At 57.5% G+C, this 115343-nt stretch carries 105 protein-coding genes and 13 pseudogenes (2 of these 118 cut by a window edge); 17 read left to right on the forward strand and 101 right to left on the reverse strand.

Features of this window, described 5'->3' with window-relative positions:
* Both AC0L8N_RS01255 and hppD read right to left on the reverse strand, forming a co-directional pair.
* Positions 1-281, reverse strand: the 5' portion of a protein-coding gene (locus tag AC0L8N_RS01255; protein ID WP_473665766.1) for a VOC family protein. It extends 262 nt beyond the left edge of the window; only the first 281 of its 543 coding nucleotides appear in the window; it begins with the start codon at positions 279-281; its stop codon lies beyond the left edge, outside the window.
* Positions 282-293: 12 nt separating this feature from the next.
* Entirely contained in the window at positions 294-1373 is a 1080-nt protein-coding gene (hppD, locus tag AC0L8N_RS01260; protein WP_473665767.1) for a 4-hydroxyphenylpyruvate dioxygenase, read from the reverse strand.
* A 138-nt stretch (positions 1374-1511) separates the two neighbouring features.
* Between hppD and AC0L8N_RS01265 the strand changes: the two genes are divergently transcribed.
* A complete protein-coding gene (locus AC0L8N_RS01265; protein ID WP_473665768.1) occupies positions 1512-1976 on the forward strand; it encodes an Lrp/AsnC family transcriptional regulator in 465 nt (154 codons plus the stop codon).
* A 15-nt stretch (positions 1977-1991) separates the two neighbouring features.
* Here the strand turns inward: AC0L8N_RS01265 and kdsB are convergent, their stop codons facing one another.
* The 6 genes from kdsB to AC0L8N_RS01295 form a co-directional block, all read right to left on the reverse strand.
* On the reverse strand, positions 1992-2744 hold the full coding sequence (gene kdsB, locus AC0L8N_RS01270) for a 3-deoxy-manno-octulosonate cytidylyltransferase (RefSeq protein ID WP_473665769.1): 753 nt from the start codon (positions 2742-2744) through the stop codon (positions 1992-1994).
* Positions 2741-3781 carry a tetraacyldisaccharide 4'-kinase gene (gene lpxK / locus AC0L8N_RS01275; RefSeq protein ID WP_473665770.1) on the reverse strand — a complete coding sequence of 347 codons (1041 nt, stop codon included), beginning with the start codon at positions 3779-3781 and terminating at the stop codon, positions 2741-2743. The genes kdsB and lpxK overlap by 4 nt, the downstream gene beginning before the upstream one ends.
* A 17-nt stretch (positions 3782-3798) precedes the next feature.
* Complete coding sequence (gene msbA / locus AC0L8N_RS01280; RefSeq protein WP_473665771.1) at positions 3799-5562, reverse strand: lipid A export permease/ATP-binding protein MsbA; 1764 nt, start codon at positions 5560-5562, stop codon at positions 3799-3801.
* Positions 5559-5990: an ExbD/TolR family protein gene (locus AC0L8N_RS01285; RefSeq protein WP_473665772.1), complete on the reverse strand. Its 432-nt coding sequence runs from the start codon at positions 5988-5990 to the stop codon at positions 5559-5561. The genes msbA and AC0L8N_RS01285 overlap by 4 nt, the downstream gene beginning before the upstream one ends.
* A complete protein-coding gene (locus AC0L8N_RS01290) occupies positions 5987-6622 on the reverse strand; it encodes a MotA/TolQ/ExbB proton channel family protein (protein ID WP_473665773.1) in 636 nt (211 codons plus the stop codon). Before AC0L8N_RS01290 ends, AC0L8N_RS01285 begins: the two co-directional genes overlap by 4 nt.
* An 80-nt stretch (positions 6623-6702) precedes the next feature.
* Positions 6703-8985 carry a DNA internalization-related competence protein ComEC/Rec2 gene (locus tag AC0L8N_RS01295; RefSeq protein WP_473665774.1) on the reverse strand — a complete coding sequence of 761 codons (2283 nt, stop codon included), beginning with the start codon at positions 8983-8985 and terminating at the stop codon, positions 6703-6705.
* Between the two features lie 82 nt (positions 8986-9067).
* Between AC0L8N_RS01295 and AC0L8N_RS01300 the strand changes: the two genes are divergently transcribed.
* Complete coding sequence (locus AC0L8N_RS01300; protein WP_473665775.1) at positions 9068-9592, forward strand: DUF2062 domain-containing protein; 525 nt, start codon at positions 9068-9070, stop codon at positions 9590-9592.
* On the opposite strand, the gene AC0L8N_RS01305 is transcribed toward AC0L8N_RS01300, so the two are convergent.
* From AC0L8N_RS01305 to AC0L8N_RS01315, 3 genes are read right to left on the reverse strand one after another with little or no spacing between them, the layout of a single operon-like run.
* Positions 9593-10273 (reverse strand): ABC transporter ATP-binding protein, encoded by a 681-nt coding sequence (locus AC0L8N_RS01305; protein WP_473665776.1) that lies wholly within the window; start codon positions 10271-10273, stop codon positions 9593-9595.
* Entirely contained in the window at positions 10266-11513 is a 1248-nt protein-coding gene (locus tag AC0L8N_RS01310) for a lipoprotein-releasing ABC transporter permease subunit (protein WP_473665777.1), read from the reverse strand. Before AC0L8N_RS01310 ends, AC0L8N_RS01305 begins: the two co-directional genes overlap by 8 nt.
* A gap of 3 nt (positions 11514-11516) precedes the next feature.
* Positions 11517-12773, reverse strand: a complete 1257-nt coding sequence (locus AC0L8N_RS01315) for a lipoprotein-releasing ABC transporter permease subunit (protein ID WP_473665778.1) — start codon at positions 12771-12773, stop codon at positions 11517-11519.
* 177 nt (positions 12774-12950) lie between these two features.
* Here AC0L8N_RS01315 and AC0L8N_RS01320 point away from each other — a divergent pair, with 177 nt between their 5' ends.
* The 3 genes from AC0L8N_RS01320 (at position 12951) to AC0L8N_RS01330 (ending at position 17685) form a co-directional block, all read left to right on the forward strand.
* Complete coding sequence (locus tag AC0L8N_RS01320; RefSeq protein WP_473665779.1) at positions 12951-13235, forward strand: hypothetical protein; 285 nt, start codon at positions 12951-12953, stop codon at positions 13233-13235.
* 108 nt (positions 13236-13343) lie between these two features.
* Complete coding sequence (gene mfd / locus AC0L8N_RS01325) at positions 13344-16814, forward strand: transcription-repair coupling factor (RefSeq protein WP_473665780.1); 3471 nt, start codon at positions 13344-13346, stop codon at positions 16812-16814.
* Positions 16815-16839: 25 nt separating this feature from the next.
* Positions 16840-17685: a CsiV family protein gene (locus tag AC0L8N_RS01330; protein ID WP_473665781.1), complete on the forward strand. Its 846-nt coding sequence runs from the start codon at positions 16840-16842 to the stop codon at positions 17683-17685.
* A 2-nt stretch (positions 17686-17687) separates the two neighbouring features.
* Here the strand turns inward: AC0L8N_RS01330 and AC0L8N_RS01335 are convergent, their stop codons facing one another.
* The 25 genes and pseudogenes from AC0L8N_RS01335 to AC0L8N_RS01455 form a co-directional block, all read right to left on the reverse strand.
* Positions 17688-18578, reverse strand: coding sequence for a diguanylate cyclase domain-containing protein (locus AC0L8N_RS01335; RefSeq protein WP_473665782.1), 891 nt, complete (start codon positions 18576-18578; stop codon positions 17688-17690).
* A gap of 56 nt (positions 18579-18634) precedes the next feature.
* On the reverse strand, positions 18635-19387 hold the full coding sequence (locus tag AC0L8N_RS01340; RefSeq protein ID WP_473665783.1) for an S-methyl-5'-thioinosine phosphorylase: 753 nt from the start codon (positions 19385-19387) through the stop codon (positions 18635-18637).
* 16 nt (positions 19388-19403) lie between these two features.
* On the reverse strand, positions 19404-20450 hold the full coding sequence (gene nagZ, locus AC0L8N_RS01345; RefSeq protein ID WP_473665784.1) for a beta-N-acetylhexosaminidase: 1047 nt from the start codon (positions 20448-20450) through the stop codon (positions 19404-19406).
* A gap of 118 nt (positions 20451-20568) precedes the next feature.
* On the reverse strand, positions 20569-21894 hold the full coding sequence (gene rlmD / locus AC0L8N_RS01350) for a 23S rRNA (uracil(1939)-C(5))-methyltransferase RlmD (protein WP_473665785.1): 1326 nt from the start codon (positions 21892-21894) through the stop codon (positions 20569-20571).
* A 7-nt stretch (positions 21895-21901) separates the two neighbouring features.
* Complete coding sequence (locus tag AC0L8N_RS01355) at positions 21902-22618, reverse strand: 3'-5' exonuclease (protein WP_473665786.1); 717 nt, start codon at positions 22616-22618, stop codon at positions 21902-21904.
* 57 nt (positions 22619-22675) lie between these two features.
* Positions 22676-23077, reverse strand: a complete 402-nt coding sequence (gene acpS / locus AC0L8N_RS01360) for a holo-ACP synthase (protein ID WP_473665787.1) — start codon at positions 23075-23077, stop codon at positions 22676-22678.
* Positions 23074-23829 (reverse strand): pyridoxine 5'-phosphate synthase, encoded by a 756-nt coding sequence (gene pdxJ / locus AC0L8N_RS01365; RefSeq protein ID WP_473665788.1) that lies wholly within the window; start codon positions 23827-23829, stop codon positions 23074-23076. The genes acpS and pdxJ overlap by 4 nt, the downstream gene beginning before the upstream one ends.
* On the reverse strand, positions 23822-24589 hold the full coding sequence (gene recO, locus AC0L8N_RS01370) for a DNA repair protein RecO (protein ID WP_473665789.1): 768 nt from the start codon (positions 24587-24589) through the stop codon (positions 23822-23824). Before recO ends, pdxJ begins: the two co-directional genes overlap by 8 nt.
* A gap of 34 nt (positions 24590-24623) precedes the next feature.
* Positions 24624-25523, reverse strand: coding sequence for a GTPase Era (gene era, locus AC0L8N_RS01375; protein ID WP_473665790.1), 900 nt, complete (start codon positions 25521-25523; stop codon positions 24624-24626).
* Positions 25524-26099, reverse strand: coding sequence for a ribonuclease III (rnc, locus tag AC0L8N_RS01380; protein WP_473669993.1), 576 nt, complete (start codon positions 26097-26099; stop codon positions 25524-25526).
* A 211-nt stretch (positions 26100-26310) separates the two neighbouring features.
* Positions 26311-26712 (reverse strand): DUF4845 domain-containing protein, encoded by a 402-nt coding sequence (locus AC0L8N_RS01385; RefSeq protein WP_473665791.1) that lies wholly within the window; start codon positions 26710-26712, stop codon positions 26311-26313.
* Positions 26713-26810: 98 nt separating this feature from the next.
* Positions 26811-27573, reverse strand: a pseudogene (lepB, locus tag AC0L8N_RS01390) (signal peptidase I).
* Between the two features lie 9 nt (positions 27574-27582).
* A pseudogene (lepA, locus tag AC0L8N_RS01395) lies at positions 27583-29378 on the reverse strand (translation elongation factor 4).
* 95 nt (positions 29379-29473) lie between these two features.
* On the reverse strand, positions 29474-29737 hold the full coding sequence (locus AC0L8N_RS01400; protein ID WP_473665792.1) for a glutaredoxin family protein: 264 nt from the start codon (positions 29735-29737) through the stop codon (positions 29474-29476).
* Positions 29734-29958 (reverse strand): annotated as a pseudogene (locus AC0L8N_RS01405) (SoxR reducing system RseC family protein); the annotation flags it as partial. The pseudogene AC0L8N_RS01405 and the gene AC0L8N_RS01400, both read right to left, overlap by 4 nt.
* Before the next feature lie 297 nt (positions 29959-30255).
* Positions 30256-31245 carry a MucB/RseB C-terminal domain-containing protein gene (locus AC0L8N_RS01410; protein WP_473665793.1) on the reverse strand — a complete coding sequence of 330 codons (990 nt, stop codon included), beginning with the start codon at positions 31243-31245 and terminating at the stop codon, positions 30256-30258.
* A gap of 5 nt (positions 31246-31250) precedes the next feature.
* Complete coding sequence (locus AC0L8N_RS01415; protein ID WP_473665794.1) at positions 31251-31790, reverse strand: sigma-E factor negative regulatory protein; 540 nt, start codon at positions 31788-31790, stop codon at positions 31251-31253.
* 113 nt (positions 31791-31903) lie between these two features.
* Positions 31904-32475, reverse strand: a pseudogene (gene rpoE / locus AC0L8N_RS01420) (RNA polymerase sigma factor RpoE).
* A 164-nt stretch (positions 32476-32639) separates the two neighbouring features.
* Entirely contained in the window at positions 32640-33152 is a 513-nt protein-coding gene (locus AC0L8N_RS01425; protein ID WP_473665796.1) for a hypothetical protein, read from the reverse strand.
* Positions 33115-33423, reverse strand: a complete 309-nt coding sequence (locus tag AC0L8N_RS01430; RefSeq protein WP_473665797.1) for an FAD assembly factor SdhE — start codon at positions 33421-33423, stop codon at positions 33115-33117. Before AC0L8N_RS01430 ends, AC0L8N_RS01425 begins: the two co-directional genes overlap by 38 nt.
* Positions 33383-34165: a succinate dehydrogenase iron-sulfur subunit gene (locus AC0L8N_RS01435; RefSeq protein ID WP_473665798.1), complete on the reverse strand. Its 783-nt coding sequence runs from the start codon at positions 34163-34165 to the stop codon at positions 33383-33385. The genes AC0L8N_RS01430 and AC0L8N_RS01435 overlap by 41 nt, the downstream gene beginning before the upstream one ends.
* Before the next feature lie 52 nt (positions 34166-34217).
* A pseudogene (sdhA, locus tag AC0L8N_RS01440) lies at positions 34218-36004 on the reverse strand (succinate dehydrogenase flavoprotein subunit).
* 87 nt (positions 36005-36091) lie between these two features.
* A pseudogene (gene sdhD, locus AC0L8N_RS01445) lies at positions 36092-36391 on the reverse strand (succinate dehydrogenase, hydrophobic membrane anchor protein); the annotation flags it as partial.
* Positions 36392-36469: 78 nt separating this feature from the next.
* A complete protein-coding gene (sdhC, locus tag AC0L8N_RS01450; protein ID WP_473665799.1) occupies positions 36470-36763 on the reverse strand; it encodes a succinate dehydrogenase, cytochrome b556 subunit in 294 nt (97 codons plus the stop codon).
* A 51-nt stretch (positions 36764-36814) separates the two neighbouring features.
* Positions 36815-36970 (reverse strand): DUF1674 domain-containing protein, encoded by a 156-nt coding sequence (locus AC0L8N_RS01455; RefSeq protein ID WP_473669995.1) that lies wholly within the window; start codon positions 36968-36970, stop codon positions 36815-36817.
* Positions 36971-37096: 126 nt separating this feature from the next.
* Here AC0L8N_RS01455 and ygfZ point away from each other — a divergent pair, with 126 nt between their 5' ends.
* On the forward strand, positions 37097-37954 hold the full coding sequence (ygfZ, locus tag AC0L8N_RS01460) for a CAF17-like 4Fe-4S cluster assembly/insertion protein YgfZ (RefSeq protein WP_473665800.1): 858 nt from the start codon (positions 37097-37099) through the stop codon (positions 37952-37954).
* A gap of 37 nt (positions 37955-37991) precedes the next feature.
* On the opposite strand, the gene AC0L8N_RS01465 is transcribed toward ygfZ, so the two are convergent.
* The 5 genes and pseudogenes from AC0L8N_RS01465 to AC0L8N_RS01485 form a co-directional block, all read right to left on the reverse strand.
* Positions 37992-38342: an amino acid--tRNA ligase-related protein gene (locus tag AC0L8N_RS01465; RefSeq protein ID WP_473665801.1), complete on the reverse strand. Its 351-nt coding sequence runs from the start codon at positions 38340-38342 to the stop codon at positions 37992-37994.
* Positions 38343-38355: 13 nt separating this feature from the next.
* Positions 38356-39240: pseudogene (locus AC0L8N_RS01470) on the reverse strand (amino acid--tRNA ligase-related protein).
* A gap of 201 nt (positions 39241-39441) precedes the next feature.
* Positions 39442-40543: pseudogene (gene prfB, locus AC0L8N_RS01475) on the reverse strand (peptide chain release factor 2).
* 34 nt (positions 40544-40577) lie between these two features.
* A pseudogene (gene recJ, locus AC0L8N_RS01480) lies at positions 40578-42311 on the reverse strand (single-stranded-DNA-specific exonuclease RecJ).
* Entirely contained in the window at positions 42308-43279 is a 972-nt protein-coding gene (locus tag AC0L8N_RS01485; protein ID WP_473665802.1) for a hypothetical protein, read from the reverse strand. The pseudogene recJ and the gene AC0L8N_RS01485 overlap by 4 nt, the downstream one beginning before the upstream one ends.
* Before the next feature lie 183 nt (positions 43280-43462).
* Here AC0L8N_RS01485 and AC0L8N_RS01490 point away from each other — a divergent pair, with 183 nt between their 5' ends.
* Positions 43463-43831, forward strand: coding sequence for an Mth938-like domain-containing protein (locus AC0L8N_RS01490; RefSeq protein WP_473665803.1), 369 nt, complete (start codon positions 43463-43465; stop codon positions 43829-43831).
* Between the two features lie 6 nt (positions 43832-43837).
* Here AC0L8N_RS01490 and rpoS read toward each other — a convergent pair whose 3' ends face one another.
* The 5 genes and pseudogenes from rpoS to surE all read right to left on the reverse strand — a co-directional run bounded on the left by rpoS (position 43838) and on the right by surE (position 47642).
* Positions 43838-44779, reverse strand: coding sequence for an RNA polymerase sigma factor RpoS (rpoS, locus tag AC0L8N_RS01495; RefSeq protein WP_473665804.1), 942 nt, complete (start codon positions 44777-44779; stop codon positions 43838-43840).
* A 65-nt stretch (positions 44780-44844) separates the two neighbouring features.
* Positions 44845-45438 carry a peptidoglycan DD-metalloendopeptidase family protein gene (locus AC0L8N_RS01500; protein ID WP_473665805.1) on the reverse strand — a complete coding sequence of 198 codons (594 nt, stop codon included), beginning with the start codon at positions 45436-45438 and terminating at the stop codon, positions 44845-44847.
* Between the two features lie 152 nt (positions 45439-45590).
* Positions 45591-46172, reverse strand: a complete 582-nt coding sequence (locus AC0L8N_RS01505) for a YqaA family protein (RefSeq protein WP_473665806.1) — start codon at positions 46170-46172, stop codon at positions 45591-45593.
* A gap of 62 nt (positions 46173-46234) precedes the next feature.
* A pseudogene (locus AC0L8N_RS01510) lies at positions 46235-46902 on the reverse strand (protein-L-isoaspartate(D-aspartate) O-methyltransferase).
* Positions 46899-47642 carry a 5'/3'-nucleotidase SurE gene (gene surE / locus AC0L8N_RS01515; RefSeq protein WP_473665807.1) on the reverse strand — a complete coding sequence of 248 codons (744 nt, stop codon included), beginning with the start codon at positions 47640-47642 and terminating at the stop codon, positions 46899-46901. The pseudogene AC0L8N_RS01510 and the gene surE overlap by 4 nt, the downstream one beginning before the upstream one ends.
* 166 nt (positions 47643-47808) lie before the next feature.
* Between surE and AC0L8N_RS01520 the strand changes: the two genes are divergently transcribed.
* The gene (locus tag AC0L8N_RS01520) at positions 47809-48366 is read left to right on the forward strand and encodes a Smr/MutS family protein (protein WP_473665808.1); all 558 of its coding nucleotides are present in this window, start codon (positions 47809-47811) and stop codon (positions 48364-48366) included.
* On the opposite strand, the gene truD is transcribed toward AC0L8N_RS01520, so the two are convergent.
* The 22 genes and pseudogenes from truD to rpsB all read right to left on the reverse strand — a co-directional run bounded on the left by truD (position 48352) and on the right by rpsB (position 73276).
* Positions 48352-49392: a tRNA pseudouridine(13) synthase TruD gene (gene truD / locus AC0L8N_RS01525; RefSeq protein WP_473665809.1), complete on the reverse strand. Its 1041-nt coding sequence runs from the start codon at positions 49390-49392 to the stop codon at positions 48352-48354. The two genes, AC0L8N_RS01520 and truD, sit on opposite strands and share 15 nt — an antisense overlap.
* A 16-nt stretch (positions 49393-49408) precedes the next feature.
* Entirely contained in the window at positions 49409-49699 is a 291-nt protein-coding gene (locus AC0L8N_RS01530) for a septum formation initiator family protein (protein WP_473665810.1), read from the reverse strand.
* A 33-nt stretch (positions 49700-49732) separates the two neighbouring features.
* The gene (gene eno / locus AC0L8N_RS01535) at positions 49733-51016 is read right to left on the reverse strand and encodes a phosphopyruvate hydratase (RefSeq protein WP_473665811.1); all 1284 of its coding nucleotides are present in this window, start codon (positions 51014-51016) and stop codon (positions 49733-49735) included.
* A 53-nt stretch (positions 51017-51069) separates the two neighbouring features.
* On the reverse strand, positions 51070-51927 hold the full coding sequence (kdsA, locus tag AC0L8N_RS01540) for a 3-deoxy-8-phosphooctulonate synthase (protein ID WP_473665812.1): 858 nt from the start codon (positions 51925-51927) through the stop codon (positions 51070-51072).
* Entirely contained in the window at positions 51924-53570 is a 1647-nt protein-coding gene (locus tag AC0L8N_RS01545) for a CTP synthase (protein WP_473665813.1), read from the reverse strand. Before AC0L8N_RS01545 ends, kdsA begins: the two co-directional genes overlap by 4 nt.
* 206 nt (positions 53571-53776) lie before the next feature.
* On the reverse strand, positions 53777-55102 hold the full coding sequence (tilS, locus tag AC0L8N_RS01550) for a tRNA lysidine(34) synthetase TilS (protein ID WP_473665814.1): 1326 nt from the start codon (positions 55100-55102) through the stop codon (positions 53777-53779).
* Positions 55103-55143: 41 nt separating this feature from the next.
* Positions 55144-56104 (reverse strand): annotated as a pseudogene (locus AC0L8N_RS01555) (acetyl-CoA carboxylase carboxyltransferase subunit alpha).
* 90 nt (positions 56105-56194) lie between these two features.
* Positions 56195-59722 (reverse strand): annotated as a pseudogene (gene dnaE / locus AC0L8N_RS01560) (DNA polymerase III subunit alpha).
* Positions 59723-59823: 101 nt separating this feature from the next.
* The gene (rnhB, locus tag AC0L8N_RS01565) at positions 59824-60411 is read right to left on the reverse strand and encodes a ribonuclease HII (protein ID WP_473665815.1); all 588 of its coding nucleotides are present in this window, start codon (positions 60409-60411) and stop codon (positions 59824-59826) included.
* The gene (gene lpxB / locus AC0L8N_RS01570) at positions 60408-61559 is read right to left on the reverse strand and encodes a lipid-A-disaccharide synthase (protein ID WP_473665816.1); all 1152 of its coding nucleotides are present in this window, start codon (positions 61557-61559) and stop codon (positions 60408-60410) included. The genes rnhB and lpxB overlap by 4 nt, the downstream gene beginning before the upstream one ends.
* Positions 61560-61569: 10 nt before the next feature.
* Entirely contained in the window at positions 61570-62340 is a 771-nt protein-coding gene (gene lpxA, locus AC0L8N_RS01575; protein ID WP_473665817.1) for an acyl-ACP--UDP-N-acetylglucosamine O-acyltransferase, read from the reverse strand.
* Positions 62337-62786, reverse strand: a complete 450-nt coding sequence (fabZ, locus tag AC0L8N_RS01580) for a 3-hydroxyacyl-ACP dehydratase FabZ (RefSeq protein WP_473665818.1) — start codon at positions 62784-62786, stop codon at positions 62337-62339. Before fabZ ends, lpxA begins: the two co-directional genes overlap by 4 nt.
* Positions 62779-63801: a UDP-3-O-(3-hydroxymyristoyl)glucosamine N-acyltransferase gene (lpxD, locus tag AC0L8N_RS01585; RefSeq protein WP_473665819.1), complete on the reverse strand. Its 1023-nt coding sequence runs from the start codon at positions 63799-63801 to the stop codon at positions 62779-62781. Before lpxD ends, fabZ begins: the two co-directional genes overlap by 8 nt.
* A gap of 60 nt (positions 63802-63861) precedes the next feature.
* The gene (locus AC0L8N_RS01590) at positions 63862-64395 is read right to left on the reverse strand and encodes an OmpH/Skp family outer membrane protein (protein WP_473665820.1); all 534 of its coding nucleotides are present in this window, start codon (positions 64393-64395) and stop codon (positions 63862-63864) included.
* A gap of 42 nt (positions 64396-64437) precedes the next feature.
* The gene (bamA, locus tag AC0L8N_RS01595) at positions 64438-66849 is read right to left on the reverse strand and encodes an outer membrane protein assembly factor BamA (protein WP_473665821.1); all 2412 of its coding nucleotides are present in this window, start codon (positions 66847-66849) and stop codon (positions 64438-64440) included.
* A gap of 35 nt (positions 66850-66884) precedes the next feature.
* Complete coding sequence (gene rseP, locus AC0L8N_RS01600) at positions 66885-68237, reverse strand: RIP metalloprotease RseP (protein WP_473665822.1); 1353 nt, start codon at positions 68235-68237, stop codon at positions 66885-66887.
* Positions 68238-68382: 145 nt separating this feature from the next.
* Positions 68383-69174, reverse strand: a complete 792-nt coding sequence (locus tag AC0L8N_RS01605) for a phosphatidate cytidylyltransferase (protein WP_473665823.1) — start codon at positions 69172-69174, stop codon at positions 68383-68385.
* A 1-nt stretch (position 69175) separates the two neighbouring features.
* Positions 69176-69940, reverse strand: a complete 765-nt coding sequence (locus AC0L8N_RS01610; protein WP_473665824.1) for an isoprenyl transferase — start codon at positions 69938-69940, stop codon at positions 69176-69178.
* Between the two features lie 11 nt (positions 69941-69951).
* A complete protein-coding gene (frr, locus tag AC0L8N_RS01615) occupies positions 69952-70509 on the reverse strand; it encodes a ribosome recycling factor (protein WP_473665825.1) in 558 nt (185 codons plus the stop codon).
* 39 nt (positions 70510-70548) lie between these two features.
* Positions 70549-71271 carry a UMP kinase gene (gene pyrH, locus AC0L8N_RS01620; RefSeq protein WP_473665826.1) on the reverse strand — a complete coding sequence of 241 codons (723 nt, stop codon included), beginning with the start codon at positions 71269-71271 and terminating at the stop codon, positions 70549-70551.
* Between the two features lie 92 nt (positions 71272-71363).
* Positions 71364-72245 (reverse strand): translation elongation factor Ts, encoded by an 882-nt coding sequence (gene tsf / locus AC0L8N_RS01625; RefSeq protein ID WP_473665828.1) that lies wholly within the window; start codon positions 72243-72245, stop codon positions 71364-71366.
* Positions 72246-72310: 65 nt separating this feature from the next.
* Positions 72311-73276 carry a 30S ribosomal protein S2 gene (gene rpsB, locus AC0L8N_RS01630; RefSeq protein WP_473665829.1) on the reverse strand — a complete coding sequence of 322 codons (966 nt, stop codon included), beginning with the start codon at positions 73274-73276 and terminating at the stop codon, positions 72311-72313.
* A 265-nt stretch (positions 73277-73541) separates the two neighbouring features.
* Here rpsB and map point away from each other — a divergent pair, with 265 nt between their 5' ends.
* The 4 genes from map to AC0L8N_RS01650 are packed head-to-tail and all read left to right on the forward strand — an operon-like array spanning position 73542 to position 78179.
* Entirely contained in the window at positions 73542-74306 is a 765-nt protein-coding gene (gene map, locus AC0L8N_RS01635) for a type I methionyl aminopeptidase (protein ID WP_473665831.1), read from the forward strand.
* Positions 74303-76960, forward strand: coding sequence for a [protein-PII] uridylyltransferase (gene glnD, locus AC0L8N_RS01640; RefSeq protein WP_473665832.1), 2658 nt, complete (start codon positions 74303-74305; stop codon positions 76958-76960). Before map ends, glnD begins: the two co-directional genes overlap by 4 nt.
* 13 nt (positions 76961-76973) lie before the next feature.
* A complete protein-coding gene (gene dapD, locus AC0L8N_RS01645; RefSeq protein ID WP_473665833.1) occupies positions 76974-77804 on the forward strand; it encodes a 2,3,4,5-tetrahydropyridine-2,6-dicarboxylate N-succinyltransferase in 831 nt (276 codons plus the stop codon).
* A gap of 12 nt (positions 77805-77816) precedes the next feature.
* Positions 77817-78179 carry a Spx/MgsR family RNA polymerase-binding regulatory protein gene (locus AC0L8N_RS01650; RefSeq protein ID WP_473665834.1) on the forward strand — a complete coding sequence of 121 codons (363 nt, stop codon included), beginning with the start codon at positions 77817-77819 and terminating at the stop codon, positions 78177-78179.
* Here AC0L8N_RS01650 and pstB read toward each other — a convergent pair.
* From pstB to AC0L8N_RS01670, 4 genes are all read right to left on the reverse strand, one after another.
* Positions 78176-79144 (reverse strand): phosphate ABC transporter ATP-binding protein PstB, encoded by a 969-nt coding sequence (gene pstB / locus AC0L8N_RS01655; protein WP_473665835.1) that lies wholly within the window; start codon positions 79142-79144, stop codon positions 78176-78178. The two genes, AC0L8N_RS01650 and pstB, sit on opposite strands and share 4 nt — an antisense overlap.
* The gene (gene pstA / locus AC0L8N_RS01660; RefSeq protein WP_473665836.1) at positions 79138-80415 is read right to left on the reverse strand and encodes a phosphate ABC transporter permease PstA; all 1278 of its coding nucleotides are present in this window, start codon (positions 80413-80415) and stop codon (positions 79138-79140) included. The genes pstB and pstA overlap by 7 nt, the downstream gene beginning before the upstream one ends.
* The gene (gene pstC / locus AC0L8N_RS01665; protein WP_473669997.1) at positions 80415-81803 is read right to left on the reverse strand and encodes a phosphate ABC transporter permease subunit PstC; all 1389 of its coding nucleotides are present in this window, start codon (positions 81801-81803) and stop codon (positions 80415-80417) included. Before pstC ends, pstA begins: the two co-directional genes overlap by 1 nt.
* 95 nt (positions 81804-81898) lie before the next feature.
* Positions 81899-82963, reverse strand: a complete 1065-nt coding sequence (locus AC0L8N_RS01670) for a substrate-binding domain-containing protein (RefSeq protein WP_473665837.1) — start codon at positions 82961-82963, stop codon at positions 81899-81901.
* A gap of 169 nt (positions 82964-83132) precedes the next feature.
* Between AC0L8N_RS01670 and dapE the strand changes: the two genes are divergently transcribed.
* Positions 83133-84305: a succinyl-diaminopimelate desuccinylase gene (gene dapE / locus AC0L8N_RS01675; RefSeq protein WP_473665838.1), complete on the forward strand. Its 1173-nt coding sequence runs from the start codon at positions 83133-83135 to the stop codon at positions 84303-84305.
* A 10-nt stretch (positions 84306-84315) separates the two neighbouring features.
* Here the strand turns inward: dapE and AC0L8N_RS01680 are convergent, their stop codons facing one another.
* The 8 genes from AC0L8N_RS01680 to AC0L8N_RS01715 all read right to left on the reverse strand — a co-directional run bounded on the left by AC0L8N_RS01680 (position 84316) and on the right by AC0L8N_RS01715 (position 93098).
* On the reverse strand, positions 84316-84828 hold the full coding sequence (locus AC0L8N_RS01680; RefSeq protein WP_473665839.1) for a disulfide bond formation protein B: 513 nt from the start codon (positions 84826-84828) through the stop codon (positions 84316-84318).
* Positions 84828-85529, reverse strand: a complete 702-nt coding sequence (phoU, locus tag AC0L8N_RS01685) for a phosphate signaling complex protein PhoU (protein ID WP_473665840.1) — start codon at positions 85527-85529, stop codon at positions 84828-84830. The genes AC0L8N_RS01680 and phoU overlap by 1 nt, the downstream gene beginning before the upstream one ends.
* A 65-nt stretch (positions 85530-85594) precedes the next feature.
* The gene (locus AC0L8N_RS01690) at positions 85595-86677 is read right to left on the reverse strand and encodes a putative porin (protein WP_473665841.1); all 1083 of its coding nucleotides are present in this window, start codon (positions 86675-86677) and stop codon (positions 85595-85597) included.
* Between the two features lie 137 nt (positions 86678-86814).
* Entirely contained in the window at positions 86815-88140 is a 1326-nt protein-coding gene (phoR, locus tag AC0L8N_RS01695; RefSeq protein ID WP_473665842.1) for a phosphate regulon sensor histidine kinase PhoR, read from the reverse strand.
* A gap of 1 nt (position 88141) precedes the next feature.
* Positions 88142-88840 (reverse strand): phosphate regulon transcriptional regulator PhoB, encoded by a 699-nt coding sequence (gene phoB / locus AC0L8N_RS01700; protein WP_473665843.1) that lies wholly within the window; start codon positions 88838-88840, stop codon positions 88142-88144.
* Positions 88841-88960: 120 nt separating this feature from the next.
* Positions 88961-89635, reverse strand: coding sequence for a tRNA (adenosine(37)-N6)-threonylcarbamoyltransferase complex dimerization subunit type 1 TsaB (gene tsaB / locus AC0L8N_RS01705; protein ID WP_473665844.1), 675 nt, complete (start codon positions 89633-89635; stop codon positions 88961-88963).
* Positions 89632-91563 carry an ATP-dependent DNA helicase gene (locus AC0L8N_RS01710; RefSeq protein WP_473665846.1) on the reverse strand — a complete coding sequence of 644 codons (1932 nt, stop codon included), beginning with the start codon at positions 91561-91563 and terminating at the stop codon, positions 89632-89634. The genes tsaB and AC0L8N_RS01710 overlap by 4 nt, the downstream gene beginning before the upstream one ends.
* A gap of 86 nt (positions 91564-91649) precedes the next feature.
* Positions 91650-93098 (reverse strand): sigma-54 interaction domain-containing protein, encoded by a 1449-nt coding sequence (locus tag AC0L8N_RS01715; RefSeq protein ID WP_473665847.1) that lies wholly within the window; start codon positions 93096-93098, stop codon positions 91650-91652.
* A gap of 393 nt (positions 93099-93491) precedes the next feature.
* On the opposite strand from AC0L8N_RS01715, the gene AC0L8N_RS01720 reads away from it, so the two are divergent.
* The 4 genes and pseudogenes from AC0L8N_RS01720 (at position 93492) to AC0L8N_RS01735 (ending at position 97011) form a co-directional block, all read left to right on the forward strand.
* Entirely contained in the window at positions 93492-94643 is a 1152-nt protein-coding gene (locus tag AC0L8N_RS01720) for a GGDEF domain-containing protein (RefSeq protein WP_473665848.1), read from the forward strand.
* A 173-nt stretch (positions 94644-94816) separates the two neighbouring features.
* A pseudogene (locus AC0L8N_RS01725) lies at positions 94817-95431 on the forward strand (MotA/TolQ/ExbB proton channel family protein); the annotation flags it as partial.
* A gap of 100 nt (positions 95432-95531) precedes the next feature.
* Complete coding sequence (locus AC0L8N_RS01730) at positions 95532-96404, forward strand: flagellar motor protein MotB (RefSeq protein WP_473665849.1); 873 nt, start codon at positions 95532-95534, stop codon at positions 96402-96404.
* On the forward strand, positions 96397-97011 hold the full coding sequence (locus AC0L8N_RS01735) for a PilZ domain-containing protein (RefSeq protein WP_473665850.1): 615 nt from the start codon (positions 96397-96399) through the stop codon (positions 97009-97011). The genes AC0L8N_RS01730 and AC0L8N_RS01735 overlap by 8 nt, the downstream gene beginning before the upstream one ends.
* Before the next feature lie 3 nt (positions 97012-97014).
* On the opposite strand, the gene AC0L8N_RS01740 is transcribed toward AC0L8N_RS01735, so the two are convergent.
* The 21 genes from AC0L8N_RS01740 to fliF form a co-directional block, all read right to left on the reverse strand.
* Positions 97015-97872: an HDOD domain-containing protein gene (locus tag AC0L8N_RS01740; RefSeq protein WP_473665851.1), complete on the reverse strand. Its 858-nt coding sequence runs from the start codon at positions 97870-97872 to the stop codon at positions 97015-97017.
* A gap of 13 nt (positions 97873-97885) precedes the next feature.
* Positions 97886-98329 (reverse strand): DUF2802 domain-containing protein, encoded by a 444-nt coding sequence (locus tag AC0L8N_RS01745; protein WP_473665852.1) that lies wholly within the window; start codon positions 98327-98329, stop codon positions 97886-97888.
* Positions 98329-98529 carry a hypothetical protein gene (locus tag AC0L8N_RS01750; protein WP_473665853.1) on the reverse strand — a complete coding sequence of 67 codons (201 nt, stop codon included), beginning with the start codon at positions 98527-98529 and terminating at the stop codon, positions 98329-98331. Before AC0L8N_RS01750 ends, AC0L8N_RS01745 begins: the two co-directional genes overlap by 1 nt.
* Positions 98530-98533: 4 nt before the next feature.
* A complete protein-coding gene (locus tag AC0L8N_RS01755; protein WP_473665854.1) occupies positions 98534-99256 on the reverse strand; it encodes an RNA polymerase sigma factor FliA in 723 nt (240 codons plus the stop codon).
* A complete protein-coding gene (locus AC0L8N_RS01760; RefSeq protein ID WP_473665855.1) occupies positions 99253-100128 on the reverse strand; it encodes a MinD/ParA family protein in 876 nt (291 codons plus the stop codon). The genes AC0L8N_RS01755 and AC0L8N_RS01760 overlap by 4 nt, the downstream gene beginning before the upstream one ends.
* A complete protein-coding gene (gene flhF / locus AC0L8N_RS01765; protein WP_473665856.1) occupies positions 100121-101566 on the reverse strand; it encodes a flagellar biosynthesis protein FlhF in 1446 nt (481 codons plus the stop codon). Before flhF ends, AC0L8N_RS01760 begins: the two co-directional genes overlap by 8 nt.
* A gap of 28 nt (positions 101567-101594) precedes the next feature.
* The gene (flhA, locus tag AC0L8N_RS01770) at positions 101595-103655 is read right to left on the reverse strand and encodes a flagellar biosynthesis protein FlhA (protein ID WP_473665857.1); all 2061 of its coding nucleotides are present in this window, start codon (positions 103653-103655) and stop codon (positions 101595-101597) included.
* Between the two features lie 26 nt (positions 103656-103681).
* Complete coding sequence (flhB, locus tag AC0L8N_RS01775; protein WP_473665858.1) at positions 103682-104803, reverse strand: flagellar biosynthesis protein FlhB; 1122 nt, start codon at positions 104801-104803, stop codon at positions 103682-103684.
* Positions 104804-104816: 13 nt separating this feature from the next.
* The gene (fliR, locus tag AC0L8N_RS01780; RefSeq protein ID WP_473665859.1) at positions 104817-105599 is read right to left on the reverse strand and encodes a flagellar biosynthetic protein FliR; all 783 of its coding nucleotides are present in this window, start codon (positions 105597-105599) and stop codon (positions 104817-104819) included.
* A gap of 43 nt (positions 105600-105642) precedes the next feature.
* Complete coding sequence (gene fliQ / locus AC0L8N_RS01785; protein ID WP_068614906.1) at positions 105643-105912, reverse strand: flagellar biosynthesis protein FliQ; 270 nt, start codon at positions 105910-105912, stop codon at positions 105643-105645.
* 10 nt (positions 105913-105922) lie between these two features.
* Positions 105923-106648: a flagellar type III secretion system pore protein FliP gene (gene fliP, locus AC0L8N_RS01790; protein ID WP_473665860.1), complete on the reverse strand. Its 726-nt coding sequence runs from the start codon at positions 106646-106648 to the stop codon at positions 105923-105925.
* Complete coding sequence (gene fliO / locus AC0L8N_RS01795) at positions 106645-107064, reverse strand: flagellar biosynthetic protein FliO (RefSeq protein WP_473665861.1); 420 nt, start codon at positions 107062-107064, stop codon at positions 106645-106647. Before fliO ends, fliP begins: the two co-directional genes overlap by 4 nt.
* Positions 107065-107083: 19 nt before the next feature.
* A complete protein-coding gene (fliN, locus tag AC0L8N_RS01800; protein ID WP_473665862.1) occupies positions 107084-107428 on the reverse strand; it encodes a flagellar motor switch protein FliN in 345 nt (114 codons plus the stop codon).
* A gap of 21 nt (positions 107429-107449) precedes the next feature.
* Entirely contained in the window at positions 107450-108442 is a 993-nt protein-coding gene (locus AC0L8N_RS01805) for a flagellar motor switch protein FliM (protein WP_473665863.1), read from the reverse strand.
* A gap of 12 nt (positions 108443-108454) precedes the next feature.
* Positions 108455-109003, reverse strand: a complete 549-nt coding sequence (locus AC0L8N_RS01810) for a flagellar basal body-associated FliL family protein (RefSeq protein ID WP_473665864.1) — start codon at positions 109001-109003, stop codon at positions 108455-108457.
* 193 nt (positions 109004-109196) lie between these two features.
* Positions 109197-110549 carry a flagellar hook-length control protein FliK gene (locus AC0L8N_RS01815; RefSeq protein ID WP_473665865.1) on the reverse strand — a complete coding sequence of 451 codons (1353 nt, stop codon included), beginning with the start codon at positions 110547-110549 and terminating at the stop codon, positions 109197-109199.
* A gap of 76 nt (positions 110550-110625) precedes the next feature.
* On the reverse strand, positions 110626-111078 hold the full coding sequence (gene fliJ / locus AC0L8N_RS01820; protein ID WP_473665866.1) for a flagellar export protein FliJ: 453 nt from the start codon (positions 111076-111078) through the stop codon (positions 110626-110628).
* A gap of 1 nt (position 111079) precedes the next feature.
* Positions 111080-112468 carry a flagellar protein export ATPase FliI gene (gene fliI, locus AC0L8N_RS01825; RefSeq protein WP_473665867.1) on the reverse strand — a complete coding sequence of 463 codons (1389 nt, stop codon included), beginning with the start codon at positions 112466-112468 and terminating at the stop codon, positions 111080-111082.
* A complete protein-coding gene (locus AC0L8N_RS01830) occupies positions 112465-113052 on the reverse strand; it encodes a flagellar assembly protein FliH (protein ID WP_473665868.1) in 588 nt (195 codons plus the stop codon). Before AC0L8N_RS01830 ends, fliI begins: the two co-directional genes overlap by 4 nt.
* Entirely contained in the window at positions 113045-114049 is a 1005-nt protein-coding gene (fliG, locus tag AC0L8N_RS01835) for a flagellar motor switch protein FliG (protein ID WP_473665869.1), read from the reverse strand. The genes AC0L8N_RS01830 and fliG overlap by 8 nt, the downstream gene beginning before the upstream one ends.
* On the reverse strand, positions 114042-115343 hold the 3' portion of the coding sequence (gene fliF, locus AC0L8N_RS01840) for a flagellar basal-body MS-ring/collar protein FliF (protein WP_473665870.1). 309 nt of this gene lie beyond the right edge of the window; 1302 of the gene's 1611 nt are visible here — the last part of the coding sequence; its start codon lies off the right edge, out of view; its stop codon occupies positions 114042-114044. Before fliF ends, fliG begins: the two co-directional genes overlap by 8 nt.

The following is a 115343-nucleotide window of genomic DNA, read 5'->3' on the forward strand; positions in this document are numbered from 1 at the left end:
GCGTAGTCCTCTACTTCGAACGCAATATGCTGCACCCACGTCGGGGTGTTGTGGTCACGATCCATGGCCGGCCGCGTAGGCAACTCAAAAAATGCCAGCACGTTGCCCATACCCGCGTCGAGGAAAACGTGTATGTACGGATCGGGCTCTTTGGTGGACGGAACCTGGTCTTCTGCAAACGCGACAGTGAAATCCATGTTCAGCACTCGTTGATAGAACTCCACCGTCTCCTTCGCATCTTTACACCGATAGGCAACGTGATGAATGCGTTTCAGATTCATAATTTGCTCCCGTCAAGTGGCAGCCGCGACTTTCCCGCGTGCGACCTGATCTCGTTCAATGGATTCGAACAGCGCTTTGAAATTACCCTCACCGAAACCTTCGTCCCGCTTGCGCTGGATGAACTCGAAGAACGTAGGACCGACCATGTTGGACGAAAATATCTGCAACAGCAGCCGCGGATCATCATCTTCGGTCGTGCCGTCCAGCAAGATACCGCGGGATTTCAATTCATCGATCGGCTCACCGTGGTTCGGAAGTCGTTCGTCAAGCATCTCATAGTAGGCGTCCGGTGGCGCCGCCATGAACTCGATACCCTGCTTCTGCAAGCGGTCCCAGCATTCGTACAGATTGTCACAACTGAACGCGATGTGCTGAATGCCCTCCCCGTTAAACTCCATCAGGTACTCTTCAATCTGGCCACCGCCATTCGCCGCTTCCTCATTCAACGGAATTCTGATCTGACCATCCGGCGCTGTCATAGCCTTGGATGTCAGACCGGTGTATTCACCCTTGATATCGAAATAACGAATCTCCCGAAAGTTGAACAGCTTCTGGTAGTAGTCTGCCCAGAACTGCATGCGTCCGCGGTAAACGTTGTGCGTCAGGTGGTCGATGATATTGAAACCACAGCCTACCGGGTTGCGATCCACGCCTTCCAGAAAATCGAAGTCGATATCGTAGATTGACGTCCCCTCTTGGTAGCGATCAATAAGGTAAACGGTGGCACCCCCGATTCCTTTGATAGCCGGCAGCCGCAATTCCATCGGTCCGGTCGGTATGTCAACTGGTTGCGCACCGTTCTTCAATGCCAGTGCGTAGGCTTCATGAGCGTTCTTTACCCTGAATGCCATACCGCAGGCTGAAGGCCCGTGCTCCTGCGCGAAATAATAGGCCTGACTGAATTTTTCGTTGTTGATGACGAAATTGATGCCGCCCTGACGCCACAAGGTAACGTCCTTCGAACGATGCCTCGCCACCTCAGTGAAGCCAAGCAAGGTAAACGCATCCGTCAGAATTTTCGGGTCTGGGGACGCGAACTCGACGAACTCAAAACCATCCAGCCCCATTGGATTTTCAAACAAGTCAGCCATTGCGGCGCCCTCCTAAAGTGCGATCATTTTCCCTAGTATGCGCGGAATTTGGTGACAAATTGCCCTTTCTTTGCGATATTTGGCTGGTTTTTGAAACATTTGTTTTATTATTTCCAACTTTATTAACGAGATGAGCACTTGAAACTCTCCAAAACCGATCACCTGCTGCTGAACGAGCTGCAACGCGACGCCACTCGCAACCAGAATGAACTGGCGGAACTCGTTGGGATGTCGCGAACCTCTTGCTGGCGACGAATTCGCGACTTCGAACGGGCCGGCTTAATCGAACGTCGGGTTGCCTTGCTCAACCCGAAGCTGGCGGGGATTAATATCCAGGTTCTATTGATGGTCGCTATGACGGAACACACGGATGCCAACCGACAACAGTTCGAACGGCACGTATCCTTACTTCCTGAAGTGACCGAATGCTTTTCCGTATCAGGTGAACGTGACTACCTTCTGCACGTCGTTGGCAAAGACATGGAGTCTTATAACGAATTTCTGAATTCCAAAATTCTGAAGCACGCGGCGGTCCGGTCGGCAAGCTCTACGTTCGTACTGCGACGCGTGAAGTACTCGACGGTGTTGCCGCTGCCCAACTAACAGTATTGTTTGCTCTCAGTCCAGAGCGAGGATGGCGGCGTCCACTGCACGTAAGTCGTCTTCAGTATCAACACCGATACCGGGTCGGGAACGGGGAACGCCAACCCTGATGATCATTCCGAGGCTAAGTGCCCGTAATTGCTCGAGGCGTTCAGCCGTTTCCAGTGACGAAGGTGCGGCGGCGACCAGTTGCTTAAGGACTGAAACCCGGTAACCGTAGATACCGTGATGATGCAGTGCCGAAGCCATCGCCAACGGCGCATCGCTGAAATTTCGTGCATGCGGAATCGACGCACGGCTGAAGTACAAAGCATTGCCGTTCAGAGCGCAAACCACTTTCACAATATTTGGGTTGGCAAAGTCGTCAGCAGACTGTAATGGCGACGCAAGTGTCGATAGTTGCACGGTAGAGTCCAACAACAGTTCAGCGCATTGATCAATCAATGCTGCCGGCATCAGTGGCTCGTCACCTTGCAAATTCACCACGCAAACATCGTCGTCCCAGCGCTTTATCGCGCACACTTCGGCGAGTCGCTCTGTTCCCGATGTGTGCCCCGTGCCGGTCATGCATACATTGCCGGAAAATGCGGTAACTGCCTCGGCGATGCGCTCATCGTCTGTAGCCACAATGACTTCACGAGCGGAGCTTTCCAACGCCCGTGCGTACACATGTTCGATCATTGGCTTGCCCGCAATGAGCCGCAACGGCTTACCTGGCAAGCGTTCGGATGCATAGCGTGCGGGAATGACAACCACAAAATCGTTCATTGCTGTTCCTGTTTGGTGCCGGGTAGCAGTTTCCTCACCAGAGCGTCCACCCACTCATCATCGTGCATCTCAACATCTACGGGCACGTACCAATATCGCGTGGTTGCAAACGGTCCGCATTTGACCGCGTCTTTTTCAGTCATGACGATATCAAAGTCACCATCAAACACGAGGTCCTTGCTCGTAAATAGCGCGTGATCCGGAAACGGATGGCGCACAATGTTCATGCCGCGCCGCTCCAGACTTTGAAAGAAACGCTCCGGATTACCGATCGCCGCAACCGCATGAACGGTCTTGCCAGCGAATTGATCAAACGTACGCGCTTCCTGACCGTCAACACTGAGTAGTTCATGGCCAACGAGATGAAATCCATTGGTCTTGCTGATCGGAAGCGATACTGATGACGGCGGTGAGGAACTGCGCGTCGCAAGATGCACCAATACCCTGTCGACAGAAAAGAGTCGCGACCCCGCTTCCCGCAGCGGTCCTGCCGGCAACACCCAGCCGTTCCCAAGGCCGCGCGCACCGTCCACCACGGCAATCTCGAAATCGCGCTGCAACTTGTAATGCTGCAAACCATCGTCGGTAATTACGATGTTGACGCCCATGGCAATCAGCTCGCGGGCCGCCGCTGCCCGGTTTGGATGCACTGCGACCGGGCACCCTGTACGCCTTGCCATGAGCAGAGGTTCGTCACCAACAATATCGGCGTCGCTGTTTGCATTGACCTGTGCCGGTGTGTCGCCAATGACGCCGCCATACCCCCGACTCGCAATGCCTGGATTCAAACCACGGCTACGCAATTGCTTTGCGAGCCAGATAGTGACAGGCGTTTTGCCTGTGCCGCCAACGGAAATATTCCCCACGACGATAACGGGCACGTCGACCCTGCAGGTGCGAAGAACACCCAATCGGTACAGCGCTCGACGGAACGCACTCAGCGCAGCAAACAGCACACTCAATGGCACCAGCAACCAATGGTAGTAACCATCGGCATACCAGAGTCGCTGCACGCGGCTTTCATGCTGGCGCGACATATCGATATCTTACCCGCTCAGGTGCTGCCGGAATCGTCAGAGAACTGCATTCGGTATAACGACGCGTAGTGCCCTTCCGCTGCCAGCAATTCCGTGTGTGTTCCCGACTCCACAACCTTGCCTTTGTCGAGAACGATAATCCGGTCAGCGCTTTCAACAGTAGAAAGCCGGTGAGCTATCACCAATGTTGTTCGGTTCTCCATCAACAGATTCAATGCATCCTGTATGCGCCGCTCCGACTTGGTATCCAGCGACGACGTTGCCTCATCCAGCACAAGCACGGGCGCATCCTTGAGTAAGGCGCGGCCTATCGCGATACGTTGCCGTTGCCCGCCGGACAAGAGTACACCGCGATCACCGACCATGGTCTCCAGGCCATCCGGCATTTCGCTCGCAAACTCCAGCACATGTGCTGCCTCAGCCGCTTCCAGTATCTGCTCACGGGTGCATTTTCGCAGCTGGCCGTACGCCAGATTGTTTGCAATCGTGTCGTTGAACAACACCACGTCCTGACTGACGAGGCTTATGCTGTCGCGAAGGTGGGCGAGCGTGTAGTCCTTGACCGGTCGATCATCGAGCAAAATCTCGCCGGCCTCGACATCGTAAAAACGCGGCAACAGAGAAACGAGGGTCGATTTGCCACTACCCGAATGACCCACTATCGCCAGGGTCTTGCCCGCTGCCACTTTAACCGACAGGTCATCGATGATAGTTGCGTTGTCATTGCCATAGGAAAAGCTGACATTTCGAAACTCGACTGTACCCTTCACCCTGCCATCCGCAAAGTTGCCCGTATCCGGTTCGTCGTTTTCGTCGATGACTTCGAAGAGGCTGTCACCGGCAGCGATGCCCCGCTGAAGTGTGGCGTTCACATTCGTGATACGCCGTAGCGGCTGCATCATCAACATCATTGCACCAAAGAATGCCATGAAGCTGCCGGGGCTCAGGTTGTTATTCACAGATTCAATGCCGGCGAGATAAACAACTCCGGCGATGCCAAAGCCAAATACAACCTGGGTAATTGCGACACCGAGCGAACGCGTACGAATCAGTTTCATGTGCTGGCGACGATTGCTTTCGTCGACATCAACCATGCGACCCATCTCGTAATCGCGGCCACCGAATATTTTCACGACGCGATGACCTGTCAGCACCTCTTCCGTCACTTGAGTTACTTCACCGACAGAATCCTGAATGCGGCCGCTGTAGCGCCGGAATGCAGTACCCAGCGCACGAATGATGAACGCGATGATCGGCAACACAACCGCGACCGTGACGAAGAGACGGGTACTCTGGTAAACCATCAGGCCTATGGCCGCCATCACGGTCAACAGATCGCGAACGAGTATGGTCACGACGTTGGTCACAGACTCCGCAACCATCTCTACGTTGTAGGTCATGCGCGACAGCAGCGGCCCTGTCGATTGGGTCTCGAAAAAGCGCGATGGCAGGGTCAGGTATTTCTGAAACAGATCACGGCGCAGCGAGCTGATAACACTTCGACCTATCCAGCCCAACGAAGACTCGGTAGCAAAACCGGCGGCGCCGCGCAGTATGAATACGAAAACAAATGCGATCGGCAGCCAGCGCGCCGTTTCGAGGTTTTTCGCGACCAGCGCTTCGTCCATCAACGGCTCGATCAGCGCAACCATGGACATTTCAATGACCGCGGTTGCCGCCATCGCGATCAGTGCGACTATGCCAATGCCGCGATGCGGCAGGACGTAGAGCCAGAGACGTTTGTAGACCGTCGTGATGCGTGGATCGAAATAGCTACTCACTGCGGCTCGTCAGTCGGGTCGTTAAGCGTGGCAATGCTGATCTGGGAAAAACCGAGACGGCCAGCAACGTCCATGGCCGTTACGACGTGTTGATGCTTGGCGCTCGCATCAGCACTGATCGTCAACGGTAAACCGGTATTACCGTCGGACAGTTTTTCCAGCGCATTGCGAATTGTTTCTGGCCGATTGTTAACCAGTTCCCGCCCATTGATCAGGTAAGTGCCCTGCTCCGTAATCATGATTTCCAGTTGCTGCGGCTTTTCCTCCACCACAGCGGACGACTCCGCCTGCGGCAAGCGAATCGAAATTTGCGATTGTTTGACGAAACTCGTCGAAACCATAAAGAAGATCAGCAACAGCAATACGACGTCGATCAACGAAGTCAGATTGACCTCGGGTTCAGCGCGTGGACGAATCCGAAGGTTCATGAATTGTTCTGGGACTGCTTGTTGTAGGACTGCCGGCGGTGCAACGCCTCGACCAGCTTGATCGCTTCTTTTTCCATATCTACGACGAGAGTATCGACCCGGTTGCGGTAGTAGCGGTAACCAATAAGCGCCGGTATCGCAACCGTGAGACCGGCCGCCGTGGTAATCAGCGCTTCAGCAATGCCGCCGGCAAGTACTGTCGGATTGCCAACACCGTGCGTGGTAATCGCCGTAAACACTTTCACCATACCAATGACGGTGCCCAGCAAACCCAGCAAGGGCGATATCGCGGCAACCGTGCCCAGCGTATCGAGGTATCGTTCAAGTTCGTGCACGACGTGCCGCCCGGTGTCCTCGATGCTGTCTTTCATGATCACCCGTTCGCGATCACGATTGATCAGACCGGCTGCCAGTATCTGTCCCAGCGGCGAACCCTGATGCAGCGTCTGAATTTGCCGGTGATCCAGCGAATTCTCTTTCACCCAGCTCCAGACTTTGCTGGTCAGGTCATCGGGCAATACCCGTTTTTGCTGCAACGTCCAGAATCGCTCCAGCATGATGCCCATGGCGATAATGGCGCAGAGGATGATTGGCGCCATTAACCAGCCGCCAGCTTTAACGATTTCAACCATATAGAGAGTCAGGGTGTGCGGAAAAGTCGAAATATACAGGGACCCGCCCAAAAATTCCCGCGCAACGTCCACGAACTTCTCTAACGGCTGTCATGCCAGTAGCGGGCGGCGCTTTGCCGGTACTCGGTTTCAAGGACGAGTCCCTGCTTTTGGCACAAGCGGTGCTGAATCGCGCCAGATGCCGCTGTCGTCATTACTTTCGCACCGGAGTGCTGCCAACGTGCTACGACATCGTCTTTCGGAAATCCCCAGCGATTCCGGTAACCCGCCGAAACCACGGCAATGTCGGCGTGCAATGCAGCGACAAAACTCGCACTGGACGATGTTCGACTGCCGTGATGCGGCACTTGCACCAATGTGACCGGGCGCAACCGCCCGCCATAGCTCAAATGGGTTTCAACAGGACGTTCTATATCACCGGTCAACAGGATTCGTTGTTTGCCCGCGGCAATCGCCAACACACAGGATGCGTTGTTGCCAGTGATCGGATAACCCGCCTCAGGGTGCAGAATGGCGAAGTCGATGCCATCCCACCGCCAGTGCTGGCCGGCTTTGCAACGAGTGCTGGCAGCTTCTGTAGGGCCGGGTGATTCGCCGACCAGGGTTGTCATCACCGGCAGTGCACTCTGCACACTCGCCGCACCGCTGGCATGGTCCTGATCGGCATGACTGACAATCAGCATGTCCAGCTGCCTGATTCCCTGACTCTGCAGGAATGGGAGGACCACGTGTTCAGCGCTATTGCTACCGCCGCGGTATGCCGGTCCGGTGTCGAATAACAATGTCCGGTTGTGCGTGCGCACGACGTTCGCCAGCCCCTGCCCAACGTCAAGCGAATACAGATCGATACAACCCAATGGCGGTGGCGGCGGTCTGGAAAAAGCAACGAAGGCAAGCGCGACCCAGGCAAGCCCGCGGCCAGGTGCGCCGCGCGGCAGCAGTACCCACAACAACGGCAACCACAGAACGAGTGATGGCACGCCGACCGGTGTTGCCAGTCGGTATCCGGCACCAGGGACAGCGGCCAGCAACCGCAGCAGCTCGTCGATGTATTGCAGGCTGCGGTACGCCAGCCACAAGACATGGTCGCCAACCACGGCGAAAGGACCGTCCAGCAACAGCCCAAGCAACGCCATTGGTACAGTCACTAGCGTAAACACGGGCAAGACCAGCAGATTTGCCGCAGGCGCGAGCCAGGCCAGGCGCTCAAACATGAATGCAGTCAGCGGAAACAGGCCGAGGAGCAACATGCCTTGCACCTGCAGCAGCGCAGCCAGCCACCTGCCAGCCCGGGGCAGCGCTCCACTCGCAAGGCCCGTTTGTTGCTCACGAGCGAGCGTCAACAGCACGGCAACGGCCGAGAAAGACAGCAGGTAGCCCGGAGTCAAAATAACCAGTGGCTCAGCGATGAACAGCACGAGGGCAACGACGCCCAGCACGTCTTGCGCTGACAGTACCTGGCGACGCAACCTGCAGGCGGCCAGCAGACTCAGCATCAGGCAAGCACGCTGAGCTGGAACCGCGAAACCCGAGATGGCGGCATAGGCGATAGCCGCCGACAAGGCGACCACGGTCGCGGTATCGCGGCTGTTGCCGCGCGGCCAGCAAACGGCGGACATTATCCAGGCCAATAGTCCTGCGCCTGCTGCAGCGAGGCCAATATGCAAACCGGAAATAGCCATCAGGTGGCTGGTACCAGTCGCGGCGTAGCGTTCCCATGCTGCTCGCGACACCCGGTGACGCATGCCGACACTGATCGCCAACAACGTTGCGCTCGCGTCATCCTCCGGCAACAAGTGACTCAATCGTTGCACCATATGCTGGCGCATGGCCAGCACTAACGCCGGTGAGTGCGGTTCCAGCAACTCCGCCGTCAGCACATAGCCGCTTGCTCCGATCCCTTGCCGATGCAGCCAGCCGCTGTAATCGAAACTGCCGGGATTGCGGGTCCCGCGCGGTCTCCGCAATCGGGCAGTCAGCGCCCAACGCTCGCCCGCCTGCGGGACGCGCGCTGGCTCGAAATAGGTCAGTTGTACCCGCCTCGGCAGATCATGAGCCTCTTCAGGGGCCACCAGCATCCGGACCTGCGGCCAATCTTCCCTAGGAAATTCAATTACTTCTGCTATGAATTTAAACGTGTTACGGTCTTGCTCTGCGGGCAATTGATCCGCCAGTTGCTGGCTGGCCGCCAACCAGCTCAGCAGCAAACCGAGCAACCATGCTCCCAGCGGCCGGGTACGGTGGCAGACCAGCAGACTGAGGCCTACGCCAGCCGCAGCCAGTGCGCCGTCGGTGGGTGGTAATTGCTTTAGAAACGACAGGGATGCGGCGCCCGCGAGTGCCGGAAGGCAGATCCGCAGCATGTTCCGCATCCGCAATCAATTGCATATATGATGCCGCGCGTAGTCGCGACCCGAAGCCGGATAACACCGAATCGCCAGTAATATGCCAAGACGCTTTTTTCGAAAATTTGCCCTGAAACGCCAACACTTCCACGGTCACTGGTACCTGGCGCCGTTCGATCACCTGCTGCACGACCAGCGCTTGTGGGGTGTGCGACGCCGCACCATCGTGCCCGCTTTTGCTCTGGGATTGTTTATCGCGTTCCAACCCGTGCCCGGGCACATGTTGATAGGCGCCTTGCTGGCACTGGCCTTCCGAATCAACATCCCGGTCGCCGCGGTGACAACCTTTGTCAGCAACCCGTTGACCATCGGTCCGATGTTCATTTTTTCTTACCAGCTGGGGCGTTTATTGCTCGGACTGGAACCGCGCGAGATCAACTTCGAACTCAGCTGGCATTGGCTGGCCGACAGTTTCCTCAACATCTGGCAACCACTGATGCTCGGCTGCGTATTGCTGGGCGGAATCGCGTCCCTGCTGGGCTATATCGGCCTGGATCTGCTGTGGCGTGCGTCTATCGCTGACTACCTCGAAAAGCGCCGACGTCGCAAGAACAGCGACCTTTAATTACGCTTCGTTAAGGACGCCGCCTTCGAGTGTCAGAATACGGTCCATGCGTGCCGCGATCGCATGGTCATGAGTCACAATAATCAGACTGGTTTGCAATTCGCGATTCAGTTCCAGCATCAGATTCAATACGTGTTCCCCATTGCCGGCATCGAGATTGCCCGTTGGCTCATCTGCCAGGACCAGCTTCGGCTGCGTGATCAATGCACGGGCAACAGCCGCACGTTGCCGTTCGCCGCCAGACATCTCGCCGGGCTTGTGCGTCAGTCGCGCGCCAAGTCCCACGCGGTCCAGCAGTCTGCCCGCGTCAGCGAGGGCTTGATCGCGCGGCATGCGTCGGATCATTAATGGCATAGCGACGTTTTCAGCTGCTGTGAACTCCGGCAGCAGATGGTGAAACTGATAAACGAAACCAAGGTATTTGTTCCTTAGCAGACCCTTCTCACGTTCACTCGTGTGCGCGATGGTCTGGCCGCCGACGATGACGTCACCTGAGGTAGGCTCATCCAGCCCCCCCATGATCTGTAGCAACGTGGTTTTGCCGGAACCGGACGAGCCGATGATCGCCAGCCGTTCGGCAGGCCGCACATCAAGGTTCACGCCACTGAGCACTTCAAGCGACGAGCCGCCTTCCCTGAATTGCCGTACCACGTCGCGGCAGAGGAGCACCTGATCACTCATAACGCAATGCCTCCGCAGGCATCGTGCGCGCTCCGCGCCATGCCGGGTATAACGTGGAAAGCAACGCGAGCAGCAGCGCTATACCACTCACTTTAAGCACGTCTGGCCAGCGCAAATCGGCCGGCAGGTCACTGATGAAATACACGTCTGCCGCCAGAAATTTCATACCGAAGCTCGACTCAAAAAACGCCACGATGGCCTCCAGATTAATGGTCAACAGAACACCGAGAAAAACGCCTGCAAGGGTGCCGGTAACACCAATTACGGTGCCCTGAGTAATGAAGATGCGTAGTATTTCGCCGGGTTGCGCACCGATGGTGCGCAAGATCGCGATATCCGATTGCTTGTCTTTGACGACCATAACAAGCGTCGACACGATATTGAACGCGGCCACCGCAATAACCAGCAACAGGATCACGAACAGAATTGATTTGGTGATTTGAATTGATCGGAAAAAGTTAACGTGACGCCGAGTCCAGTCACTGACTAACACACCACCACCGGCTTCCAAGGCAACGTCGCGAACGATCGCCGGGGCTCCAAACAATTCGTGCACCGACAGACGCACGCCGCTAACGTCTTTGCCGAGCCGAAACAGCCGTTGCGCGTCGTCAATATTGATAAAGGCAAGGCGCCGATCAAACTCGTACATACCTACGCGATAAATACCCGTGACAGTAAATCGTTTGCTGCGCGGAATGATGCCGGCAGGAGTCACCGTGCCCACCGCCAGCGTTACGGTAACCTTGTCGCCAGGCCCGACATTCAGGTGTGCCGCCAATTCGCTACCGAGGACGATGTTGAATTTGCCTGCCACGAGATCGGTCAGCTCACCGTCGGTCATCACGCCGGCGACGCCGGACACACGATCCTCCAATGGTGGATTGATGCCTCGCAAACCAGCACCACTCAAGTTACTGCCCGCGATTAGCATGCCCTGACCTTCCACGTACGGAGCGCTGGCAACCACCAAAGGATTGGCATCGGCGGTATCGGCAAAGTGCTGCCAGTCTGCAAGGCGCTGATCCGGCCCCTCGATGCTGGCGTGGCCGGACATCGACAAGAGCCGATCTTTCAATTCGCGTTCAAAACCATTCACCACCGATAAAACAATAATGAGCACGGCAACAGCGATCGCGATTCCCAACATCGAGATCAGCGAAATCAATGAGACAAACCGGTTCCCGCTTTTCGATCGCACATAGCGGCTGCCTATCCAAAATTCGTAGAGCTTGGTCATTGCTCACTCATAGCGCAGAGCGCTGGCAGGGTCGACCAGTGCCGCCCGTCTGGCCGGGTACAAAGTTGCCAGCGAGGTCAGTATGAAAGCAGCGATCGCGATAACAATGACGTCCTTACTTTCCAGCACAGAGGGAATTCGGGTCACGTAGTAGACATCACCGGGCATGATCTGGAAGCCAAAGAACGCTTCCAACGCCGGCACCAGGGTCGGCACGTTCTGCGCCAGCAGGATGCCGATGCCGACGCCAGCAAACACGCCCAGCCAACCGATCATCGCGCCCTGGATAAAAAATACCCGCACAACGCCATTCGGCCCCATACCCAATGTGCGCAAGATTGCGATATCACCCGTCTTGTCGGTCACAACCATGACCAGACTGGCGACAATATTGAACGCCGCCACACCGATAACCAGCGAAAGAATCAGCGACATCATCATCTTTTCGATTCGGATTGCGCGAAAATAGCTGGCGTTCTCAACGGTCCAGTCGGAACTGCGGTATCCCGACCCGAGTGAATCGCCTAAGGCCGCCGCTATGGTTGGTGCCGCCATCACGTCCTCCGACAGAAAACGCACAGCGCTGACTTCATTTGCCTTGAGCCCGGCAAGCCGGGCGGCATCCTGCAAATGCATTAACGCGAGGCCGGTATCGTGCTCCTGCACGCCGGCGTCGAACATGCCAACCAGCAGAAAACGCTCCAGCACCGGTTCCATCTGGCCATTCGTTCCGGCGCGCGGCACCAGCAAGACGACGCTGTCGCCCAGATCAACGCCCAGATCCCAGGCCAGCAATCGGCCAATGACAATCCCTTTCATGCCAGGCTGCAAATCGGCCAGACTGCCGTCCACGAGATTGATCGTACGTCCTGCGACGCTTTCCTCAGCTTCCGGATCGATACCGTCAATCTGTACAGGCTTCAGCTCCGTGCCGGTGCGGATCATGCCTTCGAGCTTTACGACGGGTGCGGCAGCCAGCACACCGTCGTGCGCTAACACGCGTTCCCGGATTTCTCGCCAATCCGACAAAGCGCCGTCGTCGGCAGCAACGTAACCGTGTGCTGTCATGCTAAGCAAACGGCTGCGCAGCTCCCCTTCGAATCCGTTCATCACCGACAGGATGACGATCAGCGCGGCGACGCCCAAAGCGATGCCGGCCATCGAAACGAGTGTGATAAAGGAAACAAAACGGGTGCGGCGTTTGGCGCGCAGATAGCGCAATCCGACAAACAGTTCGACTGGATGAATCATCGGCCGCATTAAACCACATCCGTTCCTAAACGGTGATGAGTCGTGGCTCCGCAAGCTGCCGGGTGGAAACTGTGACCGAGGTCCGGGAGACCTGTCAGCCTACGGTGTACAAAACGGCCTAAGTCCATGTTTTGCCTGTTCCCGGCCAATGCTATAGTCCGCGAACAACCCAACGGAGAGTCGGAAATGAACAAAGCTCGGGCACTGAGCCTCACGGTACTGGCGGCCAGCCTGATGGGCATAGCCCAGGCGGATACGCTGCAAATGGGCGGCACCGACAATGCCGAACGCTACGAACAGACCGGCAAACCCATCCGTGGCATGACCCAAGCGCGCGTCGAAGCCGAGTTCGGTACACCGGACGCGCGCCAGAGCCCGGTAGGCGAACCGCCTATCACGCGCTGGGATTATGCCGGTTTCGCCGTCTATTTTGAGTTTGATCGCGTGATTCACGCCGTCAGCAAGCGCTAACACAGCAGGGCTCACCACCCTGCGACGAAAGGGACAGATGCCACAGGCACCTGTCCCTTTTTTGTGTGTATGCGATAATCGCCGGCCGATTGAAACAGCCAGCCACTCGTGTCCGACCTGCCCCTCCTAATTCCTCCCTCTGATCAGGATCGCTTGCGATCGATCGGCCGCCTGACTGGCGCCAGCGCCGCACTCGCCGCCGTTGAACTTGCTCGCGGCCTGGCCCGTCCGGTATTGCTGCTTGCACCGGACGCTCGCGAAGCCGACCGTCTGGAAGCCGAGGCCCGCTGGTTCGCCGGCGACCTGCCCGTCGCACACTTCGTCGAATGGGAAACATTGCCGTGGGATACGTTCTCGCCTCACCAGGACATCGTCTCGCAGCGGCTCGCGGTTCTGGCAAGCTTGTCGCAACAAAAACGGGGCATTCTGATTGTATCGGCGTCAGTGCTCCTGCAGCGCCTGCCACCGGTCGGTTATGTCGCAGCCCGTACGCTTAGCCTCAACACCGGCGACACACTCGACCGTCAGGCCTTCATCGACAAACTGTCGTCTGCCGGTTACCTGCGCGTGCCGCAGGTCGAAGAACACGGCGAGTTCTCTGTTCGCGGCGCCCTGCTGGACGTGTTTCCTATGGGATCCACTGAACCGTTGCGTATCGACTTCTTTGACGACGAAATAGACACGCTGCGCTGTTTCGACCCTGACACGCAGATGTCAGGCGAGAAAGTCGAAAACGTCAACATTTTGCCCGCGCGCGAAGTACCGCTAGACGACGAAGCTGTAAAACTGTTTCGACGACGCTATCGCGAGCGTTTTGAAGGCCAGCCTTCGCAATCCCGTGTGTATCGCGACATCTCCGATGGCATCGCGCACGGTGGCATCGAGTACTACCTGCCACTGTTTTTCGAAGATACGGCCACGCTCGCCGACTACCTGCACAGCGACACGGTGATTGTTGCGCCGACCGACCTGAACGGCCTGCTGGCGCAGAACTGGACGGAAATCAAAGAACGTTACGAACTGTGCCGGCTGGATCCGGAGCGCCCGATCCTGAGCCCGGAAGAAACCTTTGCCTCTCCAGAACACATTGCCGAGTTGTTAAGCCACTACCGCCAGGTGGCAACCAGCTCGAACAAGATCCCCGAAAGTCCGACGGTGCTGAACGTCGAATCGCGACTGCCGCCCGCCATGAAAATCGAAGCTCGCTTCGAAGACGCGGCGCGAGCGCTGATGACGTTCCTCAATAACTTTGCCGGCCGCGTGCTGTTTACCGCCGATTCCGCAGGACGCCGCGAGAGTGTCAGCGACTTCCTGCAAGGTCGCGACCAAAAGGTAGCGAGGGTTACCAGCTGGGCCGAGTTCTGCCAGAGCGATTCACGGCTTTGCGTTGCAGTCGCTCCACTGGAAGATGGCGTGTGGTTGCCGGTTGCCGGTGTCGCGATCGTCAGTGAGCAACAACTGTTCGGCGAGAAAGTCAGGCAACGCAATCGTCGCCGACGCGCTGAACGCGACCCTGAAAGCATCATACGGCAGCTCAACGATCTGCAAGCCGGGTCGCCGGTTGTGCACGCTGAACACGGTGTTGGTCGTTATCTCGGGCTGGTTACACTGGAAGCCGGCGGAACTGTCGCCGAATTTCTCCATCTTGAATACGCGGGCGGCGACAAGTTGTACGTCCCCGTGCAATCGCTTGATGTGATCTCCCGCTATACCGGCGCCGCGCCCGAGAACGCACCGTTACACCGACTGGGCAGCGACCAATGGGCAAAAGCCCGTAAACGAGCCATCAACAAAATTCGCGACGTAGCCGCCGAGTTGCTGGACGTCTACGCCCGGCGCGAAGCGCGACCCGGCCACGCTTTCAAATGGAGCGAAGCTGATTACCGCTCATTTGAAAGCGGCTTCCCGTTCGAGCCGACAGAAGACCAGCAGCAGACCATCGACGACGTACTGGCCGATCTTGCCGCCGCACGACCGATGGACCGCGTGGTGTGTGGCGACGTTGGTTTTGGCAAGACAGAAGTCGCGCTGCGTGCGGCCTTTGCCGCAGTGCACGGTGGCAAACAGGTCGCATTGCTGGTGCCGACCACGCTGCTTGCCCAGCAGCACGGCCAGACGTTTAAGGATCGATTCGCTGACTGGCCGGTCCGCGTCGAGGTCATGTCGCGTTTTCGCAGTCCGAAAGAGGTTAAGTCCGTCGTTGAGAATATGCGCAACGGTCGAGTCGATATCGTTATCGGCACGCATCGTTTGCTGCAGCACGTGAAAGATTTCGAGAAAGTCGGCCTCGTGATCATTGACGAAGAACACCGCTTCGGCGTTCGCCACAAAGAAGCCATTAAATCGATGCGCAGTGAAGTCGACATCCTCACCCTGACTGCCACGCCTATTCCGCGCACCTTGAACATGGCTCTGGGAGGATTGCGCGAGCTGTCGTTAATCACCACTCCGCCGGCCGAACGCCTTGCGGTAAAAACCTTTGTCAGCGAATGGAATGACGTAGTCATACGCGAAGCCTGTCTGCGCGAAATCAAACGCGGCGGCCAGGTCTATTTCATCCACAACAAAGTGGAAGACATCGCCCGTATCGGTGAACGTCTGTCGGCGCTGGTACCGGAAGCCAAGATTCGCGTCGGCCATGGTCAGATGCCCGAACGCGAACTGGAACAGGTGATGCTCGATTTTTACCACCGTCGATTCAATCTGCTGTTGTGCACGACGATTGTGGAATCCGGCATCGATGTACCGACGGCCAATACGATCATCATCAATCGCGCCGATCGATTCGGCCTCGCCCAATTGCACCAACTGCGTGGTCGCGTCGGCCGTTCGCATCACCGCGCCTACGCTTACATGATTGCGCCGCCCAAACGGGCAATGACCGCCGATGCCGTAAAGCGTCTGGAAGCTATCGATTCTCTTGAAGACCTGGGATCCGGGTTTACGCTGGCAACCCACGATCTCGAGATACGTGGCGCCGGTGAACTGTTGGGCGATACGCAAAGCGGGCAAATACAGGAGATCGGCTTTTCGCTCTACACGGAAATGCTCACACGCGCCGTCGAAGCATTGCGCGAAGGTAAAGTCGCCAACCTCGACAAACCACTGAATGCCGGCGTCGAGGTCAATTTGCACGTACCTGCGCTACTGCCTGACGACTACGTACCTGACGTCCACCTGCGACTGATCCTCTACAAGCGCATTGCGAGCGCTCGCGGTGACCAGGAACTCCGCGATTTGCAGGTTGAGCTGATCGATCGCTTCGGCTTGTTACCGCCAGCGGCCAAGAACCTGATGCGCGTTGCTGCCATCCGAGCCAGCGCGGCGCGACTCGGCATCGAAAAAATCGACGCGTCAGATGAAGCTGGATTCCTGCAGTTTGGCGACGACGCGGACGTAGATCCGTTGCAACTCGTACGGTTGATGCAAACCCGCAGTCATATTTATCGTATGCGCGGCGCGGATCGGCTACAGTTTCGCCAACCGATGGTGGATATCGACGACCGGTTTGCCGCCATTGACACGTTATTAACCGAATTGGCACCGGCTGGTGCAGGCAAGCCTGCCGTCAATGCCTGAGTGCCTGCCGGCCCGGAGTTTTACGATGCGCCACATGAAAGGTCTTAGCCCGCTGGGTCTCGCGCTGCTGTTGCTCGCCGGCTCTGTTACGCAAGCACAGACCACCACCGAAAGCATTGCGCCGGAGCCTGAAGCTCGCCGATATGCGGTCGAGATCATCCTGTTTCGATACAGCGAAAGCGTCTCGACCGGCAATGAAGTTTTCCCGCCGGAACAGCCAGCGCTAGCGAACGACGACGGCTTTGGCAGCACGGAAGACGACGGCCGCCTCGCGCCGCTGAATGCCGATGCAATTCCGGAGTTCGGCGACCTGATACCGGTGCCGGATGACAGCGAAGATTCCCTGGACACCGAACTGGAAGAAATCGTGTTGCCCGGTCAGCAGGTCGAAATGAAAGTACTGCGGCGTGAAGAGCTGCAGCTCGTCGACGTATACAACAAACTCGACCGCCTCGACGCCTACGAACCCGTTCTTTGGTCAGGCTGGACTCAATCGGTCCTTGGTCGCGATGCGTCTCCAACCATTCCACTACGCCGCCTCGGCAACGTACCTTTCGAATTTGACGGTGAATTGCAGCTGTATCTCAGCCGCTTCCTGCATCTGGTCGTGGACCTTACACTGACCCCGAAACTGGAAGGTAACAGCAATGGCAACGTCCCGGCTTTCGGTGATCAACGCGGCAACACGCCTTTTGCTGGATACGACCCGCAGCCCACAGGCACGGTCCGTCTGCGCATCAACGAGGACCGCATCATGAAAAGCGGTGATTTGCGTTACTACGATCACCCGCGTTTCGGCATACTCGCAAAAGTAACCCGCCTTGAAGCGACCGAGACAGCGACCAATGAGGCCTTACCGCCGCTTGAGTAAACTCAGGTGCTGATCAGGTCGGTTAGAAACGCCTGAGCGTCGGCCGCACCACCGGTTGCTGCCACCACTGAGTACCGCGCCGAAACGGTTACGTAACGTTCCTTACTGGAATGCGGGTGATGCAGGCGCAAGCCGCGCACTTCGGTCGAGATAATCTCTGCGAATTCCGCGACCGCGTCTGTGTCTGTTGCATGCAGCATGATCAACAGCACTTCTTCGCCATCGAAAGACAGTCGCGCTGCCACGTCACTCGCCCGCCGCAGGCAGCGCCGCAAGGCCTGCGCGACGCGCCGCAAACAGGACTCCGAGGCGTGTTGACCGAAAACCCGCTGGTACTGGGAAAAGTCATCCACACGCAACGCCAGCAAAGCCAGCTGCGCTTTCTCGCGGGCAGCAACGGCCCAGTCGTGGGCCAGCACATCGCGGAACGCGGCTTCATTCAGCAACCCTGTCAACGGATCGTCTCTGGACAGGTCACGAATACGCCGGCGCGCACGCAGCAGAGCCTGATGCGCGGCACTCGCGTCGCCACCACTGGTCATGCTGGCGCTGTCGCGCCAGGCAGCGGCGTAATAGCGCGCACTACCATCAACGGCTTCTTCAATCGGCTTCAAGACCAACAACCAGTTACGGCCGTTGATCTCAAGAGGGATGCTCGACTCCTGACCTGAGCGTATGGTCTCACTCAGTTCGCGCGCGGTCTCACGTCCGTGCAGAGCTTCGACGATATCGGTGACGGGAGTACTAACCAGGTCGCTGCGATCTGCGAGCGCTTCAAGAGCCGGGTTGCACAAAGCCACCGGCCAGTCAGTCTGATCAACGCGCGCAAGCAACAACGGCTCTGCGCTGACGTTGATGAGCTGATGCAACACACTGCGTTTTACTGCTGACATTTGCGCGACATTGATTGTGGTTCCGGCACCTTAGGCTCCAGAACGGCCACAATCGATCAGTCGTTTTCGAGCCTCTGAAAAAACGCTTTCAACACCCGCATGGCCTGCATTTTGGCCGTCATGGTGCTGTCCTCTATGTCCTCATGGATCGCCTTTTCGCCACGGCCAGCCGCCATATTCACGACCAGCGACAGACAGGCGTATTCCATTCCAAGCTCACGAGCGATCGCCGCCTCGGGCATCGCTGTCATGCCTACGATGTCGACACCATCTCGTTCGAGCTTGTTGACTTCCATCGACGTCTCCAGTCGCGGACCTTGGGTCACGCCGTACACACCACCATCGTGGCATTCGGTTTCCGCACGACCAGCCGCCTCAAGCAGCGCCGCCCGCAAACCCGGACTGAAGGGTTCCGTAAAGTCTATGTGGTCCAGCGTAGCGCAAGGCTCGTGGTAAATACTGTGAACTCGGCCCCAGGTATAGTCGATCAACTGTTCCGGAACGACGAGCTGACCCGGCCGGTAATCACGGCGGATCGCACCTACGGTATTGAGCGCAATCACGCTGTCCACGCCAGCATTCTTCAGGGCCGCGAGATTGGCGCAATAATTGATGGCATGCGGCGGGATATCGTGATCTTCGCCGTGGCGGGCAAGCACGTACACGCGGTGATTTGCAAACTGCAGCTGCTTGAGGGGGGAAGACGGTGCGCCAAAACGGGTGCTTGCCGTCTCACCGGCGGCATCGCCGCCGAAAGTCGCGAAGCCACTGCCGCCGATAATGGCGAATTGCTGACTCGAACTTGTCATTGTTCCGTGCTCCCAGCTACGCGTTCAGTTCCAGCGTCGGCCGATCGAGCCAGTCCGCAAGTCGTTCTGCCGCCTGTCGCCACTCATCCGTGGCCAGCAGTGTATCCCTGGCTGGCGTCCCTACACCGTGCAATCGCGCCAGCCTTACCCGTGCCAGCGGGTCGGAATGACCGTTGAGAGCTGCGACGGCCGACTGCGCAGCCGCACGATCGTTGCATACCAGCACCATGTCGCAACCTGCATCCAGGGACAATTGTGCGCGCTTGGCCATGGAGCCATAGGGCAGCGTTGCTTTCATGCACAGGTCGTCACTGAAAACAGCGCCATCAAAGCCGATCTGGCCCCTCAGTTGCTCTTTGATCCAGTACGGGGAAAAGCCGGCAGGCAACGGATCCATTTCTGAATAGACGATGTGCGCCATCATGACGCCGGCCAGCACACGCCGCTGCACGAGCTTTTCGTAGGGCTGCATGTCGTCCAGCAAAACACTGTACGGGCGACGGTCTACCGGCAGCCGTTCGTGCGAATCTGCCACCACGGCGCCATGCCCTGGAAAATGTTTGGCCACGGCTGCCATACCCGCATCGCGCATGCCGTGACTGAGTGCTATCGACAGCTCGGCAACTACCGCAGGCTTGCGGTGAAAACTGCGATCACCGATGACTTCGCTTGGGCCCCAGTCGAGATCAACGCACGGTGCGAATGACAGATCGATCCCGGATGCCCGCAATTCCGAGCCAATTAACCAACCGCAGGTTCTGGCCAACGCCAGCGCGTCTTGCGGATCGCTGTCGTAACGTCGTCCCAGCAGGCGCATCGGCGGAATCGCTGTGTAACCATCCCGGAAGCGCTGCACGCGCCCGCCTTCGTAGTCAGCCGCAATGAGCAATGGTGGGCTGCGCAATGCGCGAATCGACGACACCAGCGCAGCCAGTTGCTCCGGTGATTCAAAGTTTCGACTGAACAGAATCACTCCGCCGACCGCCGGTTCACGCAACAGATCGCGGTCAGCCGGAGTCAGCTCCAGCCCCTCGATGTCCAGCATGACCGGTCCGAGTGGCACGGTATCCGCGCGGCTCAGGCCGCACCGCCGAGTTGCGGATAGCCCTTACAGCGGCAGTCTGTCACCGGTTTTTTAATCATAAATAACATTAGATATTATCGCTATTCTATTGTTTTTATTAACTTCTATCAAACACCGCTATCGATTCAACATGGCTGGTGTGAGGAAACATGTCAATGATACCCGCCGAGCCCAGCCGGTAGCCCCGCGCACACAGCTCCGCCGCATCCCGGGCCAGTGTCGCCGGGTGACAGGATACATAAACAATACGCTGGGGCTTGATCTTGTCGATCCTTTGCACGACGGCCAAGGCACCGCTGCGAGCCGGGTCGAGCAACAAACGTTGCCACTGCTTTTTTAACCACGGCTCCTTGCCATCAATGGCATCAAGGTCGGCCGCGAGAAAGTTGGCGTTGTCCAGGCCATTGCGGCGGGCATTGGCGGTTGCTCGCTCAACCTGTCGTTGCTCGCCTTCGATGCCCAGCACTTCGCCAGCAAGCCGTGCCAGCGGTAGAGAAAAATTGCCAATACCACAGAATAAATCGAGCACCCGATCACCGGGCTCAGGCGCCAGTAGCGTTAAAGCGTGCTGCACCATACGGCGATTGATCTCGGCATTAACCTGCACGAAATCGGTCGCCTGAAACTGCAATTCAATGTCGTATTCCGGCAGCGTGTAGTACAACGGCGGAGGGTCGAGTGGGTACAGGTCGTATACGGAATCCAGTCCACCCGGTTGCATGGCAACCGTAATACCGTGTGCTACGGCAAACTCTTCGAAGTGCTGCCGGTCAGTCGCCGTCGGTTCATCGAGGACACGAAACACCAACCGCGTTTGCTCATCACCGATGGCCACTTCGATTTGTGGCAGCCGGGCACGGATGCTCAGCTTCGCGACCAGCTCACTGAGCGGATCCAACAAGCTGTCCACTGGCCGAGCCAGCACTTCGCAGCGATGCATGTCGGTCACATAGGGAGCATGACGTTCGCGGAAGCCCACCAGGACCCGGTCTTTCGCTGGCACGTCTTTCACAGCGAGACGCGCACGACGGCGGTAGTGCCAACCGCCTTCCTCACCGCTGTCAAAGACGGGTTCCAGCCAGACCTCAGGGGTCACCCCACCGATGCGTTGCAGCGCGTCGCGCAACGAGTCCGATTTGATGTCCCGTTGAGTTGTCTGTGACTGGTGTTGCAGCGTACACCCGCCGCACACACCGTATGCTGCGCAACGCGGCGCCACTCTATCGCTGGAGGGTTCAAGCACTTCAAGCAACTCGGCTTCATCGTAATTTCGCCGGCGCTTGCGACGCAGGAAGCGGACTGTCTCGCCGGCGAGCGCGCCTGCCACAAATACTGTCTTGCCCTCGATCCGTGCTATGCCGCGCCCATCGTGGGTCACCGTGCTGATTGCCGCCGTCTCCGGTTCTGCCTTCTTTCTCGCCATCGTCGGCTCAGACCTCTTTCCAGGCGGCGGCAAATTCATTCAGATGCGGCTCATCCATCGACGCCAGCGTTTCCCGGACGAGCACGTACTCCCGGTTCAAGGCGGCCTCACTCAGGTTGCCGCGCATGAATTCGAAACGCAGGTAGACAAGATAGGTGTTCAGCACGTCCGTTTCGCAATAGTTCCGGATGTCGTTGACACCGCCATCCAGCCAACAGTCCCATACCTTGTCGCCGCTCATCCCCAGCTTGCCTGGAAAGCCCAGCATGACCGCAATCTCGTCCAGACTCGCGCGCCCGCGCATCTGGAATCCCGCAAGCACGTCCATTAAATCAAGGTGCCGCCAGTGAAATCGGCTGAGGTAGTTGTTGTAGCGAAAGTCGCGGTCGTTATCGCCCGTATCCCAGTAACGTGGTGCCTGAATGCCGTGCAGTAACGCCCGATAGTGCAGTACCGGAAGATCAAAACCGGATCCGTTCCAGGTCACCAGTTCCGGCGTGTAGCGCTCGATGCCGTCGTAAAATCGCCGGATGATCTCGGCTTCGTCAGCGTCCGGGTCGCCCAGCGTCCAGACTTTAAACGTATCCGCGGTACGAAATGCGACGGAGATCGCAACCACTCGCTGCTGATGTAGCGGCAGGAAGTCACTGCCGGTTTTTTGCTGGCGTTTGAACTGCATGGCCGTGCCTACGTCGGCATCGCTCAGGCCGTCCAGGTCGTACATGCGGCGGCCGAATTCAACGTCAGGTACGGTTTCAATATCGAAGGCAAAACGAATGCATCAGGGTCGCGCTCCTTCTACCGGTGCATTCATCACAACCGCGAACGCCATGATCAAGCCAGCGTCATCCGTCAGGCTCACATGGCCCTCGCCAATTCCCAGCTCTTGACACACGCCACGGCCCCGCTCGGACCAGATGAGCAAAGGTCTGCCCGACTCGTTGTTGATGATGCCAACATCCCGAATCCAGACCCCGTGTGCAAACCCGGTACCCATCGCTTTAACCGCAGCTTCCTTGCCCGCGAAACGCATGGCAAGGAAACGCGCTTTGTCTCGCGCCCGTTCGAACAGCAGCCGTTCTTCGTCCATCAGCAAACGCTCTACAAAGTGGTCACCGAACCGCTCGTAGGTCTGACGTATCCGGGACAACTCAACGAGGTCAGTACCAACACCGAAAATCATGCATCTTCCCTACGGCCAGTACGGGCAGCAAGCATCAGCTGTTTCATGTCGGATACGGCTTTCGCAATACCGTCAAAAACCGCCCGTGCGATGATTGCATGGCCGATGTTGAGCTCGATTATTTGCGGAATTTTCGCCACAGGCGCTGTGTTTTCGTAGTGCAACCCGTGGCCGGCGTGAATGATCAAGCCAAGTTCGTCGCCGGTTTTGGCTGCCGACACAATGCGATTGAATTCGTGCTGCTGTGCGTCATCGCTGGCGTCAGCGTAAGCCCCGGTATGCAACTCAACAACCGGAGCTCCCACGTCGCGCGAGGCGCGCAACTGTTCTTCATCCGGGTCGATAAATAAGGACACCCGGATGCCTGCAGCGCTCAGCCGCTGGCAAGCATCCTTGACGCGCTTATGCTGCCGGATGATATCCAGCCCACCCTCAGTGGTGAGCTCTTCCCGCTTCTCCGGAACCAGGCAGACATCCGAAGGCTGCAGCTCGCATGCGATGTCGAGCATTTCATCGGTCACCGCCATTTCGAGATTCATGTGGGTTTGCATCCGCAACTTCATTGCGGGCAGATCCGCGTCCTGAATATGCCGGCGGTCTTCTCGCAGGTGCAACGTGATGCTGTCAGCGCCCGCCCGTTCTGCACGCAACGCCGCGTCCACTGGGTTAGGGTAATGAGTGCCGCGAGCTTGCCGCAACGTCGCAACGTGGTCGATATTGACCCCGAGGTGCAATGGTCTTATGTCAGTCAATCCCCGATTCCTTGTTGATGTCGTCGCGCCCGATTCCGGCCGACTTGCTGCGCAGTTCACGCAACACTTTCCTACTTTGCAGCTCTTTGCCATCCAGATGATACGCGATGACGCCTCGCATGAGGCGACTGGCAGCCCGCAGCGTTGCGGCGTCGCGAAATTCCTGAGCCCGTATGGCCAGCAATTCGTCACCCCGGAACACCATGGCACCGGATGTCAAAGTGCTCGGCAGTGCCCCCTGTTCAGCACGGTACTCATAGTAGCGCTGCGGCTCCAGCTCCAGCTGTTGCACGCCGTCGTAGTCAAGGTTCAGCGCGTAACCGAGCAGACCGAGCAGCTCCATTTCGTATTGCCTCAGCAGTGTGGCTGGCTGAGTAACCCCGGCAAGGCGCTGAACCGTTCTGCCGTACATTGCGAAAATTTCGGGCTGAGGGTCATGGCGGTGCATTAATTTGAGCAGTAGCTCATTTGCATAATAACCAGAAAGCAAAGCGTCGCCGCCGAGAGAGACCGGTGGACCGTTCATCTCCGCACCCGTCATCGTTCCGAGTTCCGTACGACTGACCCATGACACAGACAGCGGCAGGAACGGACGGAGTATGCCTTTCAGGCTCGATTTAGCGGAGCGTGCCCCGCGCGCAACCAGCGACAGCCGGCCGTAGTCGCGAGTGAGCAAGTCCAGAATGCGGCTGCTATCCCGAAATGGCCGGTGGTGCAGCAGCCAGGCAGGCTGACTGTGAACTCGAAGACTGCTACTCATGACGTATCTTACTGCAGAAGCTTCGATTCGCCATTCACGGAACGTCGTAGCCCAGTTGCGCGAGGTCTTTGTCGCTGTCGGCCCAGTTGTCGCGAACTTTGACCCACATTTCAAGATGCACAGGACGTCGGTACTGCCGTTTCAATTCGATGCGGGCCTGTGTGCCAATCTTTTTCAGAAGTGCGCCACCCTTGCCCACCACGATACCCTTCTGGCTATCGCGCTCGACCCAGATTACCGCGTGCATGCTGATACCTTCGGCTTCGTCGTCAAAGCGTTCGATCTGCACCGTAAGGCCATACGGCAGCTCGTGCCGCAATTCCCACGTCAATTTTTCGCGAATAAGTTCTGCGGCGCGAAACAGGTCGTTGCGATCGCTGACCATGTCATCCGGAAACAACGGCGGCGAAACCGGCAACCGTTCCGGCAACAACGACAACAGGCGATCCATATTCTCACCGTCTTTCGCCGACAACGGCAAAATCTCCAGGAATTGGTAGCGCTCACTCATCGCAGCTATCAAGCCCAGCAATTCTTCTTTTTGTTTGATTCGGTCAATCTTGTTGAGGAGAACCATCGTCGGCTTGCCGCTTTCCCGAACCCGTGCCAGTACTGCTTCATCTTCCGTTGTCCAGCGATCAGCCTCGCAAACCAGCAGTACCAGGTCCGCATCAAGCAAGGCATTGGCCGCCGTTCGGTTCATCATCCGGTTCATGGCCTTGTTCGCGTTCAGATGCAAGCCCGGCGTATCCACAAATACCGTTTGACTGTCTCGTTCATTGTGTACCGCGAGTATCCGATGCCGGGTCGTTTGCGGCTTTGGACTGACAATACTGATCTTGCGACCAATGATCGCGTTAATCAGAGTGGACTTGCCGACATTGGGTCGGCCGACTACCGCGACAAAGCCGCAGCGGTGTTCTGGTTTATTCATTCACTGAGCCTTCGGCTGTGATTTGATTGCCGCGAGCATTTCGCGGGCGGCGTTCTGTTCGGCGATCCGCCTGGACGTGCCTTGCCCGGTTGATTCAAGCTCTAACGCTGACACCCGGCATGTCACCACAAAACGCCGCCGATGCGGTTTGCCACTGACGTCGCTGACTTCGTAGCTGGGCAATTCCAGACCGATGCCTTGCAGGTGCTCCTGCAACTGGGTCTTGGCATCCTTCAGATCCCCGGACTCCGGCAGCGACGCCAGACGCTCCTTATAGACGCGCAGTACCAGCGTTTCTGCCGCTGCAAATCCGCGGTCTATGTAAACAGCCCCGAACAAAGCTTCCAGCGCATCTGCGAGGATCGAAGATCGTCGATGTCCGCCGGTTTTTTTCTCACCACTGCCCAGATTGATATATTCACCAACTCCCAGTGCGGCTGATAGCTCAGCCAGTGACGAGTCATTAACCAGCGTGGCGCGGAAGCGACTGAGGTCACCTTCATCGGCATCCGGTCGGCGCGCATAGACTTCGGCGGAAATGACGAAATCCAGAACAGCATCGCCGAGAAATTCCAGGCGTTCGTTGCTTTGGCCGACCGCACTGCGGTGGGCTCAAGCGCTTTGTCGAGCAGGTCTGGATCAGCGAATTGGTAGTCCAGCGTTCGGGCGAGCCACGCGGCAGCGTTTTCCAATGGTGTAAAGCCTCTGCCCTGTACGAGCGGCGCGGGTTCGTTTTCGGGAGGCCTATCCTGCCAGACCATCACGCCAGCCGCCATGGCGGCAAAGACTAGCGACGGATCAACGCGGACTTTTCGAAATGTACGGTGAACGACACGTTACCGAGGAACGCCACGGAGTGGTCGTAATTCGCCGCGACCAGAAAGCCTCCGGAATCCGGGGTTACTTTAACGTCTTTCGCCGTCAGCACAGCTACACTCTCAATGCTGAAGCGACGTTCGATCGACCGTCGAATATTGCTCAGCGTCGGTGCCTGACTGTCAAATTCTTCCTTGACCCCTTCCACGACACCGGCCACCTTCATGTAATTCAGGTACACGGGCGTCAGCTGTATGGCGGCAAATGCGAACATGCCGAGAAACACCACCAGAATCAGCATTCCCAGCGTGGTCATGCCACGAATGTTCTTTCTGTTGACTGTTGCGACCCTGCGGTCGGTAGTACTCGTCACAATGTGCCTCCGTCAGTCCCGGCCTGGCGCGCCGAAACGCCTTTGATAGCGTTGGATTTCAGCCGATTTTAATGGCAATTTCAGTGATTTACACCACATTATTGAATTTTCATGCCCACCCGCTCCCAGCGCGGCCAGCTCAATCCGTCCATGTGCATCCAGATGCGCACCGCCTCTCCGACCAGGTGCGTCTCGGGAACAGTCCCGATATAGCGGCTATCCTGACTGTTATCGCGGTTGTCGCCCATCATGAAGTCCCAAGCGCCTTCCGGAACCGTGTATTGCTGTTCTGGCGCCATGCTGCCCGGATTCCGGACCAGGATTTCGTGTTCGCGCTCACCGAGCACTTCGGTGAACTGCAACGACCCCGGAAACTCCGCCGATGCAGCGCCAGTACCCAGCGGCATCAGTTCACCATTAATCAGTAACTGATGGTCACGGTACTGAATCTTGTCTCCTGGCAGACCTACAACGCGCTTGATGTAGTTGATGCTCGGGTCTGACGGCAAACGGAATACCACGACATCTCCGCGCTCCGCCGCTCACCTGTCTCGATAATCTTGGTTTCCAGTACAGGCAAGCGCAATCCGTAGGTGTACTTCTTGACGAAAATGAAGTCACCTTGGAGCAGCGTCGGATTCATGGAGCCTGATGGGATGCGGAACGGCTCGAATACGAACGAGCAGAAATCACCAGCACCATCAACAGCACCGGGAAAAACGACTGTGCGTACTCGATCACTGACGACTCGACCGCACCAGGCGGATTCGAGCGCTTCTGCACAACGAACATGTTGTAAGCGACGATAACCCCCGAAATCGCCGTCAATACTGTCAGTAACAACGCTAGATTAATGTTCACGTCCACATCTCACTTGTCTGTCCGCAATACAGCCAGAAACGCTTCCTGCGGAATTTCGACCGAACCGATCTGCTTCATACGGCGCTTACCGGCTTTTTGTTTTTCGAGCAGCTTCCGTTTACGCGAAACATCACCGCCATAGCATTTGGCGGTAACGTTTTTGCGCAGCGCCTTGACTGTATTGCGCGCGATAATCTGCGATCCAATAGCTGCTTGAATCGCCACATCAAACATCTGCCGCGGGATCAATTCTCGCATTTTGTCGACCAGATCCCGGCCACGCTGCGTGGAGGTCTCACGGTGCACAATAATGGACAATGCATCAACACGTTCTTTGTTAATAAGAATGTCGAGACGTACCAAATGCCACGCGTTTTCGAAGCGCACGAACTCATAGTCAAAAGATGCGAAGCCGCGGCTGACAGACTTAAGGCGATCGAAGAAGTTCGAGCACAACTTCCGCCAATGGAATTTCGTATTCAAGCGAAACCTGGGCACCCAGGTAGCGCATCTGTACCTGCACGCCGCGCTTTTCAATACACAGTTTAATGACCGGCCCAACGTATTTTTCCGGCACCAGGATGCTGGCCTTGATGATCGGTTCGCGCAATTCGGTGATTTCGTTCGCTGGCGGTAACTTCGACGGGTTATCAACAAAAATAATCTCGCCATTGGTCTGTTGAACTTCGAATACTGACGGTCGGCGCGGTGGTAATCAGATCGAGATCGTACTCACGCTCCAGACGCTCCTGGACAATCTCCATGTGCAACATGCCGAGAAAGCCGCAGCGAAAGCCGAAACCCAGTGCCGCCGAGGTTTCTGGTTCGAAATGCAAGGCGGCGTCGTTCAATCGCAGTTTCTGCAATGCCTCACGGAAGCCCTCATAGTCATCCGAGCTGATAGGAAACAGACCCGCGAAGACACGCGGCTGCACCTGTTTGAAACCCGGCAGCGGTTTCGCGCTCGGTCGAGCGGTCAGCGTAAGTGTGTCGCCGACAGGAGCACCGAATATGTCCTTGATTGCGGAAATTACAAAGCCCACTTCCCCGGTGAACAACTCGCTGCGATCCGTCATTTTCGGCGTGAACTTGCCGACCCGGTCGGCGTTGTAACTGCGCCCTGTCGACATGACGGTGAACTTGGCGCCTTTCTTAAGGCTGCCGTTCATCACGCGCACCAGTGAAACCACCCCCACGTAATTGTCGAACCAGGAATCGATAATCAGTGCCTGCAGAGGCTCTTCCGGTTCTCCAACCGGCGGCGGAATAAATGCCACCAATTGTTCCAGTAATTCGGCGACACCTAGGCCTGTCTTCGCACTGACTCGGCAGGCATTTTGTGCCTCAACTCCGATGATGTCTTCTATCTCGTGAATCACTCGATCCACGTCAGCCGCCGGAAGATCGATCTTGTTCAGTACGGGGAGTACTTCCAGCCCCATGTCGATGGCGGTAACGCAGTTTGCAACGCTTTGCGCCTCCACGCCCTGTGCAGCATCAACAACCAGCAGTGCGCCCTCGCACGCGGCCAGCGAGCGGGATACTTCATAAGAAAAGTCGACGTGCCCCGGTGTGTCAATGAAATTCAGCTGGTAAACCTGTCCGTCCGGAGACTTGTAGTCGAGCGAAACACTCTGCGCCTTGATCGTGATACCGCGTTCACGCTCGATGTCCATGGAGTCCAGAACCTGCTCTGACATCTCGCGGTCCTGCAAGCCGCCACACATCTGTATGAAACGATCAGCCAGCGTCGATTTACCGTGGTCAATATGGGCAATAATGGAAAAGTTGCGAATCTGCTTCATGGTCGGGACAGTTTGGTACTCAACTAGGTGCGCGCAGCGCCTGGGCCAGCTCGCGCAGTGCTCTTCGTTCCAGCAGAATAATGAGGCGGCGGGTTTCAAGCCCCATGTCCGGACAGTGCTTCCTTAACGGCGATCCGGTCCAGTTCGAACTGGCACAGAAAGCGGCCGTTCATCTCGACCACCGGCACTCGCAAACCGTAGAGTTCGCGCCAGTCCTCACGCGTATCCACGTCCAAAACCTCAACCTCCGCGCGTCCACGAGCAACGGCCAGCAGCTCCTCGATCAACACTTCGCACAAATGACATCCTGCGCGACTGTAAACCTGGAACACGGGTACGGTGTTTCCCGCTCGACTCACGTTGCGAGCGGCCTGTGACCGCTGATTGCCGGCACGAGCTGCCCGGCGCACGGCTTGTTCAGCAACAAACGCCGCCCCACAGCAACCGCAATGGCCAGCCCCGTCAGCGAAGCCAGCGCAAGCTGCGCGTCCGACAACGGCCCCCACAACCAGTGGCCGAGCGCAGGGCCAAGCAGCATAGCGGCCAAGGGCAAGCCATACGCCCACAGCGCATGCTTGCAAGAGGCGCGCCTACGGGCCGCATGTCCAGAGTCACTTCGTCGCCGACTTCCAGAGCGACCCCTGCAGGCAACGGCAACTCAAATTCCTTCGCGGCTGCCCGTCCGCCCAACAGGCCTGCGCCACAGCCCTTACCCCGCTACACATCGAGCGCAGGCCAATGGTGCATCGACGGACACAGTGACGCGAGCGCCGTAAACAGCGGTGACTCGTGCTATGGGTGCATTCATTCGGAAAGTCCCGCCTTCAACGGTGCATTCAGCCTGTGTCTTCAGCGGGTGATACTACCGGATTCAGCGCTATTTGCGACGCATCGAACTCGCAATGCGCTGCACGGTAATGGCAGGAACTTCGCCCACCGCCGTGACCTGGTGCCCGGCGACGTGGGTGCTGTACGAACTGGACGCGCCGACCTGGTAGCGTTCGGCGCTCTGGCCGTCCTGCTCGTCAGCGATGAAAACAGACACGGTCGCGAGGCCGTCGCTGTAGACAATGTGGGTCACCGGATTGTCCAGCCCTGGCATTTGCTCAGTTCGGGTCGACACAGCGCGGAAGCCGCTCGGTAAGTCGTCACTGTGCCAGTCAGTTTCCACATCAACAACTTGCAGACGGGCCGGCTCTGAATACCAGGTGAAATTATCGAGGTTCAACGACGGCGCCAGCGCCTGATCACTTATGACCGAGTCGAAGCGAATGTCCGCAAATTTCAATTGTTCGATGAGCGTGCCATCACTGCCCACCAATTCCGTCCGTAACGGAAACGCGGTTTCATGGTCCAGCCACAAACGATGACCGAAACGCATGCCGTCGTGTGGCCGAATCGCCAATAACATTGCGCGGCGACCCGCGACCCGCTCTTCGCGAACCAGCGACAAATCGTATTCGCTGCCGAAACGAACCTCGCTGCTTGGCAACGTAGAAAACAGGGTACTGCGATCGTTCCACTGTTCGATCAAAACGGATTTTTGATCCGGCAAAATACAATGCACTTCGTTGCCGTTGCGAATGATTTCGAGGCCGTTGCCTTCCTGAGTGATTACTTTCTCATGGACCACGCCGTCGGTCACACGATGCACAACCTTGAGCGCTTCTGAACGGCCGTTCTTACGCCGGATAACCGTTCCCTCGTAGTCGACAGTCGTCACGACCGACGACATGCGGTCCAGCCAGTCATTCGGCGACGCCTTGCCACGCGCGTGCAAAGGCCCGGCTACCAAAATGAAAGTAACCGCCGCGCAGAGAGCGCGGGACCATGTGCGCGCCGGCAGCGCCAGACTGATACGGTGCATGCTGCTTATTCGTCCCTGGCCACTGCGCCATCCTCATCGTCCGCGGCATCGGTTGCAGAGGCAGGGTCATTGTCTTGCGGATTCACTTCAACCAGTTCACCACCACGCAACTCCAACGTCACGAGGCGGGACAATATGCCGTTGGCACCAAGCTCACCGGATGTCGCTCCGTGGCTGAGGTAGTACTGCATCAATCGGTCGCTGGGTCGGTCCGCCATAACTTCCGCAACGGCTGGCTCCGTGTAAGCCACCGCGTTGCCCGCAGTGAGCTGCGTCGCTCCCGGCGCAGGACCTTGCCCATCGCTGCCCAATTCAAACTGACCGAGTCCGACCAGCGCCAGCATCGCCACCGATGCGGCAATCGCAACCCCTGCTACCGAGCGAACCCAGCGATTCTCGCTCCAGGTCGCCGCTACCGCCGTCAATTCAGACTCAGCTGCGACCGCGTCGGCTATACGCTGCCGTAATCCGTCAGCGCCTGCCGCACTGCGCTCACCACGCATCAGCCTGCCGATGGTCATGTACGCGTCGGCTTGCTCGCGCAATTCGACATCCTCAGCCAATCGGCGGATCAGCAGTTCAGCCTCAGCCGTCGGCAGCTCGCCGTCGCTCGCAATGCCGAAATTTGCATTTTCAGCGCGTCATTCATAATTCACCGTTAGTCGATAAGGTTGTCGATTTTCTTGCTGATGGCATCACGGGCGCGGAATATTCGCGACCGGACCGTGCCCACCGGGCATTCCATCAGCTTGGGCAATTTCCTCGTAGCTCATTCCTTCGAGCTCGCGTAAAACAATTGCGGTTCGCAGGTCGTCCGGGAGCGCCGCAATAGCCCGCTCCACGGTTTCATTGAGCTCATGACTCAACGTTACGCCCTCCGGAGTGTCCGTCTCCTTCAGTTTTGCGTGGAGGTCGTACTGTTCTGGATCCTGCATATCCAGCTCAACGTCCATCGGACGTCGACGCTGGGCCGCCAGATAATTCTTGGCCGTGTTCACGGCAATTCGGTACAGCCAGGTATAGAACGCGCTGTCACCACGAAACCGCGGCAACGCCCGATAGGCTTTGATAAACGCCTCCTGGGTAATGTCCAGTGCCTGATCCGGGTCTCGCACATACCGCATCACCAGATTCACGATCTTGTGCTGGCATATTCAGCACCAGCAGATCAAATGCGCCTTTGTCACCCTTCTGGACCCGCTTGACCAGTTGGGCGTCGGTTACTTTCAGTCGTCATGCAGGCCAGCCCCACTCCTGCGAGTGGGCTCGCCAATCGACTTCGGGATAGACCGACCGCAGTCGGGAAAGTTCGCACAATGCCCAGTGTTCCATAGTATTTTTGGTTTCGTTTTGTGATCTGGGTCGCAAGCCCTCACCGCAGCGCGCCGGCCGGCTCAGCGAGCGGCTCCACCCACACAGTGATGTCCGCGGATAGTAGCAGTATTAGCTATGCGGCCAAAACCCGGCCCACCATCAACGGAATCGAAGCTGGGCCTGCAATCGGCGCCAATCAGTCCGCCCCCACATTCTTTGCGCTCAGCAGGGTCCCACCCCAGTCGACAGGTCTCATTGCCCAGAACCGCAACCATGCGTGCCGGGACGTGACCCGGCTGCCAGGTAATACCTGCAACGGCTGCCATAGTCCATTTTGGAATAAGCCGTGCCAGTTGACCATCGGTCGCGAACCGCAAGGAAACGAGCACGCGAACAGCGCTGTACCAGCTCCGGACTTCCGCTAGCGAGTACCACAACCAGGCGGCGACCCCGCTAACGCGGAGAGCGGCCTCTATCGGCAGCAAACCGATTAGTACCGTGCCAATCAAGAGCGCGCTCAGACCACCGGCCGCAACTCGACGTTGCAAGACCGGGTCAGGCTGTAGATTCACCTCGAATGAGCTTGACGACACTTGCCGCGTCCGGATCACTGACCGATTGCCCCTGCAACAAATAACCTGCCAGTTGCGGATCAGGAAGCGCCAAAAGCGAGCAAAATCCCGTCATTTGAGCGTCAGAGGCATTGTCAAAGTGGTCGTCGAGCCATGCGCTCAAGAGCACGTCCAACTCACGCATGCCGCGCCGGCACTGCCAGCGCAGCTGCGATTTGCGTGGCCTGTCTGCCGGAGCGCATTGGCGGACCTCAGTGGCGGCGTTCCACCAGCATTTTTTTGGTCTCGGCAATCGCCCGGGCCGGGTTCAGACCTTTGGGACAGGCTTGCGAACAATTCATGATGGTGTGGCAACGGTACAGGCGAAAAGGGTCTTCAAGGTCATCAAGCCGTTCGCCGGTCGCCTCGTCACGACTGTCCACCAACCAACGGTAAGCCGCCAGCAGTGCGGCAGGACCAAGATAGCGATCACTGTTCCACCAATAGCTGGGGCAACTGGTCGAACAACAGGCGCAAAGTATGCATGCGGCGGGTTCGTCAATTTTTTCCTGATCGACTTTGCTCTGGAGGCGTTCGTGATCCGGTGGCGCCGGTGTTCGCGTCTGCAACCACGGCTTGATTGACGCGTATTGCGCGTAAAAATTCGTCAGGTCCGGCACGAGGTCTTTCACCACCGGCATATGCGGCAACGGGTAAATCCGAATCTCGCCCTTAACGCTGTCCGCTGACTTGGTGCAGGCCAACGTGTTACTACCGTCGATATTCATTGCGCAGGAGCCGCAAATGCCTTCGCGGCAGGAACGACGAAACGTCAATGTCGAATCCACTTCGTTCTTTATCTTGATGAGCGCGTCGAGCACCATCGGTCCGCAGTCAGTCATGTCCAACTCATAAGTGTCCATGCGCGGATTCTCACCGCTATCCGGGTCATAGCGGTAGACCACAAATCTCTGCACGTTGCTGGCCCCCTGAGGTGCCGGAAAATGCTGGCCTTTCTTGATTCGAGAATTTGCCGGTAAACGGAATTCCGCCACGTCGTGCTCCTGCGTTCAATAATCGTTTGAAAATGTAGGGTGTACGCTTGCTCTAGTAAACGCGGGCCTTGGGCGGCACCACCTCTACTTCGTCGGTCATGGTGTGCAAATGCACTGGTCGGTAGTCGAGCGCGACTTTACCGCCCTCATCAACCCATGCCAGTGTGTGCTTCATCCAGTTTTCATCGTCACGGTCCGGATAGTCTTCACGAGCGTGTGCTCCACGACTTTCCTTTCGATTAGCCGCGGACTCGATGGTCGCTGTTGCATTCTGCAACAGGTTTTCAAGTTCCAGCGTTTCAATCAGGTCCGTATTCCATATCAATGAACGGTCGCTAACGCGCACATCGCTGAATGTCGAGTATGTCTTACGCAGCGCGGCGACGCCCTCATCCAGCGTTTCGCCGGTGCGGGAAACCGCCGCATGGTTTTGCATGACCTTCTGCATCTCAAGGCGGACTTCCGCTGTGCTGCGTTCACCATCAGCGTTCCGCAACTTGTCGATACGCGCAACACTGTTCAGACCAGCATCAGCACCCAACGGCTTATGCCGAGCATCGGGTTGCATCGTTTCTGCACAGTGTTTCGCTGCCGCACGGCCAAAGACCACCAGATCCAACAGAGAGTTTGAACCCAGACGGTTTGCTCCGTGCACGGAAACGCACGCGGCTTCACCAACCGCCATAAGACCTGGCACAACGGCATCGGGATCGCCGTCCCGCAAAGCGACTGACCTCACCATTGTAGTTGGCGGGTATACCGCCCATGTTGTAGTGCACTGTCGGCAATACCGGAATCGGTTCCCGGGTGACGTCAACACCCGCAAAAATTCGCGCGGATTCCGCAATACCTGGCAGGCGTTCATGAATCACCTCAGGCCCAAGGTGTTCCAGGTGCAGGTGAATATGATCTTTTTCAGTGCCTACGCCGCGGCCTTCGCGAATCTCTATCGTCATTGAGCGACTGACAACGTCGCGCGAGGCAAGGTCTTTGGCATTGGGCGCGTATCGCTCCATGAAGCGTTCGCCATCCGAATTGGTCAGATAACCGCCTTCGCCGCGCACCCCTTCTGTGATCAGACAGCCTGCGCCGTAAATCCCGGTCGGGTGAAACTGGACAAACTCCATATCCTGGAGAGGCAGACCCGCGCGCAATACCATGGCGTTGCCATCGCCGGTGCAGGTATGCGCCGAGGTACAGGAAAAGTATGAGCGACCGTAACCGCCGGTTGCCAGAATTACCTGATGCGACCGGAACCGGTGCAGCTTGCCCGTGGCCATATCCAGCGCCACCACGCCGCGACACGCGCCGTCTTCCATGATCAGGTCAATCGCGAAATACTCAATAAAGAATTCCGCTTCGTGCTTCAACGACTGCTGATAGAGCGTATGCAACATAGCGTGACCAGTTCGATCGGCCGCCGCACAAGTTCGTTGTGCCGTGCCTTCGCCGAAACGGGTGGTCATGCCCCCAATCGGACGCTGGTATGTGCGCCATCTTCGGTACGCGAGAACGGCACGCCGTAGCGCTCCAGTTCGATCACCGCATCCGGCGCTTCCTTGCACATGTATTCGATCGCGTCCTGGTCGCCGAGCCAGTCGGAACCTTTGACCGTGTCGTACATGTGCCAGCGCCAGTCGTCTTCCCCCATATTGCCAAGCGCAGCGCTGATGCCACCTTGTGCGGCCACCGGTGTGGCTGCGGGTCGGAAATACCTTGGTTACACAGGCAGTTTTGAAACCCGCCTGCGGCAAGCCCGAACGTTGCGCGTAAACCGGCACCACCAGCACCAATGACAACAACATCGTCGCTATGATCAACAAACTCGTAATCGCTCATGCGGCACGCGCCAAAGGCAATCTTAAGTACCGCAAACAAAGCGGCCGCTACCGCCAGCAAATGAGCAAACTTGCAAAGAATCAATGAAACCACCTTGAGAAACGGTCCGTGTATGTAGTCTTCGATGACAACCTGAACACCGAGGTTCGAGTGCCAGGCCAGTGCGACGGCCAACAGCAGCAGCAAAATACTGTTCATCGGCATGGCCACCCATTCGATCAAGCCATTGCGGTCAACGGTATCAAAACCCAAAGACGCCGCGACGAACCAAAGCCCAAGCAGCACAATACCGAGAGCAGAAACACGCTGTGACCAGAAATGGCCGGTGCCATCTTTCGCCGAACCAGCACCCAGCACTCTGCCCAAAGGCGAACGTAAACTGCTCATAACGCCACCCAATAGCGAGCCGTCAGCACGACGGTCGATAGCAAGACAAACCAGGCAGACGCATTCGCGGTCTTGAGTTCAAAGCCGTAGCCAAGATCCCGAAACTAGGTGGCGAATGCCATTGGCCAGGTGAAAAAAGAAAGCCGCGCTCCAACCAACCAGCATTACCCGGCCCGGTATTGATCCCGCAAAGTCCACGACATCCTGATAGGCAGCATCGCCGCTGGAGGCCGCAACCAGCCACCAGGCAAACATCAACAGCCCGATCGACAAAGCAATGCCGCTGATCCGGTGCAGGATCGACAAAGTCATGGTGATGGGCCAACGGTAAATTGACAGGTGTGGCGACAACGGTCGCCCGGGATTACTCATGTCCCGGGGAGCTTCCTATTCAGTCTGGTTGTACAGGGTGTTCGGCGATCTTCAGAAATCTATGCAACGCCCGGCCTTTTCCCAATCGCCGTAACGAGTCGGGTCCAAACCATCGCGCCCGCCGATCTCGACGGGTACTGCCTTGCCGTGGTCGTCGGTCGGAGTATCATTCGCGTTCTCGGCATCGTGGCTGATGGGTTCGTTGATCTTTTCTACGGGGCTTTTTCATCCGCGAATTATGCCATACGAAATTCATTGACGCAGTTAGTGAGTGCCATCTATTTACTCGCTTAGCCAATGGCTGCGCGCATTTGCCTTCATCCATGGACCGGTATGTACACTCAAATTCTCGCCACTGGCGACGACGCCACCGGCTTTTTACAGGGCCAGTTCACCCAGGACCTCAATCTCGTAAGCACGGAATTGTCACCGTTGGCGGCCTGGTGCAACCCTAAAGGGCGCGTAATCGCAGTATTGAGATTGCTGGCACTGAACGACGGCATAGGCATGGTATTGCCGGAATCACTTGCACAACCCGTGATTGCCGGCCTGCTTCGCTACCGCCTGCGCGCACGCCTCGAGCTGCAAGCGGTATCCGCGCAATGGCGGGCCATCGCGCTATCAAATGAACAGGATCTGGCAACGCTGGACGCACTGGAGCTTCTGCCGGAGCGGGCCGCTAACGCCAGCCGCTGCCGATCCGGAATAATCACAGTCAGCCTCGACGCGCAAAGATCGGTCGTCGAGCTGTATGCCGAAGCCTCCGCGTTTGGCGCTGAGGCTCCAGGTTTTACTGCGCCACTAACGACAGAACAATGGGCAGCGCGCCGAATTCAGGCCGGTATTAGCGATATCAACGACGTGACCTCAGGACAGTACACACCGCATATGCTGAACCTCGACAAACTGGGCGCCATCAGTTTTTCCAAGGGCTGCTACCCCGGCCAGGAAATCGTGGCCCGTACCGAGCATCTCGGTTCGGTTAAACGCCGGGTCGCCCGTTACCGCTTTGACGGTACACCGATTTCAATCGGCGAGCCGGTCCGGTTTGCGGACGCGGAATCGGGTGTCGTCGTCGCTAGTGCCGAAGACTGGCTGCTCGCCCTGGTACCCGCCGATCTGCATGACAAGACGCTGAGCTGTGCAGGCCAGGAATTAACGCCGGCCGATCAAACTTCAGGCCGCATGTAGGGAAACAACAGGACGTCCCTGATCGACGGTGAGTCTGTCAGCAACATAACTCAGCCGAGTCGATACCCAAACCCAGACCCGCTGTCGGTGGTAAACCGAATTCCAGAGCACGGATATAGTCCGCATCAAATGCCATCGCCTCGTCATCACCGGCAGCCTGGTTTTCGACCTGCTCCCGGAATCGTTCGGCCTGGTCTTCCGAATCGTTGAGCTCAGAAAAGCCGTTGGCCAATTCACGTCCGCCGACGAAGAACTCGAATCGATCAACGATGAAAGGGTCGGCATCGTTGCGGCGTGATAACGGAGATACTTCGGTTGGATACGCGGTTACAAAAGTCGGCTCATGCAACTTCGCTTCCGCTGTTTTTTCGAATATTTCAATCTGCAATTTGCCGCAACCGTCAGTTGTCTTTGACCGGTATGCCCAATGACTTGCAGTGTTCGACCAGGTAATCACGGTCACGCAAACGTGATACTTCCAACCCCGGGTTGTACTTGAGGATTGCTTCCTCAACCGTCAGCCGGGCGTACGGCTTGCCAAGTTCGAATGTACTGCCCTGGTACTCTACGGCCGTAGACCCCAGAACGCTCTGCGTCATTCCTTTCAGGCCCGACGCTTCGAGCAAATCGATCAGGTCGCGGTAATCCGCGTATGCCCGATACAACTCGAGCATCGTGAATTCAGGATTGTGGCGGGTTCGAAACACCTTCATTGCGGAAGTTGCGGTTGAATTTGGTAGCTACGCGCTGCTCAAACCACCAACGACGAGTCGTTTGAGGTTTAGCTCCGGCGCTACCCGCAGGAACAAATCCATATCGAGCGTATTGTGATGGGTCTTGAACGGCCGCGCGTTCGCACCACCAGCAATCGACTGCATCATCGGCGTTTCAACTTCCAGGTAATCCTGAGAATCGAGGAACGCGCGGATATAGGCAACAATTCGCGTGCGAATGTGGAATACGCGGCGACTGTCTTCATTCATGATCAGGTCGACATAGCGTTGCCGGTATCGAGTCTCCGCATCTGCAAGTCCGTGGTACTTCTCGGGCAACGGGCGCAGTGGCTTGGTCAGCAACCGCACATCATCGGCGCGTACCGTCAGCTCACCGGTGTTGGTCTTAAACAGTTTGCCGCGTGCGCCAACAATATCGCCGACATCCCACTTCTTGAAGTCCTGGTACACACCGTCCGCAAGATGATCACGCTCAAGCCGTAACTGTATCTGCCCACTGCGATCCTGCAGCTTGACGAAACTTGCTTTGCCCATCACGCGCTTCGCCATCATGCGACCCGCGACGCTCACTTCAATTTGTTCCGACTCCAGATGCTCGCCTTCCTGCTCACCGTATGTCAGATGGAGTTCGTCAGCCAGCGCATTGCGCCTGAAGTCGTTAGGGAACGCATTGCCGGTTTCGCGCAGCGCGGTCAATTTGCGGCGACGCTCGGCAATCAGCGAGTTCTCGTCTTTGTCATTACTATTGGACACTTATAATCCCTGCTTCAGGCTGGCTTCGATGAAATCGTCAAGCCCACCATCCAGTTCAGCTTGAGTGTTGCCGGTTTCTACGCCGGTTCGTAAATCCTCAATGCGACTTTGCGTCCAGGCGCGTACGACCAGAATCTGACTGCCCCAGCCTACGTCGGCTTTGCTGTCTTCAACCAGCGCTGCCTGAGCGCGCCTGTTCTGCATTTCGAGTTCGTACAACTTGGCCTTGAGTTGCTCTCATCGCCGTTGCTTTGTTCTTGTGCTGCGACCGATCATTCTGACACTGCACGACGGTATTCGTCGGCAAGTGCGTAATACGCACAGCGGACTCTGTCCTGTTCACGTGCTGACCGCCCGCGCCCGACGCCCGGTACACATCAATGCGCAAATCCGACGGGTCTACGTCGATATCAATATCGTCATCAACCTCAGGTGATACAAACACAGACGCGAATGACGTATGCCGGCGATTGCCTGAATCAAAAGGCGATTTACGCACCAGTCTGTGCACGCCGGTCTCTGTTTGCGCAACCAACCGTAAGCGTACTCACCGTCAATCCTGATGGTCGCGCTCTTAATGCCGGCGACTTCGCCAGCGGAGGCTTCGATTAGTTCAGCTTTGAAGTCGTGTGTTTCCGCCCAGCGCAGATACATGCGCAACGGCGTCTCCGACCAGTCCTGCGCTTCCGTACCACCGGCACCGGACTGGATATCCACGAAGGCGCTTGCGCCATCCATCTCGCCGCTGAACATGCGCCGGAATTCGAGCGCCCCAATGCGGGATTCATAATTGCCGAGATCGCTTTCCAGCTCTGTCGCCGTACCCATGTCATTCTGGGCGACAGCCATTTCCAGAAGCTCATCCGCATCGGCCAAACTTCGCTTGAGTTCGTCCAGCGTGACAACGATGTCTTCCAGCGTTGCTCGCTCCTGTCCCAATGCCTGGGCCCGTTCCGGTTTGTCCCAGACGTTGGGTTGCTCAAGTTCTCGCTGAACTTCGGTCAGCCGTTCCGCCTTATTATCGTAGTCAAAGGTACCCCCTTAACGCCTCGTTGCGTTCGGTAAGGTCGGTAATTTTTGCTCGGATCTGACTGATTTCCATTGGGAATGCGCGGGTGGCCAAAAAACGCGGCATATTAACATGCCGAGGGACGAGGTACAGGACTGCGAATGGATACGATCTGTTCAACGATCAGTTGCGGCGATTCAATGCCGCGGATACTCGTTGACGTGCAGCTTGAAGACGAGTTGCACGGTCCCTCGCAAACCTTGCTCTGCCTGATTGAACGCAATGGCATCAATGAGCGGGCCGCCCGTTTCCGGCTCGACCCTCAGCTTCAAGTGACGCTCACCAACCACCCGTTGCTCACGGACGCGAAACTCGCCACGAAACAGCGGCTCCGGAAAACCCGCTCCCCACGGGCCTGCACCGCGGAGCGTTTGCGCAAACTTCAACGTCAGTGCGGTTGCCGGCAGCATACCGTCAGTCGCAATAGCGCCACTGAAGTCTGCCTCAGGGTACAAACGATTCAGTTGCCGTGATGCTGCCTTGCGGAATTCGTCCAGGTGCTGCTCCTGCAACGAGAGCCCCGCCGCCATGGCATGGCCACCAAACTTGCCCATCAAGCCCGGGTGCGCGGTCGACACCGCTTCAAGCAGGTCGCGAATATGCACGCCAGGCACAGACCTTGCTGAGCCTTTGAGTTCGCCCGGCTTCTCCCGAGCGAAAGCAATCACCGGTCGGTGACACCGCTCGCGGACGCGCGCCGCAACCAGACCAACGACCCCCTGATGCCATTTAGGATCGTAAACACAAACACAGGGCGGCAAATGCCGCGCGTCCATGGCGTCCACGTACTCAAACGCCTGGTCGCGCATCGTCGCTTCTATTTCCCGGCGCTCGCGATTGATCTCATCCAGCTCGGCTGCCAGTGACTCTGCATGCGCTGCGTCGTCGCTCAACAGACACTCAATACCAACGGACATATCCTCGAGTCGACCGGCGGCATTGAGACGGGGCCTACTGCGAATCCGAGGTCCGTGCTGACCACCCTGCTATGTACGCGTCCCGCAATTTCGAGTAACGCCTTGATACCCGGCACGCAGCGCCCGGCACGAATCCGTTGCAGTCCCTGTTGCACGAGTATGCGGTTGTTGCGGTCGAGGCGGACCACGTCGGCAACCGTGCCAAGCGCCACCAAATCGAGGAACTGCGCCGGGATTTTCGCAGCGCCATCGCGGCCCTCCGCCTGCATCCGCCTGCCCAGTGCCGCCATCAAATAGAAAGCGACACCGACACCGGCGAGGTTCGGACTCACGAAATCGCAGCCGGCCAGGTTGGGATTCACCATCGCTGCCGCTGCTGGCAGTTCGCTACCGGGTAGATGATGGTCCGTGACCAACACCTGCATGCCCAGCGCATTGGCCGCCGCTACGCCCTCGATGCTGGACACCCCATTGTCGACAGTAAGCAGCAAGTCCGGCTTGCGCTCGCTCGCCACCGCAACGATCTCCGGTGTCAAACCGTAGCCAAACGCGAAACGGTTCGGCACCAGGTAGTCCACAACGGCGAAGCCGAAGCCGCGCAAGCAGCGTACGACCAAAGCAGTACTGGTCGCGCCGTCGGCATCGAAATCGCCGATGACCATCACTCGCTTGTCGCGGTATTGCAGCAGCAGGTCCACAGCCTGTTCGATGCCGTCCAGCGACCCGACAGGCGCAAGGTGCTGCAAACCGTAGTCAAGGTCATTCACACTTTCTACGCCACGCGCGGCGTAAACACGAGCGAGCACAGAATCAATGCCGCTCAGCTCACGCATCGCGGCCACACCGGGCTTTCTGTCATTAAATGGCCGTGATCCTGCGGTCATACGTCACCCCCGACCGGCAGTACTGGTGAACGACGCCAGAATCGATAGCGATCGCTACGCCGCACGCGCAGTACCTCGCCATCCATAAACAACAGTGCAATGTCCGGTAGCTGGCCGTTCGCCTGCAACGCCTGAAGTTCCTGCAGAGCTGAGGTAACAGCATCCACGGAATCAGCAGCGGCCGGCGGTGGAACGACCGCCACGACCGGGCCTTTGCCGGCCGCTGCGCACTGGCTGAGTGACCCGGGCCAGTCACTGACCGAAGCTTGCGAATACCACCAGTAGCCACGCAACAAAGGTTCGTTCGCGTACAGCGCCGGTAATGCGCGGGGTACATGATCATCAACGGTACCGCCGCCCCACAGCCACAGGCTGTTCACCGGCGGCTGACCGCGCTGTTCCCGTTGCAAGTTTCGGCTGTGGTCGTGCAACGCCAACTGAATCTCCCCGCACAACTGCAAATAGCGCGTGGCCGAAGCACCGCTCGGCAGGTACGGGTCCGGGCGGGTGCCGTTAATCACGTCAGCCGGTAACGACGATGTAGCAAATGGCTGCGTCGACTTCAGATAGCCGACGTTTCCGACAGCCTCAAAATGGGTCTGATCATCCGCGACTATCGCTTGTTGCAGGTCTGCAAAAAGCTCGCGCAGCGTATCGGGGTCCAGGTCATCCGCTGTCGGCGCGTGCAAATCGAGTTTGTCGAGACCCGCCTGCAACCAAACCGGGTCGGCACCTGCCAGCCACCCAGAAGGAGCCGCGCCGGTTTGCCCCCAGTAACGCAATCCCGCGAATCCTGTCTCGGGAGTCGGCAGCGCCAGTTCAGCGAGCACCCGTTGCAGCACCGTACAATCGCCAGCCTGCTGACTCGCCACCGAACGAGCAAGCCAGCGACCACAACCCGCCTCATTCATCGCAAATGAAACTGAGCACGGCAAAGCAACAATGGCGTTGGCGTCGGTTTTGGCCATACCTGGGGTCCCGACCCGTTTGCACGGGCAGTCTCTTTCTTTCCTGAAGTGATATCGTCCGACTTTGAACAGTCGGCCGAGGTTTGTGTGATGCCGCCCGGCTATATCGGGCGGCCCAATGGTAACCGCGCACGACCTCCGGCGCACCCGCGCGACGAAATTCCCAGGTAACGCAGCAAATCAATGAAATTTACCCGCGACAATCACACCGATCTGAGTATTCGACGCATCGAACGCGGTGCGCTGACGATCGGTGAGGAAACGTTCACGGAAAATGTCGCGCTGACCGCGGACACACTGATTCGTGACTGGCCAGAGTTGGCCATAGACCAGATAGACCTCGGAACCCTGGAACGACTATTGGTCGAGAAGCCTGAAGTAATTGTGCTTGGTACCGGCTGGCAGCACCGTTTCCCACCCAGAGACCTGATGTTTGGTCTGGCACGGCGCGGCATTGGCCTGGAGGTCATGGACACGCCGGCAGCCTGCCGCACGTTCAATATTCTGGTGGCCGAGGGACGCCGGCCTGCCGCGTTATTGCTGATCGACTGACCAGCGTTAACCCAGCAGTGTATCGAAAGACAGGTCCTGATCTTCCATCATGCCGCGCAGATTGCGCAGCGCCTCCAACTGGATCTGCCGAACCCGTTCCCGGGTAACACCTATTTCGCTGCCGATCTGTTCCAACGTTAACCGGTTGTGGCCATGCAGTCCGAAGCGACGCTCAACCACTGCCCGTTGTTTGTCGCTCAAGCGGCACAGCCAGTCATCCAGCAGGGTTGCAACTACGGCGCGTTGCGCGCAGTGCTGTGGTTCGGCGTCACGTGCGGCTGGCAATGCCTCCAGCGGGCTGCGTTCTTCGTCGTTGCTGGTCGAGCCCAGAATGACACGGTCATGCAGCGCTAACAGACGCTCGACGTCGGCCACGTCGCGATCAAGCTTGGATGCTATCTCGGCAGCACTGGCCTCGCCCGCGTGTTTTTGCCCGAGTTTGTAGGCAGTACGCAAGCAGATATTGATGTCTTTAATGACGTGTATCGGCAAGCGTACCGTGCGCGACTGATTCATGATGGCCCGTTCGATCGTTTGCCGTATCCACCATGTCGCGTAGGTGGAAAAACGAAAACCGCGTTCCGGGTCAAATTTTTTGACCGCGTGTATCAGTCCGAGATTACCTTCTTCGATGAGATCCAGTAGCGGCAAGCCACGATTGAGATAACGGCGAGCCAACTTCACGACCAGACGCAAGTTCGACACGATCATCCGCTGCCGCGCGCGTTCGTCCCCGCGCTGCACACGGCGCCCCAATGTTACTTCTTCTTCGGCAGTTAACAGTTGTGACGCGCCAATGTCGTTCAGATACAGGCGGGTTGCATCAATGCCCACGCGTGCACGCGAATTTCGGTCCGCAGTGTCAATGGGGGGATCGTTAGTACCAGATTGCTGGCCGCGATCACGCGGCGACGGAATGCCACTGTCCAGGTTTTGCGTATAAGCCACGGCGCCTCTCCCGATTCAATTCGGAACAGCCCGCGAACGCCCGAAAACCGGCGTCACAAGTCGAATTATCTCGCTGGCAAATACTGTCGCGGGTTAACTGGCTTGCCGTTGCGCCTGATTTCAAAATGCAGTCGCGGCTGTTGTCCCGGCCCCTCACCCATGGTCGCGATCCGCTGACCTTTCCTGATCGTCTGGCCCTCCTTGACTAGGAGCGACGCGTTGTACCCGTAGGCACTGAGGTAGGTGTCGTTGTGCTTGATGATAATAAGCTGTCCGTAGCCGATTAGTCCACCGCCGGCATACACGATACGACCATCGGCCGCTGCAATGACCGGCTGGCCGACCCGTCCCGCCAGCCAGTACGCCCGTACCGGCGCCCGGGCGCTGACCGAATTCCACGGCGACCTTGCTTGCCATTCGTTCGGCCAGGCCCAGGCCGGAGACGGGCCAGCCGGAATCGGCGGCAACGGCGCCGGTGCTCTCGCGCCTCTGCCACTGGCCGTCGCAGCACGGCCCGAAGGCGGATTCAACCTGATCACCTGGCCCGGGTGTATCAACGAGCCGTCACCCAGATTATTCCAGCGCGCGAGATCCTGATGGTCCCGCCCGTATCGCCAGGCAATCGTGAACAGGGTTTCGCCACTGCGGACGATATGCACGTCACGGGATGCGTCAGTCCCGACCGTCGAACAGCCCGCACCCGCTCAGCAGGAGCACGGACACGAACAGGACAACCACGCCCTTGATACTGTTCGCCGGCTTCATGTCAATGGCTCGCCATTCCTTCGCCCCAATGCGAGAGTCACTGGACTCAGCGACTCATCCCAACAGCGGCAAGCACAACCGCAACGGCTACAACACTCCAGCCGATGCGTTCGACGTACTTCGGCAGAAATGCAGCCATACGGGGTCCGCCTGCGCGTACCAGTCCTGCCACCAGAAAAAAACGCGCTCCCCGACCCACCAGCGACGCAACGATGAAGCCGGGCAGATTCAGTGCCGCTACTCCAGCCGCTATCGTAAACACCTTGTAGGGTATCGGCGAGAAGCCGGCCAGAAAGACGGCCCAGATACCCCAGGTATCAAACCATTCGCGGCCTTTCAGGTACGCCAACCAGTAATGACTGTCCATCAGCCACGGTTCAATGCGGTCAAACAGAAACACGCCAATGGCGTAACCCGCAATGCCGCCGAGCAACGAGGCGATGGTGGTAATCGCAGCGAGCCGCCATGCGCGTTCAGGTCGCGCGAGGCACATGGGTGCCAGCATGACATCCGGTGGGATCGGAAAAAACGAGGATTCGGCAAAGCTGATACCGGCCAGCGCCTGTTCAGCCCTGGGATGCACTGACCAGCTCAGGACCCGCTCGTACAAGGCACCGAAGAGTTTCATCCGGCGGAAGAACTGGAATTACTTTTCACTTTAAGTAAGCAATCTATTTTCATGATTTTTAGTTACTTTCCATGAACCAATGGCACGAAGCTAACGGCCCCGAGGGAACGCTGATTCAACTCATTGCCATTGCGGGTAACGAGAGCCAGCTCCTGCCGGCCGCTGGGCCCAACAGGGATAATAAGACAGCCCTGCTCGCTCAATTGCTCGAGCAGTGGCACAGGCACTCTCGGTGCTGCAGCCGCGACAAGTATGCCGTCGTAGGGGCCGTACTTTGGCCAGCCAAGCCAGCCATCGCCTTGGCGAAAACGGACGTTGTAAATATCAGTTCGCTGAGTTGGCGACGGGCGCGGCGGAGCAGTGCCGGGATGCGCTCGACGGTATGGATCTCTTTGACCAACGGCGCCAGCACTGCCGTCTGATAGCCGCAGCCCGTGCCAATCTCCAGGACCCGACGGGCTCCCGACAAGTGCTCGAGCATTGCCTCCGTCATCCTTGCGACGACATAGGGCTGACTGATCGTCTGACCGAGCCCTATGGGCAAAGCGGTGTCTTCGTACGCCCTGCTGGACAGCGCCTCATCAACGAACAGATGCCGCGGCACACGGCGGATCTGCCCCAGGACTTCGTCTGAACGAATCCCCTGGTCCATCAGGCGCTGCACCAGTCGCTCGCGCGTGCGCAGGGAGGTCATACCTATGCCGCGAATACCCGGGTCGGCAGGCGTCATCTGTTCAGCCAGTCCTGCAACGGCTTAACGGCGTCTTGCCGCGTAAGATCGACTTTGAGCGGAGTAACAGAGACGTAACCTTGCTCGATCGCCGCAAAATCGGTGCCAGGTCCGGCATCCTGTCCGTCTCCGGCCGGGCCTATCCAATAAATCGTGCGACCGTGCGGATCTTTGGATTTGATCAATGGCTCCGAACGGTGCCGAAAACCGAGCCGGGTACTTTGCATACCCGCCAGTTCCGAATACGGCAAGTCCGGCACATTAACGTTGAGAATCGTGTCTGCTGCCAGCGTTTCGCGCTCGAGACGCTCAACGAGCTCGCAGGCAATCTTCGCCGCTGTAGCAAAATGGGTTGCGCGCGGACCGACCATAGACAGCGCAACAGCCGGAAATCCGAGAAACCGCCCTTCCATCGCGGCCGCGACAGTACCGGAGTAAATCACGTCGTCGCCAAGGTTTGCGCCGTGGTTGATACCTGAAACGACGATATCCGGTTCGAAATCGAGGTAACCGGAAAGGGCCAGATGCACGGAATCCGACGGTGTGCCGTTCACGCAGTAACAATTCTCGCGAACCTTGTGAATTCTGAGCGGCGAATGCAGAGTCAGTGAGTTGCTGGCACCCGAATGATTTCGGTCCGGGGCGACGACGACAACTTCACCGATATCGGCCAAGGCTTCCGCCAGGGTATTGATGCCAGTGGCGAGGTAGCCGTCGTCATTGCTAACTAAAATTTTCATTTACACGAGAGACTGGTTTTCGGGTCCGCCGGCAGATAGCGCACCGGGTAAGGTAAACTGGCCGCCAACGTCGCGAGGGCGAAACGCCGCTCACTATACTGAATGTTGCCTCCTCACCATAGCGTCAGGCGTGCAGACAGCTGAATTAATCTTTGCTCCGGTAGCCATGAACGACGATCACAGCGACAAACCACCCTCCGGTGACGAGGACGAAACTGCGCTATTTCGCCGCGCTGTCGCTGGTACGCGGCCGCTCAACACGAGCTACGTCGAGCCTGAGCGCAAGCGTCCCGCGCCACGCGCCCGTTTCCGGCGCCGCGACGAAGACGACGTGCTGACCGAAAGCCTGCTCGGGAATCCCGAGGATCTCGAAGCAGGCGCCGGTGAACGCTTGCAGTTCCGGCGTCCGGAAATCGGTCAACGCACCCTGCGCCGCCTGGCACGCGGCAGCTACAGCGTGCAGGCAGAAATCGACCTGCACGGCATGACCGCGACGGTTGCCGAATCAGCATTACAGGCTTTCATCAGGGACAGCGTGCGCGACAACCTCAGTTGCGTGCGAATTGTGCACGGCAAAGGTCACGGCTCCGGTCTTGGCGGACCGGTACTGAAAGTAAAGGTAAATCGCTGGCTACGTCGTTGGCGGGAGGTGCTCGCATTTACATCCGCGCGCCAGGTAGACGGCGGTACTGGGGCGGTTTACGTGCTGCTACGCAACGGCTGAGTCGCGGCTGCCGTCGTTATAAACCGCTATTTCACGCAAGACGGCGGTCGCGAAAGAGCCGCTTTGCAAGGTGAATTGCAGTCTCATTGAATCGCCCGAGTAATCCCACTCCAGCTCTTGAATCATAAGCCGTAGTGACCGCCGCGCTGCATCGCCGTGCCGCTCCAACGCCGTCACAAATTCACCGTGGCGTGCCAGCACTTCCTGCTCGATGCCAGACCGCGCGTCGGCCTGTCCGTTGCGACCCCACATAGGACCGCTTGGATGCACGTCAAACTGGCGGCATCGTTCGGCGAGAACCTCGTCCACCGTATCGACAGGAAAGTGACTGTTGCTGCCCTCGAGGCTTGCGATGTCACCGGGCAACAATTGATTCCAGTTACCTGCTGCCAACCGTGCATCGAGCACGTCGTTAAATATGAGTGAGCGTGCCGCCGACAGCGCCAGCGAACGCTGTTCTCTCTTCAAGCGTTGACCAGCGAACAACCGGCGCGCAAGCAACACGTTGCCGCCGCCATGACCGAAACGTTGTTCACCAAAATAATTCGGCACACCAGCAGTGGCTATGCGCTCCAATGCCGGTCGTGGGTCATTTATGACGTTTCTCAAGGTCAGATCGAAGCGGTTTGCCCGGTGAGTTCCGCGGCGCAGTTTGCGGGAATGCCGAACGCATTCGAGCATGACCACGCCATCCAGTGTGAAATCCGTCCAGACATGCTCCTGCCCCCGTGCACGCCGGACGCTGAACCACTGCGTCGTGATGGCATGCCGGTCTTTGAGTCCCGAATACCCGACGTCGCGCAACGGAATGCCGGCAAAACGAGCTAATTGCTTGGCGATCCACAAGGTGTTGTTGCCGGTTTTCTCCAGCAACAACCAGTCATGCTCACCAGCGCCCGAAAACTCAAGCTCCATGACCTCGCTGACCCGAAAATCTTCTGGCTGCGAACGAATGGTTGCGGTGACTGACGGCAAGCCGCCAGCTCGTCGCCAGTCTGGCAACGGATAGGGTTGTGGGGATGGCACCGTGTTCAGGTCGGTATCAGTGACGAGCGGTGTCTTGCGCGGGCACAACCTGAAAAAACGTCTCGTTCTTGCCGATCATGCCAAGATCGGTACGGGCCCGCTCTTCGGCGGCGGCCCGTCCGTTCTTAAGGTTCAGCACTTCAGCATCAAGTGCTGCGTTACGTTCACGCAGCTCCTCGTTTTGCTGGCGTTGCTCGGCGACGGCCAATGACAGATTCCGGGTCTTCCGATAGCCATCGTCGGCCAGCCACAGTTGGCCCTGCAGAGCGATAGTCATGACCATCAGTGTGTACATTACCCAGCGCATGTCAGTGTATCGATCGCCCCGTTAGCCTGGCGATCAGCCAGGCAGCGTCACATTAAACCCGGCTCGGCCCGCGTAGCTGGCCTTGCCGCCCAACTCTTCCTCGATACGCAACAACTGGTTGTACTTGGAGATGCGATCCGAGCGCGACAATGAACCGGTCTTGATCTGGGTCGCTCGCGTACCGACGCTAATGTCGGCAATCGTGCTGTCAGACGTTTCCCCGGAGCGGTGCGAAATCACAGCCGTGTAGCCGCCGTCGATCGCCATAGTAATCGCGTCAAGAGTTTCCGATAAGGTACCGATTTGGTTGGGTTTTATCAATATAGAATTTGCAATCTTCCGATCAATGCCGGATTTGAGGATAGCGGTGTTGGTCACGAACAGGTCGTCACCCACAAGCTGCACCCGCGATCCAAGTCTTTCTGTCAGTAACTTCCAGCCATCCCAGTCACTTTCGTCCATACCGTCTTCGATTGACACAATCGGGTACGCATCAGCCAAACCCGCAAGGTAATCAGTGAAACCCGCGGCATCGAAGTCCCGTTTTTCAGAACTGAGGCGATAACGGCCGTCGGTGTAGAACTCGGAGCTCGCCACGTCCAGCCCCAGCACGATGTCCTTGCCACAGGAAAATCCTGCTTTCTCAATGGCGGTCATAATGGTGTCAAGCGCGGCCTGATTGGAGGGCAAGTCCGGCGCGAAGCCACCCTCGTCGCCTACCGCCGTATTCAAACCCATCGACGATAAAACGCCGCGCAGTGCGTGAAAAATTTCGGCGCCATAACGCAGTGCCTCGCTAAAACTAGGCGCGCCAACCGGGAGAATCATGAACTCCTGGATATCGACGTTGTTGTCGGCGTGCGCACCGCCGTTAATGATGTTCATCATCGGCACCGGCATGGTCGAGCTTTCACCCAACGAACGGTACAGCGGCAAACCGGCCGAACGCGCGGCAGCGTGAGCGGTAGCCAACGAAATGGCAAGCAACGCATTCGCACCCAGTTTGCCTTTGTTGTCCGTGCCGTCCAAATCAATCATGCACTGATCAACTGCACGACAATCCGCAAACTCTTGCGCGAGCAAGGTGTCACGCAACACGCCATTAACATTGGCAACGGCTTTACGAACGCCCTTACCGAGGTACCGTGACTTGTCGCCATCCCGCAGTTCAACCGCTTCTCGGGTACCGGTTGACGCACCGGATGGCACGGCGGCGCGGGCCTGAGTTCCGTCCGCCAGACGCACTTCCGCCTCTACCGTTGGGTTGCCCCGCGAATCGAGTATTTCACGGCCATGAATATCAGTAATTTGGATCATCGTTCTGCCTTGTTCTAGTTCGTCCCGGCGGGGATCGTGGGTAAAATTCTGAGCTAGCTGTCTGCCGTAACGCCCAACCCGAATTCCGCTTCCTGGAATCCGCGCTGTTTGACAGCCTGATCGATCGTTAGCAGTGTTTCGAGCAGTTCCCGCATCATGGCGAGCGGCCACGCATTTGGGCCGTCCGAGAGCGCTGTGTCGGGCGTTGGGTGCGTTTCCATGAACACACCAGCGACACCCGCTGCGGCTGCCGCACGCGCGAGCACCGGCACGAATTCTCGTTGTCCGCCCGATACTGATCCTTTGCCGCCGGGCAGCTGCACCGAGTGCGTAGCATCGAAGACCACCGGGCAGCCGGTTCCGCGCATCACAGCAAGGCTGCGCATGTCCGACACGAGGTTGTTGTAACCAAAGGAGAACCCGCGCTCGCACACCATGATCTGCTCGTTGCCCGTGGTACGCGCCTTATCGACAACGTTCTGCATTTCCCACGGCGACAGGAACTGCCCTTTCTTGATATTCACCGGCTTTCCAGCACTGGCTGCCCGCAAAATAAAATTGGTCTGTCGACACAAGAATGCCGGCGTCTGTAACACGTCGACAACCGACGCAACTTCGTCCATCGGCGTGTCTTCATGTACATCGGTCAATACAGGCAACTGCAGCTGGCGCTTCACTTCACCCAGTATGCGCAGGCCCTCTTCCATGCCCGGCCCGCGAAAACTGCCAGTGGAACTGCGGTTGGCTTTATCGAACGACGACTTATAGATGAACGGTATCCCCAGCTCCTGGGTAATTTCCTGCAGCTTACCGGCCGTATCGATGGTCATGGCTTCGCTTTCCACAACACAGGTGCCAGCGATCAGAAACAACGGTTCCTTTGCACCGACCTCGAAGCCACACAGCTTCATGCTTCTGCTGCCTTTGGCATCAGGCCGCTGCGGTGTGCGCGGGTCGCCAGGACGAAGCCGGTGAACAACGGGTGTCCGTCACGGGGGTTCGACGTGAACTCTGGATGGAACTGGCTGGCGACAAACCAGGGGTGATCGGGTATTTCGACCATTTCGACGAGGTCATCGACTGAAAGACCGGAAAAGACCATGCCTGCTTCTTCAAGCGGCTGCCGGTAATTGTTGTTTACTTCATAGCGATGCCGGTGCCGCTCGTGAATGATCTCGCTGCCGTACGACTTCGCTGCCTGCGACCCGGGTTGCAGGTTTATCTGCTGCGAGCCGAGGCGCATGGTCCCGCCCAGGTCCGATTGTTCGCTACGCTCCTCAAATTTTCCGCTGCCCGTTTGCCATTCAGTGATCAATGCGACAACCGGATGCGAGGTTGTTCGGTCAAATTCCGTACTGTGCGCACCGCTAAGACCGGCAAGGTTTCGTGCAGCTTCAATGACGGCCACCTGCATGCCCAGGCAGATACCGAGGTACGGCACCTTGTTCAATCGGGCATAATTGACGGCTTTGATCTTACCCTCGACACCACGATCACCGAACCCACCGGGTACGACAATCCCGTCCATGTCCTGCAGGCAGTCAGTGCCGTCCTGCTCTATTTGCTGGGACTCGAAATAATGAATATTGACGCGTGTTCGGGTGTGGATACCGCCGTGCAACAGGGCTTCGCTCAGCGAGATGTAGGCATCGCGCAAGTCCACGTACTTGCCGACCATGGCGATATTGACCTCGGCTTCCGGGTTCAACTTCGCCTTAACGATTTCTGACCATTCGCTGAGGTCAGATTCCGGCAACTCGAGTTTTAGCTGAGTCGCGACAATTTCGTCCAGACCCTGCGCCTGCATCAATGCCGGAATCTTGTACAAATCATCGACGTCGATAGCCGAAATCACGGCTTTCTCTGACACATTGGTAAAGAGCGCAATTTTTCGCCGCTGCTCCGCTGGCAGCATTTGCTCGGAACGACAAACCAGTATGTCGGGCTGAATACCAATGGAGCGCAGTTCTTTGACCGAATGCTGAGTAGGCTTGGTTTTGATTTCAGACGACGTCGCGATGTACGGCACAAGCGTCAGATGGACGTAGACCACTTTGTCGTGTCCAAGCTCAACACCCATCTGTCGAATTGCTTCAAGGAACGGCAGCGATTCGATATCGCCTACCGTACCGCCAATCTCGACGAGGCAAATATCCGCATCGCCTGCGCCGCGTTTGACGCTCTCCTTAATCTCATCGGTAATGTGCGGAATGACCTGCACCGTCGCGCCCAGGTAGTCGCCACGGCGCTCTTTGCCTATGACCGTTTCGTAAATTCGGCCCGTCGTGAAATTGCTATTGCGACCGGTGGTCGTGCGCACAAAGCGTTCGTAGTGCCCGAGATCGAGATCGGTTTCGGTGCCATCGTCGGTAACGAAGACTTCGCCGTGCTGAAACGGGCTCATCGTGCCAGGATCGACGTTGATGTACGGATCCAGCTTGATCATGCTGATGGACAAGCCGCGCGATTCGAGAATAGCGCCCAGGCAGGCAGAAGTAATGCCCTTACCGAGCGAGGACACCACGCCGCCGGTGATGAAAACATACGATGTCATGAACGAACCCTGTGGGTACACGCGCGGGAAATAACAACGGGTCAGACCAAAACGCCGCGCCTGACTGCTGTAATGCGCGGTGATTCGCTCCAACCCGATCGGCACCCCTGAAGGGGGTCCTGTGTACGACCCGTCGTTTGATTAAAGACGGTGTTGCAAGTTATCAGAACGGCCAATTTATAACAACGAGCGCTACGGCGCCCACGTCAGAATAATGCCGGCTTTTGTTCCCAACTCACGCTAAAACCAGAAGGTTCTTGAAATTCAGCCGCGATCCACAAGTCTCCCACAGCGACCAGTTCTTCACCGGCGAACAAAAGTGGAATCCGATCGCGCATCCACGGAACGATGCCCGCCTCCTGTAAAAGACTCTTCAGTCGTCGCCGGCTACTGTCGCGCGCAGGCTGAATGCGTTCGCCCCCTTGGCGGAACCGAAGCTGCAAGCCAGCCGCTACGGTTGCCTCGCGAATACCACCCGACTCTGACCATTTCAGCGACAGCACACCTTGCTGCTGTGCCAATACGACACTCGGCTGGTCACAACCTAAGACGACGCTCGGAGTATGCAACTTTGCTGTCGTCGGCAACAGATAGAGACTATCCCGGTAACGGCGCGCCTCAGCATCAGGCCAGCTTACCAATGGGCTGGCATCACTGCGGGCATTGAGCAATTCGTTCTGAATCGCATGCAACTGATGGTACGGCGGAATGTTCAGATCAAGTGCATGGCAAGCCGCACGCACGAGGTTGCGCTGTCGTGCTGCGGACAAAGTAGTCATCGCGGCGATAGACAAACGCGCGGGACTGCCGCACAGCTCGATGTCGCTGCGCGCCAGCTCGTCCAACAGACCGGCAGCCTCGGTGACGTGAGCAGTGCTGCGCGACAACGAGCGCGCTGCCTGTGGCCAGCGGGTGTGCAAGGCCGGCAAGACCGTCCGCCGCAAGTAATTGCGATCGTAGCGCTCATCCGCGTTTGAAGGGTCGTCGATCCAGACCAGGTCGTGTTCTGCCGCGTAGTTGGCAATGGCCTGCCCGGAGACATGCAACAATGGCCGAATTAAAAAACCGGGGCCGAACTGACGCCACACGGCAGCGCCGCGCAGTCCTCGAATGCCGCTGCCGCGCAGCAAATTCAACATCAGGGTTTCCGCCTGATCGTCTTCGTGATGAGCCGTCAATAGCCAGTCACCCGGCTCCATGGCGGACTGCATAGTGGCGTAACGTGCCGTCCGTGCACTGGCCTCAAGGCCAAGACCTTCGTTGTTGACGACTACCCGAAAACTCTTCAGTGCCACGCCCAGCTCGCTGGCGTGAGCTTCGCACTGCGCCTGCCAATCATCGGCGCGACGCTGCAGACCATGGTTGACATGCAACGCCATTACGTCGGTGCCAGCGTCTTTCGCCCACCCACGCAATAAGTGCAGGAGCACCGTGGAGTCCCTGCCACCACTCCATGCCACGAGAACCCGATTCGGACGACCACAGTTGTCTCCGAAGGAACGGAGCTGCTCGCGAAAGATTGCGCTATTCAAAGGCACGGCTTGCTACAGCCTGGCTCGGCCGGCCGGCCAGATCAGGTTTCTTTGAACTGGCCAAAACCTGCGATGCGTTTCCGTCGCTCCTCGACCAGCTTGTCTTTATCCAGTTTGTCGAGATCCGCGAGGTGCTTGTTCAGTGCGTTGCGCATGACCTCTGCCATCGCTTCAGGATCGCGATGCGCCGCTCCGAGCGGCTCCTGCAAGACTTCGTCCACCAGCCCAAAACCATTCAGATCCGCAGCGGTGATCCGCATGGCTTCCGCCGCATCTTCGGCTTTTTCAGCACTCTTCCACAGGATCGTTGCGCAACCTTCGGGGGAGATGACGGAATACACGCCGTACTGCAACATCAACAGGCGATCACCGACACCGATAGCGAGCGCTCCGCCAGAGCCGCCTTCGCCAATGACGATACTGACGATAGGCGTCCGCAGTCCGGCCATCAGGTACAAGCTGTACGCAATCGCCTCACTTTGCCCGCGTTCTTCTGCACCGATGCCCGGGGTAAGCACCAGGTGTATCAATCAAGGTAACAATAGGCAGAGAAAATCGCTCGGCCATACGCATGAGCCGTTGCGCTTTGCGATAGCCCTCAGGTTTCGGCATACCGTAATTTCGGCGCACCCGTTCCTTGGTATCGCGGCCCTTTTGGTGACCGATGAACATCACTGCGCGACCATCAATACGACCGATACCGCCGATGATCGCCGGGTCGTCAGCGTACATTCTGTCGCCGTGCAGCTCCTGAAAATCCGGCGCAAGCATGCGCAGATAATCGGCCGTGTACGGTCGCATCGGGTGCCGCGCCAGTTGTGCAATTTGCCAGGCACTCAGTTTCGAAAAGATGCTTTTGGTCAGCGTCTCGCTTTTGTTCTTGAGACGCGCGACCTCCTCCGAAATATTGATCTCAGAGTCATCACCCACGAAGCGAAGTTCGTCGATTTTTGCTTCCAGCTCTGCAATCGGCTGTTCAAATTCCAGGAATTTCAAATCCATACTGGCCTTGTACAAACGTTACTGATTCATTGCCCCGGGAACCCTCAAAGCTCCAACCCGAGCTCCGGCAAGCGCCGGAAACCAAGAACTCTACATCATTTCCCGGCTGGATGCGTAGAGCAGTCGCACGCTGTCGCGCCCCAATAGCTCGATCAGTTTGTCGCGTAACTCCCTGCTCGGACGCACATTCCAGTCGGCACCCAGCGAGAGCCGAGCCCGCGCGCCGGCGCCGGTGTATTGCACGGCAACGTCGCACTGCCCTTTCCTGTACGGTAACAAGACATCGTGCAATTGGGCGAGCATGTTTTGCCCCTGCCCGTTCGGCTGCAATCGCAGAATCATACTGCGAGCACGTTGTTCAATAACCCGATCGATGGGCAAAATATTCTTGGCATTGACTTGCCAGCTCGCACTGAAGTCGTCGTATCGCAAACCGCCTGAGACTACAACGATCTCGTCTTTGGCCAATAAGTCACGAAACTCCTGGAACGCCTCTCCGAACAGAGACAACTCCAGCCGACCGGTGTCGTCGTCCAGCACGACCGTCACGCGATTACCGCGCTTGCGAATATCCATAATCAGGCCCGCCACCGTCACTTCGCGACGGGCCTGCGCAAAATTTCCCGTTCGCCGTTACTCTGCGGTGCGGGCTCCGAGCCGATGTCAGCCAAGACGTCCGTCGACAAAGTACCCGGCGTCACCGCGCACGGCATCAAACGGATGCCCTGTCAGGTACAGGCCGAGCGCTTCCTTTTCATTCTTCAGCCGTTCGAAGTCAGCCCATTCCCGCAAGGTCGTGGTGATTTCCGGGACCGGCTCCGGTGTCGCCGCTCCGGCGAGACCGAACATGTCATTCTGTCCCGCGGCGGCGGCGCGTGCAGCTTGGCCTGCACTCTTGAATTGCTTCCGGCAGTTGTTCGATGAGACCGCGGCGAGAATTCGCAAAGCTGTCCAGTGCACCGGACTTGATCATCGCTTCCAGAGCCCGACGATTAACGCGATCGAGGTCTATGCGCCCCCGCCGGAAGCTCAACGCAACTCGAAAACGGCCCATGCTCTGTGCGTTCCCGAATCATGGATTCGACTGCACTCCGTCCAACACCCTTAATGGCACCCAGACCGTACAAGATTTGCCGTTCGCCCGCGACGCGAAATTCGTAAGCTGACCGATTGATGTTGGGTGGTAGCGGTTTGATTGCCAACTGCCCGGCAATCGTCCTTCAACATGACCAGGCGATCGGTATTGTCGATGTCGGCCGTCATCACCGCGGCCATGAACGCTTCGGGGTGATGCGCTTTCAGATAACCAGTCTGGTAAGACAGCAAGGCATATGCGGCGGAATGCGACTTATTGAATCCGTAGCCGGCAAACTTCTCCATCAGGTCGAAAATGCGCGTTGCGGTGGCCTTCTCAACGCCGCGCTCAGTCGCGCCGTCGACAAAAATTTCGCGCTGCTTCGCCATCTCCTCGGGTTTCTTCTTGCCCATCGCACGGCGCAGCAGATCGGCGCCACCCAGCGTATACCCGGCCAGCACCTGGGCAATCTGCATGACCTGCTCCTGGTACAGAATCACGCCGTAGGTCGGCCCCAGTACAGTGGTCAAATCCGGGTGCAGGTAATCAATGTCGGCTTTGTTGAGATCGTGCTTGCGCGTAATGAAGTCGTCGACCATGCCCGACTGCAGAGGACCCGGGCGGAACAGTGCGACCAACGCGATCAAGTCCTCGAACTGATCTGGCTTGAGGCGTTTGATCAGATCGCGCATGCCACGCGATTCAAGCTGGAAGACTGCGGTTGTATTGCACGCGCGCAATTGCTCAAACGTCAGCGCGTCGTCCATCGGCAAACTGGCGATGTCCAGCGGATTGTCGGCACGACCCGCATTGACGATGCGTACCGCCCAATCGATGATCGTGAGCGTTTTCAGGCCTAGAAAGTCGAACTTGACGAGGCCTGCTGCCTCCACGTCGTCTTTATCAAGCTGTGTGACGACATTCACGCCGCCCTCTTCACAATAGAGCGGCGTGAAATCGGTTAACTTGCCGGGTGCGATAACGACACCACCGGCATGCTTGCCCGCGTTTCTGGCCAGTCCCTCAAGTGAACGCGCCAGATCGATCAGGCCACGCACTTCGTCGTCGTCTTTGTACATTGCCGCAAGTTCGGCTTCCTGCTCTAACGCCTTGTCCAGCGTCATGCCGATCTCAAACGGAATCTGCTTCGCGATCCGGTCAACAAAGCCGTACGGGTGACCCAGCACCCGTCCTGTGTCACGGACAACGGCTTTGGCAGCCATCGTGCCGTAAGTAATGATCTGCGAAACCCGTTCCCGGCCGTACCGTTCCGCCACGTAATCAATAACCCGATCACGCCCTTCCATACAGAAGTCCACGTCAAAGTCGGGCATGGACACACGCTCCGGATTGAGGAAGCGCTCGAACAGCAAGTCATACTGCAACGGGTCTATGTCGGTAATGCCAAGTACATAAGCAACCAGTGAACCCGCGCCGGACCCACGGCCGGGCCCGACAGGGATTTCCTGTTCCTTCGCCCACCGAATGAAGTCGGCAACGATCAGGAAGTAACCCGGAAAACCCATCTCGCAAATGACATCCAGCTCGGATACCAGGCGTTGCCGATACGGTGTCGCCACGACTTCAAGGCGTTCCTTTGGTGTTTTTTCTGCCAGCACTTTGCGCTCGAGCATCTGCTCCAGACCGCGCTCCGATTCAGCCCGCAGAAACTCTTCCGTCGATTGTCCTTCCGGCACGGGGAACGCCGGCAGGACCGACTGCCCCAAAGTCAGGTTTAAGTTGCAACGGCGGGCAATTTCCAGCGAGTTGCTGATCGCCTCAGGGACGTCCGCGAACAACGCGGCCATCTCATCGCCATTACGCAAGTACTGTTCGGCACTGTACTTGCGGGTCCGGCTGGCATCGTCCAGTGTTCGACCGTCGTGAATACAGACCCGGGCTTCGTGCGAATTGAAATCACTCGCGTCGAGGAAACGCACGTCATTGGAAGCAACGACGGCAACACCTCGCTTGCTGGCAATCTGCAAGCTGCGCTGCATGCAGACAGCCTCGCCGCTGCGGCCGGTGCGGGTCAGCTCCAGGTAGTAGCGGTCGCCGAACAGGTCGAGCCACTGGTCGAGCATGGACTCGGCATCGTCTTCATGCCCGTTCGTCAGCGCACGCCCTACGTCGCCGTGCATGCCGCCGGACAAGGCAATCAGGCCACTGCAGTTCTCCGCATTGAGCCACTCGCGGCGCGCCATCGGCACACCGCGGTACTGCCCTTCCAGGTAACAGCGGCTGACCAGTGTCGTCAGATTCCGGTAGCCCTGCTGGTTCTGGCACAACAACACCAGACCGTCATACAGACCACTATCCTCGTCGCGGCGAATCCGTAGATCAGCACCAATCAGGGGTTTGATACCGTGCGCCAGCGCTTTCCGGTAAAACTTGACCAGCGCAAAGATATTGTTCTGGTCTGTCAGCGCCACCGCGGGCATGCCGGTATCTTCACAGCGTTGCATCAGCGCAGGGATGCGCACAGTACCGTCGACAATCGAGTACTCAGTGTGCAAGTGCAAATGTACGAAAGGCTTGCTCATCCGGTATTCGTGCCGCGCCGCGGCCGTGGACAGTCCTGTGTTGGGCGGTCGATGATTTTATCAGCCTTAGCCAGACGATGGGGAATCGAATCGTGGAATGCCTACAACATCTCCGACAATGGCCGGAAACTGCGCCGATGCTGCGGACAGGGCCCGAACTTCAGAAGGCTTTCGCGGTGCTCTCGCGTGCCGTAGCCCTTGTGCTGCGCGAAACCGTACTGTGGGAATGCGTCATCGAGCCGACACATCATGCGGTCACGCTCGACCTTGGCGAGTACCGACGCCGCGCTGATGGAGGCTACCGTTGCATCTCCGCCAATGATGGCTCGTCCTTCAACTGACCTTCCGTAGAACTCCAGTTTCGGCAAATGTTTGCCGTCCACTTCTACGGCATCCGGCAGGACCCGCAAACCGATCACGGCTCTGCGCATCGCCAGAAAGGTCGCCTGGAAGATGTTCAGGCTGTCGATCTCAGCCGCATCGGCGCGAGCAATCGCCCAGGCAATAGCGGACTCCTTAATGGCTGGCGCCAATTCTTCGCGCCGCCGCGCTGTCAGTTTTTTAGAATCCGTCAAACCGTCAATTGCACAATCTGCTGGCAGAATTACTGCCGCCGCAACGACAGGTCCGGCAAGTGGGCCGCGACCAGCTTCGTCAATTCCTGCGACGAGCAACGCACGCCCACTCATTGGCGACCAGTGCTTCGCGCCGCCAGCGTTAGGACCGCTTGCGCGGCTTGTTCGCTCGCATCACACGCCAGCTGATCGCGTAGCCCGGCGAAGACTTGCCGAATGCGTGCGCGTTCCGCATCGCTGTCCAGCAGTGACGAAACAGCATCGTCAAGTGCCCCCGGTGTCACCCCGCCCTGCAGGAACTCGGGCACCAGCGGCTCCTCCGTCAACTGATTGGGCAGTGTGAAATACTGGACCTTCACCAGCCGCAACGCCTTCGCCAGAAAATAGCTCAATGGCGCAAGCCGGTAGGCAGCGATTGTCGGGCGACACAACAGCGCCGCTTCCAGCGCTGCCGTTCCTGATGCCAGCAACACGACGTCGCCAGCAATAATTGCGGACTCCGAACGACGATCCAGCAGAGTAAAATGTGCGTTCAGTCCCACTGCCGTTAGTTGCTCAGTGAATAAAGCGCGGGTTGCCTGGCTCGCGAGCGGCGTAACGAAAGCAATATCTTCGTAGCGAGTCAGCAAGCGCTGACAGGCCTGCAGAAACACCGGCCCGAGCCGGGTCACTTCCGACATGCGGCTGCCCGGCATGACAGTAACAACGCGCGTAGCACTAATACCCAATTCTTTCCGCACGGTTTGGGCATCGGTTTCCCGTGGTAAGCGATCGGCAAGTGGGTGACCGACAAACGTCGCCGCAATACCGTGCTGAGCGTAAAAATCGGGCTCAAAAGGCAAGAGGCAAAGCACGTTATCCGTCGCTCGACCAATTTTATGGACTCGCCGCTGCCGCCATGCCCAAACGGACGGACTCACGTAGTGCACCGTCGGTACGCCAAGGTCCTTGAGCCGCCGTTCGAGCCCCAGATTAAAATCGGGCGCATCTATACCAACGAAGACATCCGGCGGGTTTGCAGTCCAGTGCCGAACCAAGTTCCGACGCAGTCGCAGCAGTCTGGGAATATGCCGCAACGGCTCTATCAAGCCCATTACTGCCAGTGCATCCGATTCTTCGAAGGCATCGCAACCGGCTTGTTGCATTGCCGTGCCGGCAACTCCCTCGCAGCGGATGCCCGGGACCCGTTCGCGCAACGCCTCTATCAGCCCGGCGCCGAGAAGATCGCCTGATGCTTCACCGGCTACGAGTCCAATTCGCAAATCCCTGACCCTAGCGAACGATGCCGCGATCCGACTTCTGCAGCGAATCGAGCAAGACAACAATCTCAGGCAGCCCTTCTGCGAGCTTTTCGATTTCCACTATCGCATCAGCCAGCTTCAAGCCCTGACGATAGAGCAGTCGATAGGCTTTTTTGATATTGCCAATTTGTGCCGAGGAAAAGCCGCGCCGTCGCAAGCCTTCACTATTGATGCCACGCGGCAATGCGGGTTGCCCGGAGATCATCGTGTATGCCGGCACGTCGCGATTGGCGCCGCTGTACATGCCAAGGAATGCGTGTGCGCCCACACGGCAAAACTGATGGATGCCCGAAAAGCCACCCATGATGACCCAATCACCCACGTGCACATGCCCTGCCAACGTAGCGTTGTTGGCGAATATCGTATGGCTGCCGACTTGGCAATCGTGCGCAATGTGCACATAGGCCATGATCCAGTTGTCGTCGCCGATGCTGGTTACACCCTCGTCCTGCACTGTGCCGCGACTAATTGTGCAAAACTCGCGAATCGTGTTGCCGTCGCCAATTTCCAGCCGGGTCGGCTCACCGGCGTATTTCTTGTCCTGCGGGTCGTCACCAATGGACGCGAACTGATAAATACGATTATTGCGTCCAATGCGCGTTGGACCGTTGACAACCACGTGGCTGCCAATCCGACAACCCGAACCAATTTCTACCTGCTCACCGATGATCGAGTACGGGCCGACCTGCACGTCGTCAGCGATAACCGCCGTAGCGGAGATGATGGCGGTCGGATGAATCATTTGCCGGGTGCGCACAGAATCTTGGCGCTGACTGCAACCTGTCCGTCTACTGTAGCCGTGCAATCGTATCGCCACATACCGCGCCGCACTTTGTCCGTCCGCACGACGAACTCCAGTTGATCACCCGGCACAACCGGTCGGCGAAAACGGGCATCATCGACACTGGCAAGGAAGTACAACGGTCGCGGACTCAAGCCGGCATCTGACAAATGCGACAGGACGCCGCCCGCTTGGGCCATCGCTTCTATTATCAGCACGCCGGGCATAACCGGGTTGCCAGGGAAGTGCCCCTGGAAGAACGGCTCGTTGATGCTGACGTTCTTGATCGCCGTGATCGACTCGCCCGGTGTGCAGGCCACGATACGATCGATCAGCAGGAACGGGTAGCGATGCGGCAGGTACTTCATGATACCTGTCGCTTCCAAAACCGTTGCGTCATTACTCATTGTCGGATTTCCCTTTTTCGAGTTGCCTGACGCGCTTCGTCAGCTCACCCAGACGCCGGAATCTTGCCACCTGACGTTTCCAGTCCCCATCGGGTTCAGCCGGAAAACTAGCGACATATACGCCGGGAGTTGTGATGTCTTTCGTGACCATCGTAGCACCCCCGATAACGACATCGTCGCACAACGTAATGTGACCAACGAGGCCAGACATACCCGCGAGCATGCAGCGCTTGCCAATCACGGAGCTGCCCGCAATGCCTACCATGGCGGCGAGTGCCGTGTGTTCGCCGATTCTGACGTTGTGCCCTATCTGAATCTGATTATCCAGGCGCACGCCGTTGGCGATCACGGTATTTTCTATCGAACCTCTGTCGACCGTCGTGTTCGCGCCGATTTCGACATCGTCACCTATTTCGACACTGCCAATTTGCGGCACTTTGACCCAACCGTCACGACTCATTGCGTTGCCGAAACCGTCCGCTCCAATTACCGCGCCCGGATGCACGATACAGCGTGCGCCAATCTGGACGCCATGCATCAGCGTCGAATTGGGCAGCAACCGTGTGTCATCGCCGATATGTACGCCGGCTCCCACAACACAGCCAGCACCGACGTAGACTCGAGCACCTAGCACGCAATTCTCGGCTATACAGGCGTTTGGACCAATGTGTGTACCCGCACCGATAGTTGCAGAATCATCTACAACCGCGCTCGCATGCACGCTTTCGCTGTAGCTCGGCAGCGGATGCAATACGGCCGCAATGCGGGCGTAGCAAAGATAGGGGTCGTCCGTGATCAACGTATTCACGGGGCAATCCGCCGCATCATCAGGACGCAAGATGACTGCGGTCGCCCCGGTCGTCGCAAGCACAGTGCGGTAGATCTGGTTGGCAAGAAAACTGATACTGCCTGCCGTCGCCTCCGACAGCGTCGCTACCCGATCGACAGTTGTCGCCGGATCGCCCTTCAGCTCGCAACCGAATTGTGCCGCCAGTTCTCCAAGGCTGACTGCCAACACTATCTCCCGCCGTAAACCGTGCCAGCGATGCTGGCCCGGCCTACGTAATGACCATCACTAATTGGCGGCTTGATAGTTCGCTTCAACCGCACGAAGAACCATTTCGGTGATATTGACTGCGTTGCTCGCAAACAGTACGCCGTCACCGACTACCAGATCAAAGCCGGACGCTTGAGCGTAGTCCTGAACTTCTTTCAACAAAGACCGCTGCAAATTGCCCAGTTCTTCGTTACGACGCAGGTTAACGTCTTCACGGTATTCATTCTGCAGTCGAACAACTTCGCGTTGAAGGTCGCGCAGGTCTTTTTCTGCGTTACGGCGCTCGGACTCGCCCATCACTGCAACATCACGTTGCACTTTCTCGGTCAGGTCCTGGTATTCCTTTTGCTTCGCGAGAATCTCACGCTGCCGCGGTGCAAACTCTTCTTCCAAAGCATCCATTGCGGCTTTTGTCTGGGGCGCACGATCCATCAGCAGCGGTACATTGACGAAGCCGATTTTCTGTTCCTGTGATTGTGCCGGGACGGCGACGACACACAGCAGCGCGCAGACTGCCAGCGCTTTGGTGAAATGTTGCTTTAAAAAACTCATATATCAATCCATTCCGTAAGAAATTCAAAAAAATCAGCAGGCCTAAAATGCCTGGCCAATGGAGAACTGAAAGCGTTCGATTTCGTCTCCGAAAAATCGGTCATTGCCAGTCGTCTCGTTCAACGGCAAAGCATAGCTGAAGCGGAAAAAGCCCAGTGGAGCCAACCATTCCACGGCAACACCCACCGAGGTCTTCAATTCATCAAAATCAGGTTCATAGCTGACCGGCGATCCCAAACGGTCATTGAACGCGACCTCGCCTGTATTAAACACGTTACCGATATCGTAGAAGAAGCTGGCCCTGGTCTTGCCACTCCACTTTTCCGGGAGGGGAATTATAAGCTCAAGTTGATTCGCAACCAACACGTTACCACCGTAAGGGTTGCCAAAACTGTCGCGCGGCCCCATCCACGACTCTTTATAGCCTCGAATAGACTCAGGACCACCGCCGTAAAATTGCTTGAACGGGGGCAAAGCCGTGGTGGAGTTCAGAGCCTCACCGTAGCCAAGTTCTGAGTTAATTCGCGCAGTCCAGCGGCCAAACAGCGGTATGTACTTGGTGAAATTGTAACGTGCCGTAAAATACTCGACTTCACTGCCCGGCACAGCCATACCCAGAACCAACTGGTGGCGGCTACCCCGATTGGCAAACAAACTGCGGTTCCTGCTGTCAAAAGTCCAGCCTGCAATCAGCTCAAGGGTATCAAAGCTGGTGCCGAAGAAATTAATACCGGTGCCTGTATTCTCGAAGAATGTGTCACCGTTGTTCAGAACCCAATCCTGCGCCTGCTGGGTACTTGACGTCGAAGACAAGAGTTCGGCGCGCTGGTAGTTAAAGCCGAAACTCAATGACTGAAACTCAGTAATGGGGTAGCCATAGTCGAGTGTCAAACCGGAACTGGTGGTCGAAAAGTCCGACGACCCGGACGTAAACTGGGTTATGTCACGATAATTGATACCAACTGTGCGTCGGTATCCATTACGCCCGCGGTAAGGGTCCGTATGCGACAAACTGTACAATTTGGAATAGCGACCGGAGTTAAGTTGCAGCGCTACCCGATCGCCCGTGCCCAGGAAGTTGGTATGCACGACACTGCCGTTCAGTATCAATTTTTGCGACTCTGAATAGCCAACACCACCACTGAACTGTCCCGGCATTCGGTATTCGAGATCAAAATTCACGTCCACCAGATCGGGACTGCCCGGTACCGGCGAATTGTCGACTTCCACATTCTCGATATAAGGCAAACGCTGGAGACGAACTTTGGATCGATCGATCAGGCGGTTCGACAAATACGCGCCTTCGGCCTGCCGCATCTCCCGCCGCAGTACTTCATCGTCAACTTCATCGATGCCGTTGAAGTTTATTCGTCTTACATAGACTCGGCTGTACGGGTTAATGAAGAAGGTTACTGACACCTCTTTCTTTTCGGTGTCCAGTTCCGGTACGGGTTCGATTTCGGCGTTGGCATAACCCTCTTCACCGAGTCGGAACGACATTAGTTCACTGGATTGAGTCAGCAGTCGCAAATTGAATATCGAACCTGGCCGCGCCAACACGAAAGCGCGCAACAACGCTTCGGGGACAACCATGTCACCGACCAGCTTGATGTTGGAAATCGTGTACCGCTCGCCTTCGTGGATGTTTACTGTGACGTAGATGTCCTTGCGATTCGGTGAGATCGCGACCTGAGTCGACTCAACCCGAAAATCGGCAAAACCTCGATCCATGTAGAACGAACGCAGAATCTCAAGATCGCCCTCAAGTGACTCTTTCGCGTAACGATCATCCTGCCGTAACCACGACAGCCAGTTGGCTGTATCAAGCGTAAAACCAGCTCGAACCTCATCCGCAGAGAAGTTTTCGTTGCCAACAATATTCACCTGCCGGATCCGCGCTCGGTCACCTTCTTTCACCGTCACTTTGATACGGACGGTGTTATTGGGTCGGTCCTCGACTTCAGAGTCAACTACGACGGCGTACTTGCCGCGGTCGTAATACTGTTCGCGTAAGAACAGCTGCACGTTATCGAGCACCGATCGATCAAAGGTACGACCACGTGCCAATCCTACGCCGCGCAAGGATTCCATCAAATCTTCGGTCTTGATGTCCTTGTTGCCCTCGATCGAGAAGTCCTCAATTGATGGACGTTCGCTAACGGCCACGACCAGCGTCGTACCATCACGGCGCATTTCAATATCGTCGAATAATTCCTGTTCGTAGAGAGTACGAATCGCTTCCTGAATGCGCAGATCGTCAACCGTATCGCCAACATTGATAGGCAAGTAATTGAAGACAGTACCCTCAGCAATGCGTTGCAAGCCTTCCACCCGCATATCGCCGACTTTGAACTCTTCTGCCTGCACCGTCATTGACCCAAGCATTAGCATTATGAAACCAATGAAAGTAGTCGCGATGTGACGACGAGCATGGGATTGGGCAATTAAGTTCATAAATGGGTTCCGGGCTTGTCTTCGCAGGACAAACTTCATCCTATAAGTCGGGCAATGTCGTTATAAAAAGCAAAGGTCATCAACAACAGCAGTGCGAATATGCCTGCCTGCTGACTCAGCAACTGGGAGCGCTCCGACAATGGACTGCCTTTCAGGCCTTCAATCGTCTGGAACACAATTTGGCCGCCGTCCAGTACCGGCACCGGCAACAAATTGAGTACGCCGAGACTGATACTGACCAGAGCCAGAAAACGCAGAAACGAGTTTAAACCGGCTTGAGCCGAATCGCCCGCGTATTGTGCAATATTAATAGGGCCGCTGATGTTCTTGACGGATACATCGCCAGTGAACATACGGCCCAGCATTCTGACCGTGAAGGCCGTTGACGCCCACGTTTGCGCGGTCGCCTCCGATACAGCGGTCAATGCGCCGTACTTGCGGACATACCAGTGATCACCTGCGCCATTGTCGATACCAACGCCAAGCAGCCCTCGTGATACACCGTCTTCTTCAACGCGCCCAAGAACTACATCTACTGTCCGCTGCTCGCCGTCCCGCTGGTAATCAACAGGAACGGTCGCGCCCGGCCGCTCAGTAACCACACGCTGCAGATCCCCGAAGGTAGCAACGGCTTGATTGTCGATACCGGTAATACGGTCACCAGGCTCCAAGCCTGCTGCGCGGGCCGCACCGTCTTCGCTAACCGAACCAATGATGGCGGGAGGTTGCCAGGGAAGAAAGCCGAGACCCTCGAACAGCATTCCCGGTTCGGTCAGGTGGCTGCGATTCTCGCCGACGATCAAAGTCGCCGAGCGTTGCCAACCGTCATCGCCTTCAAGGTCCAGTTGCACCTCGCCATTGCTCACGAGACGATCAAGCACAGTCACCAGCACCGCTTCCCAATCCGCGGCCTCACGCCCGTCGACAGCCAGGATACGATCGCCGTAACGCAGCCCTGCCTCGCTTGCGTACGAGGCTGGCGTTACTTCACCTACGGCTGGCCGTACTGTCGGTACGCCATTAATAAAGAGTGCCCAATACGCCAAAATGGCAAACAGGAAATTAAATGCAGGTCCTGCCAGAAGAACCGCGATTCGCGCCGGTACCGGTTTGTGAGTGAATGCCCGGCCCTGATCACTGGGGTCGACCGGCCCTTCCCGTTCATCCAGAAACTTGACGTAACCGCCTAAGGGAATTGCAGAGAGGCAATATTCCGTCTGGTCCTTACCGGCCACTTTCGTCAGCAATGGTTTACCAAAGCCGATCGAATAGCGCAGCACCTTCATCCCGCACCAGCGGCCAACAATGTAATGACCGAATTCGTGCACTGCCACCAGCACGCTGATAGCAACGATGAACGCTGCCAGACTCGTCAGAGCCTCGATCATGGGCGAAGCCCTCCAGGTCTTGCATTCGGGGCCGGCCGCCGTTTCGCTTTCCGGCCGGTCATTGCCTGCTTATGACTGAGAATCGCATCCGCAGTTCCCGTCCAGCCTGCCGCTGACAATATGAATACAAACTGAACAGCGACCATTACAAACCTGCCCAGTGCGTTCCCAGCGCAAACAGCGGCGCTGCGGCAGCAACACTGTCAATCCGGTCCAGTAGCCCGCCATGCCCCGGGAACAGCCGTCCGCTGTCTTTAATACCCGCAGAGCGCTTAAATATACTGACGGTGAGGTCGCCAACCACTGACACCAAACCGATCGCCATGCAAAACGGCAGCATCACGGCAAGCGATCGATCGAAATAAAAGGCACCAATGCTGCCGAGCAGCGCAACGAGCAGCAAACCGCCGACCACCCCTTCCCAGGTCTTGCCAGGACTGATGTGTGGCGCCAGTTTGACGCTACCGAAGCGCTTGCCCGCAAAGTACGCACCGACATCGGCAGCCCAGACAATAACCAGCATGAACAATAACAAGGCTGCGGATTGACGATAAATGATGTCCAGAGCCAGCCAGGCCGGAAGCAGGACAGCAAGTCCGGCGACCCAGGCCAACACTTTCGGCACGGGCGTCGGGTACAGAAAAATCCATACGAAAGCCGTAAGCCACCAGATCAGGGCAACAACGAAGACCGCATCAACGGTCAGCAGTCCGTACAGCAATTGAAACTGCAGAACCGCCAGCAAACCGGCTACCACAGTTACAAACAGCAGCCGTTGAGCCGTCCGCACCAACCCGGCGAACGGAGCCCATTCCCAGGCACCCACCAGAATAACCGCGGCGATAACCGTACGTGCGATCGTCGCCGGCACCACAAACAGCACGACGAACAGCAACAATGCCGCGATAATCGCCGTGAAAATCCGCTGCTTCAGCATGTCAAACCGCCGCGACCTGTTCGCCCGTGCAGCCGTAGCGCCGTTGGCGTTGTGCAAAATGGGCAAGCGCCTCATCAAGTTGAGCCGCATCAAAATCCGGCCAGAAACAATCGCAGAAAAACAATTCAGCGTAAGCCAGATTCCACAGCAGAAAATTGCTAATGCGCTGCTCGCCACCGGTCCGTATCAACAAATCCGGGTCAGGCACGCCCGACAAGGCCAGCTCGTTGGCAAAATGCTCTTCGGTAATTGCGTCACTGTCCAGCGTACCTGCGGCAACTTGCGCTGCCAGCTGGCGCGACGCTTTGACGATGTCCCAACGGCCGCCGTAGGCGACAGCGACAATCAACGTCAGGCCATCATTGCCGCGGGTCTGTTGCTCAGCGGCGTCGATTTTGGCGCGCAGTGCGTCGGCCAGGCCGTCTCGTTCACCAACGAAGCGAACGCAAATGTTATTACGATGCAAATCGTCCACTTCGCGCTGCAGGGCTTCGAGGAACAGATTCATCAAGGTACTGACTTCTTCCCGCGGGCGTCGCCAGTTCTCACTGCTGAACGCGAACAGCGTCAGGTAGGAAATCCCCCTTTCAGCGGCGGCTTCGACCAGCACGCGAACCGCTTTGACTCCGGACCGGTGCCCAAGGGTACGGGGCTTCGAGCGCGCTTTCGCCCAGCGACCGTTGCCATCCATGATCACGGCAACGTGCTGCGGCAGAATATCTTCCGCTGCCGCATTACCCTCCGACGATGCTTGCTTGATAGCCACAGTCACCGCGATCAGATTTCCATCAAGTCTTTTTCTTTCTCAGCGAGAACCTCGTCGATGCGGGCAATGTACTTGTCAGTTATACCCTGTATCTCATCTTGAGCACGGCGTTCGTCGTCCTCACTAATCAGTTTTTCTTTTTGCAGGTCTTTGACATCACCCAGAACATCACGCCGGATATTCCGAATCGCCACACGACCGCCTTCAGCTTCCTGACGCACCACCCGAATCATGTCCTTGCGGCGTTCTTCGGTCAGGGCTGGCAACGGCACGCGAATAACCGTGCCAGCTGACATTGGATTAAGACCGAGATTGGAATTCATGATCGCTTTCTCGATTGCCTGCACCATGGGCTTTTCCCACGGCGTGACAGTAAGCGTGCGCGAATCTTCAACGTTAATGTTGGCGACCTGACTCAACGGCACATCGCTGCCGTAGTACTCCACCGTAATATGGTCAAGGAGGCTGGTATGTGCCCGCCCGGTCCGCAGTTTGGTCAATTCCTGCTTTAGCGCGAGTACGCTTTTTTCCATGCGCTCTGCAGCGTCTTTTTTCAGGTCGTTAATCACGTTTCGGCCCTTGTCTGTCTGTGCAAATTCACTATGCGCTCATGCCGTGACGAGCGTACCAACCTCGTTATCGGTCATAGCACGAATCAGCGCATTTTCTTCGGTCATGCTGAACACACGCAGTGGCAGGTTGTTGTCGCGACACATCACAACAGCCGTCGCATCCATTACCTGCAGTTTGTCGATGAGTACTTTGTCGAACGAGACAGTATCAAACAATGATGCATTCGCGTTGGTCTTGGGGTCCATGTCATAGACTCCACCGACCATCGTCGCTTTCATCAGCACGTCGGCGCCGATCTCGATGGCACGCAGACTGGCAGCGGTATCGGTCGTAAAGAACGGATTTCCGGTACCTGCGGCCAAAATAACAACCCGGCCTTTTTCAAGGTGGCGAATTGCTCGCCGTCGGATGTAATCCTCGCAAACTTCGTGAATCTTCAGCGCAGACATTACCCGTGCATAGACGTTCATCTGTTCCAGCGCATCCTGGATCGCGAGCGAATTGATGACCGTGGCCAGCATGCCCATGTGGTCGCCAGTGACCCGATCCATACCCGCGCCCGCGAGACCCGCACCGCGGAAGATATTTCCGCCGCCGATCACCAGCGCCACCTCGATGCCGAGCTGCTGCACCGCGGCGATTTCGTGGGCAATGCGTTTGATTACCTTGGGCTCAATGCCGTAGTCCAGGTCGCCCATCAACGCTTCGCCACTCAGCTTCAGCATTACGCGACGGTAAAGCACTGGACTATCGCTCATTTTCCTGCCTTTTCAATATTTTAGATTACTTTCCAAGAATCAATATTACGCCGCATCCTGTCTCGACTGCGGCGTAACAGCCAACCCTGCTATCAGGTGCTGGCGCTGTCCTTGATTTGTTTCATCACTTCTTCAGCGAAATTTTCCTGCTTCTTCTCAATGCCTTCGCCCACTTCGAAACGGACCATGGCCGTCACTTTGGCACCTGCTGCAGAAAGCAGCTTGCCGACCGTTACGTCCGGGTCTTTAACGAAGGGCTGGCCTACCAGCGTAATTTCCTTCAGAAACTTTGCAACCCGACCGGACACCATCTTTTCGATGATCTCTGCCGGTTTACCCGACTCAGCCGCCTGCTCCGTGAAAATACGTCGCTCGCTTTCGAGCAACTCTGCAGGCACGCCGCTCTCGTCGATGCAGGTTGGCTTCGTTGCCGCCACGTGCATGGCGATGTCGCGCGCCAGCTCGGCGTCGCCACCTTCCAATGCAACGACTGCACCGATACGTGCGCCGTGGGTGTAACTGCCGATTTCGCCAGCGGACTCGACTTCAGCCAGGCGCCGAACGGCAATGTTCTCACCGACTTTGGCAACCAGCTCAGTACGCGCCGTTTCCACGGTGCGGCCGTCGGCCAGGGTGGCGGAATTGAGTGCTGACACATCGCTTATCCCGCCGCTGAGAGCCGTCTGCGCTACCGCAACCGCGAAAGCGGTGAAGTTTTCGTCTTTCGCCACGAAATCCGTTTCGGAATTGACTTCGAGCAACAGCGCCTTATTACCTTCTTCGGCAATTTCAATGCGCCCTTCTGCAGCGATTCGACCCGACTTCTTGACGGCCTTGGCCTGCCCGGACATGCGCAGACTCTCAATCGCCTCATCAATATTGCCGCCGGTCTCAACCAGAGCTTTCTTGCATTCCATCATTCCCGCGCCGGTACGCTCGCGCAGCTCTTTTACCATCGATGCACTTATCGACATCACTAAACCTCTATCTCTGTTCTGTATCGCGAAAACGGCCGCAAGCGGCCGTTCGCCTGTTTCGCCTATTCAGCCGTCTTGGCAGGCTCTGCGTCTTTCGTCGCTTCAGCTTTGTCTGCTGCAACTTCCGCAGGAGCCGCCTTAGCCGGCTCTGCGTCAGCAGACGCTTCCGTCTTGCCTGCATCAGCCTCGGCGCTTGCTGCCGGTGCCGCCTTCTTCGTTGCCGTTTTCTTGGCTACTTTGGCTCGCGCTGGCGCCTTGCGGGCTGTTTTCTTCTTGCTGGATTTTTTCGGCTTGCCGTCTTCGTCAAGCTCGACGAAGTCGTCGTCACCCAGCGCTACGTCCGGCAGTGATGACTTGCCGTCGAGGGCAGCATCAGCAATCAGAGTGGCGTACAAGCTGATGGCGCGCATGGCGTCATCGTTGCCTGGAATAACGTAATCGACCGCGTCCGGTGAGCAATTCGTATCGACGACAGCCACAACCGGAATACCCAGTTTGCGGGCTTCACGAACAGCAATGTCTTCGTGATCGACGTCAACAACGAACAGTGCGTCCGGCAAGGAGTTCATCTCCTTGATACCGCCCAGCGAACGGTCGAGCTTTTCCTGCTCGCGAGACAGGCCAAGAATTTCCTTCTTGGTCAGTCCTTCGTAAGCACCATCGGCTGCCATCTGCTCAAGCACTTTGAGGCGTTTGACAGAATTGCGAATGGTTTTGAAGTTGGTGAGCATGCCGCCGAGCCAGCGGTAGCTGACGAATGGCATCTCACAACGAGTGGCCTGCTCACGAATCGCCTCACGGCCGGCACGCTTGGTGCCAACAAACATGATTTTGCCGCCGTCGGCCGCCAATGACTTAACGAAGGCATAGGCCTCGCGCGCCAGGGGCAAGCTTCTCTCGAGATTGATGATATGAATCTTGTTACGTTCGCCAAAGATGTAGGGTGCCATCTTTGGATTCCAGTAACGGGTCTGATGACCAAAATGCACGCCAGCCTCTAGCATCTGGCGCATAGTTACGTCTGCCATGTTATTTCTCCGGGTTTGGCCTCCGTACATCCCATCCCGCAACCCCTTTTTAGGTGGGGCACCCAGCGCGATGTGTCGATGTACGTGTGGATTAATTGCCTCAAGGGCGCGCGCTTTATACCATACCCCGCTACTCTCAACAACGCAGTTTCCCAAGGAAAATTAGGGGTCGAACTGCCGATACCCACGAATTCGCACTGGCGGCCTCCTCAGGTTGCCCGCGAGTTGTGGGAAAAGGCGTTTATACCCGGCTATTTGCAGACTTATGACAGTAACTATCAAGACAGCTGAAGAGCAGGACAAGATGCGCGTTGCCGGCCGACTGGCCGCCGACGTCCTCGATATGATCGGCCCACACGTGGTACCGGGCATTACAACCGGCGAACTCGACACCATTTGCCATCGCTATATTACGGAAACCCAGCAGGCCATACCGGCACCGTTGAATTACCGCGGATTTCCGAAATCAATCTGTACCTCGGTCAATCACGTGGTTTGCCACGGCATTCCAGGCGACCGGGTGCTGAAAGCCGGCGATGCCATCAATATCGACATCACCGTGATCAAAGACGGCTTCCATGGCGATACCAGTCGCATGTTTTTTGTCGGGAAACCCAGCGTACAGGCCGAACGTCTGGCCAAGATCGCCTACGACGCCATGTGGCTCGGGATCGCGGAACTCGCACCCGGCAAACATCTGGGCGATATCGGCGCCGCAATCCAGACTTTCGTCGAGAAAAACCGCTTTTCCGTCGTTCGCGAATACTGCGGGCACGGTATCGGCCGCGTCTTCCATGAAGACCCGCAGGTCCTGCACTACGGCCGACGCGGCACGGGGCTGACATTCGAGGCCGGCATGACCATGACCGTGGAGCCCATGGTGAACGCGGGCAAACGGCACGTCCGCTTGCTGCCGGACGGCTGGACCGTGGTCACCAAGGACCATAAGCTGTCCGCGCAATGGGAGCACACCGTACTCATTACCAATGATGGCTACGAGGTCTTAACGCTGGGCGCGGCTGACCGGTGAGCCCGCTAGAGGGCGCAGGGCAGGAAGCGCTGCCCGCACAACTGCTGACCGCATTGTCTGCCTGTGATGACGTTGCGGCTGCGCGAGCGGCAATGCGCGATGCTGACGCCGCTCTCGCCACCCTCTTTCGCGATGGCGCGGATATTACCGATCTCGTGCATCTGCGCGCTTCACTGGTGGACGAATTGCTGGGTTGGCTGTGGGACCGCCACAGCCCGCTGAACGGAATCGGCATCGCGCTGGTCGCGGTCGGCGGCTACGGGCGTGGCGAGTTACACCCCTGTTCCGATATTGACATCATGCTGCTGACCTCGGGGCTCCCGGACGATACCCAGCAGCAGGCGATCGCTGCACTGGTGACTGACCTGTGGGATCTCGGCTTCGACCTGGGTCACAGCGTGCGCACGGTTGAGCAATGCCGTGACGAAGCCCGCGCCGACCTGACCGTCGCGACCACACTGATGGAAGCACGCCTTCTGCGCGGACCGGAAACCTTGTTTACCGAAATGGTCAGCGCCGTCGCCGCACCGGACATCTGGCCGTCTGACCGTTTTTTCGAGGCCAAACTCGAAGAGCAGCGAGCCCGCCACCACCGTTACGACGACACCGCTTACAAGCTCGAACCCAACGTCAAAGGCAGCCCGGGCGGGCTGCGCGACATCCAGATGATCGGCTGGGTGGCGAAACGCCACTTCGGTGCAGCCACGCTCGATGAGCTGATCGCGCATCGCTTTTTGTCACAAGGTCAGTTGCGACGACTTCGCGAAGGCCAGGCCTATTTATGGCGCGTACGGTTTGCGCTGCACATCCTGACGGGCCGCCGCGAGGACCGTTTGCTGTTCGACCACCAAACCAACCTGGCGGAGTTGCTCGGCTATGAAGATGCCGCGTACACGCTCGCGGTCGAGCAAATGATGCAGCGCTACTACCGCACGGTCATGGACCTGAGCCGCCTGAACGAAATGCTGCTGCAGTTGTTCGAAGAAGCCATACTCCTGGACCCCAATGCGACCCCTGAACCGCTGAATGAGCGCTTTCAGGTCAAGAACGGCTACCTGCAAACGGCGAACGATCAGGTCTTCTCGCGCGACCCGACCGCTCTGCTCGAAATCTTTTTGGTACTGCAACAACGGCCTGAAATTCGCGGCGTCAGCGCCTGGACTGTCGGCCTGATCAAACGCCACCTGTATCTGATCGATGAGTCTTTTCGCCAGGACCCGCGCAATCACCGCTTATTCTTGCAGATGTTGCGCGCGGAGGAAGGTGTCACCCACCAACTCAGGCGCATGAACCTGTACGGCGTACTGGGACTCTACATACCGGCTTTCGGCCGCATTGTCGGTCGCATGCAATACGACCTGTTCCATGCGTACACCGTCGACGAACACACACTGTTCGTCGTCAGCAATCTGCGCCGTTTCGCCCTCGATCGTTTTGATCATGAGTTCCCGCACTGCAGCCAGATCATGCAATCGCTGGACAAGGCCGAGATCGTTTACCTTGCGGGTCTGTTTCACGATATCGCCAAAGGCCGCGGCGGCGACCACTCGGAACTCGGTGCTTCGGATGCACAGGCCTTTTGCCTTGAACATGGTATGAGTGAGTACGATGCCAAGACCGTGGCATGGCTGGTGCGGCATCACCTGCTGCTGTCGATGACAGCGCAAAAGAAAGACATTGGCGACCCGGACGTCATCAACGAATTCGCCGGATTGGTCGGCGACAAGATGCGGCTTAATTATCTTTACCTGCTTACGGTTGCGGATGTCCGCGGCACCAATCCGAAATTGTGGAACTCGTGGAAGGCTACCCTGTTTCGCGATCTCTACAACCACACAGTGCGTGCCCTGCGTAACGGTCTCGAGAACCCGGTCGACCGGGCGGAATTGATACAGGACAAGCAAGAGACCGCACTGCAGTCGCTCCGCGACGATGGCGTGTCCGAAGCTAGTATCAATGACGCATGGTCGTTGCTGACAGACGATTACTACCTTCGTTATCGAGGTGCGGAGATCGCCTGGCATACGCAGGTCATGCTGCGTTCGGATCTGAACTCGCCGAAAGGCTTCTTCGACGTACGGCGGCAGACCAGCGGTGACGGCCTGGAAGCGCTGCTCTATACCCCGCGTACGAAACGCACGTTCGCGCAAACCACGTCGCTGCTCGCAGAACTGGGGATGACGATCGTCGATGCGCGTATCGTACCGCTCAAGAACGGTTACAGCATGGACACTTTCGTATTCATGGAACTGGACATGCGCAATGACGTGGACGACGCCCGACTGGAACGGATACGCAGCGCAATACGGCAAGTCATGAACACAGTTGACGATTCCGCCAAACCGGTGACACGCCCTCCGCCACGCCAGGTACGCATGTTCTCAACAGAGATTGCGATTCATTTCGACGAAGATATTGCCAGTCGCCGAACCATCCTGGAGATCATTGCTGGAGACCGGCCCGGATTGCTCAGTACAATCGGCCAGGCGTTCATTGAGTACGGTATCAACATCGATACGGCAAAAATTCTGACCATCGGTGAACGTGCTGAAGACGTGTTCTACGTTATGGGCGAAGACGGCAAACCGTTGCCGCCAAAAACCTGTGAAGCGCTGGGCGACCACCTGGTGGAAAAACTTAAACGACAATCCTGACCCTGGAAGAAGAATGACCGAAAAGACCCTGATAGATCTCATCAACAACGGCTTCGAAAAACGCGATGTCGCTGGCTTCGACAAGCCGGAACTTCGTACTGCCGTGAAAGATGCACTTGCTCTGCTCGACAGCGGCGCTGCGCGGGTTGCCGAAAAACGCGATGGACAATGGCAAGTCAACGATTGGCTGAAGAAAGCAGTATTGCTCAGCTTTCGTTTCAATGAGAACCGGGTCATGCCCACCGACCTTGGCAACTACTACGACAAGGTTGGCCTTAAGTACGAAAACTATAGCGACGAACAGTTTCACGAAGCTGGCGTTCGCGTGGTACCGAATGCGGTCGTCAGGCACGGCGCGCACATCGCTCGCGACGTCGTATTGATGCCCAGCTACGTCAATATTGGCGCCTACGTCGACAGCGGTACCATGGTCGATACATGGGCCACCGTGGGCAGTTGCGCGCAGATCGGCAAGCACGTGCACTTGTCCGGCGGCGTTGGCATTGGTGGTGTACTGGAACCGTTACAGGCGACACCGACGATAATCGAGGACAATTGTTTCATCGGCGCCCGCTCGGAAGTGGTCGAAGGCGTTATTGTGGAAGAAGGTTCGGTCATTTCCATGGGTGTATTTCTTGGTCAGAGCACTCGCATTTATGACCGCCAAACCGGCAAAATAACCTACGGCAGAGTGCCGGCCGGATCCGTGGTCGTCGCCGGCAACCTGCCTGCAGCGGACGGCTCACATTCGTTATACTGCGCCGTTATCGTCAAGCAGGTTGATGCCAAGACACGCGCGCGGACAGGCCTGAATGAATTACTCCGATTAGCCAGCCAGGAATGAACCGGACAGGATATGAAAGTACTCAAGTTATTCGGTATCACGAGTTGCGATTCGTGCAAAGCGGCACAGCGGTGGCTCAAAGAACATGACATTGAATACCAGTTCCACGATTTGCGTAAAGACGGGCTTGAGGTGCAAATGCTCGAGCGCTGGAGTGACAACCTCGGCTGGGAAAAACTGCTGAACAAACGCAGTCTGACGTGGCGTCGTATCCCGGAAATGGACCGGGAGAACCTGACCAAAGGTCGCGCGATTGCATTGATGCTTGAGAATTCCACGCTGGTCAAGCGGCCGGTGCTCGAGCGTGGCAAGTTCATAGGCGTCGGTTTTTCAGCCGACGGCTATGCCCGCGTCTTTAAGAAGGAAGCTGGCTAACCGAAACGGCCAGTAATGTAGTCTTCTGTCAGCTTGTGACGCGGATTGGTAAATACCCGGTCCGTTTCGTCCACTTCCACGAGCCTGCCAAGATGGAAATACGCGACACGTTGCGAGACCCGTGCCGCCTGTTGCATCGAGTGCGTGACGATAACGATCGCATAATTCTGCGACAACTCATCGATCAGATCTTCAATACGGGCAGTAGCGATTGGGTCGAGTGCTGAACAGGGTTCGTCCATCAGAATAACTTCCGGGTTCACCGCGATCGTGCGCGCGATACAGAGCCGTTGTTGCTGCCCGCCGGACAAGCTGGTTCCCGGCTCATCAATTCTGTCACGCACTTCCTTCAATAATCCTGCTCGCTCCAGACTGGTGTGCACGATGTCATCCAGCTCCGAGCGACTGGCAGCAAGTCCGTGGATCCGCGGACCGTACGCCACATTGTCGTAAATGCTTTTCGGAAATGGATTGGGTTTTTGGAAAACCATGCCAACGCGTGCGCGCAGCGCCACCGGATCAATATCTTTGCTATAGATATCCTGGCCATCCAGGAGAATCTGGCCAGTTACCTTCGCTGATTCGATCGTATCGTTCATACGATTCAGACAACGCAGAAAGGTGGATTTTCCACAACCTGACGGACCGATCAGCGCGATTACCTCGTTGCGACCAATCTCAAGCGTGATCCCCTGAATCGCGTGGATATCTCCGTACCAGACATTGACGTCGCGCGCGGACATGTGCGAGTTCTCGCTTTCAACGGTACCGACGGTGACAGCATCGGGTGCGGCAAAGCGTTCTTTGGCATAGGCCGCGTCATCTGCGTCCGTTGTCGGCCGCTTGCTGATCGCGTCTTGATCATTTACCGGCAAATCATCCACCTGTTCATCGTCATCGAACTGCACCCTCTTAACTGCATTGCCAACCATTGGCGTACTTCCGCGTTGTCCTGCCTTCACCATTGTCGCTCCACGCGTTTGCGCATGATGACCGCTGCCATATTCATCACCAACAGAAAGCCAAGCAGCACAATGATTGCTGCGGACGTGCGCTCAGCGAAAGCCCGCTCCGGGCTATCTGCCCACAAGTAAATCTGTACAGGCAACGCGGTGGCAGGGTCGGTAAACCCGGCCGGCACGTCAACAATAAACGCGATCATGCCGATCATCAGCAATGGCGCTGACTCACCCAGCGCACGGCTCATACCGATAATAGCGCCGGTAAGCATCCCGGGCATAGCCAATGGCAGAACATGGTGCGTTACCACCTGCATACGCGATGCTCCCAACCCGAGCGCCGCATCGCGTATGGACGGTGGCACCGACTTTATCGCTGCGCGGGCCGCGATGATGATTACGGGCAATGTCAGTAACGCCAGCACGAGCCCACCAACCAGCGGCGCCGAGCGCGGCATTGACAGCCAATTGATAAACACGGCCAAACCGAGCAAGCCAAATACGATAGAAGGGACTGCAGCAAGGTTGTTGATATTCACTTCAATCAGATCAGACCAGCGATTTCTGGGCGCAAACTCCTCCAGGTAAATCGCTGCTGCAACACCGATGGGAAACGCGAGAACGATAGTCACGACCAGCATGTAGAACGTTCCCATCAGAGCGCCTTTAATGCCCGCAAGCTCCGGTTCGCGCGAATCCCCATTTGAAAACAGCGCGGAGTTAAAACGTTTGTCGATACGACCATCTGCAAGCAGTGCATCGATCCACGTCAGTTGCCGGTCGTTCACTTGCCGTTGCGCTTCGTCAATATCGCGGTCGATATTGCCTTTCACCACCATATCCACGTCTGCGGTCATCGGTAGCCAAACCGTCTGTTGGGTACCAAGGTACTCAGGGTTTGATTCCAGCAGGTCACGTAATTCGTAAGCCGCACCAACACTGACCAGGCGATTCAGGTCGCGCCGTGCACGGCGGTCGTTGACGTCAGGAAACAGATTCTGCAATGCACGGCGAACCACCGCGTCAAAATCGGCAAACTCGAGATCGAGTTCACCTGCCGGTGCCAGATCCTCGCGGGAAAAGTCGATGTCGAGCGACACGTAACTCTGTTGAAACGCCGACGCACCTTTCAGGCCCACCGACGCAAAGAACACGAGCAAAAATGCTACGCCTAGAAACGTCGCCAGCAAACCAGCGAAGTGCAGCAAGCGATCTTTGCGGTGACGCCGCGCGAGGCTGGCTTCTACTTTTCTGCGGGAGTCGCTAAAACCATCCATTATTCGTATTGCTCCCGGTATTTCCGAACCACCTTCAATCCAATCACGTTCAATGCAAGTGTCACCACGAACAACATGAGGCCGAGTGCAAATGCTGCAAGCGTCTTGGCACTGTCAAATTCCTGGTCACCTACCAACAAGGTAACGATCTGCACGGTAACGGTAGTGACCGCTTCAAAGGGGTTCGCGGTCAGGTTCGCCGCGAGGCCTGCCGCCATAACCACGATCATTGTTTCACCGATCGCGCGCGATACGGCAAGCAGGATGCCTCCTACGATGCCCGGCAATGCCGCTGGCAATATGACCTGCGAGACCATCTCCGACTGAGTAGCACCCAAACCCAGTGCGCCATCACGCATTGCGCGCGGTACCGCATTGATTGCGTCGTCCGACAATGACGAAACCAGCGGGATAATCATGATGCCCATCACCAGCCCCGCCGCCAATGCACTCTCCGAGGCTACTTCGAAGCCGAGACTCTCGCCGAAGTTGCGTATCGCCGGCGCCACGGTCAATGCCGCGAAGAAGCCGTAAACGACGGTCGGGATGCCCGCCAGTACTTCGAGCAAGGGCTTGGCAACATTGCGAATTCGTGAGTTGGCGTACTCAGCCAGATAAACTGCAGTTAACAGGCCGACCGGAACTGCAACTGACATCGCGATGGCTGTTATCAGCAGTGTTCCGGTAAACAGCGGAACTGCACCGAAACTGCCGGAAGAGCCAACCTGGTCGGCCCGAATGGCCGTCTGCGGGCTCCAGTTTGTTCCAAACAGAAATTCGCTGGCAGGAACTTCACCGAAGAACCGCAGCGCCTCGAACAACACTGACATGACGATGCCAAGCGTTGTCAGAATCGCGATACTCGAGGCCGCAATCAACAACCCTTCCATCATGGTCTCAACGCGATTCCGTGCCCTGAACAGGGGTTGAACGCGCCGCCATGCTTGCAAGCCACCCAGCAATGCCAATGCCAGTGCCAACACAGCAAGCCAGCGCCGACTCTGCACTCCGAAAGCGTTGTAGCTCGCAGCTGCATCCGCCAGAGCGGCATCCACCGCTCCGGATACAACATCGCCGGTAGCGAGGTTTTGAATATTGTTGAGCAGCAAACTGAGTTGGCCCGCTGGCAAGGCCTGTTGCCCATCCGGTAATTTCGCAATCAGCAACGCCATCACCACGCGGGGCTCAAGAAAGAGCCACAGCACGATCACCGCCAGTGCTGGCAACAGACACCACATGGCGGTGTAGTAACCGTAGTAGCCGGGCAAGGAATGCAGATTGAAGATCCTCGATGGACCACCGACTGCTGTGAGCGCACGACTACGCCCGGCGCTGTACGCTACCAGCGTCATTCCTGACAGAACCAGCATCAATGTTGTCATCTGCATTATCGGGTACGCACGTTCATCGGCCAGATCGGGTTGGCCCTGTAGGCCCATTCGACCTGGCCGAGGCCAGGCCGCTCGTTGTTACGTCTTAATCGCTATTGGCTGGCTACGGACAGGGGTGTCAGCGCACTCACCGCGGCGGCAATGTCAGCGCGCTCGTCTTCGGGCATCGGTATCAGACCGCGATACGACAAGTAGCCATCTTCACCCCAGGCACGATCACTGGTGAACTCCCGCAAGAATCCGCGCAAGCCGGGAATAACATCGACGTGCGCCTTCTTCGCGTAGAAGAACAGCGGCCGCGATATAGGATAACTGCCGTCCGCAATGGCCTCAAAGGTGGGTTCACCGCCGTCAACCATCGCGCCCTGCACTTTCTCTGCATTCTGGTCCAGAAAGCTGAAACCGAACACGCCGAAAGCCGCCGGGTTTGCTTCAAGTTTTTGCACGATGAGGTTGTCATTCTCGCCTGCCTCAACGTAGGCACCGTCTTCCCTGACCGTGTGACAAATCGCCTTGAAACGGTTGCTGTCCGACTTGGCCAGCGCAGCGACCCATGGAATGGTCTCGCATCCACCTTCCATGGCCAGCTCTACAAAGGCATCGCGCGTGCCTGACGTCGGTGGCGGCCCCAGCACTTCAATCCTGCTGTTCGGCATCGACGGATCGATCTCGTTCCAGCGCGTGTATGGATTGGGAATCAATTGCCCCTCGACATCGCCCGGCACTTCTTTCGCCAGTGCCAGATAAATCACTCGTCGGGAAAACGCGGCAGGTTCCGCACTGGCCGCGTTGGCGATCACAATACCGTCATAGCCAATCTTGACCTCGACGATCTCGTCGACACCATTCTCGGCACAGCGGTCAACTTCCGACTGCTTGATCGCGCGCGATGCATTGCTGATATCCGGGTAAGCAACACCCACACCGTCGCAGAATAATTTCATGCCGCCGCCGGTACCCGTCGACTCGACCTTCGGGGTTTTGAAACTGCCGCCGCGGCCGAATCGCTCTGCGACCACCGTGGAAAACGGATAAACCGTGCTCGAGCCGACGATGTAAACGTAGTCACGGCCCGTCTGTGCGTTGGCGTCAGGTACCCACGCCGAAATCAGTGTTGCGCTTGCCAGCAATGCCAGCGCTGTGCTTCTCTTTGCCACGGTCAACCTCCGGACACGTTCAGGAACAGTCAAACTAGAGGCGCACAGCTTAAACGCCGTTTGTTACCAATTTGTTGCAGCCTGCTAAGCGTCTCCGGAGATCGACCAGAAACTAATTACATATTGATTTACAAGTCTTTTTTTCACACCCGAAGGTTAGCCAGAAACGATGAAGCCCGCCCAGCCCCACTCCCCATGCCCCGAATCCGATCCGACTGTCACATTACTTTGGGACCTGCTGCAACGAGCCTCCGTAACCCCGAACGATGCCGGCTGTCAGGAGCTGCTCGCCGCACGTCTCAGTGCGGTCGGTTTTCTCTGCGAATCCATGCCGTTTGCTGATGTCAGCAATCTTTGGGCACGCCGCGGTGACACGGGTCCGTTGCTGTGTTTCGCCGGGCATACCGATGTCGTCCCGCCTGGCGATGACAGCCAATGGCTATCCGACCCGTTCGTTCCTGAAATTCGCGATGGCAACATTTACGCGCGTGGCGCCGCCGATATGAAATGCGGACTCGCCGCAATGGTCGTCGCTATCGAACAATTCGTGGCCGCGCACCCCGAGCACGCGGGCAGTATCGCCATGCTCATTACCAGCGACGAGGAAGGCCCTGCCCGTGACGGCACACTGAAAGTTGTAGAAGCGCTCGGCGCACGCGGTGAATCCATCGATTGGTGCGTGCTCGGCGAACCGTCCAGCCTGAACACACTTGGCGATACCGTAAGGAACGGCCGACGCGGATCTCTAAGTGGAGTACTCACGGTGCACGGCGTGCAAGGTCACGTCGCGTATCCGCAACTGGCGGATAACCCGATTCGGCGCTTTGCGCCGGTGCTCGCCGAACTGCACAACACGGTTTGGGACGAAGGCAACGCCCATTTTCCACCGACCAGCTTTCAGGTTGTGAAACTTGAAGCCGGCGCCGGTGCGGTAAACGTCACACCGTCGTCGCTTTCCGCGCGTTTCAATTTTCGCTACTCGACAGAATGGACCTTTCAAGCACTGCAGGACCGCGTCGACCAAATTTTCAGCCGCCACGACATTGCTTACGACCTGAAATGGCACTTGTCCGGAGAGCCGTTTCTGACAGCGCCGGGCAAACTCACCAACGCGGTATCAACAGCGATTGAGGAAGTCACCGGTACGGTCACCGAACTGTCTACCGGTGGTGGCACCTCGGATGGCCGCTTTATCTCGCCCGCCGGCGCCGACGTCGTTGAGCTCGGCGTCGTGAACGATTCCATACACAAGGTAAACGAGTACGTACGCCTCGCCGACCTGCCAAAACTTACGGCGATTTACCGTCGGGTGATCGAGCGACTGCTATTGCCCGACGCGTGATACCAGCCAGTTACGCCAATGCGTTGGCGGCGCGGGTACTGCGCAGATTGACCCAGAGCCCGTAAACCAGCAGACACACGAAACAAATGGCAACCCAGGCAGGCATCGTCAGCCCTAGAAACAGCCAGTCAATTTCGGCGCATTCGCCGGAACCGGAGAATATGACTTTCAGAGCATCAAGCAGCGGGAACGAATCAATGATGTAGTCAAAACCGGGGCCACAAGCCGGCACCTGGTCTGCCGGCAGGTTTTGCAACCAGACATGCCAGCCAGCGACGCTGATGCCTGCGCCAGCGGCAAGAAAAATTCCGGTGGCGTAAACGCGACGCCCCCACCCTGCCGGGTTTTGAACTGCCGCCGCCAGAAAGATAATGCCCAGTGCGACCGTCGCGAGGCGCTGGAATACGCACATCGGGCAAGGAGTCAGCAGCAGCTTGTGTTCCGCGTACAAGGCATAGGCCATCATCGCGATGCAGGCCAGCGCGCCGGCGAGATTCAGGTAGCGGTTGCTCGAATTGTTCACTAAATATCGTCCTGCGCGATTTCCGTATGACGTACATCGCGACCTTCGACCATGTAAATGACGTACTCACAAATATTCTTGGCGTGATCGCCGATCCGTTCCAGGGCTCTGGCCGACCAGGTGACGTTCATGACCCGTTTGATGCTGCGTGCGTCCTCCATCATGAAGGTAATCGCTTGCCGGGTAATCGCATCGTATTCCTCGTCAACATCTTCGTCCTCACGAACAACAGCGTAGCTCGCCGCAACATCGAGTCGGGCGAATGCATTCATCGCATCACGAACCATCTGCAGCACGTGATTGCCGAGGCTCTTCAGTTCACGGTACGAATCCGCAGGCCGATCCATCTCCGCCAGTTTGGAAGCGAGATACCCAATCTTCTCAGCTTCGTCACCGATACGTTCGAGATCCGTAATGGTCTTGATGATGGCGACAATCAGCCGCAAATCGCCAGCGGCCGGTGAGCGGGTTGCGAGGAGACGATTGCATTCTTCGTCAATCGCCACTTCCAGCTTATTGACTTTGTAATCGTCGCCCGCCACCTGCAGGCCCAGCGCACTGTCGCCGGTCACTATGGCCGTTATCGCGAGTGATAGTTGCGTCTCAACCAGACCACCCATCTGCAACACGTTGTTGCGGAGGTCTTCCAGATCTTTGTTATAACGCTGAGAAATATGATCGCTAAGGTCTGACGTCTGCATGGTTGTTTAACCTTGAAATTAATGCCGGAAGATGAACGATATCGATCAACATGGCAAGTTTCGGCTTATTCAAATGTGAACTCCAGATCAATCATGATCCGGTCGTAGTCGCGTTCAACACCGGTAATTGCGCCGTGTCTGGCAATGATGAGCGTACCGCCCAATTTCACATTGTCGCGTATCGCGTATTTCGCTTTGATGAAATGCCCATCAGCATCGGTAACGCCATTGGCAAAATCCGAATCGTTGTACGTGCCAAGTACGGCATCGGCTTCAGTGTCTTGCCACGCGTAGGAGAACTGCGACTTGCCGGGCGCGTTGGCGTTGCCGATGGCCACACCAACGGCATAAGCCGTGTCCTCAATGCTGACAGCCGTGTTTTGGACAACATCCGCATATACCGTTAACGGCAAGCCATTCAGGGTGGTCTTGTACTCGGCAAATAACTCCAGCAGGCGGTAGTCGTTCAGGTAATTGCCCGCAAGGTCCACACTGTTTCCCGCCGCCGCACCATTGTAGAACGGCGTATTGCCTGCTGTGTTTGTGTAAACGTAGTAGCCCATTCCGGCTGTCAGTGTTTGCCGATCGGCCAGCTGGAATTTCCGACCAGCCTGCGCAGTAAGCAGCAATGAGTCGTCAGCGTCTGACCTCGCATCGACAGACAGGGCGGCAACTGATCCGAAGTACTCACCGTTCTTGAAATGAACCGCCGCACCTTCCGGATTGAGATCGGAATCCCAGACCAGCGAGGAGCCGCCGGGCCGCACCCACGGACTCTTGATCTTGCCGCCGTGCAAAGTCCACTGGTCGTTGATTTGCCAATCCACGTAAGCCCGGTTCAGAGTGATGTCTTTCGCTGAAAACCCGCCATCCAGGGTCACGTTGGTGGACACCGGACTGCCATTGCCAGTCGCCACGCCGAGCACGATCTTGAGGTCGTCGGCCATCCGTGCGGTCAGCCCCAGACGAGCGCGCAATCGACTGCGCTCGACCCTGGCACTCGGCTCGGCATCGATGTTCTCGTATCGCAGGCGAAAATCACCCTCGAACGAGACACGATCGGGCCACGTTGCCTGTGCAGACACGTCCGGACTCGCAATCATGGTGAGCGCTACCGCCAGACAACTCACTCGTAAGCAATCGTTCATCAAACTGACACCTGTCTGTAACACCCGCGTTGGGCGACGATTAGATGACAGAGATATTACAGTTTAATGACGAAGGCGAAAATTTGCCGATCGATGCCAGTTGCTGCTGCGCACCCGGTAAGCTCAGCCACCGAGGCTCAGCGCGCGCTCCGGCTCGCATCTATCGGTATTGGCTCAGCCGCAATCACGCGAACGGCGGGGAAATAACAACTAAAGCGACTGCCCTTGCCCGGCGTACTGTTTATGTCGAGTTGCGCATCGTGGCGCATGAGCGCGTGCTTGACGATGGCAAGACCCAGACCTACGCCACCAGCATCGCGACTTCGACCGGAGTCCACCCGGAAAAAGCGCTCGGTCAGTCGCGGTATGAACTCTTCCGGCACACCTTCGCCGGTGTCAGTTACGCACAGGCGTGCGCCGCCGTCGTCGGTCGCAGTCCAGCTCAACGTAATCTGACCCTCTGCGGGCGTATGACGAACAGCGTTTGCCAGCAAGTTACTTACCACCGTCTCAATTTCGGCACTGACTCCGCGCAGACGTGCCGTCAGCGGTGTTTCGATTACGATCGACGGGACGCCCGGTTCGCCGGCATAACCGCGACGGGCGAATGCCAGCACCGCTGCGATATCAATGTCCTGCTCGTCGCGCATCGAACGCGGGTTCTCCAGTCGCGACAATTCCAGCAGCTCCGCCACCACCCGGTTCATGCGCTCAGCCTGCGTACGCATCTGCGCGAGCGGCCGCTGCCAGTCGCTCGGCATTTCCGGGTCGTCACTAAGCGTATCCAGATAGCCGCTGATGACGGTCAGTGGGGATCGGAGTTCATGAGACGCGTTGGCGACGAAATCGCGGCGCATCGTGTTCACCCGGATCGTTTCCGTAACGTCGCGGATCAGCAGCAGGTACTGTTTGGCGCCGAACGGGAGCAACCGGCACGACAACCACACCTCGTCAGACAGCGGCGATGAGAGTTCTATGACGTGAGCGCGGTTTGCTGATTTCAGGTAGGCGACGAACACCGGATCACGCAGTATGTTGTCGATGCGTTGCCCCCGATCCTGTGGCATACGCACGCCGATCATCGTCTCCGCGGCCTGATTGCTGAGGACGATTTCAAAATCGTGATTCAGCACAATGCCACCGTCGGGCATGGCATTGGTCGAATTGCGAACCTCTTTCAACAAAAGCCGGTGCCGGCGTTTGTGTTTGCGGCTACGTTGTCGAAAGTAGCTGACCCGCGACAGCAACTGCGACCAGATCCCGTCGCCAAGCTGAACGTCCTCCAGCCGATCGGTCATCAGGGCGCGCTCAAACCTGAGCAACTGCCGCACCTGGTGCGCCAGCACCAGCAGGGCTGCCACCAGCAAGCCGGTCAAAGGTGCCGCGTAAATCCAGCCGATTGTCAGCCCTGCCGCCAGCAGCAGCACGAGCGAGGTCAGGTATTTGCGTCGCGCGTTCGGCACGTCAGGTCTGTCTGTCCTGCACAGTGAATCGGTAGCCGGCGCCACGCACAGTCTGAATATAGTGCTCGGCTACGTGCTCAGTTAGCGCTTTTCGCAGTCGGCGAACATGCACATCGACAGTCCGTTCTTCAACGTACACGTTGGCACCCCAAACCCGGTCCAGCAATTGGGCGCGGCTGTAGACCCGATCCGGGTGCGTCATCAAGAAGCTCAACAGGCGATACTCGGTAGGTCCAAGCGCAACCTCATTGCCGGCCGCCCGGACCCGGTGTGCAGCGGTGTCGAGCTGCAGAATGCCGGCGTCGATGCCTTCGTTTTCCGTGACGCCCACGCGCCGCAAAATCGCTTCAATCCGGGCAATGAGCTCACGCGGCGAAAATGGTTTGGTGACGTAGTCATCCGCGCCACCTTGCAATCCCGACACTTTGTCATGCTCGTCCGCACGCGCGGTAAGCATGATGACCGCCAGATCTTCGTTGTCGCTGTCGCGCTTCAGCTGACGCGTCAATTCCAGCCCGCTCATGTCCGGCAACATCCAGTCGATCAGTGCGAGTACAGGGCGCTCGTCGGCAAGCAATTGCCGCGCTTGCTGGCAATTCTCAGCCTGCAAGGTTTCGTACCCTGCACGCGACAGATGGAACGCGATCATTTCGCGGATCGGCGGTTCGTCTTCAACTATCAGTATCTTGCTTGCGGTCATAAGTATTCTGGTTCCGGTGCCGGCCAAGCCGGCAACAACACTCTGGGTGGATGACAGCCGTATTACAGCAAGCCTCTATGACAGTTCTGTTACTGAAAAAGAGCCAACGGGATTTTTTGCTTATCCAGCGGGCGGTGTCGCCACCTGTTCACGTAGATAAGCAGGCTCCAGTTTGTCCGGCTCGACCGTCTGGCCGTGCTGCAGCGCACGCAGGCCAAGCTGCATTAAATCGTCGGCGCGCGGGTACAGGATCTCGCTCTGGCTGCCGAGCCAGTCGCGGTTTGCCGCCAGCAGCTCGGGATACCGTTGCCAGCCCGCGCCCGCGGTCACCGCACCTGGCAAATGCTCAGCAAGTCGGCCCGCGTGTTGCAGGCTCGCCGGCCACACAACCTCGGGCGACTTAACATCACCACTATAGGCAGCGAGGTAGACTTCTTCCATGTGCGCATCCTGCGCAACCAGCACGGGTTGCCCGGCCGATTCACGCAACGCGGCAACTGCGACTGTCGCCAGTGACGAAACAGGCACCAGCAGCGCGCCAGATGCAAAGCAAATGCCTTGAGCGACCGACGCTGCTATTCGCATCCCTATAAACGAACCCGGTCCATTGCCGAGCACGATCGCGTCCAGTTGGGCGCTACTGATGCTGGCTTCGGCCAGCAGTTCCTGAATCATTGGCAACAACAACTGCGTGTGTTCACGTGGCTGCTCTTCGTGGCGCAGTCCAATTTCGTCACCAACTTGTAATGCAACGGTGCAGGCGACCGTGGAGGTATCCAGTGCGAGTACATTCATGAACCAACCCCCGCAACCTGAGCTTGCTCGTGAGCCGTCAGGAAACGCGCAACGTCATCCACTTTGTCAGTAACCGGCATCGGCTGCAGGCACTCCAGAAATAGTTTGCCATAGGCTTTGGAACGAACCCGCGGATCGCACAGCACGATCACGCCATAGTCCTCCTGATCGCGCAGCAAGCGCCCCGCGCCCTGCTTCAGAGTCAGGGCAGCCTGTGGCAACTGGTGTTCAGAAAACGGATTGCCACCCTGGCGACGTATGAACTCAACCCTTGCCATGGTCATGGGATCGGCGGGCGAGGCAAACGGCAGTTTGTCGATGGCAACCACTGTTAACGCGCTGCCACGCACGTCCACCCCTTCCCAGAACGTGCCGGTTCCCAGGAGTACCGCATTGCCGTGCTCGCGGAAGCGCTGCAAGAGGTCATCGCGCGGCGCCGTACCCTGTGCGAGTAACGGCCTTCCGCGGAAACGTCGCCGTCTGGATTTGCACCATCGGCGTGCCGCGGCAAGAGCTCTGTGGCTCGTGAACAGGCAGAAAACGCCGCCGTCGGTCATGTCGAGCAAGGGCATTACGGCTTCCATCATTCGGTCGGTGTGGTCGCTGTCCGACGGCGCGGGCATACCCGGCGGCAAATACACCAGGCCGCGGCGCTCCAGTGCGTACGGGCTCGGAAATCGCAGTCCCGGCGCATTGTCGAGGCCAAGCCGGCTCGTGAAATGGCCGAAATCATCGCCAACGGCCAGGGTTGCTGAGGTGAATACCCACGCCTGGTTGCCAGCGTTCAGCAGATTGCGCATCGTTCCTGAAACATCCAAGGGCGTGAGGTGCAGGCGAATACTGCGCGGATTTACGTCCAGCCAGCGCAGCCCATCCCAGGTGTCATCGCTACAAAGGTGCGACAAGCGTTCGGCCGCACCACCGACCTGCTCCGCAAGTTTGGCAATATCCATCGATGCATGCGCCAGTTGTTCCAGTACCTGGCTGAGATCAATAAGCGCCGCGAGCAATCGGTTCAATGGCGTCTGCAATTCGGCGAGCACGCCGGACAATTCGTAGCGTCCCTGGTCGCGCGGTGCGGCGACCCGCATTACCCGCACCGCGGTGCGGCTTTTGTCGACCCTGCGCACCAGTTCTTTGTCACGGTAGGCCAGCGTGGCCGCGTCAATTTCATCGAATACCCGTTCCAGCTCCCGACTGCCCAGGCTGACGCCGAAGAATTGCGCAGCGAGGTCCGGAATCTGGTGCGCTTCGTCCAGAATGATGGCGTCCGCGCCGGGCAGGAACTCGACAAAACCGGATTCCTTCATCGCAAGGTCGGCCAACAGCAGGTGATGATTGACGACCACCAGATCCGCTTCCTGTGCTTTGCGCCGCGCTTTGACCACAAAGCACTTGCTGTACAAGGGGCATTGTTGGCCGAGGCAGTTGTCGACCGTTGAGGTCACCAATGGCCAGATGACCGAGTCTTCCGGAACTGCTGTCAGTTCGGCACGATCGCCACTGACCGTGCGGTGTTGCCAGCTACGCACTTCCGCCAGATCTTCAATGGCTTCCGGCGCGTCGGCCGCGGCGATCTCAAGACGCTGCAAACAAAGGTAATTCGACCGCCCTTTGAGCAAGGCCGTGGTCACTGGTCGGCCGACCGCTTTGCTGATCAGGGGTAGATCACGGTGATAAAGCTGGTCCTGCAACGCCCGCGTGCCGGTCGAAATAATCGTGCGGCAACCGGATTGCAAGGCCGGCAACAGGTAGGCGAAGGTTTTGCCAGTGCCAGTACCGGCTTCGACGATGAGGTGTTTGCGATCGGCGATGGTTTCAGCGACCGCTTCCGCCATCCACGCCTGTCCGGCGCGCGGCTGGAAGCCCGGCAAATGCCGGGCCAGCGGGCTGTTCTCCGCAAAAAATTCTGTAAGGGAATGTGTCACAGCGGCACTATACCGTGCCGTATCTCGTCACGCTCAACTGAAAGTTTCCGCACCTGGCAACTACGGCACCTTCCGCAACACCGATTTTAATCGCGCAAATCGTGCCGACGTATTTTCTCGACCAGAGTGGTCCGACCCAGCCCCAGACTCTTCGCCGCTTTTTGCACAACGCCATCCGCATCTCGCAATGCGGCAGCGATCATGTCGCGCTCAATGGTGGCGAGGTGCTGTTTCAGGTCCAGTCCGTCTTCCGGCAGCTGCAACGTTGAATCTGCGCACTTACTAGCAATGCCGGGATCACCGTCTTCATCGCGGCGAAACGCCCCCGGCAACTCGTGGAGCTGAATTTCGCCATGTGGACGCAAGACGGCTAGCCGTTCGACAACATTGGCCAGCTCACGGACATTGCCCGGCCAGTCGTAGTCGCACAGTGCCGCCAGCGCGGCATCGCTAAGGGAGATACGAACACCGTAACGTTCAGCAACTTTGTCGATAAGCATGTTCGCAAGCGCCGGTACGTCATCAGGACGTTCACGCAGCGGCGAGGCCTCAATAGGGAAAACACTCAAACGATAGAAGAGGTCCTCGCGAAATGTGCCATCATCGATGCGCTGCTGCAGGTTCCGATGCGTCGCCGCAATCACCCGGATATCGACCGGAATACTCTTGGTACCACCTACGCGTTCAATGACTCGCTCCTGCAATACGCGCAGCAACTTAACCTGCATTGCTGTTGGCATGTCGCCAATCTCGTCGAGGAACAACGTGCCACCTTCGGCCAGCTCAAAGCGTCCCGCCCGCGCCGCCTGCGCGCCGGTGAATGCGCCACGCTCGTGGCCAAACAATTCGCTTTCCAACAAGTGTTCCGGTATCGCGCCGCAGTTGATAGCAACAAACTCGCCACTGCGACCGGATTGATCATGAATCTGCCGGGCAATCAGTTCTTTGCCAGTTCCGGACTCGCCCGAAATAAGTACCGTCGCCTGAGAAGGAGCAACCCGTTCAATCAGCGCCCGAATCATGCGCATGTCGGTGCTCTCGCCAATCAGTTCCGTGCCAGGCGCCAGCGTGTCGGTCCGGCGTACAGCATTGACCGCCCAGACCTCTTCGAGCACAGCGCCAAGCTCGTCGATCTGCATCGGATTGGGTAGATTCAGGATTCTAGCCCAGGGTGCGAGCTTATCCGGCATCGGACTACCAGCACCCGTGACAACCAACGGCACGTTGCAATCGATCGCTGCAACGCCGTCGAAAATTCTGTTTTGAACGGACTTCGGTAAACCCGCGCTAACGAACAAGGCGGCAAGTCGGCGGTCGCCAATTTGCTCCCGCCAGTTATCCGGAGTCGCGGTCAGCACCTGCGGAGCGTCCATAAACTCTATGAGTTCTTTGATCTGTCGCGACTGATCCACAGCTTCGTGAATGACAACGATCAGACGCCGGTCCTGATGCCGATGGGGTGAGCTGCCGCTGCTGGCGACGGACTGTGCCGATTCTGATTGTTGAGCGGCAATTGCTTGAATGGAGCCGGACATGCCTTTTGTTCCTTCAAATGCGCATCGCGTTAGTGCTGCGAAACTGTCCTTTTTCGTCGTTATGCCCAGCGAACTGTGTGCTGCGCCGGGGTACGTACTGCCTCATTGCTGGTACGGGTCTCCGCTGCGAATCGTCTCATTCGGAACAATGTTGGCGATAACGTCATGCGGACGCTGAATATATGTTTCCCACCCCAAGCAAACAAGTGCTGAGATCACAGTTTCCAAGTATGCAGCGACGAGACTAAATGGAGTGCATTTAACAGAATGCCCTGCGATTCCGGAACGCCGTCACAGTTTGCTCGCCAGCCTCTAAAGTTGCGGACTTTGTGCCCGATATCCTCCCTGACGGCTGCAACTGATGCGGCTTCCACAGAACTCAGGATCACTCCAATGGGATTTGTAAATAAATTGATGGGAGCTCGAAAAGGCAACGGCGAAGATGTCCCATCAGCCACTGCCAATTTCGGAAACAACACCACAGACGGCGCCATCGATACTCTCGGCACCGTCGTTCGCTCCATGGGAGACATCAGTTTCGATATCGACGACGGCGCTCCGGAAGATATGTTTCGGACACAGTGCACCGAACTTGCCTGCCACGTTGAGAATGGCGCCCCGGTCCCGACACTGGATATTCCGGGCTCAACCGACGGGGAACGTCGCTGGGGCCATATTCGCCGTTTCTATATTGATCGACGACAAAACGAAAGAGACTTCGTCAACAGTCGCATCGCTGACTATCGCGGGGTCGTGGAAGACCTCGTTAGCGGCCTTCGGGAAATAGGCCAGCGTGACCGCGAAACCGAGTCCTGCATCAATCGCAATTTGAAGACAGTCGAGACTGCGGTTGCCAGCGGCTTGCTGCCGGAAATCAAATCCACCTTGAACCAAACGATTCGTAATATCGCCGAAAGCCTTGAGCAACAAAAGCAGGACTACGAAAGACGTATCGGCGAGATGAACCAGCGCATGAGCAGTCTGCGCCAGGACTTGCTCTCGGTTCGCGAAGAGATGAAGCGCGACTCGCTAACGGGTGCATTCAATCGCGGCGCCTTTGATCAGGCAATTGTCCACTGTCTGAACATTAATTTTATTCTGGATCAGCCAGTCACCGTTATTTTCATTGATCTCGATCATTTCAAGGAAATAAACGACACCTACGGCCATGCGGCCGGTGACGAGGTGCTGCGCTCGCTCGGCGATGCGTTGTCACGCTCGTTCATACGCAAGACTGATTTCGTTTCACGATTCGGGGGCGATGAATTCGCCGTCATACTCACGGATACAACGGCCGCCAACTCCGCAACGCTGATCAGTCGATTTTACGACTACGTCAGTGAAATCACAGTGCCCTACGCTCCCGAGGGCGTCCACGTCGGGTGTTCATCGGGCTACACGGAAGTGGTCCCCGGCGACACGGTTGAATCGCTTATCAAGCGCGTCGACAGCGCCCTTTACGCCGCCAAGGCCGCAGGCAGAAACTGCTACAAGTACGCAGAGGCGCAGCACAACGGCGAAGCTCTGGCCATAAACACTGCATAGACACGCCAGCTAAAGGCGGCACGTTTTCTGCCGATAACCTGTAGCGATAGCAACTCAGAAACACCGGCAGAACTCTGCCCAACTTGGATTCCGAAGGAACGGAGGACATCGCGTTGGATCTTGCAACACTTATCGGATTGATAGGCGCTTTCGGCATCGTGCTGGCGTCAATCATGCTCGGCGGCTCGGCCGGTACGTTCGTCAACATGCCCTCTTTGTTGGTGGTACTGGGCGGTACCGTTCTGGTCACTATGATGAAATTCAGCCTGGGCAAGTTCCTTGGTGCTGCATCCATCGCCGTGAAAGCGTTCCTGCACAAACCAACCGAACCCGAAGAGCTGATCGAAACCGCTGTCGAGCTGGCCAAGACTGCCCGTCAGGGAGGCTTGCTCGCTCTGGAAGATGCCGAGGTCCCCGATGAATTCATGAAATCCGGCCTGGGATTGCTTATCGACGGCCATCCGGCGGAAATCGTTCGCTCCATGTTGACCAAAGACCTCAACATGACGCTCGCCAGACACAGCGATGGTCAGGACATATTCAAGGCCATCGGTGATGTTGGCCCGGCCATGGGCATGATCGGCACGCTGATCGGCCTGGTACAGATGCTCGCCAATATGGACGACCCCAAACAGATTGGACCGGCGATGGCGGTCGCTTTGCTTACGACACTTTACGGCGCCATTCTGGCCAACATGTTTGCATTACCCATCGCCGACAAGCTGTCGGTACGCAGTCGCGAAGAAAACACCCGCAAGTCACTGATCATCGACGCGCTGCTCGGCATTCAGGGCGGCCAGAATCCACGGGTTATTGAAAACATGCTGCAAACCTACCTGCCTTCGCTCCAAGCGGCCGGTCGAAGACGTCGACTAGGGGCACGCCGCTGTGGATCAAGCACAGGAAAAATCGGATGGCGGTGGCGGTGTTCCGGCATGGGTAATGACCTTTGCGGATCTGATGACGTTGTTAATGTGCTTCTTCGTCCTCCTGCTCGCGTTCTCCGAAATGGACGTTTTGAAGTTCAAACAATTGTCGGGTTCGATGAAGAACGCTTTTGGCGTACAGGCCGAAGTCGAAGTTAAGAGCATCCCCAAAGGTACCAGTGTGGTCACACGGGAATTCAGTCCAGGCAGACCTGACCCGACAGCATTGAAACAGGTCAAGCAGTTTACGATCGACTCGAATCAGAACACGCTTGACCTCCTCGATCGAAAATCGAAAGAAGTCGAGGAAACCCGGAAGCATGCCAAGCGTCTGCGGCTTGCTTTGCAGGAAGAAATTGCCAATGGCAGTGTTGCTGTCGAAACCGAGGGCATGAGAGTCATCATTCGCATTCTTGAGAAGGCATCGTTCGACTCGGGTCAGGCTGACGTACGCCCGGCCTTTGCGCCGGTACTGCTCAAAATCGGCAGTATGATCGATGCCAACAGCGGCGAGATTACGGTGTCAGGCCACACCGATAACATCCCCATCTACAATGAGCGTTTTCGTTCGAACTGGGATCTGTCAACGTCGCGTGCTGTATCGGTTACCCATGAATTGCTGAAGACCGCAGCAGCCGAGGAAGGTCGCTTCATGGTCACCGGCCACGCCGACACCAGGCCACGGGCCGAAAACGATTCGGCCGACAATCGCGCCAAAAACCGCCGCGTAGATATCAGCATCATTCGCGGCGGAGATATCGACGAGATAACGGAACAAAGCATAGACGCTCCCGTCGTGAGCAATCTAACTACAGAGGCAGCAAACGATGAGTAACGGTAGCCAACATCGACGGTCTTTTCGCATTGTCGAGTCCGTCTACCTGCGCTATGAGGTCATTTCTGAAGACGAGTTCGCGGCAGGACTGGAGAGGCGGCGGATTCGGGAGGGTAACAGCGAAGGCGTACGATCCCGGATGATCGATATCGATGCGCGCCTCGATGAAAAGCTGTTCCTGATGAAAGCGCAATCGGAAAAGGTCGCTGCAATTCTGACGCTGCTGAACGAAAAAATGAATATGGTGGTCGAACAATTGCCGGCGTTTCGTGAATGCAAAGCATCGCTGGCCCGGCAGCTGCCCCAGGTTTGCGAACTCAGTGCGGACGGTATGGTTTTTGGCGCCGCGGAAGCCTACGCACCGGACACGAAGCTGGTATTGCGGCTGCTACTGGAATCCGACAGCCGCTACATAGAGACCTTCTGCCGAGTCGTACGAGTTACCGACCCACCCGCTGAAAGCGACAGCAGCAAACCCCACGGCATTGCCGTGGAGTTTGTTGGTATGACAGCAGCACAGAAGGAAATTCTGATCCAGCATCTGTTCAGTCGCGAATCCGAGACCCTCCGCATGCGTCGACTGGAACTTGACAGCTACAACGACTGAAACTCAGGTCGTCAATGCTTCACGAACCGCACTGAGCTTCTCGTTATACGCCTTGCGCAATCCGGCCAGGTGCTCAGGCGCGATACCGATCCGGGTTGCAGCAGGCTGTGACAGCAAGTCTGTTACCGCCTCGCCATCGTCATCGTTATCCTCAAATTTAAGCAACTGGTCGGCTACGTGCACGACATCAACCAGCGTCGCGTTCTCATGGGTGAATTCGCTTAGGTATTCGCCGGGCTCGAGCGTTTGCACGATCTCTTCGGGAAAATTCCACGATTCGACGATACTTTTGCCCACCTTGGGATGCCAGTCGTCCGCAAGCACTTCGAACTGCGCAGGGTCAGCCAGCAAGGCCGGATAATCCTTGCTGCGGGTAAGAATGTAGAGCTTGCCCACGTGATGCAGAAGGCCACACAGGAAAGCCGCTTCTTTGTCCAGCTCCCGCTTGCGCGCGGCAACCACTGAGGACATAGCGGCCAACTGCATGCTCCGCTGCCAGACAGCACGCATTTGCGGCGCAATGTCTTTGTGCTGCTCGGCCAGCGCCAGCTGTTTGATAGCCAGCGATACCGCCGTATTCTTCACCAGCTCGAAGCCCAACCGGCTTATGGCGACGTCCAGTGATTCGATGCGCACACCGGCAGGATTGTGGTGCGATGAGTTTGCAAAGACCAGAAGTCGAGATACCAATACGGGGTCCGTACTGACCGCGCTGCTTACCTGTTCAATCAGCACATCGTCCTTTTCCAACAGCTTGCGAATCCGCAATACAACCTCCGGGAAAGACGGCAGGCTGATATCGCCTTTGGTCAATTCGCGCGCAAAATCCGAAACCAGTTGAAAGTACTCTTTACTACTCATCTACTCGTGGTCCTTAGTGTGTAATTGCTTGGGTTGCTGACGTCCGTCCAGCATGTAATCTCATCAAAAGCTGCGCCTCACCTTTGTTCAGGCCGCAACCGCGAACCAGGTCGTCTTCGCTGGCGCCGGCACGTGCCATTCGCGTCGCGTACTCGACCGGCAGCTCATTGCTGCGCGGCGCTACGGCAACTGGGCTTTCCACCACCCTGTCCGAGCGTGTCGCAACTTGTTGTTCTACATATTTCTGCAGCATTGTCAGCCGTCGATCAAACATACGTCGCAAATCGCGATCATCGTAGGGTTCTGGCTGCATCGCGGCCATCGCCGGGCTGGTCCAGAACTCACGCATGACGCGCAGTTCGCTGCGCATACGGACAATCACCAAAGCTGCCGCGCCCAATAGCATGACATTTGATAGCAGCAGCGCATACTGCCAGAAAGCATCATTGATAGACATTACACATACTCATCAATTACTGAACTGTCGTCACCGTCGTCGGGACGTCGAATTTTATCCTGGGTGTCGCTGGCATCGCCGTCCGGTCGCTGGTCCTGTTTGCGACGTTCCTGCTCGCCTTCTTTACCTGCCGGTTGCGGCGGCTTTACCGGGTAAGCCGGCAAGATCCGGTAGAGGCCCGATATGCTGTTGTCGGCCATAACGTTAGGCTCCATTGTTGGTCATCGCGCGCAAACGAATCAGCGCTTGACCGTGAATCTGGCAAACACGTGACTCGCTGACTCCGAGTACCGCGCCGATTTCCTTGAGATTGAGCTCGCGTTCGTAGTAAAGCGACAACACGAGACGCTCACGTTCGGGTAATTCAGCGATAGCCTCAACCAGATACTCGCGAAATTGGTCTTCGTCCAGCGCCTGGTCGGGCGTCGCAATGTCTGAAGCCGGCAACTCGTGACCGACCTGCCAGTCTTCGTTCGCTTCCTCGAAGCTGAACAGACGACTACCTGCTGTATCGGCAAGAATGTCATGGTACTCGTCTATAGAGATGCCCAGTCGTGCCGCAATTTCCTGCGACTCAGCTGGCCGGCCGGTTTCTGCCTGGATCTCCCGAACCGCTTCGGAAACCTGACGGTGCTTCTGGTGCACTGAGCGCGGTGTCCAGTCCAGTCGGCGTACTTCATCCAGCATCGAGCCGCGAATGCGAATTCCCGCGTAAGTATCAAAACTTGCCCCTTTGCTTGCGTCAAAGTTACGTGACGCTTCCAGCAAGCCGATCATGCCCGCCTGCAAGAGGTCGTCTATCTCAACGCTGGATGGCAGGCGTGCAATGAGGTGATGTGCAATTCGTTTGACGAGATCAACGTGCGACGTAACCAGTTCATCCTGAGAGATGTACTGATTACTTGAATAGCTGGCGTAGCCAATCATGCCATGCTCCCCACACAGACTGTTTCAGCATGCAGCAGTTGCTCAAAGAAAAACTCGATACCGCCCTGCGGGCCCCGGGCGACCGGTAATTCGTCCACCGTTTGCGCAATGCGCTGAAACGCTTCGCCAGCAATACTGGCAGGGTAAGCATCGACCACGGCGCGTTGTTCCTGCACCGCTCGCCGCAGGAACTGATCGTGTGGCACGTTGCCGACGTGGCGCAGAACAACGTCGAGGTAACGATCCGCGACTTTGCGAATCTTGGTGTAGAGATCCTGACCATGGCGCGCGTCGCGAGTCTGGTTGGTCAAAACCTGGAAGCGGGAAATACCGTAATGGCGGCTGAACACTTTGATCAAAGCATAGGCATCGGTAATTGATGACGGTTCATCGCAAACGACAATAATTGCCTGCTGCGCAGCCTGCACGAAACGCGCGACCGACTCCGATATACCGGCCGCCGTGTCCACAATCAGCACATCCGGCTGCTCTGCCAGATCGGAAAACGCCTGCACTATCGTTGCCTGCGAAACAGCCGGCACATCCGTCATCAGGAAATTACCGGATGCGGCCGGAACGATTTGCACGCCGGCCGGACCGTTGATGATCGTGCTCGCAAGATCTGCCTCGCCACTGATCACGTGCGACAAATTGAAACGCGGCTGCAGCCCCAGCAGAACGTCAATATTGGCAAGGCCAAGATCGGCATCGAGCAACATGACCTTGCGGCGCCTGTTCGACAACGCAACCGCAAGGTTAGTCGCGACGTTGGTCTTCCCTACGCCACCTTTGCCACTGGTAATGGCAACCACTTTGACCGGTCGTCGTGTGAGAGCCTGTTTGATTCCGTCACCCTGAGAAACACTATGCATGGGTCGCACTCACCTTGCCGTACCGCTCCGCCATCATTAATTCATCTATCTGTGGTTCGCTTGCTTCAATGCAGTCAACCGCACGCTTCAGCAGCCACAACTTACGTCGTTCAGCCGCGTGCAGGTCGTCGGGGATATGCTGGCCATCGGTGATCCAGGCCAATGCCAATTGCCGCCGGATCAACGCGCTCAGCACGCAACCGAGCTGCCCGGCTTCGTCCACTTTGGTCACAACCGCTCCAGCCAATGGAACCTGACTAAAGCTGGCAATAGTTTCGTCGAGCGCTGCTTCCTGTGCGGTGGCTGACAAGGTCAGGTAGAACTTGATGCCCGCACCGTTTTGCTTCCAGTCACCAAGCCGGCGAGTAAGGTCGGCATCACGCTGACTCACACCTTCGGTATCGATCAGCACCAGTTTTTTCGAGGACAAGGTGTCCAAAATGCGGCCAAGATCCTGCGGATCGCTGACCGAAACCACCTTCACGCCAAGAATATTGGCGAATGCCGTCAGGTGTTCACGTGCCCCTATCCGGTACGCATCCGCACACACGAGGGCGATGTCATCGGTACCGTGGTGCATCGCGTAGCGTGCAGCCAGTTTGGCAATCGTCGTGGTCTTGCCAACGCCGGTAGGGCCGATCAGCGCGGCAACACCACCGTCGGTCAATAGACGGTCGCCGGTAACCGGAATCAATTGCGCCAATGTCGCGAGCGGCTGCTGCCAGATGTGTTTGAGTTCGTCGACGGGGCCGAGCTTGGTAAGCAGCATGCTGGCGACGTCCGGAGCAATGCCAAGGCGCGCCATATTGCGTAATACCTGGGCCAGCATCGGTGAACGGGTGCTGCCTTCTTTCCACAACAATCCGGACACCTGATTTTCCAGCAAACCTCGCAACGAACTGATCTCGGAGCGCATCGCGAGGAACGATGATTCTTTGCCAACCAGTGCATCCAGCATTGCGTCGCTGCTGCCGCTGACCGGCGTGCGGGCTGAATCGAAGTCGACCACGTTTGCCGGTGCTACAGCCGCCACCGGCGCAACAGGCGCGGCACTGATCGCGGGTTTGGGAGCAACCGCTGGGCTGGGGGCGGGGACCGTATCGGCAACCGGCTCCGCTCTGACCGCAGCTTTGGCCTCGGTTCTGACTTCAGCGCCAAGTTCGACGTAATCGTCGCTGTCATCGAATTCGACATGTTCAGTGGCACCGGCTGCCAGTGGCTCAACCTCGGTCGGCGTGGCGACAGTCGCCTCGCGAGCGCCCGGTGAACTACCCATCGCGTGCTGCATCAGGGCGGCGTCGTAATCGACGGCAGCAATAACCTCAATGCCTTCATCGACACGGCGGTTGGAAAGTATGACGGCATCGGGTCCCTGCTCCGCACGCACCTGCCGGAGTACCGCCCGCATATCCTTGTCAACAAATCGTTTGATCTTCACTGTAAGTCCTCAAGTCCTGACAGAGCGCCTAGCTCACTGCACCGACCATCTGAATCCGCTTGTCGTCCGGAATCTCGTTGTAGGCCAATACGTGCAGGTTGCGAATGCCGCGCATCATGCGTGCCAGCCACGGACGCAGGTTGGGCGGTACCAGCAAAACGGCCGGGTCCCCGCTGACTTCCTGCTTCTGTGCCTGCTCGTTGAGCGATTCATGCAACCTCTCCACCAGACCGGGTTCCAGCCCCATGCTCGACCCGTCTCGAGTACTCTCATTCAAGATTCGTTCCAACTCTGGCTCCAGGGTCAAAACTGGTAGCTCAGCCCGCGTCCCTGCTACGTTCTGGACAATTGAGCGACCCAGCGAAACACGCACGGCGGCCGACAAAACGTCGGGATCCTGACTCTTGGCGCCGGTCTCCGCCAAGGTTTCGGCAATCCGCCGGATATTCTTCACCGAGATACCCTCTTCCAGCAGATTCTGCAGTACCCGGGCGATCACGCTCATTGGCAGGGTCTTCGGCGTCAGCTCTTCCACCAGTTTCGGTGTGCTCACAGCCAGCCGGTCCAGCAACTGCTGGGTTTCTTCGTGGCCGAGCAATTCATGGGCATGGTTCTGCAACAGCTGGCTCAGGTGTGTCGCCACAACCGTGGCCGCATCGACCACCGTGTAGCCGAGCATCTGGGCTTCTTCGCGCTGCCCGGCATCGATCCAGTAGGCCTCAAGATCGAAAGCCGGATCGCGTGTCGCGATACCGTTCACCTTGCCGAACACCTGCCCCGGGTTAATCGCGAGGTCCCGGTCGATATGGATTTCTGCCTCGCCGATCGGCACACCCATCAGAGAGATGCGGTAAAAGCTTGGGCCGAGATCGAGGTTGTCGCGGATATGCACAGGCGGAATCAGGAAACCGAGGTCTTCAGTCAGTTTCTTGCGCACGCCTTTGATCCGGCTCACCAGTGCGCCGTCCCGTGCCCGGTCCACCAGCGGAATAAGGCGATAACCGACGTCGAGTCCAACCATGTCCACCGATGACACGTCCTGCCAGCTCAGATCCGGCAACGCAGCCGGGCTCGCGCCCTGCTCCGTCGGCAGTGCCTGCGGTGCCGCCGCCTGCTGGCGTTGCTTCGCCATGCGCCAGGCACCCCAGCCACAGGCCGCTGCCAATGACAGAAACGCGAAGTTCGGCATGCCGGGAATCAGCCCCAGCACTGTCAAAACGGTCGCCGTCACAATCAGGGTGCGATGGTCTGCAAACAACTGCGAGAACATCTGGCTGCCCATGTCCTGCGACTTGGACATACGGGTAACGATAATGGCCACCGCGGTCGAGAGCAGCAGTGAGGGAATCTGTGCAACCAGTCCGTCACCGATCGTTAACAATGTGTAGTTGTGCATGGCCGCACTCAGCGACAGATCATGCTGGGCGGTACCAATAATGAGACCGCCAATAATGTTGATGAACAGTATGAGAATTCCGGCCACGGCGTCGCCGCGAACGAATTTGCTGGCACCGTCCATGGAACCGTAGAAATCCGCTTCTTCACCGATTTCCTGGCGCCGCAGGCGCGCCGCGTCCTGATCAATGACACCCGCGTTCAGGTCGGCGTCAATCGCCATCTGCTTGCCGGGCATGGCATCAAGGGTGAAGCGTGCGGTGACTTCCGACACCCGGCCAGCACCTTTCGTAACCACGACGAAATTGATAATCACCAGGATGCCGAAGATCACCAGACCCACGGCATAGTTGCCGCCGACGACAAACTCACCGAACGCCTCGATCACCTTGCCGGCCGCACCGGTACCGGTATGCCCGTCCAGCAAAACGACCCGTGTCGATGCCACGTTCAATACCAGGCGCAACAAGGTGACTACCAGCAGAATGGTCGGGAAGACACCGAAATCCAGCGGTCGGCCAACGTAGATGGCAGTCAGGAGGATGGCAACTGCCAGCGCAATGTTAAAGGTGAACAGGATGTCGAGCGCCATTGGCGGCAGCGGAATCATGACCATCGCCAACATCGTCAGCAGCATGAGCGGCACACCCAATCCGCGAACAATATCGCTTGCCAGACCCTTCGAATTTGCCATGCTGTTATTCCGTCAAAAAAGTAAAGTTAAAACTGACTTTCGTCGACCACAGGATCGGGTCGCTCGGGCCACTTGTGCGCCGGCAATGCCGCGTCGCGAATTTGGAAAATGTAGGCCAGCACCTGAGCCACCGCGCTGTACAACGCACCGGGAATCTCCTGCCCCAGTTTGGTACTGCGGTAGAGCGAGCGTGCCAGCGGTGGTGCCGAGAACAACGGCACCCGACTCTCGGTCGCGATTTCGCGTATCCGGGCCGCAATGAGATCCTTACCTTTGGCCACGACCCGTGGCGCGCCGCTGCCGTCCGGATCGTATTTGAGTGCAACCGCGAAATGCGTCGGGTTGGTTATCACTACGTCGGCCGTTGGCACGTCCTGCATCATGCGCCGCTGTGCGGCTTGCTGCTGCATCTGACGTATCCGGCCTTTTACTTCCGGCCGGCCTTCGGTTTCCTTGAATTCGTCGCGAATTTCAGTACGGGTCATCTTCAGTTTCTTCTGATAACTCCATAACTGAAACGGCACATCTGCCATTGCGATTACGATCAGGCCGCAACTGATAACCAGTAGCGACACACCGCAAAGCTGCAATGCCGCCAGCACCGCCTCTTTGACCGGCTGCCGGCCAAGCATCAGCAGTTCGTCAACCGACCACCACAACCAGAGCACGGCGATCAAACCAACGATGAAAAACTTGGCCATCGATTTCACCAGCTCGTTCAAGCTGTTCGCGCTGAAAATGCGTTTGAAACCCTTGATCGGGTCCATGCGACTGCCTTTGAAGGCCGCCGCTTTCATGCTGAACGACCAGCCACCGATCAGCGTTGCGCTAGCAAATACTGCAACGATTAAGACGAGGGCAAGCGGCGCCAGACCCAGCATTGCTTCAACTGCCGCTTCGCCAAAAGCCCGTGGCAGGTAACTGGTATCGAACATTGCGGCACGCTCTATAGTGAACGAGCGCTCGAAACCACCCACAATCGACGAGCCCAGGGGAGCCGCAAGGAACAACAAGGCAGACGCGCCGGCCAACATGACGCCGGTCATCGTCAGCTCGCGTGAACGGGGAACGTCACCTTTCTTGCGCGCGTCTTCACGGCGCTTGGGTGTCGCTTGTTCAGTACGATCCTGTTGTTGCTCGTCAGCCATTTACTCGTTCTCTTTAGCGACTGTTAAGCAGCGCGGGTAGCATTTCCAGAGCGTCGGCTGTCGCACGCGACACGTTCTCCGTCAGGCTGCCCATGCTTAGAAAAATGACCACGAAGCCCAATAACATCGCAACCGGAAAGCCGACCGCGAACAGGTTCAAAGTCGGCGCGGCCCGGCTCATCACGCCGAATGACAGGTTCACCACAAGCAGCGCGGTAATCGCTGGCAGCGCAATCTTCAGCGCGACCACGAATACCTGACCCGACCAGCTCAGCAGAAACGAAACGGCCCCGCGCGTCAGGCCAGCTCCGGCAATCGGCAAGATCCGGAAGCTGTCGGCGATCAGTTGGATGAGTGCCAGATGCCCGTCGAGGGACAGAAAAATCAGCATCCCAAGCATCAGGAAAAACTGCCCCAGCACCGGAATGTTGACGCCCCGCTGTCGATCCAGAAATACCGCAAAGCCCAGACCCATGCTCATCGCGACGACCTGACCGCCCAGCGCAATGGCATCGAATATCAGTTGCACCGCGAATCCCATCGCTATGCCGATCGCCAGCTCCTGAAGAACGATAATGACCCCGGCGAAACTCAGAAAATCGATTGCGATCACTGGCTGCAAGACCGGTGCGATGACCAGCGTCAGCGCCAGCGCGATCATCAGCCGTACCCGTGCCGGCACAAAACTGCCACCAATCACAGGCATGACCATAACGAATGCCGCCACCCGGACGAACGGCCAAAGATACAGGGCGATCGACTCGAACAGCGGACCGATGGTCAGGTTCAAATTCACTTTTGCGTCTCTTGTTCATGGCAACCTCGCGGCATCATCTGGCCTACGAAATAAGTGATGGTATTTGCGCCATCAGTTGTTGTGTGTAATTCACAATCACACCGAGCATCCACGGCCCGGCAATAATCAGTGCGGCGACGATGACCAACAGCTTCGGTATGAAGCTCATCGTCATCTCGTTAATCTGGGTGGCCGCCTGAAACATGCCGACGAGCAAACCGACGGCCAGTGCTGACAGCAACAGCGGTGCGGCTATCAGCATCGTTACCCACAGAGCTTCCTGGCCTATCGTCGTGACGGTTTCCGGTGTCATTGCAAAGGCCTCAGGTATAGAAACTGGAAGCGAGGGTACCGAGCACCAATGCCCAGCCATCGACCAGTACGAACAGCATGATCTTGAACGGCAGTGAGATAAGCATGGGCGACAACATCATCATGCCCATGGACATCAGCACGCTGGACACGACCAGATCGATAACCAGAAACGGGATAAAAATAAGGAAGCCAATCTGGAAAGCCGTTTTCAATTCACTGACCATGAAACCGGAAACCACAATCGACAGCGGTATGTCTTCTACCGTCGTAATGTCGGTACGCTGACCAATGTTGGCGAACAGCTCCAGGTCGCTTTCGCGGGTCTGATCGAGCATGAATTCCCTGAGCGGTGCGACCGCGCGCGTGAACGCAACCTCGGTTGAGATTTCGTCGCTCATGTAGGGCTTGACCGCATCGGCGTAAACGCTGTCGATAACCGGCGTCATGATGAAGAACGTCAGGAACAGGGCGATGCCGAGCAATACCTGATTCGGCGGTGTTTGTGCCGTACCGAGGGCCTGCCGGAGGATCGACAGCACAATGATGATGCGTACAAAGGCGGTGGTGGACAGTATGGCCGCTGGCAGCAAAGTCAGCAGGGTCATCAAGACCAGAATTTGCAGACTCAGCGAAAAAGACTCGCCGGTCGGCCCGGTTACGGTGACGGGTTCAACTTGCGCATACGTCAGAACCGGCAACAGCAGCAGCGCCAATGCGAACACCATGCGGCTCATTTCTGTTGTCCTTTGACGGCAGCTCGCAAGCGCTCTGCGAAACCGTTAACCGGCGTTTCGGTTATGGCTATCGGCTCGTCGAACACATGCAGGGTTTGCACCTGACTGCTGGTCATGCCCACCAGCAACTGCTTGTCGGCCACCTGCAGTAACAACACGCGTTCCCGCGTACCCAGTGGCTGACTGGCAACAATACGGATCAGGTCGCTGCTGGCGCCGCGCATTTTCTGGGTACGCGAATACAACCAGCCTGTGACCAGAATCGCCGCAATGACCAGGATCAGGCCGGTGCCCATGTTCAGCACATCTCCCACGCCAACCGGAGCTGCTCGCGGGACAGTAGCAGCAAATACAGGCGCAACCGGGAGAACGGAGCACACCGCGATCAGTGCGGTGTTATGAACTACGCGAATCATTGCGTTAATCGTCCCGATCTCAGTTAATGGTTTTGATGCGTTCGGCCGGACTGACAACGTCGGTCAGACGCACACCAAATTTGTCATCGACGACGACGATCTCGCCGTGCGCGATCAAAGTGCCGTTGACCAGTACGTCCATCGCCTGACTGGCATCGCGGTCCAGTGCAATGACCGAGCCTTCAACCAACTTGACCAGTTCGCGAATCGGCACTTCTGTAGAGCCCACTCGTAACGTCACGTTGACCGGCACATCAAGAACCAGGTCCAGATTGACATCCGCACCGCTATTGGCGGCTTTGCCGGCACCCAGTTCATCGGGCGCGAACTGCTCGCCGCTCGTCTCTTGCTGTTGTTCACTCATCTCAATCGTTCCTCAAGGTATTCAGTTGCTGTTCTGTGACTCGAGCCACAAGACCGCCTCAACGGCATTGCGTCCGGCTTGCACACCAAAGCGTCCTTCGATCAATGGCACGCCATGTGCCAGTACTGTGGCTACGCGCGGCGTATCGATACCGATAACGTCACCGGGTGCCAGGTTCACCAGTTCGCCCAGAGTCATACGCGCATGACCGACGTTGGAGCTGAGATCAACGACGACGTCGACCATTCGGCGACGCAGGACTTTTTCCCAGCGCTGGTCTTCCGCGTGATCGCGATCCCGGCGTTTGCCCTCAAGGGCCGGACGCAGTGACGCGACGGTGTTGGCAGGCCACACCACGCTGAACGAAGCGCGTTGTTCGTTGCTCTCGCCCAACGCGACTTCAAATTCGCTGGCAATAACCGTCTCGGCAGCACCGATGGACTCAACGACCTCAAGACCGATACGTGTTTCAGCACGTTCCATCTTCAGATCCCGTAGCGGCAGCCAGACATCGTGCAAAGCAGAGAGGATTTCACGAACCAGCAATTGCAGAATGCTGAGCGCGCCTGCCGAATGGGCCGTGTCAGTACTGGCCACCGATTCAGGGCTGTTGCCGCCAAAAAAGGCTTCAACCAGCGGACTGACGAGTTCAGAGTCGAAAATGATCAACGCTTCACCGGGCAACGGGGCGGCCGTGAAACCGACCACCACACAGCGTGCCGGCCAGAGTTCGCTGTAGTCCGCGAATATCTGCTGGTGTATTGCACGGGCGGAAATATCAACCTCAACTTGCAACAACGCCGCGGTGCTTTCCGCGAGCCGCGTGGCGAACTGCTCGTTCATGCTTTCGAGGCGGGGAAAACTGTTGCTGACGATGCGAGCGCGCGGACCTATAACAAACGGCTTGACGGTCTTGTATTGCGGCCCGTCCGCCGACTGGACTTCAACGGCACCGGAAGAAACGCCATCAAGCAGCGCATTCTTCTCGTCATCCGACAGAACCTGTTCAGTCATGATGGACTCCGGCTACTGGATGATCAGGCTGGTGAAATACAGGGCTTCGACGTTCGGCTTGCCGATACGCGAAGTCAGTACGTCCTGAATTTCCTTCAGGCCGTCCGCCAGCATTTGTTCCTTGCCGGCGCGGGTTGTGATGTGTTCGTAGGACACACCGCCGTACAGCAGGATCAGGTTGTTGCGAATCAGCGGGGTGTGGTCTTTAACCGCATCGATCACGTCCTGATCGCGGGTCATGACCTCCATCTCGATCTGCATGAAATGCTGATCGCCAACGGCGTCACGAAAGTTGACCACCATGGCGGGATGCAAGCCGGTATACAGCTCAGGAGCACCGTCTTTCACCGGCTTCTCCTCGATTTCCGCGACTTCCTCGGTCGTCGCGGCGTCGTCAGCCGGTGCCAACATATTCTGCACGACAGGGCCAGCGAACAGGCCCACGGCGAGCAACGCCACGGCGCCACCGCCTATCATGAGTTTTTTTACCAGTCCGCCGCCTGCGGCGGGCGCTTCAGCCTCTGGAAGGTCATCAGCGGTCGGTGTATCTGTCTCTGCCATCTCAAGCTCCAGTAGTTCTTCACGAACACTGATGCAAGGCTTATGCCAGATCCGATACGATCTATTTTTATTATATTTTTCAAGCTATTACAGTACCGCTGTAACAGGCTTGTGGCGGCATTACGTCGGAATTTTGGCGTATCGGCGGTTCCACACGACGCCCGTCCAGACCGCCGTCAGAATTCCGACGCGTTCAGACGAAGGTATCTACCAGGTTATTGCTGACTCTCACGGTGGGCATTACCAGCCCGTCGTCGTCATCGGCATCAGCGAGCAACTGATCGTGACTGCCCAGACGATCGTCGCCATGACCGGAGCCATCCTGCTCATGCCGGACCCCATCTCCGTTCACATCAGCGTTGCTCAGGTTGAGGCCCTCACCGCTGAACAGCTCGCGCAAACGCGGCAGGGCCTGTTCGATGGCTTCCCGGGTAACCGCATGTTGTGCCGTGAATGTCACCTGGGCCTGGTTTTCTTCCATTGTTATTTTGATTCGGATCGGGCCGAGTTCTGCAGGGTTCAGCCGTATTTCGGCGCTATCGAGCTTCTGCCCGGCCATCCAGGTCACCCGTTCGCCCAGCGCATCGCCCCAGCGTGCATCCGTGACTGGCAGATTAATGGCCGCAGCCGCGACCGGCACCGCCGGTGCCGGGCTGCCCGGACCGGTGACCGGTGCGGCCATGGCCTGAATTCGTGGCAGCGCTTCGTGCGATTCAAGCCGGATGTCCTTGCCACCGGACAACAGCTCCGCAAACTCCTTGCCTGTAACCGCCGCGATATCGGCAGTCGCGGCTGCTGTCATTGCCGGCTGCAGCGAATCACGCAGCAGCGCCGAAGGCTCGGCAGCGGCGGGAGGCGCAGCAGCCAGTAACGGCTGTGCCTCATTGCTGCGACCGTTAACCACGGCAGTGCCCGTTGCGCTCATCGTCAGACCGGGAAAGGCGGAATACGCCCGTCCGTTACTGGCTGAGCGGGTCTCCGCCGTGCCATCACCTTTAGTGTCAGCAAGGCCCAGTCCGCGAGCGGCAACCGGTGCTGTCAGCGCTGGTGCGGGGTTAACTTCTGTTGCTTCCGCGATGACTTCTGCCGCCGGGTTCAACGGCGGCAACATGAGCTGCAATGCAGCCAGTTCGGCATCCATTGCCGTTTCGGCGGACTGTTCGACTCCGACCGGATCGGTCGTTACCGGTGCTTCCACACTCGTTTCGATCTGCGGCAAGCCGCCTTGCAACAGGTCATCTGGAGCCTCTGGCAACGCTTGCACAGCGCTCACAACAGCGTCGCTGTTGCTACCTTCGCTGCTCGCCGCCGGCAATTCGCTGGTACTGTCAGCTCCCCAAAGCGGCAACTCTTTGCCGCCTGCCGGAAGCAACTCGCCGCTCGTTGTTGTGCCCGTCCCTTTCGGCGGCACCGCGGCAGTCAGCATCTCGGCAAACCCGCGGGTGGGCAATGCGGCGGCGTCCTTGCTCTGCAAGCCTTGCTTTGTCGAGGTGCCGGTGAATGGCAGTCGAGGATCTGATTGAGTTAATTCGGGTAACGGCAGCATGCAAAGTCCTTATTGCTAAGCGCGGGCGACGAGCCCAACGGCTTCCTTACTGTATGGGGAGCAAGTTCCATGCCAGTCATCGTGACGTTCGGGAAAAAAGGTGGGCACGCGTGGGCAGGTCGTCCTGAGCCTTCTGGTCCTGCCGCTCACCTTCGCGTACGGCATCGCTTCGGTAGCGATCCACGACCCGCTGCAGGGATTCCATTTTCTGGCGTTTCAGCATCCAGCGTTTGCGGTGCGCATCCCGGTTTTGTTTGCTGTTCAGCACCAGCTCCTGTTGTGCGCGAACGGCTTCGTCAAGCCGTTGCAAAAAATTTTGGTAATCAGCCCATTGCACACTGCTGATCGTGCCCTGCCCGCCATTGGGTCTGCGATTGGCGTACTCGCGGCGATAGTCCTGCAGTTCGCGCAACCGTTGCTCGTTGTCACTAAGAAGGCGCTGTGCCTCGCCCATGGCCCGGCAAAAGGTGCGTTCTTCGTTCTCGGCGATATGCTGAACACGTTGAATGCGGTCGGCCTTTTCTTTCATGTCACGCTGCCTCGCCCTGCTTGTTCAATGCCGGTGCCAACAACTTGCGCAGCTGCATCAGGCTGTCAGCAAAGCTCACTGCCCCTTTGTGCTCCTGGCGCAAGAAGTCCAGCATCGCCGGCCATAACGCGACAGCCTCATCAACCCGGGGGTCGGAGCCGCGCTGGTAGGCACCGACCGCGATCAGGTCTTTGTGTTCCTGATAAGTCGCGTAGATCTGCCTGAAGCGGCTAATCAGCGCCTGCTGCTCGCCGCCGGTAATGTTGGACAACGCGCGGCTGACCGAGGCCTCGACGTCCACGGCCGGATACAGCCCCGCTTCCGCCAGTTTTCTGGAGAGGACGATATGCCCGTCAAGGATGGCCCGCGATGCGTCCACAATCGGGTCGTTCTGATCATCACCTTCGGCCAATACGGTATAGATGGCGGTGATAGATCCGCCCCCGTCTGCACCGTTGCCGGCACGTTCGACCAGCTGCGGCAACTTGGCAAATACCGAGGGTGGGTAACCTTTCGTCGCGGGCGGTTCACCGATTGCCAGCGCGATTTCACGCTGCGCCTGGGCGAAGCGCGTTAAGGAATCCATAAGCAGCAGTACGTTTTTGCCCTGGTCGCGAAAGTGTTCGGCGATAGCCGCCGACAACCAGGCGCCGTGCATACGCATTAACGGCGTATCGTCTGCGGGCGTCGCAACCACCACGGCTTTGTGCATCGTTTCGCTGCCGAGTGTCAGGTCGATGAACTCTTTCACCTCTCGGCCACGTTCACCGATCAGACCCACCACCACCACGTCGGCGTTGGTATTGCGCGTCATCATGCTGAGCAACATGCTCTTGCCGACGCCCGAACCGGCAAACAGGCCCATTCGCTGGCCTCGCCCGATCGTCAACAGCGAATTGATAGAGCGCACGCCAACGTCCAGTGGTTCACGAATTGGCTGACGCGCCAGGGGATTAATCGGCTTTCCTACCAGCGGCACACTGTGTCTGCGCTCGATCGGTTTGCCGCCGTCAAGCGGACGACCACGTCCGTCCAGAACCCGGCCCAGCAAATCGTCGCCGACAGTGACTTCGGGCACGCCGGGAATCGGCACCACCCGCGCGTTTGGAACAATGCCGCGCATCTCACCCTGCGGCATAAGGAACAAGCGGTCTCCAGAGAAGCCCACCACTTCAGTTTCCACACGGCGGCCGTCTTCGACGACCACGTCGCAGCGACCACCTACAGCGGCAAAACACCCTTCCGCTTCCATCGCCATGCCCACTGTGCGCCGCAATCGTCCTTCGACCACCAGCTTCGGCGCTTCTTTTTTGGCCCGCTCGACATAGCGCGCCAAGCCGCGCGCACGCTGTTCACTGCGGTCGGGCGACGGAATGGCCGGCGCGGTCATGAGTGTCGCTCATTGCCCGCAATGGACGCGATTAATGCGTTCAGCCGGGTTTCATTCTGCGCATCGACCTGCGAAGCCTCGGTGCTTACCTGGCAACCGCCACGTGCAATCAGGGGGTCTTCAACAATCGTCCATGCTCGTTCGTTGTCGCCACTGGATAACGATTCGCGCACGAGAATGGCATCGTCAGGGTGCAGATGTACTTTGATATCGCGACAGGCTACGGGCAACAAACGAATCGCTTCCCGAACAACCCCAATGACGTGGCTCGGATCGCTCTTCAGCTCGCGCCGAAACAACTGCCGGACTGCACTCATGGCCAGCTCCATCAGTTGTTGCTCGACCACCTCATCGAGTTCGTCCAGAGGTCGGGCTTGTGCATTCAACAATGCATCAAGGCGTACGACCCGCTCCGCCACTTCCTTCTCACCTGCTTTAAGGCCTTCGGCAAAGCCTTCCTTGAACGCTTCTTCGTGCGCCTGTTCCTGCAGTTCCTGCAATCGACTGGCTGTCGGATAACCCTGCCCCGATGAGCCATCAATCGCCGGGACCTGCCAGCGTTCTGCAGCGGGTGAATCAGACATACTCTTCACCACCCTGGCCGAGATCGAGGTCGCCAGCGTCTGCCATGCGACGTGCAATATCCAGAATCTCTTTCTGAGCGACTTCCACTTCGCTCAGCTTGATCGGTCCGCGTGCTTCCATGTCTTCGGACAACAACGCTGCGGCACGCTTCGACATGTTGCGCAGTATTTTGTCGCGTATCGCCGGGTCGCAGCCTTTCAGCGCCACAACCAGCAGATCGTTCGACACTTCGCGCAACAACGACTGAATGCCGCGGTCATCAACATTCAGCAACGTGTCGAACACGAACATCATTTCCTGAATACGGTTGGACAGATCTTCGTTGCGTTCCTTGATCTTCTCCAGGATCTCTTCGCCCTTGGCGGAGCCCAGTGAATTAATAATGTTGGCAGCCACTTTGTCACCGCCAACTTTCTCGCTGCCGGATGACTTCTTGTTGGTAGACTTGTTGGCAATCAGATTTTCGATTTCTGCGAGTGCACTTTGCTGCACATCACTCAGGCGCGCGATGCGAATCAGCACTTCCGTACGTAGCTCTTCCGGCAGCAGGCCGATGACCTCCGCAGCCTGCTCACTGTCCAGGTAGGCAATGATGATCGCAACGATCTGCGGGTGTTCTCCATCGACAATTTCTGCCACATCCTTGGAGCTCATCCACTTTAGTTCATCAAGTCCGCGCGCATCCTGGCCGATCATTATGCGGTCAATGAAGGCGTTGGCTTTGCCTGCACCGAACGCGCCGGTCAGCACTTTGCGAACGTAATCCTCGGTCCCAACGCCGAATGCAGTCTGTTCTTCAACTTCGGTGATGAAGCGATCCAGCACCACATTTGCCTGGTCTCGTGAAATATTCGTCAGGGACGCCATCGCGGTACCGATGCTTTGCACTTCACGCGGGCCCATGTACTTGAGCACTTCCGCTGCGTCGGCTTCGCCGAGCGTCATCAACAACAGAGCAGCGCGTTCCGTGCCTTTCAGTTCCTGCACATCACTCATCGGTACTTACCCACTTTCTGACTACTTGTGCGACACGCGCCGGGTCTGCACCCGTTATGTTGCGGGCCGCTGAAATTTTGTCGTCAAAACTGGGCGCCGGCAGACTGCCTACCGTGCTGCCCGCGGGCATCAGTTCTGCACCGACGCCGCCGGCATAAGCCGCGCCACCGCCGTTTCCGCCGGCCAGCAATTTGCCCAGCAACGGCCGAACCAGACCGAAGCCCAGAGCCAGAACCAGCAGTGCGCCGAGGACCTGTTTCAAGGTGCCCTGCATGGCCGGGTTCTCCCAGAACGGCGGCTCTTCAATTTCGTCGAGCGCGGGTGCACTGCGGAACGCGGCATTGACAACAACCACTGTATCGCCGCGCGCTTCATCGAAGCCCACGGCTTCTTTAACCAGGGTCGTGAATCGCTCGATGTCTTCCGGAGTGAACGCTTGCGGTTCTCCTCCTTCTTCGAGCGGGCTGTCGTCGACCAGTACCGCGACAGACAGTCGTTGTATTGTGCCGCTTTGGGGCCGCACATGACTGATCGTTCGGTCCACTTCGAAATTGCGGGTACTGCTGCGCGACGAATTCGTTGCGTCTTGCGTTTGAACCGCACTCGTTTCAGGTGTGTCGGCCGCCGTTTCCGGAGGCTGGTTACTCAGAGCGCCCGGAATTCCTTCCGCCGCGCTGCCGCCGCCACTCCGACGTTCTTCGCTAACCTGCTCACTGCGCAACGCTGTACTGGCCGGGTCGTATGTTTCGCGGGTTTCTTCCGTGACCGTGAAATCGAGACTCGCCACGACCTGTGCACGTATGCGCCCGGGGCCAACGAGCGGTGTCAACAAATCCTGAATCCGCCGTGTGTAAATATCCTCAAGGCGTTGTGCGTGTTTGAACTGGTTAACGGCTTGTGCGTCTCCCCATTGATCGCCAGCCGAACTCAACATGCGACCGTACTGATCGATCAGCGTCACGTTCTTGGCGGTCAGGTTTGGAACACTGGATGCCACCAGGTTCACGATTGCTGACGCCTGATCTGCTTCAAGTGCGCCACCAGCGCCGAGCTGCAGCAGCACCGAAGCGCTGGCACTCTTCTGGTCACGCAGGAATGCCGTTTGTTTTGGCAAGGCGAGATGTACGCGCGCTTCGCGTACTGCGCCAAGGCTGGTGATTGTGCGTGCCAGCTCCGCTTCGAGGGCGTGCTGGTAACGGGCGTTCTCCATGAACTGGCTAACACCGAAACTCGACTGATCCTGGAGCAGGTTCATGCCGCCGCCACTGCTTTGTGCGAGCCCCTGACCGGCCAC

The organism is Woeseia sp. D3-10 (assembly GCF_055809415.1).

Excerpts from the sequence above, each read along its gene's own strand:
- hppD (WP_473665767.1), bottom strand. The coding sequence starts at position 1,373 with ATGGCTGACTTGTTTGAAAATCCAATGGGGCTGGATGGTTTTGAGTTC.
- kdsB (WP_473665769.1), bottom strand. The coding sequence starts at position 2,744 with ATGAACGATTTTGTGGTTGTCATTCCCGCACGCTATGCATCCGAACGC.
- lpxK (WP_473665770.1), bottom strand. The coding sequence starts at position 3,781 with ATGTCGCGCCAGCATGAAAGCCGCGTGCAGCGACTCTGGTATGCCGAT.
- AC0L8N_RS01285 (WP_473665772.1), bottom strand. The coding sequence starts at position 5,990 with ATGAACCTTCGGATTCGTCCACGCGCTGAACCCGAGGTCAATCTGACT.
- AC0L8N_RS01290 (WP_473665773.1), bottom strand. The coding sequence starts at position 6,622 with ATGGTTGAAATCGTTAAAGCTGGCGGCTGGTTAATGGCGCCAATCATC.
- AC0L8N_RS01295 (WP_473665774.1), bottom strand. The coding sequence starts at position 8,985 with ATGCTGCGGATCTGCCTTCCGGCACTCGCGGGCGCCGCATCCCTGTCG.
- AC0L8N_RS01300 (WP_473665775.1), top strand. The coding sequence starts at position 9,068 with ATGCCAAGACGCTTTTTTCGAAAATTTGCCCTGAAACGCCAACACTTC.
- AC0L8N_RS01305 (WP_473665776.1), bottom strand. The coding sequence starts at position 10,273 with ATGAGTGATCAGGTGCTCCTCTGCCGCGACGTGGTACGGCAATTCAGG.
- AC0L8N_RS01310 (WP_473665777.1), bottom strand. The coding sequence starts at position 11,513 with ATGACCAAGCTCTACGAATTTTGGATAGGCAGCCGCTATGTGCGATCG.
- AC0L8N_RS01315 (WP_473665778.1), bottom strand. The coding sequence starts at position 12,773 with ATGCGGCCGATGATTCATCCAGTCGAACTGTTTGTCGGATTGCGCTAT.
- AC0L8N_RS01320 (WP_473665779.1), top strand. The coding sequence starts at position 12,951 with ATGAACAAAGCTCGGGCACTGAGCCTCACGGTACTGGCGGCCAGCCTG.
- AC0L8N_RS01330 (WP_473665781.1), top strand. The coding sequence starts at position 16,840 with ATGCGCCACATGAAAGGTCTTAGCCCGCTGGGTCTCGCGCTGCTGTTG.
- AC0L8N_RS01335 (WP_473665782.1), bottom strand. The coding sequence starts at position 18,578 with ATGTCAGCAGTAAAACGCAGTGTGTTGCATCAGCTCATCAACGTCAGC.
- AC0L8N_RS01340 (WP_473665783.1), bottom strand. The coding sequence starts at position 19,387 with ATGACAAGTTCGAGTCAGCAATTCGCCATTATCGGCGGCAGTGGCTTC.
- rlmD (WP_473665785.1), bottom strand. The coding sequence starts at position 21,894 with ATGGCGAGAAAGAAGGCAGAACCGGAGACGGCGGCAATCAGCACGGTG.
- AC0L8N_RS01355 (WP_473665786.1), bottom strand. The coding sequence starts at position 22,618 with ATGTACGACCTGGACGGCCTGAGCGATGCCGACGTAGGCACGGCCATG.
- acpS (WP_473665787.1), bottom strand. The coding sequence starts at position 23,077 with ATGATTTTCGGTGTTGGTACTGACCTCGTTGAGTTGTCCCGGATACGT.
- recO (WP_473665789.1), bottom strand. The coding sequence starts at position 24,589 with ATGAGTAGCAGTCTTCGAGTTCACAGTCAGCCTGCCTGGCTGCTGCAC.
- era (WP_473665790.1), bottom strand. The coding sequence starts at position 25,523 with ATGAATAAACCAGAACACCGCTGCGGCTTTGTCGCGGTAGTCGGCCGA.
- AC0L8N_RS01410 (WP_473665793.1), bottom strand. The coding sequence starts at position 31,245 with ATGCACCGTATCAGTCTGGCGCTGCCGGCGCGCACATGGTCCCGCGCT.
- sdhC (WP_473665799.1), bottom strand. The coding sequence starts at position 36,763 with ATGAGTAATCCCGGGCGACCGTTGTCGCCACACCTGTCAATTTACCGT.
- ygfZ (WP_473665800.1), top strand. The coding sequence starts at position 37,097 with ATGTACACTCAAATTCTCGCCACTGGCGACGACGCCACCGGCTTTTTA.
- AC0L8N_RS01485 (WP_473665802.1), bottom strand. The coding sequence starts at position 43,279 with ATGGCCAAAACCGACGCCAACGCCATTGTTGCTTTGCCGTGCTCAGTT.
- AC0L8N_RS01490 (WP_473665803.1), top strand. The coding sequence starts at position 43,463 with ATGAAATTTACCCGCGACAATCACACCGATCTGAGTATTCGACGCATC.
- AC0L8N_RS01505 (WP_473665806.1), bottom strand. The coding sequence starts at position 46,172 with ATGAAACTCTTCGGTGCCTTGTACGAGCGGGTCCTGAGCTGGTCAGTG.
- surE (WP_473665807.1), bottom strand. The coding sequence starts at position 47,642 with ATGAAAATTTTAGTTAGCAATGACGACGGCTACCTCGCCACTGGCATC.
- AC0L8N_RS01520 (WP_473665808.1), top strand. The coding sequence starts at position 47,809 with ATGAACGACGATCACAGCGACAAACCACCCTCCGGTGACGAGGACGAA.
- AC0L8N_RS01530 (WP_473665810.1), bottom strand. The coding sequence starts at position 49,699 with ATGCGCTGGGTAATGTACACACTGATGGTCATGACTATCGCTCTGCAG.
- eno (WP_473665811.1), bottom strand. The coding sequence starts at position 51,016 with ATGATCCAAATTACTGATATTCATGGCCGTGAAATACTCGATTCGCGG.
- kdsA (WP_473665812.1), bottom strand. The coding sequence starts at position 51,927 with ATGAAGCTGTGTGGCTTCGAGGTCGGTGCAAAGGAACCGTTGTTTCTG.
- AC0L8N_RS01545 (WP_473665813.1), bottom strand. The coding sequence starts at position 53,570 with ATGACATCGTATGTTTTCATCACCGGCGGCGTGGTGTCCTCGCTCGGT.
- rnhB (WP_473665815.1), bottom strand. The coding sequence starts at position 60,411 with ATGAGTGGGCGTGCGTTGCTCGTCGCAGGAATTGACGAAGCTGGTCGC.
- lpxA (WP_473665817.1), bottom strand. The coding sequence starts at position 62,340 with ATGATTCATCCGACCGCCATCATCTCCGCTACGGCGGTTATCGCTGAC.
- fabZ (WP_473665818.1), bottom strand. The coding sequence starts at position 62,786 with ATGAGTAATGACGCAACGGTTTTGGAAGCGACAGGTATCATGAAGTAC.
- AC0L8N_RS01590 (WP_473665820.1), bottom strand. The coding sequence starts at position 64,395 with ATGAGTTTTTTAAAGCAACATTTCACCAAAGCGCTGGCAGTCTGCGCG.
- bamA (WP_473665821.1), bottom strand. The coding sequence starts at position 66,849 with ATGAACTTAATTGCCCAATCCCATGCTCGTCGTCACATCGCGACTACT.
- rseP (WP_473665822.1), bottom strand. The coding sequence starts at position 68,237 with ATGATCGAGGCTCTGACGAGTCTGGCAGCGTTCATCGTTGCTATCAGC.
- AC0L8N_RS01605 (WP_473665823.1), bottom strand. The coding sequence starts at position 69,174 with ATGCTGAAGCAGCGGATTTTCACGGCGATTATCGCGGCATTGTTGCTG.
- pyrH (WP_473665826.1), bottom strand. The coding sequence starts at position 71,271 with ATGAGCGATAGTCCAGTGCTTTACCGTCGCGTAATGCTGAAGCTGAGT.
- tsf (WP_473665828.1), bottom strand. The coding sequence starts at position 72,245 with ATGTCGATAAGTGCATCGATGGTAAAAGAGCTGCGCGAGCGTACCGGC.
- rpsB (WP_473665829.1), bottom strand. The coding sequence starts at position 73,276 with ATGGCAGACGTAACTATGCGCCAGATGCTAGAGGCTGGCGTGCATTTT.
- map (WP_473665831.1), top strand. The coding sequence starts at position 73,542 with ATGACAGTAACTATCAAGACAGCTGAAGAGCAGGACAAGATGCGCGTT.
- dapD (WP_473665833.1), top strand. The coding sequence starts at position 76,974 with ATGACCGAAAAGACCCTGATAGATCTCATCAACAACGGCTTCGAAAAA.
- AC0L8N_RS01650 (WP_473665834.1), top strand. The coding sequence starts at position 77,817 with ATGAAAGTACTCAAGTTATTCGGTATCACGAGTTGCGATTCGTGCAAA.
- pstB (WP_473665835.1), bottom strand. The coding sequence starts at position 79,144 with ATGGTGAAGGCAGGACAACGCGGAAGTACGCCAATGGTTGGCAATGCA.
- pstA (WP_473665836.1), bottom strand. The coding sequence starts at position 80,415 with ATGGATGGTTTTAGCGACTCCCGCAGAAAAGTAGAAGCCAGCCTCGCG.
- pstC (WP_473669997.1), bottom strand. The coding sequence starts at position 81,803 with ATGCAGATGACAACATTGATGCTGGTTCTGTCAGGAATGACGCTGGTA.
- dapE (WP_473665838.1), top strand. The coding sequence starts at position 83,133 with ATGAAGCCCGCCCAGCCCCACTCCCCATGCCCCGAATCCGATCCGACT.
- phoU (WP_473665840.1), bottom strand. The coding sequence starts at position 85,529 with ATGCAGACGTCAGACCTTAGCGATCATATTTCTCAGCGTTATAACAAA.
- AC0L8N_RS01690 (WP_473665841.1), bottom strand. The coding sequence starts at position 86,677 with ATGAACGATTGCTTACGAGTGAGTTGTCTGGCGGTAGCGCTCACCATG.
- phoB (WP_473665843.1), bottom strand. The coding sequence starts at position 88,840 with ATGACCGCAAGCAAGATACTGATAGTTGAAGACGAACCGCCGATCCGC.
- tsaB (WP_473665844.1), bottom strand. The coding sequence starts at position 89,635 with ATGAATGTACTCGCACTGGATACCTCCACGGTCGCCTGCACCGTTGCA.
- AC0L8N_RS01715 (WP_473665847.1), bottom strand. The coding sequence starts at position 93,098 with ATGTCCGGCTCCATTCAAGCAATTGCCGCTCAACAATCAGAATCGGCA.
- AC0L8N_RS01720 (WP_473665848.1), top strand. The coding sequence starts at position 93,492 with ATGGGATTTGTAAATAAATTGATGGGAGCTCGAAAAGGCAACGGCGAA.
- AC0L8N_RS01735 (WP_473665850.1), top strand. The coding sequence starts at position 96,397 with ATGAGTAACGGTAGCCAACATCGACGGTCTTTTCGCATTGTCGAGTCC.
- AC0L8N_RS01740 (WP_473665851.1), bottom strand. The coding sequence starts at position 97,872 with ATGAGTAGTAAAGAGTACTTTCAACTGGTTTCGGATTTTGCGCGCGAA.
- AC0L8N_RS01745 (WP_473665852.1), bottom strand. The coding sequence starts at position 98,329 with ATGTCTATCAATGATGCTTTCTGGCAGTATGCGCTGCTGCTATCAAAT.
- AC0L8N_RS01750 (WP_473665853.1), bottom strand. The coding sequence starts at position 98,529 with ATGGCCGACAACAGCATATCGGGCCTCTACCGGATCTTGCCGGCTTAC.
- AC0L8N_RS01755 (WP_473665854.1), bottom strand. The coding sequence starts at position 99,256 with ATGATTGGCTACGCCAGCTATTCAAGTAATCAGTACATCTCTCAGGAT.
- AC0L8N_RS01760 (WP_473665855.1), bottom strand. The coding sequence starts at position 100,128 with ATGCATAGTGTTTCTCAGGGTGACGGAATCAAACAGGCTCTCACACGA.
- flhA (WP_473665857.1), bottom strand. The coding sequence starts at position 103,655 with ATGGCAAATTCGAAGGGTCTGGCAAGCGATATTGTTCGCGGATTGGGT.
- flhB (WP_473665858.1), bottom strand. The coding sequence starts at position 104,803 with ATGGCTGACGAGCAACAACAGGATCGTACTGAACAAGCGACACCCAAG.
- fliQ (WP_068614906.1), bottom strand. The coding sequence starts at position 105,912 with ATGACACCGGAAACCGTCACGACGATAGGCCAGGAAGCTCTGTGGGTA.
- fliP (WP_473665860.1), bottom strand. The coding sequence starts at position 106,648 with ATGAGCCGCATGGTGTTCGCATTGGCGCTGCTGCTGTTGCCGGTTCTG.
- fliO (WP_473665861.1), bottom strand. The coding sequence starts at position 107,064 with ATGATTCGCGTAGTTCATAACACCGCACTGATCGCGGTGTGCTCCGTT.
- fliN (WP_473665862.1), bottom strand. The coding sequence starts at position 107,428 with ATGAGTGAACAACAGCAAGAGACGAGCGGCGAGCAGTTCGCGCCCGAT.
- AC0L8N_RS01805 (WP_473665863.1), bottom strand. The coding sequence starts at position 108,442 with ATGACTGAACAGGTTCTGTCGGATGACGAGAAGAATGCGCTGCTTGAT.
- AC0L8N_RS01810 (WP_473665864.1), bottom strand. The coding sequence starts at position 109,003 with ATGGCAGAGACAGATACACCGACCGCTGATGACCTTCCAGAGGCTGAA.
- AC0L8N_RS01815 (WP_473665865.1), bottom strand. The coding sequence starts at position 110,549 with ATGCTGCCGTTACCCGAATTAACTCAATCAGATCCTCGACTGCCATTC.
- fliJ (WP_473665866.1), bottom strand. The coding sequence starts at position 111,078 with ATGAAAGAAAAGGCCGACCGCATTCAACGTGTTCAGCATATCGCCGAG.
- fliI (WP_473665867.1), bottom strand. The coding sequence starts at position 112,468 with ATGACCGCGCCGGCCATTCCGTCGCCCGACCGCAGTGAACAGCGTGCG.
- AC0L8N_RS01830 (WP_473665868.1), bottom strand. The coding sequence starts at position 113,052 with ATGTCTGATTCACCCGCTGCAGAACGCTGGCAGGTCCCGGCGATTGAT.
- fliG (WP_473665869.1), bottom strand. The coding sequence starts at position 114,049 with ATGAGTGATGTGCAGGAACTGAAAGGCACGGAACGCGCTGCTCTGTTG.